Annotated in this window: 114 protein-coding genes and 3 tRNA genes (2 of these 117 only partly in view); 69 read left to right on the top strand and 48 right to left on the bottom strand. The window is 36.3% G+C overall.

Going from position 1 to position 115,343, the window contains the following annotated elements:
* The 3 genes in view from H6W53_RS13820 to H6W53_RS13810 are tightly spaced (at most 10 nt apart) and all read right to left on the bottom strand, a layout consistent with a single transcriptional unit that may run on beyond the window.
* Window positions 1-541: the 5' portion of a Maf family nucleotide pyrophosphatase gene (locus tag H6W53_RS13820; RefSeq protein ID WP_185207614.1), read on the bottom strand. It extends 14 nt beyond the left edge of the window; the window shows 541 of its 555 coding nt (coding positions 1-541); it begins with the start codon at window positions 539-541; its stop codon lies off the left edge, out of view.
* 10 nt (window positions 542-551) lie between these two features.
* Window positions 552-1,073: a KdsC family phosphatase gene (locus H6W53_RS13815; protein WP_185207611.1), complete on the bottom strand. Its 522-nt coding sequence runs from the start codon at window positions 1,071-1,073 to the stop codon at window positions 552-554.
* Window positions 1,063-1,812: a Rossmann-like and DUF2520 domain-containing protein gene (locus tag H6W53_RS13810; RefSeq protein ID WP_185207609.1), complete on the bottom strand. Its 750-nt coding sequence runs from the start codon at window positions 1,810-1,812 to the stop codon at window positions 1,063-1,065. The genes H6W53_RS13815 and H6W53_RS13810 overlap by 11 nt, the downstream gene beginning before the upstream one ends.
* Window positions 1,813-2,087: 275 nt before the next feature.
* Between H6W53_RS13810 and H6W53_RS13805 the strand changes: the two genes are divergently transcribed.
* From H6W53_RS13805 to lepA, 7 genes are all read left to right on the top strand, one after another.
* Window positions 2,088-2,639 (top strand): RNA polymerase sigma factor, encoded by a 552-nt coding sequence (locus tag H6W53_RS13805; RefSeq protein WP_076391069.1) that lies wholly within the window; start codon window positions 2,088-2,090, stop codon window positions 2,637-2,639.
* A gap of 18 nt (window positions 2,640-2,657) precedes the next feature.
* Window positions 2,658-3,284 (top strand): hypothetical protein, encoded by a 627-nt coding sequence (locus tag H6W53_RS13800; RefSeq protein WP_228457799.1) that lies wholly within the window; start codon window positions 2,658-2,660, stop codon window positions 3,282-3,284.
* Window positions 3,285-3,290: 6 nt separating this feature from the next.
* Window positions 3,291-3,803 (top strand): hypothetical protein, encoded by a 513-nt coding sequence (locus tag H6W53_RS13795; protein WP_076391070.1) that lies wholly within the window; start codon window positions 3,291-3,293, stop codon window positions 3,801-3,803.
* 96 nt (window positions 3,804-3,899) lie between these two features.
* Window positions 3,900-4,907 (top strand): hypothetical protein, encoded by a 1,008-nt coding sequence (locus H6W53_RS13790; RefSeq protein WP_185207607.1) that lies wholly within the window; start codon window positions 3,900-3,902, stop codon window positions 4,905-4,907.
* Window positions 4,908-4,928: 21 nt separating this feature from the next.
* Window positions 4,929-5,948, top strand: a complete 1,020-nt coding sequence (locus tag H6W53_RS13785; protein WP_185207605.1) for a hypothetical protein — start codon at window positions 4,929-4,931, stop codon at window positions 5,946-5,948.
* Window positions 5,949-6,080: 132 nt separating this feature from the next.
* Window positions 6,081-7,880 carry a hypothetical protein gene (locus H6W53_RS13780; RefSeq protein ID WP_185207603.1) on the top strand — a complete coding sequence of 600 codons (1,800 nt, stop codon included), beginning with the start codon at window positions 6,081-6,083 and terminating at the stop codon, window positions 7,878-7,880.
* 91 nt (window positions 7,881-7,971) lie between these two features.
* Window positions 7,972-9,768: a translation elongation factor 4 gene (gene lepA, locus H6W53_RS13775; RefSeq protein ID WP_087706645.1), complete on the top strand. Its 1,797-nt coding sequence runs from the start codon at window positions 7,972-7,974 to the stop codon at window positions 9,766-9,768.
* An 83-nt stretch (window positions 9,769-9,851) separates the two neighbouring features.
* Here the strand turns inward: lepA and H6W53_RS13770 are convergent, their stop codons facing one another.
* Entirely contained in the window at window positions 9,852-10,490 is a 639-nt protein-coding gene (locus H6W53_RS13770) for a DUF1579 domain-containing protein (RefSeq protein ID WP_185207601.1), read from the bottom strand.
* A gap of 124 nt (window positions 10,491-10,614) precedes the next feature.
* On the opposite strand from H6W53_RS13770, the gene H6W53_RS13765 reads away from it, so the two are divergent.
* The 23 genes from H6W53_RS13765 to H6W53_RS13655 all read left to right on the top strand — a co-directional run bounded on the left by H6W53_RS13765 (window position 10,615) and on the right by H6W53_RS13655 (window position 29,078).
* Window positions 10,615-11,310: an NUDIX hydrolase gene (locus H6W53_RS13765; protein ID WP_185207599.1), complete on the top strand. Its 696-nt coding sequence runs from the start codon at window positions 10,615-10,617 to the stop codon at window positions 11,308-11,310.
* A 380-nt stretch (window positions 11,311-11,690) separates the two neighbouring features.
* Window positions 11,691-12,233, top strand: coding sequence for an NADAR family protein (locus H6W53_RS13760; protein ID WP_185207597.1), 543 nt, complete (start codon window positions 11,691-11,693; stop codon window positions 12,231-12,233).
* A 31-nt stretch (window positions 12,234-12,264) separates the two neighbouring features.
* A complete protein-coding gene (locus H6W53_RS13755) occupies window positions 12,265-12,813 on the top strand; it encodes a prolyl hydroxylase family protein (protein WP_185207595.1) in 549 nt (182 codons plus the stop codon).
* 2 nt (window positions 12,814-12,815) lie between these two features.
* Window positions 12,816-13,220: a hypothetical protein gene (locus H6W53_RS13750; RefSeq protein WP_087706637.1), complete on the top strand. Its 405-nt coding sequence runs from the start codon at window positions 12,816-12,818 to the stop codon at window positions 13,218-13,220.
* 72 nt (window positions 13,221-13,292) lie between these two features.
* The gene (locus H6W53_RS13745) at window positions 13,293-14,297 is read left to right on the top strand and encodes an SPFH domain-containing protein (protein WP_076391080.1); all 1,005 of its coding nucleotides are present in this window, start codon (window positions 13,293-13,295) and stop codon (window positions 14,295-14,297) included.
* Window positions 14,298-14,472: 175 nt separating this feature from the next.
* The gene (locus H6W53_RS13740) at window positions 14,473-15,381 is read left to right on the top strand and encodes an NAD(+)/NADH kinase (protein ID WP_185207592.1); all 909 of its coding nucleotides are present in this window, start codon (window positions 14,473-14,475) and stop codon (window positions 15,379-15,381) included.
* 369 nt (window positions 15,382-15,750) lie between these two features.
* Complete coding sequence (locus H6W53_RS13735; protein ID WP_185207590.1) at window positions 15,751-16,224, top strand: macro domain-containing protein; 474 nt, start codon at window positions 15,751-15,753, stop codon at window positions 16,222-16,224.
* A gap of 550 nt (window positions 16,225-16,774) precedes the next feature.
* Window positions 16,775-17,203, top strand: a complete 429-nt coding sequence (locus H6W53_RS13730) for an ADP-ribosylation/crystallin J1 (protein ID WP_185207588.1) — start codon at window positions 16,775-16,777, stop codon at window positions 17,201-17,203.
* Window positions 17,193-18,011: a TIGR02452 family protein gene (locus tag H6W53_RS13725; protein ID WP_185207586.1), complete on the top strand. Its 819-nt coding sequence runs from the start codon at window positions 17,193-17,195 to the stop codon at window positions 18,009-18,011. The genes H6W53_RS13730 and H6W53_RS13725 overlap by 11 nt, the downstream gene beginning before the upstream one ends.
* An 18-nt stretch (window positions 18,012-18,029) precedes the next feature.
* The gene (locus H6W53_RS13720; protein WP_185207584.1) at window positions 18,030-18,776 is read left to right on the top strand and encodes a DUF2971 domain-containing protein; all 747 of its coding nucleotides are present in this window, start codon (window positions 18,030-18,032) and stop codon (window positions 18,774-18,776) included.
* Between the two features lie 30 nt (window positions 18,777-18,806).
* Window positions 18,807-19,715 (top strand): ADP-ribosylglycohydrolase family protein, encoded by a 909-nt coding sequence (locus H6W53_RS13715; protein WP_185207582.1) that lies wholly within the window; start codon window positions 18,807-18,809, stop codon window positions 19,713-19,715.
* Entirely contained in the window at window positions 19,705-20,214 is a 510-nt protein-coding gene (locus H6W53_RS13710) for an O-acetyl-ADP-ribose deacetylase (protein WP_185207580.1), read from the top strand. Before H6W53_RS13715 ends, H6W53_RS13710 begins: the two co-directional genes overlap by 11 nt.
* Window positions 20,215-20,320: 106 nt before the next feature.
* Window positions 20,321-21,007: an SIR2 family NAD-dependent protein deacylase gene (locus H6W53_RS13705; protein WP_185207578.1), complete on the top strand. Its 687-nt coding sequence runs from the start codon at window positions 20,321-20,323 to the stop codon at window positions 21,005-21,007.
* A complete protein-coding gene (locus tag H6W53_RS13700; protein ID WP_185207576.1) occupies window positions 21,007-21,969 on the top strand; it encodes an ADP-ribosylglycohydrolase family protein in 963 nt (320 codons plus the stop codon). Before H6W53_RS13705 ends, H6W53_RS13700 begins: the two co-directional genes overlap by 1 nt.
* Window positions 21,966-23,144, top strand: a complete 1,179-nt coding sequence (locus tag H6W53_RS13695) for a hypothetical protein (protein WP_185207574.1) — start codon at window positions 21,966-21,968, stop codon at window positions 23,142-23,144. Before H6W53_RS13700 ends, H6W53_RS13695 begins: the two co-directional genes overlap by 4 nt.
* Window positions 23,141-23,683, top strand: a complete 543-nt coding sequence (locus H6W53_RS13690; RefSeq protein ID WP_185207572.1) for an RNA 2'-phosphotransferase — start codon at window positions 23,141-23,143, stop codon at window positions 23,681-23,683. The genes H6W53_RS13695 and H6W53_RS13690 overlap by 4 nt, the downstream gene beginning before the upstream one ends.
* Window positions 23,680-23,883 carry a hypothetical protein gene (locus tag H6W53_RS13685; RefSeq protein WP_185207570.1) on the top strand — a complete coding sequence of 68 codons (204 nt, stop codon included), beginning with the start codon at window positions 23,680-23,682 and terminating at the stop codon, window positions 23,881-23,883. The genes H6W53_RS13690 and H6W53_RS13685 overlap by 4 nt, the downstream gene beginning before the upstream one ends.
* Complete coding sequence (locus H6W53_RS13680; protein ID WP_185207568.1) at window positions 23,884-24,210, top strand: hypothetical protein; 327 nt, start codon at window positions 23,884-23,886, stop codon at window positions 24,208-24,210.
* 3 nt (window positions 24,211-24,213) lie between these two features.
* Window positions 24,214-24,969, top strand: a complete 756-nt coding sequence (locus H6W53_RS13675; protein ID WP_185207566.1) for a metallophosphoesterase family protein — start codon at window positions 24,214-24,216, stop codon at window positions 24,967-24,969.
* A 352-nt stretch (window positions 24,970-25,321) separates the two neighbouring features.
* Window positions 25,322-27,046 (top strand): hypothetical protein, encoded by a 1,725-nt coding sequence (locus H6W53_RS13670; protein ID WP_185207564.1) that lies wholly within the window; start codon window positions 25,322-25,324, stop codon window positions 27,044-27,046.
* 233 nt (window positions 27,047-27,279) lie between these two features.
* Window positions 27,280-27,468 carry a hypothetical protein gene (locus tag H6W53_RS13665; RefSeq protein ID WP_185207562.1) on the top strand — a complete coding sequence of 63 codons (189 nt, stop codon included), beginning with the start codon at window positions 27,280-27,282 and terminating at the stop codon, window positions 27,466-27,468.
* On the top strand, window positions 27,458-27,862 hold the full coding sequence (locus H6W53_RS13660) for a hypothetical protein (protein ID WP_185207560.1): 405 nt from the start codon (window positions 27,458-27,460) through the stop codon (window positions 27,860-27,862). The genes H6W53_RS13665 and H6W53_RS13660 overlap by 11 nt, the downstream gene beginning before the upstream one ends.
* Window positions 27,863-27,947: 85 nt before the next feature.
* Window positions 27,948-29,078 (top strand): serine hydrolase domain-containing protein, encoded by a 1,131-nt coding sequence (locus tag H6W53_RS13655; RefSeq protein WP_185207558.1) that lies wholly within the window; start codon window positions 27,948-27,950, stop codon window positions 29,076-29,078.
* Window positions 29,079-29,125: 47 nt separating this feature from the next.
* Here H6W53_RS13655 and H6W53_RS13650 read toward each other — a convergent pair whose 3' ends face one another.
* Window positions 29,126-29,290, bottom strand: a complete 165-nt coding sequence (locus H6W53_RS13650) for a hypothetical protein (protein ID WP_157967254.1) — start codon at window positions 29,288-29,290, stop codon at window positions 29,126-29,128.
* Window positions 29,291-29,623: 333 nt separating this feature from the next.
* On the opposite strand from H6W53_RS13650, the gene H6W53_RS13645 reads away from it, so the two are divergent.
* A complete protein-coding gene (locus H6W53_RS13645; RefSeq protein ID WP_076391105.1) occupies window positions 29,624-29,902 on the top strand; it encodes a hypothetical protein in 279 nt (92 codons plus the stop codon).
* Window positions 29,903-29,949: 47 nt separating this feature from the next.
* Here the strand turns inward: H6W53_RS13645 and H6W53_RS13640 are convergent, their stop codons facing one another.
* Entirely contained in the window at window positions 29,950-30,831 is an 882-nt protein-coding gene (locus H6W53_RS13640; RefSeq protein WP_185207556.1) for a cupin-like domain-containing protein, read from the bottom strand.
* 623 nt (window positions 30,832-31,454) lie between these two features.
* On the opposite strand from H6W53_RS13640, the gene H6W53_RS13635 reads away from it, so the two are divergent.
* Together H6W53_RS13635 and H6W53_RS13630 are read left to right on the top strand one after the other, a co-directional pair.
* On the top strand, window positions 31,455-31,667 hold the full coding sequence (locus H6W53_RS13635) for a hypothetical protein (RefSeq protein ID WP_185207554.1): 213 nt from the start codon (window positions 31,455-31,457) through the stop codon (window positions 31,665-31,667).
* Between the two features lie 55 nt (window positions 31,668-31,722).
* Window positions 31,723-32,487 carry a GLPGLI family protein gene (locus tag H6W53_RS13630; protein ID WP_185207552.1) on the top strand — a complete coding sequence of 255 codons (765 nt, stop codon included), beginning with the start codon at window positions 31,723-31,725 and terminating at the stop codon, window positions 32,485-32,487.
* Between the two features lie 82 nt (window positions 32,488-32,569).
* Here the strand turns inward: H6W53_RS13630 and H6W53_RS13625 are convergent, their stop codons facing one another.
* Window positions 32,570-32,929, bottom strand: coding sequence for a helix-turn-helix domain-containing protein (locus H6W53_RS13625; protein WP_185207550.1), 360 nt, complete (start codon window positions 32,927-32,929; stop codon window positions 32,570-32,572).
* A gap of 283 nt (window positions 32,930-33,212) precedes the next feature.
* Here H6W53_RS13625 and H6W53_RS13620 point away from each other — a divergent pair, with 283 nt between their 5' ends.
* From H6W53_RS13620 to H6W53_RS13590, 7 genes are all read left to right on the top strand, one after another.
* Window positions 33,213-35,924, top strand: a complete 2,712-nt coding sequence (locus H6W53_RS13620; protein ID WP_185207548.1) for a Plug and carboxypeptidase regulatory-like domain-containing protein — start codon at window positions 33,213-33,215, stop codon at window positions 35,922-35,924.
* A 123-nt stretch (window positions 35,925-36,047) separates the two neighbouring features.
* On the top strand, window positions 36,048-36,959 hold the full coding sequence (locus H6W53_RS13615) for a GLPGLI family protein (protein ID WP_185207546.1): 912 nt from the start codon (window positions 36,048-36,050) through the stop codon (window positions 36,957-36,959).
* 131 nt (window positions 36,960-37,090) lie between these two features.
* The gene (locus tag H6W53_RS13610; protein WP_076391119.1) at window positions 37,091-37,345 is read left to right on the top strand and encodes a ferrous iron transport protein A; all 255 of its coding nucleotides are present in this window, start codon (window positions 37,091-37,093) and stop codon (window positions 37,343-37,345) included.
* Window positions 37,345-39,378, top strand: a complete 2,034-nt coding sequence (feoB, locus tag H6W53_RS13605; protein ID WP_185207544.1) for a ferrous iron transport protein B — start codon at window positions 37,345-37,347, stop codon at window positions 39,376-39,378. The genes H6W53_RS13610 and feoB overlap by 1 nt, the downstream gene beginning before the upstream one ends.
* A 223-nt stretch (window positions 39,379-39,601) precedes the next feature.
* A complete protein-coding gene (gene dinD / locus H6W53_RS13600; protein ID WP_185207542.1) occupies window positions 39,602-40,441 on the top strand; it encodes a DNA damage-inducible protein D in 840 nt (279 codons plus the stop codon).
* Window positions 40,442-40,444: 3 nt separating this feature from the next.
* Complete coding sequence (gene glmM, locus H6W53_RS13595; protein ID WP_185207540.1) at window positions 40,445-41,827, top strand: phosphoglucosamine mutase; 1,383 nt, start codon at window positions 40,445-40,447, stop codon at window positions 41,825-41,827.
* Between the two features lie 326 nt (window positions 41,828-42,153).
* Window positions 42,154-43,533, top strand: a complete 1,380-nt coding sequence (locus H6W53_RS13590; protein ID WP_185207538.1) for a tetratricopeptide repeat protein — start codon at window positions 42,154-42,156, stop codon at window positions 43,531-43,533.
* 49 nt (window positions 43,534-43,582) lie between these two features.
* Here the strand turns inward: H6W53_RS13590 and H6W53_RS13585 are convergent, their stop codons facing one another.
* Genes H6W53_RS13585 through H6W53_RS13575 form a run of 3 tightly spaced genes read right to left on the bottom strand, consistent with a single transcriptional unit; the run spans window position 43,583 to window position 45,549 of the window.
* A complete protein-coding gene (locus H6W53_RS13585) occupies window positions 43,583-44,473 on the bottom strand; it encodes a DMT family transporter (protein ID WP_185207536.1) in 891 nt (296 codons plus the stop codon).
* Window positions 44,460-45,113, bottom strand: a complete 654-nt coding sequence (aat, locus tag H6W53_RS13580; RefSeq protein ID WP_185207534.1) for a leucyl/phenylalanyl-tRNA--protein transferase — start codon at window positions 45,111-45,113, stop codon at window positions 44,460-44,462. The genes H6W53_RS13585 and aat overlap by 14 nt, the downstream gene beginning before the upstream one ends.
* A gap of 58 nt (window positions 45,114-45,171) precedes the next feature.
* Complete coding sequence (locus H6W53_RS13575) at window positions 45,172-45,549, bottom strand: DUF3127 domain-containing protein (RefSeq protein ID WP_108411147.1); 378 nt, start codon at window positions 45,547-45,549, stop codon at window positions 45,172-45,174.
* Between the two features lie 190 nt (window positions 45,550-45,739).
* Between H6W53_RS13575 and H6W53_RS13570 the strand changes: the two genes are divergently transcribed.
* The 16 genes from H6W53_RS13570 (at window position 45,740) to H6W53_RS13495 (ending at window position 62,531) form a co-directional block, all read left to right on the top strand.
* Window positions 45,740-45,821 (top strand) — tRNA-Leu (locus H6W53_RS13570).
* A 6-nt stretch (window positions 45,822-45,827) separates the two neighbouring features.
* Window positions 45,828-45,903 (top strand) — tRNA-Gly (locus tag H6W53_RS13565).
* Window positions 45,904-45,908: 5 nt separating this feature from the next.
* Window positions 45,909-45,992 (top strand) — tRNA-Leu (locus tag H6W53_RS13560).
* Between the two features lie 518 nt (window positions 45,993-46,510).
* Window positions 46,511-48,025, top strand: coding sequence for a retron St85 family RNA-directed DNA polymerase (locus tag H6W53_RS13555; protein ID WP_185207532.1), 1,515 nt, complete (start codon window positions 46,511-46,513; stop codon window positions 48,023-48,025).
* Between the two features lie 46 nt (window positions 48,026-48,071).
* Window positions 48,072-51,404: a WGR domain-containing protein gene (locus tag H6W53_RS13550; protein ID WP_185207529.1), complete on the top strand. Its 3,333-nt coding sequence runs from the start codon at window positions 48,072-48,074 to the stop codon at window positions 51,402-51,404.
* Window positions 51,405-51,407: 3 nt separating this feature from the next.
* Window positions 51,408-53,045, top strand: coding sequence for an SWIM zinc finger family protein (locus H6W53_RS13545; RefSeq protein ID WP_185207528.1), 1,638 nt, complete (start codon window positions 51,408-51,410; stop codon window positions 53,043-53,045).
* Between the two features lie 112 nt (window positions 53,046-53,157).
* The gene (locus H6W53_RS13540; protein WP_185207527.1) at window positions 53,158-53,865 is read left to right on the top strand and encodes a response regulator transcription factor; all 708 of its coding nucleotides are present in this window, start codon (window positions 53,158-53,160) and stop codon (window positions 53,863-53,865) included.
* A 2-nt stretch (window positions 53,866-53,867) separates the two neighbouring features.
* The gene (locus H6W53_RS13535) at window positions 53,868-55,277 is read left to right on the top strand and encodes a sensor histidine kinase (protein WP_108410057.1); all 1,410 of its coding nucleotides are present in this window, start codon (window positions 53,868-53,870) and stop codon (window positions 55,275-55,277) included.
* A 149-nt stretch (window positions 55,278-55,426) separates the two neighbouring features.
* Complete coding sequence (locus tag H6W53_RS13530; protein WP_185207526.1) at window positions 55,427-55,921, top strand: hypothetical protein; 495 nt, start codon at window positions 55,427-55,429, stop codon at window positions 55,919-55,921.
* Window positions 55,922-55,949: 28 nt separating this feature from the next.
* Window positions 55,950-56,792 (top strand): YoaK family protein, encoded by an 843-nt coding sequence (locus H6W53_RS13525; RefSeq protein WP_185207525.1) that lies wholly within the window; start codon window positions 55,950-55,952, stop codon window positions 56,790-56,792.
* A 330-nt stretch (window positions 56,793-57,122) separates the two neighbouring features.
* The gene (gene mutL / locus H6W53_RS13520; RefSeq protein ID WP_185207524.1) at window positions 57,123-58,910 is read left to right on the top strand and encodes a DNA mismatch repair endonuclease MutL; all 1,788 of its coding nucleotides are present in this window, start codon (window positions 57,123-57,125) and stop codon (window positions 58,908-58,910) included.
* 5 nt (window positions 58,911-58,915) lie between these two features.
* The gene (locus H6W53_RS13515) at window positions 58,916-59,680 is read left to right on the top strand and encodes a rhomboid family intramembrane serine protease (protein WP_108410054.1); all 765 of its coding nucleotides are present in this window, start codon (window positions 58,916-58,918) and stop codon (window positions 59,678-59,680) included.
* A gap of 5 nt (window positions 59,681-59,685) precedes the next feature.
* Window positions 59,686-60,672, top strand: coding sequence for an endonuclease/exonuclease/phosphatase family protein (locus tag H6W53_RS13510; RefSeq protein ID WP_185207523.1), 987 nt, complete (start codon window positions 59,686-59,688; stop codon window positions 60,670-60,672).
* 74 nt (window positions 60,673-60,746) lie between these two features.
* On the top strand, window positions 60,747-61,721 hold the full coding sequence (locus H6W53_RS13505; RefSeq protein WP_185207521.1) for an endonuclease/exonuclease/phosphatase family protein: 975 nt from the start codon (window positions 60,747-60,749) through the stop codon (window positions 61,719-61,721).
* Between the two features lie 4 nt (window positions 61,722-61,725).
* Complete coding sequence (locus H6W53_RS13500; protein WP_185207519.1) at window positions 61,726-62,079, top strand: hypothetical protein; 354 nt, start codon at window positions 61,726-61,728, stop codon at window positions 62,077-62,079.
* A gap of 41 nt (window positions 62,080-62,120) precedes the next feature.
* Window positions 62,121-62,531 carry a hypothetical protein gene (locus tag H6W53_RS13495; RefSeq protein WP_185207517.1) on the top strand — a complete coding sequence of 137 codons (411 nt, stop codon included), beginning with the start codon at window positions 62,121-62,123 and terminating at the stop codon, window positions 62,529-62,531.
* 48 nt (window positions 62,532-62,579) lie between these two features.
* On the opposite strand, the gene H6W53_RS13490 is transcribed toward H6W53_RS13495, so the two are convergent.
* From H6W53_RS13490 to mraZ, 19 genes are all read right to left on the bottom strand, one after another.
* Window positions 62,580-64,094: a GH3 auxin-responsive promoter family protein gene (locus tag H6W53_RS13490; protein ID WP_185207515.1), complete on the bottom strand. Its 1,515-nt coding sequence runs from the start codon at window positions 64,092-64,094 to the stop codon at window positions 62,580-62,582.
* Window positions 64,095-64,199: 105 nt separating this feature from the next.
* Window positions 64,200-64,610 (bottom strand): BrxA/BrxB family bacilliredoxin, encoded by a 411-nt coding sequence (locus H6W53_RS13485; protein ID WP_076391160.1) that lies wholly within the window; start codon window positions 64,608-64,610, stop codon window positions 64,200-64,202.
* Between the two features lie 430 nt (window positions 64,611-65,040).
* Window positions 65,041-65,487: a GatB/YqeY domain-containing protein gene (locus H6W53_RS13480; protein ID WP_185207513.1), complete on the bottom strand. Its 447-nt coding sequence runs from the start codon at window positions 65,485-65,487 to the stop codon at window positions 65,041-65,043.
* Between the two features lie 112 nt (window positions 65,488-65,599).
* A complete protein-coding gene (gene ftsZ, locus H6W53_RS13475; protein ID WP_185207511.1) occupies window positions 65,600-67,504 on the bottom strand; it encodes a cell division protein FtsZ in 1,905 nt (634 codons plus the stop codon).
* 107 nt (window positions 67,505-67,611) lie between these two features.
* Window positions 67,612-69,003, bottom strand: coding sequence for a cell division protein FtsA (gene ftsA, locus H6W53_RS13470; protein ID WP_185207510.1), 1,392 nt, complete (start codon window positions 69,001-69,003; stop codon window positions 67,612-67,614).
* A 90-nt stretch (window positions 69,004-69,093) separates the two neighbouring features.
* Entirely contained in the window at window positions 69,094-70,038 is a 945-nt protein-coding gene (locus H6W53_RS13465; RefSeq protein WP_185207509.1) for a cell division protein FtsQ/DivIB, read from the bottom strand.
* A gap of 116 nt (window positions 70,039-70,154) precedes the next feature.
* Complete coding sequence (locus H6W53_RS13460) at window positions 70,155-70,532, bottom strand: GxxExxY protein (RefSeq protein WP_116548116.1); 378 nt, start codon at window positions 70,530-70,532, stop codon at window positions 70,155-70,157.
* Between the two features lie 121 nt (window positions 70,533-70,653).
* Window positions 70,654-72,012 (bottom strand): UDP-N-acetylmuramate--L-alanine ligase, encoded by a 1,359-nt coding sequence (gene murC, locus H6W53_RS13455; protein ID WP_185207508.1) that lies wholly within the window; start codon window positions 72,010-72,012, stop codon window positions 70,654-70,656.
* A gap of 126 nt (window positions 72,013-72,138) precedes the next feature.
* A complete protein-coding gene (locus H6W53_RS13450; RefSeq protein ID WP_185207507.1) occupies window positions 72,139-72,432 on the bottom strand; it encodes a GIY-YIG nuclease family protein in 294 nt (97 codons plus the stop codon).
* 101 nt (window positions 72,433-72,533) lie between these two features.
* The gene (murG, locus tag H6W53_RS13445; protein WP_185207506.1) at window positions 72,534-73,655 is read right to left on the bottom strand and encodes an undecaprenyldiphospho-muramoylpentapeptide beta-N-acetylglucosaminyltransferase; all 1,122 of its coding nucleotides are present in this window, start codon (window positions 73,653-73,655) and stop codon (window positions 72,534-72,536) included.
* A gap of 34 nt (window positions 73,656-73,689) precedes the next feature.
* Complete coding sequence (locus H6W53_RS13440; protein WP_076391176.1) at window positions 73,690-74,928, bottom strand: FtsW/RodA/SpoVE family cell cycle protein; 1,239 nt, start codon at window positions 74,926-74,928, stop codon at window positions 73,690-73,692.
* 22 nt (window positions 74,929-74,950) lie between these two features.
* A complete protein-coding gene (gene murD / locus H6W53_RS13435; protein WP_185207505.1) occupies window positions 74,951-76,288 on the bottom strand; it encodes a UDP-N-acetylmuramoyl-L-alanine--D-glutamate ligase in 1,338 nt (445 codons plus the stop codon).
* Window positions 76,289-76,352: 64 nt separating this feature from the next.
* Window positions 76,353-77,594: a phospho-N-acetylmuramoyl-pentapeptide-transferase gene (mraY, locus tag H6W53_RS13430; RefSeq protein WP_076391180.1), complete on the bottom strand. Its 1,242-nt coding sequence runs from the start codon at window positions 77,592-77,594 to the stop codon at window positions 76,353-76,355.
* Between the two features lie 48 nt (window positions 77,595-77,642).
* Window positions 77,643-78,011, bottom strand: coding sequence for a four helix bundle protein (locus H6W53_RS13425; RefSeq protein WP_228457798.1), 369 nt, complete (start codon window positions 78,009-78,011; stop codon window positions 77,643-77,645).
* A 27-nt stretch (window positions 78,012-78,038) separates the two neighbouring features.
* Complete coding sequence (locus H6W53_RS13420) at window positions 78,039-79,499, bottom strand: UDP-N-acetylmuramoyl-L-alanyl-D-glutamate--2,6-diaminopimelate ligase (protein ID WP_185207503.1); 1,461 nt, start codon at window positions 79,497-79,499, stop codon at window positions 78,039-78,041.
* Window positions 79,500-79,568: 69 nt separating this feature from the next.
* On the bottom strand, window positions 79,569-81,560 hold the full coding sequence (locus tag H6W53_RS13415; RefSeq protein WP_087706981.1) for a penicillin-binding transpeptidase domain-containing protein: 1,992 nt from the start codon (window positions 81,558-81,560) through the stop codon (window positions 79,569-79,571).
* Window positions 81,544-81,912 (bottom strand): FtsL-like putative cell division protein, encoded by a 369-nt coding sequence (locus H6W53_RS13410; protein WP_076391186.1) that lies wholly within the window; start codon window positions 81,910-81,912, stop codon window positions 81,544-81,546. The genes H6W53_RS13415 and H6W53_RS13410 overlap by 17 nt, the downstream gene beginning before the upstream one ends.
* 87 nt (window positions 81,913-81,999) lie before the next feature.
* Window positions 82,000-82,893, bottom strand: a complete 894-nt coding sequence (gene rsmH / locus H6W53_RS13405) for a 16S rRNA (cytosine(1402)-N(4))-methyltransferase RsmH (protein ID WP_185207501.1) — start codon at window positions 82,891-82,893, stop codon at window positions 82,000-82,002.
* Window positions 82,894-82,929: 36 nt separating this feature from the next.
* Window positions 82,930-83,388, bottom strand: coding sequence for a division/cell wall cluster transcriptional repressor MraZ (mraZ, locus tag H6W53_RS13400; RefSeq protein WP_185207499.1), 459 nt, complete (start codon window positions 83,386-83,388; stop codon window positions 82,930-82,932).
* A 272-nt stretch (window positions 83,389-83,660) separates the two neighbouring features.
* On the opposite strand from mraZ, the gene H6W53_RS13395 reads away from it, so the two are divergent.
* The 3 genes from H6W53_RS13395 to H6W53_RS13385 all read left to right on the top strand — a co-directional run bounded on the left by H6W53_RS13395 (window position 83,661) and on the right by H6W53_RS13385 (window position 85,555).
* Window positions 83,661-84,422: an alpha/beta fold hydrolase gene (locus H6W53_RS13395; protein ID WP_087706973.1), complete on the top strand. Its 762-nt coding sequence runs from the start codon at window positions 83,661-83,663 to the stop codon at window positions 84,420-84,422.
* Between the two features lie 67 nt (window positions 84,423-84,489).
* Entirely contained in the window at window positions 84,490-85,113 is a 624-nt protein-coding gene (yihA, locus tag H6W53_RS13390) for a ribosome biogenesis GTP-binding protein YihA/YsxC (RefSeq protein WP_087706970.1), read from the top strand.
* Window positions 85,106-85,555, top strand: a complete 450-nt coding sequence (locus H6W53_RS13385) for a GNAT family N-acetyltransferase (protein ID WP_185207497.1) — start codon at window positions 85,106-85,108, stop codon at window positions 85,553-85,555. Before yihA ends, H6W53_RS13385 begins: the two co-directional genes overlap by 8 nt.
* Window positions 85,556-85,702: 147 nt before the next feature.
* Here H6W53_RS13385 and H6W53_RS13380 read toward each other — a convergent pair whose 3' ends face one another.
* From H6W53_RS13380 to H6W53_RS13350, 7 genes are all read right to left on the bottom strand, one after another.
* Complete coding sequence (locus H6W53_RS13380; protein ID WP_185207495.1) at window positions 85,703-86,221, bottom strand: SH3 domain-containing protein; 519 nt, start codon at window positions 86,219-86,221, stop codon at window positions 85,703-85,705.
* A gap of 2 nt (window positions 86,222-86,223) precedes the next feature.
* Window positions 86,224-87,294 (bottom strand): type I restriction endonuclease, encoded by a 1,071-nt coding sequence (locus H6W53_RS13375; protein WP_076391210.1) that lies wholly within the window; start codon window positions 87,292-87,294, stop codon window positions 86,224-86,226.
* 4 nt (window positions 87,295-87,298) lie between these two features.
* The gene (locus H6W53_RS13370) at window positions 87,299-87,637 is read right to left on the bottom strand and encodes a YegP family protein (protein WP_185207492.1); all 339 of its coding nucleotides are present in this window, start codon (window positions 87,635-87,637) and stop codon (window positions 87,299-87,301) included.
* Window positions 87,638-87,664: 27 nt separating this feature from the next.
* Entirely contained in the window at window positions 87,665-87,976 is a 312-nt protein-coding gene (locus tag H6W53_RS13365) for a hypothetical protein (RefSeq protein ID WP_185207490.1), read from the bottom strand.
* Between the two features lie 145 nt (window positions 87,977-88,121).
* Window positions 88,122-88,781: a response regulator gene (locus tag H6W53_RS13360; protein ID WP_185207488.1), complete on the bottom strand. Its 660-nt coding sequence runs from the start codon at window positions 88,779-88,781 to the stop codon at window positions 88,122-88,124.
* A complete protein-coding gene (locus tag H6W53_RS13355) occupies window positions 88,774-90,447 on the bottom strand; it encodes a tetratricopeptide repeat-containing sensor histidine kinase (RefSeq protein ID WP_185207486.1) in 1,674 nt (557 codons plus the stop codon). Before H6W53_RS13355 ends, H6W53_RS13360 begins: the two co-directional genes overlap by 8 nt.
* Before the next feature lie 66 nt (window positions 90,448-90,513).
* Window positions 90,514-90,720: a hypothetical protein gene (locus tag H6W53_RS13350; protein ID WP_185207484.1), complete on the bottom strand. Its 207-nt coding sequence runs from the start codon at window positions 90,718-90,720 to the stop codon at window positions 90,514-90,516.
* 407 nt (window positions 90,721-91,127) lie between these two features.
* Between H6W53_RS13350 and H6W53_RS13345 the strand changes: the two genes are divergently transcribed.
* Window positions 91,128-91,925: a hypothetical protein gene (locus H6W53_RS13345; protein WP_185207482.1), complete on the top strand. Its 798-nt coding sequence runs from the start codon at window positions 91,128-91,130 to the stop codon at window positions 91,923-91,925.
* Between the two features lie 151 nt (window positions 91,926-92,076).
* Here the strand turns inward: H6W53_RS13345 and msrA are convergent, their stop codons facing one another.
* From msrA to H6W53_RS13310, 7 genes are all read right to left on the bottom strand, one after another.
* Window positions 92,077-92,631, bottom strand: coding sequence for a peptide-methionine (S)-S-oxide reductase MsrA (msrA, locus tag H6W53_RS13340; RefSeq protein ID WP_087706943.1), 555 nt, complete (start codon window positions 92,629-92,631; stop codon window positions 92,077-92,079).
* 454 nt (window positions 92,632-93,085) lie between these two features.
* Window positions 93,086-94,054 (bottom strand): ROK family protein, encoded by a 969-nt coding sequence (locus H6W53_RS13335; RefSeq protein WP_087706940.1) that lies wholly within the window; start codon window positions 94,052-94,054, stop codon window positions 93,086-93,088.
* Window positions 94,055-94,138: 84 nt separating this feature from the next.
* On the bottom strand, window positions 94,139-95,350 hold the full coding sequence (locus H6W53_RS13330) for a PepSY-associated TM helix domain-containing protein (protein ID WP_185207473.1): 1,212 nt from the start codon (window positions 95,348-95,350) through the stop codon (window positions 94,139-94,141).
* A 64-nt stretch (window positions 95,351-95,414) separates the two neighbouring features.
* Window positions 95,415-97,550 carry a TonB-dependent siderophore receptor gene (locus H6W53_RS13325; protein WP_185207470.1) on the bottom strand — a complete coding sequence of 712 codons (2,136 nt, stop codon included), beginning with the start codon at window positions 97,548-97,550 and terminating at the stop codon, window positions 95,415-95,417.
* 149 nt (window positions 97,551-97,699) lie between these two features.
* Window positions 97,700-100,774: a preprotein translocase subunit SecA gene (secA, locus tag H6W53_RS13320; protein ID WP_185207468.1), complete on the bottom strand. Its 3,075-nt coding sequence runs from the start codon at window positions 100,772-100,774 to the stop codon at window positions 97,700-97,702.
* 125 nt (window positions 100,775-100,899) lie between these two features.
* Window positions 100,900-101,121 carry a DUF2795 domain-containing protein gene (locus H6W53_RS13315; RefSeq protein WP_027382805.1) on the bottom strand — a complete coding sequence of 74 codons (222 nt, stop codon included), beginning with the start codon at window positions 101,119-101,121 and terminating at the stop codon, window positions 100,900-100,902.
* Between the two features lie 141 nt (window positions 101,122-101,262).
* A complete protein-coding gene (locus H6W53_RS13310) occupies window positions 101,263-102,285 on the bottom strand; it encodes a GDP-mannose 4,6-dehydratase (RefSeq protein WP_185207466.1) in 1,023 nt (340 codons plus the stop codon).
* A gap of 75 nt (window positions 102,286-102,360) precedes the next feature.
* On the opposite strand from H6W53_RS13310, the gene H6W53_RS13305 reads away from it, so the two are divergent.
* Genes H6W53_RS13305 through H6W53_RS13295 form a run of 3 tightly spaced genes read left to right on the top strand, consistent with a single transcriptional unit; the run spans window position 102,361 to window position 106,970 of the window.
* The gene (locus H6W53_RS13305; protein WP_185207464.1) at window positions 102,361-103,419 is read left to right on the top strand and encodes a DUF389 domain-containing protein; all 1,059 of its coding nucleotides are present in this window, start codon (window positions 102,361-102,363) and stop codon (window positions 103,417-103,419) included.
* A gap of 36 nt (window positions 103,420-103,455) precedes the next feature.
* A complete protein-coding gene (locus H6W53_RS13300) occupies window positions 103,456-104,253 on the top strand; it encodes a DUF2797 domain-containing protein (protein ID WP_185207462.1) in 798 nt (265 codons plus the stop codon).
* A 32-nt stretch (window positions 104,254-104,285) separates the two neighbouring features.
* Window positions 104,286-106,970, top strand: a complete 2,685-nt coding sequence (locus H6W53_RS13295; protein ID WP_185207459.1) for a hypothetical protein — start codon at window positions 104,286-104,288, stop codon at window positions 106,968-106,970.
* A 26-nt stretch (window positions 106,971-106,996) separates the two neighbouring features.
* Here the strand turns inward: H6W53_RS13295 and H6W53_RS13290 are convergent, their stop codons facing one another.
* Window positions 106,997-107,347 carry a hypothetical protein gene (locus H6W53_RS13290; protein ID WP_087706923.1) on the bottom strand — a complete coding sequence of 117 codons (351 nt, stop codon included), beginning with the start codon at window positions 107,345-107,347 and terminating at the stop codon, window positions 106,997-106,999.
* 171 nt (window positions 107,348-107,518) lie between these two features.
* Between H6W53_RS13290 and H6W53_RS13285 the strand changes: the two genes are divergently transcribed.
* Together H6W53_RS13285 and H6W53_RS13280 are read left to right on the top strand one after the other, a co-directional pair.
* Window positions 107,519-107,713 (top strand): hypothetical protein, encoded by a 195-nt coding sequence (locus H6W53_RS13285; protein ID WP_087706921.1) that lies wholly within the window; start codon window positions 107,519-107,521, stop codon window positions 107,711-107,713.
* A 123-nt stretch (window positions 107,714-107,836) separates the two neighbouring features.
* A complete protein-coding gene (locus H6W53_RS13280; RefSeq protein WP_185207457.1) occupies window positions 107,837-108,883 on the top strand; it encodes a PA0069 family radical SAM protein in 1,047 nt (348 codons plus the stop codon).
* Window positions 108,884-108,942: 59 nt separating this feature from the next.
* Here H6W53_RS13280 and H6W53_RS13275 read toward each other — a convergent pair whose 3' ends face one another.
* Entirely contained in the window at window positions 108,943-109,110 is a 168-nt protein-coding gene (locus tag H6W53_RS13275) for a bacteriocin-like protein (protein WP_165762945.1), read from the bottom strand.
* A gap of 221 nt (window positions 109,111-109,331) precedes the next feature.
* Between H6W53_RS13275 and H6W53_RS13270 the strand changes: the two genes are divergently transcribed.
* Entirely contained in the window at window positions 109,332-109,601 is a 270-nt protein-coding gene (locus H6W53_RS13270; RefSeq protein ID WP_185207454.1) for a bacteriocin-like protein, read from the top strand.
* An 83-nt stretch (window positions 109,602-109,684) separates the two neighbouring features.
* Here the strand turns inward: H6W53_RS13270 and H6W53_RS13265 are convergent, their stop codons facing one another.
* A complete protein-coding gene (locus H6W53_RS13265) occupies window positions 109,685-110,635 on the bottom strand; it encodes an isopenicillin N synthase family dioxygenase (RefSeq protein ID WP_185207452.1) in 951 nt (316 codons plus the stop codon).
* An 85-nt stretch (window positions 110,636-110,720) separates the two neighbouring features.
* Here H6W53_RS13265 and menD point away from each other — a divergent pair, with 85 nt between their 5' ends.
* Window positions 110,721-112,397, top strand: coding sequence for a 2-succinyl-5-enolpyruvyl-6-hydroxy-3-cyclohexene-1-carboxylic-acid synthase (menD, locus tag H6W53_RS13260; protein WP_185207450.1), 1,677 nt, complete (start codon window positions 110,721-110,723; stop codon window positions 112,395-112,397).
* Here menD and H6W53_RS13255 read toward each other — a convergent pair.
* Window positions 112,394-113,020 carry an aminotransferase class IV gene (locus H6W53_RS13255; protein WP_076391262.1) on the bottom strand — a complete coding sequence of 209 codons (627 nt, stop codon included), beginning with the start codon at window positions 113,018-113,020 and terminating at the stop codon, window positions 112,394-112,396. The genes menD and H6W53_RS13255 overlap by 4 nt on opposite strands.
* Window positions 113,004-113,981, bottom strand: coding sequence for an aminodeoxychorismate synthase component I (locus H6W53_RS13250; RefSeq protein WP_185207448.1), 978 nt, complete (start codon window positions 113,979-113,981; stop codon window positions 113,004-113,006). Before H6W53_RS13250 ends, H6W53_RS13255 begins: the two co-directional genes overlap by 17 nt.
* 177 nt (window positions 113,982-114,158) lie before the next feature.
* Between H6W53_RS13250 and H6W53_RS13245 the strand changes: the two genes are divergently transcribed.
* On the top strand, window positions 114,159-114,752 hold the full coding sequence (locus H6W53_RS13245; protein WP_228457797.1) for a hypothetical protein: 594 nt from the start codon (window positions 114,159-114,161) through the stop codon (window positions 114,750-114,752).
* Window positions 114,753-114,826: 74 nt separating this feature from the next.
* Window positions 114,827-115,343 carry the 5' portion of a beta-carotene 15,15'-monooxygenase gene (locus H6W53_RS13240; RefSeq protein ID WP_185207447.1) on the top strand. 221 nt of this gene lie beyond the right edge of the window, so the window shows 517 of its 738 coding nt (coding positions 1-517); its start codon is at window positions 114,827-114,829; the stop codon falls past the right edge of the window.

The raw sequence follows: 115,343 nt of genomic DNA, 5'->3' as shown, positions 1-115,343 counted from the left end.
AAATTTTGTAAACCAAATGAGTAGGAAGTCCCATGATCGTATAATAGCTTCCTGTTATTTTTTTGATTTTTGCCATTCCGAGCCATTCCTGAATACCGTAGCTTCCGGCTTTGTCGAAAGGTCTGTAATTTTTAATATAATATTCTGTTTCATCCTCTGTAATTTCATCCAATTCCACATCGGCAACATCGGTCTGTGTGATGGTTTTATCTGAGGTTTTTATGGTAATTCCGGTGTAAACCTGATGAGTCTTTCCGGAAAGAAGCTGAAGCATCTGTTTAGCTTCCTTTTCATCCGATGGTTTTCCCAGAAACTGATGATCAATCGCTACAACCGTATCTGCGGTTAACAGAACTTCATCTTTTTCAAGACTTCGGAATGCATTTGCTTTCAATTCAGATAAATAAGCAGCCGACTCCTCTACTTTGATGTGTTCCGGTACAATTTCTTCACAATCAATCTTTACCACTTCAAATTCAAACCCTAAACTGGTTAAAAGTTCTTTTCTTCTTGGAGATTGTGAGGCTAATAATAATTTCATTTACAGTAAATTAAGTAGATTGTGTATCATCGTCGTCGAGCCATTTTCCCTGAATTTTCATCACCTGTTCAATGACGTCTCTTACGGCTCCGCTTCCTCCTTTAATGGACGAAATGTAATCCGAAATGGCTTTTATTTCGGGAACTGCATTTTCCGGACACGCAGAAATGGCAGAACTTTTCATGATCTGAAGATCCGGAAGGTCATCCCCCATTGTTAAAATTTCATCGTACTTCAAATGATTTTTTCTTCTGAAATCCTCAAAATCTGCCATCTTATTGTGGGATTTTGCATAATAATCTTCAATACCCAGGTAATTGATTCTGTGTTTTACCATTTCATCATTTCCTCCGGTGATAACTCCGATTAAATAATTGTTTTTTAATGCTTTAACTACGGCGTATCCGTCCAGAACATTCATTACCCTGCACATATTTCCACCGGGCATCAGATACACGCTTCCGTCTGTAAAGACGCCGTCCACATCGAAAACAAACGCTTTGATATTTTTTAATTTCTCTTTATAGCTCATACATTTTCTGAATTGAGTGATTCATTGTCTTATAAATTTCCAGGCTTTCACCATGCAGTAATTGTTCGTGCAGCTCCAGTATTCTTTTGTCATTTCTTACTGCGGGACCGGTCTGGGCAGATCGGGGCTCAATTTCGTAAATTTTTTGTACAGTTTCATCAATCAATGGTAAAAAATAACCAAAAGGAATTTCCTGCGAATCTGAAATTTCTTTAGCCCTTGCAAAAAGATGATTTACAAAATTGCAGGCAAAAACTGCGGTAAGATGGATGTATTTTCTTTTTTCATGGGTACTTTCCATCACGTTTTCTGAAATCTTCGAAGCAATTTCAAAAAGTGTTTTTTTATCCTGCTCGTTTTCTGTTTCGATAAAAAAGGGAATTTTAGAATAATCAAGCTCCTTCGATTTTGAAAAAGTCTGCAAAGGATAAAAACTTGCCTTCCGATAATCTCCTTTTAAGCTTTCTTTGGGTAACGATCCGGAAGTATGAACAACAAGACAGTCTTTTATGGGAATCATTTCTGAGACCTCTTCAACGGAGTTATCACTTACGGCAATGATGTATAAATCTGAATCGACTAAATTTTTAGTTGAATAAGTGATTTCTAATTCTTCGGAGATTTTTTTTAATTCCTCCTCATTCCTTCCAAAAATCTGAGCCAAAGGAATCTTATTCTGAACGAATGCTTTTGCCAGATGATAGGCTACATTTCCTGAACCGATAATTACAATTTGCATAAAACAAATATAAACTTTCTGGTTTGATTTAAAAGTGAATATTTAATTTTCAAATCTAAATCTGGATAACGATTATTGTATGGTGAATTTTTTATTCAGAGCCATAAATTTCTTTATTTTAAAGTAATTCTAAGGATATAAGATTATCAATAAATAAGAACACAATGAAAACGTTTAAAATAATTCATATATTTAATAAAGATATTTGGACTAAAAATTGAAGGAGTAATTTAACTTTCAGTTATTTTTGTAATCCAAAACAATGAAAGCATCCTATGAAGATTAAAGACACGGAAATTATTTCGTTGATGCAAGATCCGCGAACTCAGGAAAAAGGAGTTCGTGCACTGATGGATGCTTATCAGAGTAGATTGTATTGGCACATAAGAAGAATTATTGTGGACGGAGATCTTGCGCAGGACACTTTGCAGGAGACTTTTATTAAAGCTTATCAGAATTTTCATCAGTTTAAAAATGACAGCCAGTTGTACACATGGCTGTACAGAATCGCCACCAATGAGGCGCTGCAGCAGATCAACAAACTGAAGAAAATGCAGAAAACCGATGAAGATCCCGAATATCATATGCAGAATCTTATTGCAGATAATACAGACGGAGATGCAGAAGAGATACAGATTTTGCTGCAGAACGCCATACAAAGTCTGCCGGAAAAGCAGAAACTGGTATTTATGATGCGGTATTATGATGATTTGCCTTACGAAGAGATATCTAAAATTGTAGATATGTCCGTAGGAACATTAAAAACAAATTATCATTATGCCAAACAAAAGATAGAAGAATACATCAAAGAGAATTACGAAAGATAATTTTTGAGAAAAAACAGCATGAAAGATTTTGATCTGGAAAAATTAGAACGCAAAAATATATACAAAGTCCCCGAAAATTTGTTTGAAAATATTCAGGGGAAGGTATTGAGCGGAATGAATGATTTTGATCTGGAGCAATTGGAACGTAAGAATATTTACACCGTTCCGGAAAATGTATTTGAAACAGTTCAGAATAATGTGGTAAAAAATATTCTGCCTGTAAAAAAAGCACCGGTTTTCAGACTTAACTGGGCTTATGCAGCTGCGGCATCACTTGCCTTGATTTTTGGAGCGACTTTTGTTTTCAACAACGGAGATTCTGCAGATCAGGTACAGCAACAGGTTGCAGCAAACAATCAGGAGCCTAAAACGGAAAGCCAGATTGCTTACGAAACCTTAAAATCTGATTTAACTTCTGTTGAAAATAACAATCAAACAGGTAGCAGTCAGGACAACAATAAGTCTTTAGCGAAAGAAGAAAAACCGGCTAAGGCGGCAGATGAAGCAACACCAAAATCTTCACCATCTGTTTCGAAACAAAATGAGGCTCAGATGAACGAGTACCTGGATTCCTTCTCAAATTCCGAAATTTCGGAACTGGCAAGCAATTCTACACAGGACGTTTATTTGGACTTATATAATTAAAAGAAAATGAAAAAGATATTATTTACGCTTTTTATTATCTATAGTTTTGGTCTGAATGCCCAAAGGACAGATTATGACTGGAAAAAGATGGATCCTAAACAGAGAAAGGAGATCATCAATAATCTTTCTCCTGAGGAAAGAAAGAATCTTCTGATGAAGTTCAGGAATAATATGGTGATGGATAATCTGGATATTGATCCCAGTGATAAGGAAGAGTTTACCGATATTTATAATGAATATCTGGAAAGCCAGAAGCAGATAAAAAGTCAGTTTAATTCTGATTTTAACCCTGAAAACTTATCGGATGAAGAGGCAAAAGCCAAGCTTCAGCAGAGTTTTGAAGTAGGGCAGAAGCTGCTCGATAACAGGAAGAAATATGCAGACAAAATGCAGAAAGTAATACCATGCCAAAAAGTTTTGAAGCTTTTCCAGTCTGAGGGAATGATGAGAGATAAAATGAACGAAAGAAAACCTCACGGAAATAATGGCAGTAATAACGCTTCAAGACAAAACCCATAATAGTTTATTTTTTTAATGTTGGACGACCCTTGCAATTTATTTGTGAGGGTCGTTTAATTTTAAATTAAAACGATATTTTTGCGAAAATTTTTAACGATGAAGAAGATAATTCTGTTTTTAATGTTTTCGTGTATTTTAACAGCGCAGAAAACTGAATATATAAAGCTCAACCAAAGTATTAAAGATAAATTCTCACGGGTAAAGTCTTTAACCCTGATTGATAACAGAACTGAAAAAGATTTAGGAACTGTAACCTACAAAAAAGAAAATGTTCAGTTGAAGTTTGAAAATGAGGATCTCAAAAAATATGTAGAAGACTGGTTTGCAAACGATAATAAGACCAAAGGAAATAATAACGATATTGTTTTGTTGTTGGAAGAAATCAGGATTGATGATTTTAAAAACACAGGCTTGGCAAATGCAAAGGTTAAAATCAGCAGTTTTATCAACAGGAACGGCAAATATTATTTCATTAACCGGTACAACAGTACGGTAGGTTTCAATTCAAAATTAACGCCCAACATCCCAAGAGTAATATCTGTAGCCATAGAAACTATTTTTTCTACTTTAATTAAAGATTCTTACTCGCATATCGCTTTGAGTACTCCAATTGCTGAGTCTGATCTTCATAATTATGAGGAAATCGTAGGCAAAAATATCAAATATCTTACAGTTCCTGAACTTACAAACGGAGTGTATAAAGATTTCAGATCTTTTTCTCTTCAAAAGCCGGAAGAAGGATATTATGTAGATAAAAATAAAAAAGGAAAAGTTATCGGGATTAAAAACAGGGAAGATCTTCTTTTATCCGCCGAGTATGTTTTTGGATATGTGGAAGACGGAAAAGCATATCGACTTACACCTGTTGGCTTCTTAGAAATGCAGAAAGACGATAAAGGATATTATGTAGTTTCTTCAAGACTTGAGCTGTTTCCGCCTCAGAATGTTAATAACGGCGCCATGATTGGTGTAATGATGGGCGGAATTGTCGGCGGAATGATAGGTGCGGCACTCGATTCCGGAAAAGCCGCAAGAGATAAACCTGAAAATTTGTCTAATATTTACATCGATCCGCTTACGGGAGAATATATTTTTACGAAGTAATTTTAATTTAAAATTTTAATGATGAAGAAGTTTTTGCAAGTTACCATGACTTGTCTGTTGATTGTTTCTTTTGCACAGAATAAAGAAATCATAAAACTGAAAGGAAGTATTCCCAATAATGGAGAAGGAGATTACAACACATTAATTGTTATTGATAACAGAAAAGATAAAACCATCGGAGTTCTGCCTTTCGGAGATGGCAAAGAAATGAAAGAAGTTTCGTTTCAGAACAGTCCGGAAGACGATTTTTCCGAATGGTACCGTAAAAGCAATCTGAAAGGAGGGAAGCAGGATCTTGTGTTGGTTCTCAATGATCTTAAATTATCTGTAAAAGAAACGTACGAAAGGAAAAACATCGGAACCATGAAATTTTCCCTGCAAAGTTTTGTGAAAGAAGAGGGTAAATATCATTTTCTGTATAAAAAAGACACCACTTTCAAGTTCAGCCACAGAGATGTTGCCGATGTGATGGTGAGAAATATGCATCATCTTTTTTCTTTGTATCTTGAAAAAACATACAAATCCAAACCTTCAAAATATGATCTTACCTTGGATGATATTTCCAACTATCAAAGCTATGTAAATAATTATCCTGCCTTTAAAAATGAAAGCCTGAAAGAAGGAACCTATCTGGATTACAATTCGTTTTTCAGGCAGACTCCAGAAGAAGGCTACACTTTGGAGCGATGGGAAAATGGAACATTAGACAGGGCTGTAAAAACCGAAAATGGCAAGAAGATGAAAATTCCTTCCCGTAAAATGTTTATCTATGTAGAAAACGGAAAAGCGTATAAAAATACCTATTCAGGATTTCAGGAGCTGTTAAAAAACGAAAAAGGATTTTACATTGTCGCAAAACCTTCAAGTTTATTTCCGCCTCAATATGATATTAAATTAGGGATCATGTTTGGATTGGCCGGCGGAATTGCAGATGCATTACTTTTTAATCCGAATAAGCTAAGTCATAATCCTCAGGAAATTTACATCGATCCGATGACAGGCGAGTACGATTTTAATGATATTTTTGATGAATTACCATAAAAAGAGAGACAGCGCGTCTCTCTTTTAAACTTTCTGCCAATTAAAAAGATTCTTTATTCAGCAAAAAAAATATTCAGTACTTTAATGGCTTGTAAATTGATACTACAAAATTTACCGAATTTCAGATGGTAAATGAACAAGTCGATCGTAATTTTAGCTCTTATTTTTAATTGTTTCTTCTTTTTCCATGCACAGGAAAAAAAGGATTCGATCTATTATAAAATTGAAAAATTTTCAGATAAGAGAAAATTTACCAAATTCCTTCACCGTTTTATATTTCGTAGAGAAGCAGATTCCGTTTCTGTAAAAACAACCACCGAAAAAGTAGTGCAGGAAACGCACGACGGAAAATACATCAGAAATATTAAAATCGAAACCATAGATCCTTTCGGATACGGTTCTAAAGATAAGAAAGAAAAATCCAGATGGTACGACTGGTTTACCAATCATCTTCACTCCAATACAAGAATTTCAACCGTTAACAATTATTTACTTTTCCAAAAAGGAGAAGAATACAATGCCCAGAAAATCTATGAGTCTGAACGTTTGCTGAGAACAATGCCTTTTATCAACAGAGTGAACATCAGTATTTCCGACAGTACTTCCACCAAAGATTCTATTGATGTAATCGTAAAAGTGCTGGATTCATGGAGCCTGAAACCCAGAGCAAGCTATTCCGGAAGTAAAATCGGATTAGGCGTTACCGAAGAAAATTTTCTCGGTCTGGGGCATGATTTAAGTTTTCTGTACCGGAACGATTCCAAAGAAAAACAGAATTATTTACTCGGAAGTTACACCGCATACAATTTATGGGGTTCCTACATCAATGCGCAGATTTTGGGAGAAAGAGATTTTTCCAGAAATGAAAGAATCAGCCTTAGTGCAACGCGCGATTTTTTCTCTCCTTTAACGAAATGGGCGGGAGGATTTAATTTTGAATACTTTATGCGCCGGGTTTTGCTGCCGATTGAATCCGAAACCGTTTTTCCTGAAGCTCAGATTAAAGTGTACAGTCAGGATTTATGGGGAGGTTACCAGATTCCCATTGCCTCAAAAACTTCAGAAAAAGTTTCCAGCAATATTGCTTTGATCGGAAGATTTCAGAATTATCAGTACAAAGACAATCCTGCAATAGACAAGTACGATTACTTTACCTCTTACAGCAGTTTTCTGGCGTCTGTAGGATTTATACAGCGAAAATTTTCTGTTCAGAAAAATATCTTTCAGTACGATCTTCCGGAGGATATTGCGTACGGAACTTCGGCGAGCCTTACGGCGGGAGGTTTATCAAGAAGCAATAAAATAATTCCGTATGCAGGAATTTCCGCGGCATACGGAGATTTTACCAACATCGGATATTTTAGTGTGAAAGCACAATTCGGAAGATTCTTCAACGAAGACAGACAAAACAGGGAGTCTTTCCAGTTAGATGGGACGTATTTCACGAATCTTATGGACTGGAAGTTTGCCAGTGCAAGACACTTTTTTTCGCCCACATTAGCTTTGGGAAATCCGCAGCACAACTATTCTTACAGAGACCGCATCAATCTCTCCGCAGGCGATGAGTTTCCGGTGTACAGTGCAGATTATATCGGGACAAAAAAACTCGTTCTGCGATATCAGCTTCAGCTTTTCGTAAACAAAACATGGAAAAACTTTCATTTCAGTCCTTACTTAACAGCAGCAGCAGGCTGGTTGGCAATGCCCGATGAAAAATTATTAAAAACAAATGTCAATACAAAAATAGGAATCGGTGTTCTCATTAATAATCCTTTTCTGGTCTTCAACCGCATCCAGATTTCCTTCACCTATTATCCAAAAGTTCCTTTTGACAATAATTCATTGTTCGATTTCAACAGCAACCGGAACAATCTTTTGCCAATGAACGGCTTTACAACAGACATTCCGCATTTCGTGAATTTTGGAAATTAATAAAGGCTTGAAATTAAATTTTTGTTCTTCAAAATTAACACTAAGGAATTATCCTGCATTTTGTTATCTTTGCAAATTACAAGATTCTTAAATGAAAAACATACGAAATTTTTGCATAATCGCCCACATCGACCACGGTAAAAGTACTTTGGCGGATCGTCTTTTGGAATATACCAATACGGTGACTCAGAGAGAATTGCAGTCTCAGACACTGGATGATATGGATTTGGAGAAAGAACGTGGAATTACCATAAAATCCCACGCCATCCAGATGGATTATGAATACAAAGGAGAAAAATATATTTTAAACCTTATTGATACACCGGGACACGTAGATTTTTCTTACGAAGTTTCCCGTTCCATTGCTGCCTGCGAAGGAGCGCTTTTAATTGTAGATGCGGCACAGAGTATTCAGGCACAGACCATCAGTAATTTATATTTAGCACTGGAAAATGATTTAACCATCATTCCTATTCTGAATAAAATCGACCTTCCTTCCGCAAATCCTGAAGAAGTAACCGATGAAATCATGAACCTGATCGGTTGCGACTATGAAGATGTTTTAAGGGTTTCCGGAAAAACAGGGGAAGGAGTTCACCATTTGCTTGAGCAGATTGTAGAAAGAATTCCGGCTCCGGTAGGAGATCCGGATGCGCCGCTGCAGGCTTTGATCTTTGATTCGGTTTACAACCCGTTCAGGGGAATTGAGGCTTATTTTAAAGTGGTAAACGGAAGTATTTCTAAAAACGAAAAAATTAAATTCTTCGCAACCGGAAAAGAATACGGAGCCGATGAGGTGGGAACACTGAAATTGAAGCAGGTTCCTAAGAAATCGGTAGAATGTGGAGATGTAGGATATCTGGTTTCCGGAATTAAAGATGCTAGAGAAGTAAAAGTAGGGGATACAATTACTTCTTTTGAAAAACCTGCAGCAGGACCGATTGAAGGTTTCGAGGAAGTGAAACCAATGGTTTTTGCCGGAATTTATCCGATTGATTCTGAGGATTTTGAAGAATTAAGATTCTCTCTTGAAAAATTAAGATTGAATGATGCTTCTCTGGTTTTCGAACCTGAAAGCTCTGCAGCACTTGGTTTTGGTTTCCGTTGCGGATTCTTAGGAATGCTTCACATGGAAATCGTTCAGGAAAGACTGGACAGAGAGTTCAACATGAACGTGATTACTACGGTTCCCAACGTATCTTACTTCGGATATACCAAAAAAGAACCTGAAGTTCCGATTATGATTAATAACCCATCGGAAATGATGGATCCTACCACGATGGACAGAGTAGAAGAACCTTATATCAAAGCTTCTATCATTACAAAATCAGATTTTGTAGGGTCTGTAATGACGCTTTGTATCGAAAAAAGAGGAGAAATTGTTAACCAGAGTTATCTGACTTCGGACAGAGTAGAGTTGATTTTCAATATGCCTTTGGCTGAGGTAGTTTTCGACTTCTACGACAGGCTGAAATCTATTTCTAAAGGGTATGCTTCATTCGATTATCATCCAATCGGTTTCAGAGCTTCCAAGCTTGTAAAAATGGATATCCTGATCAACGGAGATATGGTAGATGCACTTTCATCCCTTATTCACGATTCGAACGCTTATCACATCGGTAAGAAAATGTGTGAAAAACTTCGTGAGCTGATTCCGAGACAGCAGTTTGATATTGCAGTTCAGGCAGCGTTAGGAACAAAAGTTATTGCAAGAGAAACCATTAAAGCGTTAAGAAAAGACGTTACCGCAAAATGTTACGGAGGAGATATTTCCAGAAAGCGTAAACTTTTGGAAAAGCAGAAAGAAGGTAAAAAGAAAATGAAGCAGATTGGTAGGGTAGAAGTACCGCAATCGGCGTTTATGGCTGTTTTGAAGCTGAATGATTAGTGAAAGAGCCAAGTAAAAAGGCAAAAGATAAAAGTAAATCCGCAGAAATTTTTCTGCGGATTTTTTTATTGAGATTAATGTTTTTATTTTTTCGTGAACTTGATTTCCATTGTTTTAAATTCTTTTCCTGTTTTAGAATCCGGTCCGTACATTTCCATTTTTTGGGTATTATCATCTACGAAAGTGAAAACTTCTCTTACCTCACAGTCTTTTCCGGGTCTTGATGGATCTGTCATTTTTCCTTTAAATTCAATAGATTTTGTTGACGGATTCCAATCGCCTTCCATATTCATAATTCCTGTTCCCATATTGTCGATCCACGTACTTACAAATTTCTTTTTAGAATTGTCATAAGCCAGAATGCTCATTCCTTCAAATGGCATTCCCATGAAGTTTCCTTTGTGATTGCTTACCTGATAACGACCATCGAAAACCATTTTGTTGGTAACTTCAGATTGGCTTATCATTGGTTTTCCGCCGTTTTCCATCCACATGGTATTTTCTCCAGACCAATTTCCGTCAGATTTTGCTAACATTTTGTGCATTTCTCCCGGAGTTGCATATTCTATCCAAGCTTTTGTTGCAGTTGCAGAATCTACGGGTTTCCATTCTTCATTGGTTAAAGAATCTGTTTTATCTGAGTCTGTTTTTGCCACAGTTTTGCCTTTATCACAAGAGAAAAGTAGAAAAAAGGTACAAGCTGTAAAAAATAAATTTCTCATAATTGTTTAGTTTTAAGTTGATTATAAATTTAAATAAAAATTGTCTACAAAGAATAATTATTTTTATGTTGATATTCATGATTCTAAATTGTAACTTTGTGTATTCATAACGCAAATTAAAACAATGGAATCTCCAAAAAAATTACAGGATATAAAAGTGGCTGTAGATGCAGTAATTTTCGGATATTTTGATAAAAAAGATCTGCAGATCCTTCTCATTAAAAGAAACATCGAGCCTTTCAAAGGAGGTTGGGCACTTCCCGGAGGTCTGGTTTTGGATGATGAAAACCTTGATGATGCCGTAAAACGCGAACTCCACGAAGAAGCAGGAATAAAGCCCGATTTTTTGGAGCAGCTTTACACTTTTGGAAACGTCGGTCGCGATCCCCGAAACCGCGTAGTTTCCATCGCTTATTTAGGACTTGTCAATCCATCCTATCATGAGTTGTTTGCCGATTCTGATGCCGAAGATGCACAATGGTTCAGCGTCAATCAGCTTCCAAAACTGGCTTTTGATCACCAATCAATTATTGATATTGCATTGAAAAGACTTCGCACGAAAATCCAGTATCAGCCGATCGGTTTTAATCTCTTAAATGAGGAATTTGCTTTTTCTGATCTTGAAAACCTATACAAAACCATCATCGGAAAAGAAATAGACCGCCGTAATTTCCGCAAAAAAATCATGAGCTACGGATTGCTTAACGAAACCAATAATCTTAAAAAAGAAGGCAGCGGAAGACCCGGAAAACTCTTTACTTTTAATCAGGAAAAATACAAGGAACTGGAAGAGCAGGGATTTTATTTCGAAATCAAATAGTTTTTTTAAACACCAATAGCACAAATATTTACACGAATTTTCACGAATAATTCTTTTCTGTGTTTACTGTCATTCAGAATGAAGCGAAGCGGAATGAAGAATCTTTACATTTAGACCAAACATAATAATAGATTCTTTGAACTTCGTTCGCATCCCTTAAGGCTGTGTCAGAATGATACAATGTGTGTATATTTTACCCTCTACATTAATTGATTAAAAATTTGCGCCATTTGTGAAAAACATTTGCGCCATCCGTGTTTAAAAAAATAAATTTTTAACACTGAAAATCAATCAATTAAAATATTTAGCGTAAAAATAACACAAATAAATTTGGAAGATAAAATCAGATTCCTTTAAATTTGTGTAAAAATAACGCAATCATGAAATATACATTAAGTAATACCATCGAAAAATTTCATCAAAAAGAAAATCCGGAATTTCTTTTCTTTTGGGGACATACCGTGAAAGATGAAATTACAAAAGCCTGCTTCAGTCAGTGGTTTCCTTTTGAGTTTGAAGAAAACGGAAACATTTACAAAACAGCAGAACATTATATGATGGCCGGAAAAGCGAAATTATTTAATGATCATGAAATTTTAGAGCAGATTTTAAAAGCAGAAACTCCGAATCAGGCGAAAAGTTTAGGCAGAAAAGTCAAAAATTTCGATCCTCAAATTTGGGACGAGCATAAATATGAAATTGTAAAACAAGGAAATCTATTAAAGTTTTCTCAAAATGAAGAGTTTAAAAAATTCCTGCTTTCAACAGACGATACAATTTTAGTAGAGGCAAGTCCGTACGATAAAATCTGGGGAATCGGAATGCTGGAAACCAATGCAAAAGCAAAAGATCCTTCAAAATGGAATGGTGAAAATTTATTAGGATTTGCTTTAATGGAAGTAAGAGACGAATTAAGAGGGTAAAAACACAATAACCGTAAACCAATTAGAAATCATGAAAAAAACAGAGCTCCATCCTCAGATATTTTTAATAGAAAATTTCCTTTCGGATCAAGAATGCGATCATTATATTGAAATGACGAAGGATAAAGTCTTTGAGGAAGCGAAAATTAATATGAGAGGTCGACAGGTTATGAGCAAAGGAATCCGAAACAACGATAGATTGATGATTTTTGATAATAATTTAGCCGAAAATCTTTTTCAAAGAGCAGTTGAATTTCTTCCTCAGATTCATGACAATTATGAAGTTTCGGGCTTTAATGAAATGTTCAGGATTTATAAATATTCTCCGGGACAGCAGTTTAAAATGCATCATGACGGAAGCTACATCAGAAATGAGAATGAAAAAAGCTTTTACACTTTTTTAATCTACCTGAATGATGATTTCGAAGGCGGAGAAACAGAGTTCGAACATCTGTTCACTGTAGCTCCAAAGAAAGGTTCTGCATTGGTTTTCTATCATCCGCTAAGACATGAAGGAAAAACGCTGATAAGCGGACAAAAGTATGTTTTAAGAACAGATGTAATGTATTTAGAGACTTAAAAATGAAAAAGATATATGTTTCAGGAAACGGAAATGTATCCTGGGAAAAGTTTCAGCAGTTTTATATCGAACCGTTAAAGAAATTCAGCCTTGATGATTGTGAATTTATCATTGGTGATTTTTCAGGAACCGATACATTAATGATGGAATTTTTAAAAGATAAAACAGAGAAGGTAACCATTCTTCATGTCGGAAAAAGACCCAGATATTTTGCCAATTCTTTTAAAACAAAAGCGGAAAAATGGAAAGTTATCGGAGGATTTACTTCAAATTATGAAAGAGATACGTTTGGAATTGATCTATGCACTCATTTTCTGGCGGTTGATTTCAATACCGATGAAAAAAGAAAAAGCGGAACATTAAAAAATATCGAAAAGTGTTTTGCTCTGAATAAAATAAAAGTGTAAAAAATTTTACCCATAATTTGCGTAAAAAACACACGAAAATTAACAAATTGTTTCACTAAAAATCATAAAGCTATGTTTGGATTTACACACATCAAATTTGATTCTATGACGTACGTTCTTCATTTTAAAAATGGAAAGATCGCCAGAGAAGGAAGAGGTTTATCGTTCTTTTATTTCGCTCCCAATTCGTCTATTGTGGCGATTCCTTTGGGAAGTAACGATCTGCCGTTTATCTTTAATGAGAACACAAACGATTATCAGACCGTGAAAATTCAGGGACAGATCAGCTATAAAGTGACCGATCCGAAAGCACTTTCCAACACACTGGATTTTACCGTGGACGGAGAAGGAGTTTACAAAAAGAATGATATTGAAAAGCTGAACCAGAGAATCATTAATCTCGCACAGACGGCAACTTCATCATTCATTCATCAGCTCAATTTAAAAGATGCTATTCGTTCTGCCAAACAGATTGAAGATCATATTCTGAAAGGATTAATCGATTCCGAATCTATAAAAAGCATGGGAATTGAAATTCTGGGAGCCAATATTTTAGCCGTTCAGACCACTCCTGAAATGGCAAGAGCCCTAGAAACGGAAACCAGAGAAAAACTCCAGCAGCAAGCCGATGAAGCGATTTATGAAAGAAGAAATTTTGCAGTGGAACAGGAAAGAAAGATCAAGGAATCTGAGCTGAATACGGAAATTGCTGTTGAAGAAAAGCAAAAGCAGATTGAAGAAAAAAGGATGGAAACCGAAGTTCAGCAGGAAGAAAACAACAGAATCCTTCGTGAAATGAAAATTGCCGCCGATATTTCTGTAGAAAACCAGAGAAAAAAACTGATCGAGCAAAAAACGGAAAACGACAGAAAAGAAGCAGAAACACAAGGTTATATTCTGGAAACTTCCTTAAAGCCATACAAAGAAATCGACTGGAAAGTACTCACTGCTTTGAGCGGAAGACAGGATGCGAGAAATAACATCGCTTTAGCGTTCAGAGAATTGGCAGAAAACGCTGGGAAAATCGGAAACTTAAACATCAGTCCCGATTTGTTGGATAGTATTTTGAAAAAGTAAGAGGCTGGAAGAGGGAAGAAAGAAGTTGGAAGCATTTAACTGTCTCAAAAAAAGGATAAAATAGGTTATCGTCTTTGCTGAGCAGAGCGCCTTTGCGAACTTAAAAACAGTTAGTAGTAAAATAAAAACTTTGCAGACTTTGTGTTAAAATAAAAACTTCTGAATAATTAAAAAAATGAAAGTAGAATACGCCATCATCATCAAAAATAAAACCCGTCTTGAGTCTTTGACCGAAAGATTCAACACGCAGGCTCAGGCGAAGTTTTATATTGAAAGTTCCGGAGGAAATTTTCAGGAATATGTGGATGAACACGAAAAATTCGGTCAGTCATTTCTGGAAGTTCAGACCCAGCTTTCCAAAATCATTAAAAATAAAGTGATTGAAAGAGAGTTTGTTCCTTCCTACATTTTCTCCGAAAATAACCTGATTGTGGTGGTAGGACAGGACGGTTTGGTAGCCAATGTTGCCAAATATTCCAAACACATTCCCATCATTGCGGTGAATCCCGATCCCGAAAGATATGACGGCGTTTTGCTTCCCTTCACCGCAAAAAACTTTTTAAAAGGAGTGCAAGCTGTGATGAACGGAAATTTTAGTTCAAAAAAAATGAAGTTTGCCGAAGCTGTACTGAATGACGGACAAAAATTACGGGCAGTGAATGATTTATTTGTAGGAATTTCCTCACATTCTTCCGCACGATATAAAATTATGCTGAACGGAAAACAAGAAACACACTCTTCCAGCGGAATCATCGTTTCCACAAAAACAGGAAGTACAGGCTGGCTGAGTTCCATTTTCAATATGGCGTTCGGAATTTTAGGCGAAACAGCTTTAAAATATCCGCAGCTGAATGAAGAAGATTTGTATTTTGCAGTAAGAGAACCTTTCAAAAGCATTCGAACGCAAACCGACATCTGCAGCGGAAAACTGAAAAAAGGAAACAAATTAATCATCGAATCACTAATGCCGAATAATGGTTTTATATTTAGCGACGGAATTGAGCAGGATTTTCTACAGTTCAACAGCGGAGCAACAGCAGAAATCAGGCTTTCTGACGATGAAGCAGTTTTAGTTTTAAATTAAAAACAACCATGACAATAAAATATTTGAAAGATAAAGATAACGCAACAAATCAGATATTATTAGAAATTTGAAATCTTATGTAGAAAAAATCTTTGAGAGCTTAGCTGAGTAGAACGCCTCTGCGAACTTAAGAACAAGTAGTAGTAAAAAAAAACTTAGCGGGCTTTGCGTTAAAAAAATAAAAACAATAAAATATTTAAAATGCAACGCAACAAACCCTCAAGTTTAATGAAATAGATCATTATTCAAAATTATAAATATAGCAGAACTCTGAGATCTTAGCTGAGTAGAACGCCTTTGCGAACTTAAAAACATTTAGTAGTAAAAAAAACTTAGCGGGCTTTGCGTTAAAAAAAATAAAAACCAACCATGAAAACAATACTATATTTAAAAGGCGACGCAACAAATCCTCAAGTTGAAGGAAACAAAATCATTGCACACATCTGCAACGACATCGGAGGTTGGGGAAAAGGTTTTGTCTTAGCCATTTCAAATCGTTGGAAAAAGCCGGAAAACGAATATAGAAAATGGTTTCAGGATGCTAAAAATTTTAATCTCGGAGAAATCCAGACCGTTCAGGTTGAAGAAAACATTTGGGTTTGCAACATGATTGCGCAGCATAAAATTAAAACCAATTCAAAAGGAATTTCGCCGATTCGTTATGAAGCCGTTGAAAAATGCCTTGAAAAACTTTCTGATGAAGCAAAGAAAATAAATGCAGGAATTCATATGCCGAGAATAGGTTGCGGTTTGGCAGGCGGAAAATGGGAAGAAATCGAGCCGATTATTGAAAGAACACTCTTGAAAAACAATGTCGAGGTATTCGTTTATGATTTCGAATAATTGGAAAATCTTTGTGATCTTAGCTGAGTAGAACGCCTTTGCGAACTTAAAAACGTTTAGTAGTAAAAAAACTTAGCGGGCTTTGCGTTTAAAAAACAGATTAAAAACAATAATTTATTTAAAAGTTAAATGCAAAACAACAAACATTGAAATTTGAAATACTTTGCGAACTTAAAAACGTTTAGTAGTAACAAAAAACTCTGTGGATTTTGCGTTAAAAAATAAAAAATAAACCATGAAAACAATAATATATTTAAAAGTCGACGCAACAAACCCTCAAGTTGAAGGAAATAGATCATTATTCAAAATTATAAATATAGCAGAACTCTGAGATCTTAGCTGAGTAGAACGCCTTTGCGAACTTAAAAACAGTTAGTATTAACAAAAAACTTAGCGGACTTTGCGTTAAAAAAACAGATTAAAAACAATAATTTATTTAAAAGTTAAATGCAAGACAACAAACATTGAAATTTGAAATACTTTGCGATTTTAAAAACATTTAGTAGTAACAAAAAACTCTGCGGACTTTGCGTTAAAAAATAAAAACAACATGAAAACAACAACTTTATACAGACCCGTCGGAGAAAAAGAAATGCTCTTAATCATCGAAAGCAATTATAAAAAATTTCCTCCAAGATTAAACTGGCAACCCATTTTCTACCCTGTTCTGAATGAAGAATACGCTTCCGAAATCGCAGAAAAATGGAACACACGAGACGAAGTCGGAAATTATCTCGGTTTTGTTACCAAATTTGAAGTTTCTGAGGAAATAGTCAGTAAATATCCCTCACAAAACGTGGGAGCCAGAAATCACAACGAACTCTGGATTCCTTCCGAAGAACTCGAAGAATTTAATCAGGCAATTATCGGCAGTATTGAAGTAACGAAAGTTTTCATGGGAAAAGACTTCAAAAAAGCAGCAAATGAAGAACTGGAAAATCTATTGATAAACATTAAAAAAACTAACAATGACAAATAAAGGAATGGCGAAAGATACACTGGAAATCTTAGCTAAAAAATATTATATCAACGAAAACAACGAAAAAATCACCATCCAAAATGAAATGGAAGCCTGTATTAAAGAAACCGTTTTGTATTCCTCGGAAGAACTGTCGGAAATGACAAAAAACGAACTTCCGGAAACCCAATTCGAGACTCAGTTTGAAGTCTGGAGATGCAGTTCCCTGAAAGCCATTTTACAGTTAGCTGCAGAAGAAAATCAGGAGAAATTGATGTGCCTGAATTTCGCATCAGCGAAAAATCCCGGTGGTGGTTTCATCAACGGAGCCGAAGCGCAGGAAGAAAGTCTGGCAAGAACTTCCGGACTTCACGACAGTCTGCTTCAGGGTTGGGAATATTACGAAACCCACCGTGCAATGGAATCATGCTTTTATACAGATATGATGATTTACAGCCCAAAAGTTCCCGTTTTCAGGAAAGACAAAGGAGAATTGCTGGATCATCCTGTTATCTGCAATTTCATTACCTCTCCCGCAGTGAATGCAGGCGTTGTAAAACGTCAGGAACCGGAAAGAGCGGATGAAATTTTCGGAGCAATGGATGTAAGAACCGATAAAATGCTCGCCTTAGCTTTAAATAAAGGAAATGAAACCTTAATTTTAGGAGCTTGGGGATGCGGAGTTTTCAAAAATGATCCGAAAGAAATTGCCGAATTATTCAAAAAGCATCTTCTTGGGAAGTATAAAAATAAATTTAAAAGAGTGGTCTTTGCCATTCTCTCGAAAAAAGAGGAAATGATAAAGCCGTTTGAAGAAATTAATCAGTAAAAGCAAAAAAATTTAAGTATGTTATTATATAAGTATAGAGGAAATGTAGGTTTGGATAATAATGACTTTATTAGAGATATTGACATGATTTCCAACAATGAAATTTGGTGTTCAAAAATTCTTAGTTTAAATGATCCGACAGAAGCTTCGTTTTCGTTGAAACAGTTTGAGAAAAATTTAACTTTAGGATTGAAAGCTGTTTCATTGCTGAAAATAAAAAAGGATGAACAAGAAAATGTTGATGCGTACAAAAATGCTTTAGAAAACTTAATGAAAGTACGCTATGAACATAGTGGAATTTACTCTCTTTCTAAAGTTTATGATAACGCATTGATGTGGGCACACTATGGTAATTCGCATAGAGGATTTTGCATAGAATATAACTTTAATAACTTACAAGAATTAGATTTAAAATATGTTGAAGAAAATAGTCCTTTATCACATCAATATAAATTTGACAATGTAAATTATTCAGATAAAATATTTAGTCTTTCGAATATAAATCCTAAGAATGATGATCTTATCAAATTTTTATTCAATAAATCAAAGGTATGGTCCTATGAAGAGGAATATAGGATTGTCACATATCTTAATGGAAAATTTACATATAACGAAAACTGTTTAAAATCAATAATATTTGGATTAAACATGAAACATGAAGAAAAAGAATATATTATTAATAAATTATGTGACAAAGAAATTAGGTTTTATCAGATGATGAGAAAAAAAGATGAGTTCAAGTTTTATAAAGAACAAATCTTATAAATTGAAAAGATATATATTAAGGTTAAAATAATGAAAGATAAACTCTTACTCGCTTCAAAATCACTTACGGGGATTTCCATTGGTGATGCTTTTGGCGAAAGCTTCTTTGGTGAAGAAAGTATAATCAGAACATTCATCCATCAAAGAATCATTCCTGAAAACACTCTGGATTTTACGGATGATACCATTATGGCAATTGCTGTTTTCAGATCATTGGAAGAATTCGGACAAATCAGTCAGGACTTTCTGGCGGAAGAGTTTACCCAAAATTATTATCTTGATATTAATCGAGGTTACGGACCTTCAATGCATCAATATTTCAGAGCAGTAAAGGATGGTCAAAAATGGAAAGAAGTTTCCTATTCAAAATTTGGAGGACAGGGTTCTATGGGAAACGGAGGAGCAATGAGAGCCTCAGTAATCGGAGCTTATCTTTATGATGATCTGGATCAGCTTAAAACAAATGCAGAACTGTCCTGTGAAGTTACCCATGCCAACAAAGAAGCGATAGAAGGTACAAAAGCCATTGCATTAGCCGCAGCTTTTGTCATTCAGGAAAAATTAGGATTGATACAGTTGAGTCAACAGGAATTTATTCAAAAAATTCAGTCTGAATTGAAGGATTCTGATATGAAAAGTAAACTGAACAAAGTCTTATATTTAGACGGAAATCCAAGCATCGAGTTATTGGTCAAAACATTAGGAAACGGAATAAAAATGACCGCTCAGGACACCGTTCCGATTGTACTCTGGATGCTTTCGAGATACCGGAACAATATTGAAGAATGTCTTTGGAATACAGTTTCAGCTTTAGGCGACAGAGACACAACTTGTGCAATGGTTGGAGGAATAAGTATTTTAAGCTGCAATGAAGAGTCAATTGCGGATTGGACAAAGAATGTTGAGGATTGGAAAAAAAGCAAATTTTATGAACATTGAATTAATAAAAGGAGACATCACCAAAATAGAAGCAGACGCTATCGTTAACGCAGCCAACTCTTCCTTATTGGGCGGTGGCGGAGTAGACGGAGCCATTCATCGGGCAGGAGGAAAACAGATTCTGGAAGAGTGCATGGCGATCAGAAACAGACAGGGCAAATGCAAAACAGGAGAAGCGGTCGTTACAACTGGCGGAAATCTTCCTGCGAAATACGTCATTCATACCGTTGGTCCGGTCTGGAATGGAGATGAAGAAAAAGGATCGAAATTATTGGCAAATTGTTACCATAATTCATTGAAATTGGCAGAAAGTCTGGATGTGAAAACCATTGCTTTTCCCAACATCAGCACAGGAATTTATCGGTTTCCAAAAGAATTGGCGGCAAAAATTGCCATAGATGAGGTGAAAAACTATCCATCGGAGATCATTAAAAAAGTTATTTTCGTATGTTTTGATGATGAAAATGAAAAGATTTACAGAAAATTATTAGAAGAATAAAATTAATGCTCATTTGCTGAGTCAAACGCCTTTGCGAACGAAAATATGCGAGATCATTTTGAAACAAAAACTTTGCGGACTTAGCGTTAAAAAAAATAACAACCAAATGAAAAAACTAACCATATTAACCGGCGCCGGAATCAGTGCCGAAAGCGGAATAAAAACCTTCAGAGACGGAGATGGTCTTTGGGAAAATCATAGCATCACAGATGTGGCAAGTCCGGAAGGATGGCGAAAAGACAGAGCTTTGGTTCTTGAATTTTACAACCAGAGACGAAGACAGCTTCACGAAGTAGAACCGAATGAGGCACATCGATTATTGGCAGAACTGGAAAAACATTTTGAAGTTCAGATCATTACCCAGAATATCGATGATCTGCATGAAAGAGCAGGTTCAACCAATATTTTACATTTACACGGCGAATTATTCAAATCCTGCTCGTGCAACAATAAAAACCTGATTTACGAGCAGAAAGATGACATCAACATCGGCGATAAAGCAGAAGACGGAGCGCAGTTAAGACCATTTATTGTCTGGTTCGGAGAAGACGTTCCGCTGATGAGAGAAGCTACGAAAATGGCAAAAGAAGCCGATATATTTTTGGTAATCGGAACGTCTTTACAGGTGTATCCTGCAGCGGGATTAATTCACGATATCAAGGATGACTGTCTTTTAATCGTGATCAATCCCAACGAAACCGGTTTTGGGTACGGACAGAGAGCCGTTGTGATGAAAGAAACTGCAACGCAGGGAATGAAACTGCTTTTTGACAAACTGGTAAATCTTGCATAATGGAAAATATCGTAAAATCAGCAATTTTCGGAGTTTGTGTGGGTGATGCTTTAGGAGTTCCGGTGGAATTCAGAAGCAGGGAACAACTGAAACGTTCTCCGGTGACAACCATGAGAGCTTTCGGAACGCATCGTCAACCTGCGGGAACGTGGAGCGACGACAGTTCTCTTGCTTTATGTCTTGCAGAAAGTCTTACTAATACGTATGATTTAGAAGATATTGCGCTGAAATTTTTACAATGGTATAATAAAGAAATCTGGACACCTCATGGAACTGTTTTCGATATCGGAATTGCCACTCCACAAGCCATCCATAGAATCAGTAAAGGAGTTTCCCCAACTTTATGTGGTGGAACAACGGAATTTGATAACGGAAACGGTTCCTTAATGAGAATTTTGCCGTTGCTGTTTTATATCAAAGACTTTTCCATTGAAAAACGTTTTGATACGGTGAAAGATGTTTCCAGCATTACCCATGGACACATACGATCTGTTTTGGCGTGTTTCATTTATCTTGAACTGGCGTTGGAAATCCTGAACAAAAAAGAAAAATGGGAAGCATACAGAAATATGCAGAGGAATGTCAGAGAATTTTTGGATAACAATCCGATTTGTTCTCAGGAGGAAATGAATAAGTTCCATCGAATTTTAGAATTAAAAGTTGATGATTATGATGTTGCTCCATTGCATACTTTACAGGAAGAGGAAATAAGTTCATCAGGTTACGTTCTTCACAGTCTCGAAGCCTCATTATGGTGTTTCCTGAACTCTGAAAATTATGCTGAAGCCGTTTTAAAAGCGGTCAATCTGGGAGAAGATACCGACACAACCGGAGCCATCACTGGCGGAATTGCCGGAATACATTATGGTTTTGAAAGTATTCCGAAAGAGTGGGTTGATGTTTTGGCGAGGAAAGAGGATATTGAGAAATTGTGTGAGAAATTAAATGAGAAATTGAAATGAAAAAGACCGTCACATTTTACGTTTTGCTTGAATTGAGAGATTTGGAGTTTCTTGCTCAAAATAATTTTAAAGTATTGCAATTCAATGAAATATCATATGCTTTTAAGCAGAAAGAAATTGAAATATTTGCTGAAAGATTAAAGCAATTTAAAGATAATATTTTGATCACTGCAAAAGTAGAATGTGATATGGATAAATTTAAAGAATACAGAGAATCTCATCCGGACGAAAACCCAACAGAGTCTGGTGGACTTTCAGAAACTCAGACGAAAACATTCAATTACTCTTTAATAGATAAAATTAAAATAGAGAATGTTTTTGGAAAAAATCTTCAAAATTATGAGAATGAGAAAATTTTATCAATTCTTGAATTTGAAAAGAGATTTTTTGAGTTTAGATTAAAAGTTTTTCTCATTACAAATTCTAGAGAGATCATTTCCCATGATGATTTTGTCAGTCCAATTGTAGAAAAACAAGATCCGGAGAATTTTACGGATGAGCAAATAAAGCAACAAATAGAAGAAGTAATTGAAGAGCAGGAAAAAGTTTTAAAAAAAGCAAAAGAAAGAACAGCCACAATAAATTCCGTAGAAGAAGCTGTTGAATTTTTAATTAATGAAGATTTAGATCAAACAAAATTGGATGAAATTAAAAATAAGTCATTGGTTACTCGGTTTGATGATTGTGGAGAACATTTTGGTTACAACATGTATCTTCGGAATGTATTTATTTATCCGAATAAAAATCAGATCTTTCTTGAAAATCTTAGAAAATATAATTCGCATTATGTAACTGAAATGGGAGAGTTTGGTGAAGGAATTATTGAAGATTTGCTTTGGAGAAAAGTGAACAATTGTGAAACAACAAAAGATAATAGCAACAAAATAGAAAAAATTCAGAAGCAAATTAAAGAAGGTCTTGAGTTTGATTCTTATTGGAATCTAACTATCAAAATGAAATTACTTTCTTATAATTTAAATGATAATGAAATTGAAAGTTATCTTAAATTAGAAAACATGGAGGAGAATGATAAAGATAATTTTGATGAATACTACTATCAAAAAAAAGCCCTTTTAGCAAGATTAAACGAAAAAGACAGACAAACTTTCGAAAGATTAAAACAAGATTATTTCAACGTACAGAAAGTAATTAATAAATTAAAACAAAAACCATGAACGAACAACATAAAAAAAGAATAAGCAAATACCTAAGCTTGGTGCTTAGACACAAACCCGAAGTTATCGGGCTGAATTTAGACGAAAACGGATGGGCAGATGTGGAAGAATTACAGGAAAAATGTGCAAAACAGAATCGCGCTTTCACACTGGAAGAATTGGATGAGGTGGTGGAAACCAACGATAAAAAACGCTTTATTTTAAACGAGGATAAAACCAAAATCCGCGCAAATCAGGGACATTCGATTGATATTGATCTGGCGCTGAAACCACAACAGCCACCGGAATTTCTTTACCACGGAACCGCAGAAACCAATCTTGCATCCATCTTTGAAAAAGGAATTGAAAAGAGAAACAGACAGCACGTTCATCTAAGTCAGGACAAAGAAACCGCAACCAAAGTCGGGATGCGCCATGGAAAACCTGTCATTTTAACCATTGAAACCGGAAAAATGCACGAAGACGGAATCTTATTCTACCTTTCCGAAAACAAAGTCTGGCTGACTGATTTTGTGGATGCAGAATATATTTCGAAATGACAACTCAGGAATTTGATGAAGCCGTAAAAGACTTTTCTCCGGATAAAGATGATCTAAAAGAAAAGGTTAATGAATTATTTGGAAAAGGAGCGGGAACCGTACGTATTTTATACTTTATTGTTGAACATAAGAATTGCAGATTAGTTGAAGCAATGGAAATTGTGGAATCCTGCCCGAATTATCACAACAGATTTAAATAAATGAAAGATTGCCAATTTGAATTATACAGCTTAAAAACAGAACATTTGAATATTATAATTACCTTTTCAATAGAAGATAAAATTGTAATTTACGGATGTGAAAGTGGAGATGTGGTAAGGGAAATTACGGGCAATTTTGATTATGAGTATTATTTAACAATAAATAGATTAAATCTGATTCAGTTGAAATTAATGAAAGGCTTAAAATCTTTTGAGGAATTGAAAGAATTCTTCATTAAAAATTTTTCTGGGGAAAACTGTATTGAAGAGGTTAAAAAATTTTGCTTTCAAAATTTTATAAGATATGAATTTAGTGTTTGGAGATAAAATATGAAAAGAACATTAGCAATAGGCGACATTCACGGAGGATTCAAAGCATTGACGCAGGTTTTGGAAAGAGCTGCTGTTACAGAAAACGACACCTTGATTTTTCTTGGAGATTATGTCGATGGCTGGAGTGAATCTTCGGAGATCATTCAGTTTTTAATTGACCTTGCCGAAAAGCAGGAATGTATTTTTATTAAAGGAAATCATGATGCATGGACGGAAGACTGGCTTGCTTTCGGCAAAAGTGAAGATGTATGGCTTTTCAATGGCGGAAAAAGTACGGTAGAAAGCTATTCAGATTTCTCTTTGGAAGAACTTGAAGTTCATCTTGAATTTTTCCAGCGGATGAAAAACTATTATGTCGACGATAAAAACCGACTGTTTATTCACGCAGGATATTCGTCCATGCATGGTCCCGAAAAAGAAGTATATTCCAGCAATTACCGTTGGGACAGAACATTGTGGGAAACAGCCGTTGCAATGGATAAAACTTTGGCGAAAGACTCAGAATTCTATCCGAAAAGACTGCTTTTATACCATGAAATTTTCATTGGTCATACACCGACACTGCATTTGGGAAGTAAAGAACCCATCAACAAAGCCAATGTCTGGAATATAGATACCGGAGCTGCATTCACCGGAGCATTAACGATTATGGATGTCGATTCCAAAGAATTCTGGCAAAGCGATCCCCTTCCGGAGCTTTATCCGGATGAAAAGGGCAGAAATAACTATACTGTTAAACCTAAAAACCGCTAAATATCTTCTCTAAATTGGGAAGATAATTTTTTTTGATGCTTAAAATCAGCGCCATCAGCAAAATCAGCGGGAGTAAAATACACATTGGTAATGTCATTAACAATATAAACCGCATTTTTACGAGTGTAGTTCAGAAGGAGAGTAAAAAAAGGCTTATTCAGAGATAGATCCTTTCTTCAAGAGATTTAGTAAAGTGAATGACAATTCTGGAAAGCAACATCTTTGCTGAGTAAAACGCCTTTGCGAGCGAAGAATATTTTCAAATTTTTTTAATAAAATCTTTGCGGTCTCCGCGTTAAAAATAATAGGTTTCACAAACTTTAAGTAATTTTAAAGCTTAAAATACCACCCAATGAAACTGAAATATCTTTTCCTGCTGCTTACCTCTTCATTTCTTTTTGCCCAGACTCAATTTCATACCCCTTTTGAAAAAGGAAATGGAAATCAGACCGTAACTTATGATGAAATGAACAGCTATTATCAGAATTTAGCTAAAAATTTCAACACCATTCAGTACCTTAAAAAAGGAGAAGACGACAGCGGAAAAGCAATTTATGTGGTCATTTACAATCCTTTTCCCGAAAAAGACCTTGATAAATTAAGAAAAAACAAAGCCGTTTTGTTCATCAATAACGGAATTCATCCCGGCGAACCGGACGGAATCGATGCGACTATGATCCTGATGAAAAATCTGGCAACTCAGAAAATCAAAACACCGCAGAATTTCATTGTCGCAGCCATTTCAGCGTATAACGTAAGCGGAATGCTCAATCGCGGATCGTTTTCCAGAGCCAACCAGAATGGTCCGGAACAGTATGGTTTCAGAGGAAATGCCAGAAATTATGATCTGAACAGAGATTTCATTAAAGCTGATACTAAAAATGCCAGAAGTTTTCAGGAAATTTATCAGTGGCTGAAACCGGATGTTTTCATTGACAATCACGTAAGTAACGGAGCAGATTATCAATATACATTTACTTATATTTCTACCTTTAAAGAACGTCTGGGAAATATTTTGGGCGAATATTTTTATAACAGCTATCAGGCGAAAAATTTAAACGACTTAAAAAAACTGGGTTACGAAAGTACGCCTTACGTTAATATTCATGGCGATATTCCGGAAGTTGGCTTTGCTTCGTTCGAAGATTCCCCGAGATATTCTACAGGATATACCTCGCTGTTCAATTCCTTGGGAACCGTTCCTGAAACGCATATGCTGAAACCTTACGACAAAAGAGTGGATGCGACGTACAAATATATGTTGGTGAATCTTCAGAATTTAGATCAGGATTATCAGAAAATAAAACAACTCAGAGTTGAAAATCTAAAACAGTACCAAGCCGGAAAACAGTACGGAATCCGCTGGAAAATCGATTCTGCAAAATATACCACCATGGATTTCAAAGGTTTTGAGGGAAAATACAAACCCAGTGAAATTTCCGGAAAACCGAGACTTTATTACGACAGAAGCAAACCCTTCACGAAAAACATCAGGCTGTTTACAACCGCAGTTCCTACAGGTTATATCACCATTCCGAAATATTATATCATTCCACAGTCGCAATACCGTGTTATTGAGGAATTTAAAAGAAATAAAATTCAGATGAAGCCGATTCAGAAGGACAGCACGATTGCGGTGGAATCTTACAGAATCAATGATTTTAAAACCGTTAAAAATCCATATGAAGGTCATTATCTCCATTTTGAAACAACCATAGATAAAGCGAATAAAAAAATAACTTTTTCAGCAGGTGATTACATAGTTCCGACCGATCAGGAAGGGGTAAAATACATCATTGAAACCCTTGAACCGGAAGCACTGGATTCCTTTTTCAACTGGAATTTCTTCGACGGTATTTTAGCCCAGAAAGAATATTATTCAGCCTATATTTTCGAAGATACCGCCGCAGAATTACTGAAAAAAGATAAAGATTTAAAACAGAAATTCGAAGCTAAAAAAGCAGCCGACAAAAAATTTGCCGACGACGGAACCGCTCAGCTCGACTGGATCTACAGAAATTCTCCCTACTTCGAAGAAAAGACATTCAGACAATATCCTGTTTACAGAATCTTATAAATTTTAGAATTTGATTTAATTTATTGATAATCAGTGTTTAATTTCCGTATTTTTCACATGCGGAACTGTTGTTTTTACTGATGGAATTTAATTTTTATCAGGCGAAATTTGCTTTATTAAAACCAATAAAACCAACACTTATGGCAACTAAAAAGCAATTTTTCGTTTCACTGGAAGGCGTAGACCTTACCGACGAATAGCTAAAAAACATCGACAAGGGAATTCAGAATGTAGTGCTTTCCGAACTGTCCAAAGTAGACAACACACAGGCTTTCGGCGCGCACAGAAATTTCAGAGAACTGACTAAACCCTTAAAAGTGAAAGACTGGTTTCCCTGGGGAATCATTATTTTCAAGCCGGGAATCGATCTTACCAAGCAGGTTACAGAAATCCATAATCAGATAAAAGCTTATGGAGGCTAGTTTTAATTCTACAAAAAAGATGTGTCCCAGCTACGTTGGAAAAGTTGGGGCGCAGCTTTTCGGAGTCGTCAATAAAGACGGAAAAGTACAGTTTATAACCCCTCTTACCGTCACAGAAGATTTTATTGAACAGAATGAAAACCTTGAGCAGCGATTCCGTTTCACCGGAAAATGTGTAGAAAAAGGATGCGGACAATGGAATCATGAGGAATCAAGATGTTCTCTGTCTAAAAAAGTTCAGGATCTGAATTTTCCAAAAAATACTGAACTTAGCTTTTGCCCGATCCGTTCGCAGTGCAGATGGTTTTCTCAGGATGGCAAAGAAGCCTGTTTTTCCTGCAATGAAGTCACCCGAAACATGGAAGAATTGCTTGTTAACAGTTCAGCACAATAAAAAATCCAACGATAAAATTGGCGGCATATACTTTGAATGGTTGATAATTAGGATTTTATCTGAACATCAATTTTTCAAACTTACTATGAGGAAACTTCTAACCGCAGGTATCGCAGGAATTTCAGCATTTGTTGCTGTGGTTTTTCTTTCGGGATACGGATATATTTTTAAAGCTTTAGCCATTAATTTAAAAAAAGGACCTTTTACTCCTTCAATAGATGATGAGGAAAAATTTCCTTCACGGGTTATTCGCAACAGACATCCGAAACGATGGAAGAACCATATCAGTTACAATAAAAAGGAACTTTCAGAAAGAGTTTTGGACGAGCTAAAAAAGACAAGGGCATCTTCTCTTCTGATAATTCACGACGGAAAACTTCTTCACGAAGAATACTGGAAAGATCATGATGCTTCTTCTTTAATGAATTCCTTTTCTATGGCAAAAGGCGTTCTTTCTGTTTTAACGGGATGTGCGATCGATGACGGATATATAGAATCCGAAGATAAATTGGTTTCCACATTTTTTCCTCACTACAAAGAAAGCCGTTTCGGAAAACATCTCACTTTTAAACATTTAATGACGATGCAGGCGGGATTGGATTGGGAAGAAGAATACCATCATCCTTTTGCAGAGAATTCCAGACAGTATTTTGTAGACGATCTTGCGGAACAGGCTTTCGGAATTGGGTTCAAGGAAATGCCGGGCGAAAAGTATGAATATCAAAGTGTTGCTGCGCAATTATTAGGACTTGCCTTAAGAGAAGCAACGGGAAAAGATCTTGCAGTTTATCTTTCAGAAAAAATATGGCAGCCTTTAGGAATGGAATTACCTGCAAAATGGAGCATCGACGAAAAAGGCGTTGAAAAAGCGTTCTGCTGTATCCATGCAATACCAAGAGATTTCGCAAAACTCGGACAGCTTATCATGCAGAAAGGAGAGTGGGAAGGAAAGCGGCTCATCAGTAAAGAATATTGTGAAAAACTTTTATCGCCCACAAAAGAGAACGATGCGTTCTGCTTTACCATTTGGGCAGATGATGAAAGTGAGCATCAGTACAGGTTTTTTTACGGCTTTTTAGGACAGTTCATTATCATGGTTCCCGAAAAAAAGATGGTGATCGTGAAAACCGGATTTTATAACAGGCTGGATGTCGATAAAAAGAAAAGACCGCTCCAGGTAAAGCTTTTGGTAGAAGAACTTACAAAACTGATATAAAAAATTAAGCTGCAGAATTTCTGCAGCTCATTTTTTTGATAGTAAATTTAGAATGAATCTCTGTAATTTAGATTCCCTGTTGCTCCCTGCGGAAGAAAAACAACTTTTCTTTTAATGCTTTTTGCTTTTTCCAGAGCTTTAAGAGCTTTTTGACGTTCAACTTCCCTGTTGAAGTGAGAGTTGATGTTCTCAGATTGTGCAGTTGCTTTCATATATGTATATTTTTGGTGTGTTACAGTGAGCTAATCTAAAAATATGCCGTTTTTAGGGTAAATCTTCTAATGAGGTATCAAAAACAAAAAAAATATTTTTTTTCAGTTCTTTCTTATTCTTGGCATAGTAGTTGAGTACCTAATTGCAACTATTAAAAAATAAACAAATAAGGGATCTTAAATATTTCCCGGAGCAATTCGGGAATATTTTTTATCACTAATTACAGGAAAAACACCAATCACTATAAATATTAATACTTTTGACTAAATCTCCGAATCTTTCGGGGATTTTTTCATGTGGTTTTATTTGATACCTTTACAGAAAAATAGTTCATGGCTTATATAATTAAAACAACATCAGACGGTTTGATTTATGTGAAAGCGTCGAACGTTATCCACGTAAAAAAGCCAAATGCACTGGAAGGAGCAAAGGTTATGGGACAGCCATTGGTTATTAATGTGAATCATATTGGCTTTCTGAGCTACAATATCGAAGGTCATGTTACATTCTTTATGGCAAGCGGGTTCGAGATCTCGATGAAGATATTTTACGAAGAAGCGGAGGAAGCTTTCAACTGTGCAAAAGGAAGTATCGAAAAGATCATCAGGTAAATTTTAATCAATAAAAAAGACGTTTCAGCCGAAACGTCTTTCTTTTTTTATCTTGGTAAGCCTCTTTTCAGAGCAATTTCCGCTCTTTTTACAGCCACTTTTTCTTTCCAGTCCATGTATTTCTTCTTGAAGTTCTTCTTCATGATATCATCAAATTTGCGCTGTACGGTAAGATTCCATAAAGAATGCGCTTTCACCGCCCAGGATTTGTCCCATGCTCTCAGGGAAATAGAAAAACTTCCGTCCAGATATTTCATCCAGTGCCACCATCCGGTTGGCATAAACAGCGTATCTCCATGCTCCAGATAGCATTCAATACCTTCTACACCGTCTAAGGCAGGGAATTTTGTAAAGTCAGGATTTTCAATATCATAATCTTCCAGCGCATACGTTGCGTAAGGAATCTGGTACAGTCTTTCTTTCCATTTGTAATCGAACAGTAGAATATGCTTTCTTCCGTTAAAGTGGGTATGGAAAATATGAGCCATATCAATATCAAAATGCAGGAACGTTACAGAACCTTTACCTCCAAAAAACATATTGGGATATTTGTCCAGAAATCCGCCCATGAGTTCTTTCGGAGAAATATAATCTTCCAGAAGTTTTGGGGCAAATTTTATCGGATCGAAAAGGAAAATTCTAAGATCGGTAGGTTCTCTCTGGATAAGATCGATATAATCTCCGAATTTCATTCTGGCTGCCGAAGCATTAATGGGAGCTGCAGGATCTGCCTTCGAGCTGTCGTACAACGGAACTTCCACATCACCTACTACTTCCTTCATGTACTCCATGGTCCATTTCTGGTACGCTGGCCATTTTCTTGCCATGTTCTTAATGACAACAGGTTTTCTCGGCTTCAGATACTTTTCAATGAATTCTTCCTGAGTAATATCATCTACAATATCTATAGGCTTTAAATTGATTCCCATCTTCTTAAAAATTTAATGTTACAAAATTATTAAATAAAAATATATGTTAACAGATTTAAGCTTTTTTTAATCTATGATTCAAATCATTTTTAACTATTTAGACTAAATAAAAAACTGAAAAATAATCTTAAAGGCAAAAAAAACACCCTGCAAAAAAGAATTGCAGGGTAAAAACACAATTTGATGAATAAAAATTCATTTCTTCCCGCTAAAATAAAAAAATATTTATAACTGATTTTTATCTGTAAGTGAATATTATAAGCTAAAAGGATAGAATTTTTTCTATACCATTCTATAAAATACTGTTGATGGTATTTAAATATAAAACACAAAATAAATTTTGATGAATTTTATTAATTTTCAAATAAAAAATATTTTTTTTCCTACCCAATAAATACGGCGTAATTTGCTGATTTTCTTATGCAATAACTTTACAGGATTATTCATAATTTTATGATATGACACAAATGAGAAATTCGCGAAACATTTTGCGGTGCCCTATCGTAAGATGTATTTCTTTAAAGTCATCATGATGCATCATCCGAACTGTACATTTATTCTAGGCAAAATTGTATAGTTAGGGAAAAATTAATTATTAACGATTCTAAAAGAAAACAAATTTTATGAAAAAGAAAATTTTATTCAGTGCCATGATGGGTATTTCTGTAATGGCATTGGCAAAAACAATACAAGCGACATGGACTTCAACTTGTGGAGTTAAGCACATTACAACATTTACCGGAGATTGGAGCCAATCTGAGATGGCTTTATGGATTGCAGAAAAAAATGCAGACGAATGTGGTAATTATCCTTCAAATGTAACTTTTAATCCTTAAATTAAGGTCTGTTTCAAATATCACTGTTTGAGACAGACTTTTCAAATTATTAGCGATGAAATCAAAAAAAATATTTCTTTTACTTGCCATCTTTTTTAGTTTTTTTTCTTTTTCACAAAAAATTTCTTTTGTTCCTTCTATCAGAGTTACATATGACTCCACTTTAAACTTAGGAGAAAATTTTAAAAAAGAACAAAGATTTGTTTTGATAGGAAATTCACAGGATTATTATTTTGGAGCAAATCAAAATTATTTAAATGATACAGGACAATACGAAAGTAAAGGTGTTGATCTGAGAGCAATCAGCGATTATTTTCAAGAAAGGGTTATTGGGAAAAGCGGAATAATCAATACCTTTTTAACAGTTACCGAAAATAAAATAAGATATCAGGAGGCTTTAAAATTACAATGGGTTCTTTATTCTGATACAAAAATGATAAATGGAGTCAAATGCCAAATGGCAGCAACAAATAAATTCGGAAGACGATGGATTGCTTACTTTTCTAAAGAATATTCTCAGTCTTTAGGTCCGTATAAATTTAATGGATTGCCAGGTTTAATTTTTGAATTGTATGATACCCGGGATGATTATCATTTTACAGCTTCCAAAGTAGAGAAGTTTAATGATGAATTTAGTTTTAATATAGGAGCATTTAAAAGATATAACAAACAAGATTACTTAAAAGCTTCTTTTAATCTCAGGTTTACATCAGCTTCTTTGCCTGTTTTACAGGGAGAAATGAGAAAAGAATTTGATGATATGATGAAAAGAAAACAAAAAAGATTTAACAATCCTCTGGAATTAAAACCTTTTGAATAATATTTTACTTCCCTGCGAAATAATAAAACAAAAGAGTCTTAAAACTAAGGCTCAAAACACAAACGTCAGATAAAAAATCGACTTATTTTTTCAGACTTTTGATCAGTTCTTCAAGCTGAGAACTGATTACTTTTGCTGCTTCAGAATCTGTAATATTGATGATAATTCCCTGCTGAATATCTTTTTGACCAATTGAATTATCGTGCATTTCAAAATTTTCTTGCGAATTTGAAACTGTTGATTTTTGACCATCTTCAAAAAGGTCTTGAATTTTCACCTGAAAAATTTCGGCAAGTTTCGGAATATATTGAGACTTAATATCGGTGATTTCATTTTCCCAGTTGGTATATGTATTTCTGTCTAATCCCAACATATCGGCAATTTCCTGTTGAGAAAATTTTGTCTTGCTTCTCAGCCTTTTAAGATTAGTTCCTACTCCCATAGATGAAATTGTTTTTTACAAATGTATACAATTAGCCAAAGAATTAATAATAAAAAACCTCAAAAAGTCAGTTCTTTCGTGAAATATGGCTTAATAACAAAATCCAAAGAAAATTTTTCATTCGGGAAAAATTTTTCCTTTAAAAAATAAAGTTCCTGACATTAAAAAATATCACTATGTTTGTAGTGATAAAAAAGAGGTTTAACTTTTGGGCTTAAATACAATCTTTATACTCGTGTAACAAAACGCTTTAACCATTAACTAATTAAGCAAATAATAAATTATGAAAAAGAGAATATCTTTATTCCTGATGATTTTTTTCTCTGTAATCGCTTTTGCACAGAAAACGGTTTCGGGGAAGATCACGGATGAAGACGGGGTTGGAATCCCAAGTGCAAGTGTAACGGTGGAAGAGCCGGGAAAAGATGCCATTCTTGCCTATGGAATTACCAACTCGAAAGGAGAATACAAAGTCACCTTCACTTCAGGAGAATCCAATGTAGACCTTAAAGTAAAGGCTTTTAACCAGAGACCTTTAACGAAGCAGATCAGCAACAGCGATCAGACGCTCAACTTCAAAATGGATTCTGAGGCTACAGAAATTAAAGAAGTGAAGCTTAAAACAAAGATGGTTACGGCAAGAGGAGATACCATTTCTTACGATCTTAAAGCTTTCGACAGCAAAAGCGACAGAACCTTGGCGGATGTTTTGAAAAAAATGCCCGGAATTGAAGTCAACACAGACGGAACTATTCTTTATCAGGGAAATGCGATCAATAAATTCTACGTTAACGGAAAAGACTTAATGGAAGGCGGTTACGGAACCATCAACAATTCGCTTCCGAAAGATGCGGTACAGAAAGTTGAGGTACTGGAAAATCACCAACCCGTAAAGATCTTACAAGATAAAGTACCTTCCGATCAGGCAGCCATCAATATCAAACTGAAAAATTCTGTGACGATGACGGGAAGAGGAGAAGTAGGAGTAGGAGGAAGTCCGCTTTTATGGAATGTAAAACTTACGCCGATGTTCTTCGGGCAGAAAAGTCAGTGGGTGGTTAATTACAAATCCAACAACACAGGAGAACAGGTAGAAAACGAAGGAAATATTCTGTCTTTCGGAAACAGATTTGAAGGAAGAAGAATCAACGCAACCCAAAACGACTGGCTGAATGTAGAAAATGCAAGTACCCCGAATCTTCCGGTAAAAAGATATCTCATGAACAGTGTTCACTACGTATCTGCAAATTACCTGACCAACATTGACAAGAAAAAAGAATGGGAACTGAAAGCCAACGCCAATTATACGAATAATGCAGTGGAAAGAGAGTCTTATAATGAGCAGGAATTATTTGCAACGCCTAACAGACAGGCATCTACTATATTGCAGAATATCCGCAATAATTTCTATACAGACAAAGCAAAAGGAGAATTAATCTTTACCAAAAATGCAAAAAAGGGATTCTTTAAAAATACCACAAGTTTTTCTCAGTACTGGAATGCAGACAGAGGGATTGTAGACAGAACCGTTAGAGGTTCTGCAAGTAGTTATACCGCACATGGAGATGAAGCGGTGGAATCGCCTACAACATCTTTCCAAAACTCATTGAGTACTATTGTTCCCTGGAAAGAAAAAATGGTAAATGTATTATCGTACATCAGTTATCAGACAGACAGACAGACTTTGGATGTTTCACCGGCTTCCTATCTCGCAATTCCTGGCTTTCTTACTACTTCTACAGATTTTGTGAGACAGAATTTAAGACTTAAAACTTTTGAAGCCAATCATTCTGCCAATATTGGTTTTTCTACAAAAGGATGGACATTTACTCCGGAAGTTGGTTTCAATTTTAAATCAACTAACTTAGTTTCAGGTTTGTCAAATATTATAACCAATCCTTTTACCAGTCCAAATCCTACACCAGCTTCACAGTATAGTAATGATTTGAAGTATACTACCGCAACACCTTACGGAAGTTTAGGGGTAAATTATAAAAGTGATTCATGGATGTTGTATGCTAATTTCCCGGTAAACTCGAATAATATTAAAGCAGATGATCCGATAAGACTGGTTTCCAAAGAAGTAAATAAAGTGACATTTGAGCCAAGTATTTTTGCGCAATATACCTTTGCCTCTTTCTGGAAAGCTTCCGTAAATGCTAATGTTAATAATAATTTTGGAGAAATCAACACTGCCTATTCAGGATTTTTAATGACTTCTCCGGCGGGAATCAGTGCGATGGATATTAATAATCCAATTCCTCAGAACAATAATAAATCTGCCGGAACGAGATTAGAATACAGAAATCCGTTAAATAATTTATTCTTTAACATCAACTACAGATTTTCTGATGCAAAGAGAAACTTAATTTCCAATCCTACAATCAACGAAGCAGGATATACTATCATGCAGTATAAAGAGCAGGACAACCATGTTTTAAATAATGGATATAACCTCGAAGTAGGAAAATATTTTCCGAAGTTTAAAACGAATGCTTCCGTCAGCTACAGCAATAATACAGCAAAATCTGATGCTTTTCTGGATAATGCTGCGTACACCAACAAGAACAACAGCCAGTCATTTGGCATGAAATTTAACAATACCTATTTCAGTTGGATGAGCATTGATTATAATGCAAGTTTCTCAAGAACAAAGCAGACAAGTACAGGAAGGGTGGTTTCTGATGCTGCAAGAAAAGGATTTACCCATAATTTAGGACTTTTCTTCTATCCGATAGAAAACCATACCATTGGCTTCAACTGGGATCAGGTGAATACCAATGCGGTAGATCAGAAATACCACAACGGATTCTACGATCTTTCTTATCAGTTCACATGGGCTAAAAAGAAAATTGATTTTGAATTAAAATGGATGAATATCGCGAATAAAAGAGTATTTGAAACCTATGAAATTAATGCAACAAATACCAATTACACAAGAATTCAGCTTCGTCCGAGTCAGGTCATGTTTACCGTAAAATTCAACTTTAAATAAAATCAAAACCAGTCTTCAAAGGCTGGTTTTTTATTTGAGAAAAGAATAATCAAAAACAAATTAAAAAAAATCTGTAACAAAAATCCTAAACTGATAACTAATTGTATAAACATTCTATTTAAAATGAAAAAGCTATTTTCAATATTTCTGGTTGCATTTTTTGCTTTCGTAAGTGCACAGGATAAAGATTCTAAAGAAACTGCTAACCGTTTTTTTTATGAACTTACTTTCAAGCCGAAAAGCGATTCTGCAAAACTGGAAAAAGTAATGACGGTTTTAGACATCGTGAAAGACAGATCCGTTTACAGAGATTACACCATGCTTGCGCAGGATTCTATCATGAAAGTTCAGATTGAAGCAATGCAGAAGTCGGGAGTATTCAAAGATATGTCGAAATCTATCAGAATGCCGAAATTCTCAGAAAAAGTGGTTAAAACATATCCTGATATGAAAATCCAATATATTGAAAGAATAGCAAGCGGATTTTCACCAATGGGAATTGCCTACACAGAAACTCCGAAATTCGACTGGAAAATTTCTAACGAAAAAGAAAAAATAGGAGCTTACAATGCTCAGAAAGCTACGGCCGAATTCGGAGGAAGAAAATGGACAGCTTGGTTCACTACAGAATTGCCATTTCAGGATGGTCCGTATAAGTTTTCAGGACTTCCCGGCCTGATTGTGAAAGTGGAAGATGATGCAAAAAACTATTCATGGGTGCTTCAAGGAAACAGAAAGGTACAGAACTGGGAAGAACTTTCTTATGCAGAAAAAATTTCCAACATGAGCTTAAAAGTAACAGAAATGCCGCGGGAAAAATTCGAGAAAACGTTTAACGAGTTCAAGAAAGATCCTTTCGCTACCGCAAGACCAATGATGACGCAGGAGATTATGTCTAAAACAATTCCGGGAATGGACGGAACAATAGGGGATATGATGAAAAAGCAGGAGAAAATGTATAAAGATTTCTTCAACGCAAACAACAACCCGATCGAACTTACCCAGTCTACTTCTACAGACAAAAAGAAAAAGTAACATTCATATTTACTAAATTATATTTGAATCAACCCAAATGCGTGAAAGCATTTGGGTTGATTTTTTTCATAGAATACGTTATTTAGATTAAATTTAAATAGCGTATATTTGCACTTACAAAAATATCGGCTTTGAAACATAAGGATTTACATAAGTTGAGCGGATTTCCCAAAAACAGACTGGGGAAAATAGTAGGATATGATAACGACAGCCTGAAAATGCCCAATAAGATCATTGAAATGGGGCTTCTTCCGGAAACATTCTTCAGGATTTTGTATCAGGCGCCGTTCAGTGGTCCGATGTATGTGGAATTTGGTGATGAAAAAAGCCGTATTGCTCTTCGTGAAGAAGAAGGAGATTATATCATCGTTGAAGAATTGAATTAATGCAGAGTGCTCACAAAAAACAGATCCTTTTAGTCGGGAATCCAAACGTCGGAAAATCTACGGTTTTCAATGCCTTAAGCAATAAAAAGCAAAAGACCGGAAATTACGCGGGAGTTACCGTAGCAAGCCATTCCGGAACATACAGTTATAAGAACGAAGAAGTTGAAATTATCGATTTACCAGGTTCTTACAGCATTTATCCAAGCTCGGAAGATGAGGCTATTTTTTCTAAATTTCTTATTGATGAACAGCAAAATTATGCAGGCGTTATCTATATTCTCGAAGCATTAAGCCTGAAAAGAGGACTTCTTTTGTTTCAGCAGATTCAGGATCTTGGAATTCCGATGATTTTGGTCATTAACCAGATTGATCAGGCAGAAAGAAGAGGAATCACGATCAATATCAATAAATTATCTGAGTCATTAGGGATAAAAGTTTTTCAGACCAATGCCAAAGAACAGATCGGGATTGAAGAAATAAAAGAAGCCGTTCATCTTAATCAATTTGTAACAACCGAGAAAATTTCTTTTGAAACCCCTTCCGAACACAAAGATTTCATCAGAAAATTATCCCTTCATAAAGGATTTGAAAACGAATATAAAGCATGGATGAGTCTTTCTCTGGGAACAGATCTGGAGAAGCTGGAATCTATTGTAGGACTCATCAACGAGCCGGATTCCAAAAGTCTGGTTCCGAAAAGACTGCAGGTGCAGGAAACGGTAAGAAGATATCAGTTCGCAGATAAAATTCTGTCTGATGTTATTTCTAAAAAACCTCAGTTCAAAGAACTTTTAACAGAAAAATTAGACAGAATACTGGTTCATAAATTCTGGGGATACATTGTTTTCCTTTTGATTTTATTAATCATTTTCCAGAGTGTATTTTTCTTAGCCGAATATCCGATGAACTGGATAGACAGTTTCTTCTCGTGGTTAACCGCCTTCACTTCAGAACATTTACCGGAAGGACCTGTTAATTCATTAATTTCTAACGGGATTATTCCCGGAATCGGCGGAATTGTTGTCTTTGCTCCACAAATCGGAATTTTACTCTATTTCCTTTATCTTTTGGAAGATTCAGGATATATGGCAAGAGTTGTTTTCCTGATGGACCGTATTTTAAGACCTTTCGGACTGAACGGTAAAAGTATTGTTCCCTTGGTTTCCGGAACAGCGTGTGCAATTCCGGCAGTTATCTCAACAAGAAATATCGAAAATTTAAAAGAAAGGCTGCTTACCATTTTGGTTACGCCTTTTATGACGTGTTCTGCGAGACTTCCGGTGTACAGCATCATTATCGGGCTTATTATTTCAGACGGAACATTTTTAGGAATAAAATACAAGGCTTTGGTTTTGATGGGAATGTATCTGTTAGGATTTTTAGTCGCATTATTTTCCGCATCCATTCTCAAAAGATTTATCAAAAATAAAGGGAAAACCTATCTTGTGATGGATTTACCGACCTATAAAAAACCACTTTTTGCATATGATTTCAAAATGGTTTTAGGTAAAGTATGGGAATTTATTACAGGAGCCGGAAAGATTATCTTCATTGTAAGCATCATCATCTGGTTTTTAAGCTATTTCGGTCCAAAACAGCAGCCGGATCAGTTTGTGGCAACCAATGTGGAACTGGATCATTCCTACCTTGCCAAAATGGGAAAAGGAATTGAGCCGGTAATTGCTCCTTTAGGCTACGACTGGAAAATGGGCGTCGGAATTCTGACAAGTTTCGTGGCAAGAGAAGTGTTTGTAGGAACTATGTCTACCTTGTACAGTCTTGAAGATGATGCTCCTGAAGTAAAAGTAATCGATAAAATGAGACGCGATGTAAAACCGAACGGTGAGAAAGTATTCAGCTTTGCAACCGGAGTTTCCGTCCTCTTATTTTACGCATTTGCAATGCAGTGTGTTTCTACACTTGCAGTAGTCTACAGAGAAACCAAAAGCTGGAAATGGACCGGCTTACAGGTGGCAATGATGACCGGTTTGGCATATTTTGTGTCGATGATAGCCTATCAGATTTTAAAATAATGGATACTTCCTTACTTTTACAATATATCATTGTCTTACTGATTGTTGCATTCGCTTGCTACTCTTTATTCAGAATATTGAAAAAGAATTTTGCACCGAAAAAGTTCAGTTCCAAAAGAAACGGATGCGATAAAGATTGCGGGTGTTCGTAAAAAATAATGTTCTAGTGAAAAACTGAAGAAAAATTGTCTTTATTTTCTCTATTTTTGTAAAAAGACTATAGATGAAATTAGAAACAGTAGAGTCGCTAACTAATTCTTTTGAAGATTTTTCACATAAAACAGAAGAAGGCATAGAGTTTTGGTTTGCAAGAGATTTACAGCAATTATTAGGATATTCTGAATGGAGAAACTTCTATAACGTTATTATTAAGGCTAAAACATCATGTGAAGTAAGTGATAATAGTGTTTCAGACCATTTTGTTGACGTCAACAAAATGGTTACACTAGGTTCGGGATCTCAAAGAGAAATTGAAGATATAATGCTAACGAGATATGCGTGTTATTTAATCGCTCAAAATGGAGATCCTCAAAAAGAACCTATTGCTTTTGCTCAAAGTTATTTTGCAATTCAAACAAGAAAATTTGAAGAAATTCAAAAAAGAATAAAAGAATGTGAAAGACTTCAGGCAAGACAAAAATTCAGTTTGTCTGAAAAAGAACTTTCAGGTCTTATCTATGAAAAAACAGGAAATGATAAAGATTTTGGAATAATTAGAAGTAAGGGAGATTTTGCTTTATTTGGTAAAACTACTCAGCAAATGAAAGATATCCTTAATATCCCTAAAAATCGTCCACTCGCAGATTTTCTACCAACAATTACAATTAAAGCAAAGGATTTTGCAACTGAAATTACAATCTTTAATACAAAAGAGAAGGACCTAAAAACAGAGAGTACAATTTCTTCCGAACATGTAACAAATAATAAATCAGTTCGTAAAATTCTATTGCAACGAGGTATTGTTCCAGAGAACTTACCTCCTGAAGAAGATATTAAGAAGTTGGAAAGAAGAGTAAATTCGGAAAGTAAGAAAATAGAAAAGAATCCTAAGAAATTAAAATAATATATGTCACTAATAAAAAGCATTTCAGGAATCCGAGGAACCATTGGCGGAAAAGTAAACGATAATTTAACGCCGCTTGATGTGGTAAAATTCGCTTCCGCATTCGGAACCTGGCTTCAGAACAATAAAAATAAAAAAGATTTAACCCTGGTTATCGGCAGAGATGCAAGAATCTCCGGACAAATGGTGTCTTCTCTGGTAACGGCAACTTTACAGGGACTCGGAATTAACGTAGTAGATTTAGGTCTTTCCACAACACCCACCGTTGAAATTATGGTTCCCGAACTGAAAGCAGACGGAGGAATTATTCTCACTGCTTCCCACAATCCGAAACAGTGGAACGCCTTGAAATTACTGAATGATAAAGGAGAATTCATCAGCGGAGAAAACGGAGCTGAGGTTTTGGCTTTGGCAGAAAGCGAAGATTTCAATTATGCAGAAGTAGACAATTTGGGAAAATATGAAACAAGAGAAGATGCTTTTGATATTCATATTCAGCAGATTTTAGACTTGCCGATGGTAGATGCAGAAGCCATTAAAGCTAAAAATTTCAAAGTGGTGTTGGATGCGGTCAATTCTACAGGAGGAATTGCAATTCCGATGCTTTTGGATAAATTAGGCTGTGAAACGGTAAAATTATACTGTGAACCAACCGGTCATTTTCCCCACAATCCGGAACCGTTAAAAGAACATTTGGGAGACATTTGTGAGTTGGTAAAAAAAGAAGGTGCAGATTTCGGAATCGTTGTTGATCCGGATGTAGACAGACTGGCTTTAATCGATGAAAAAGGCGAAATGTTTGGCGAAGAATACACATTGGTTGCCGTTGCAGATTATTTGCTGAAAAATAAAAACGGAGTGGCGATTTCCAACCTTTCTTCAAGCCGTGCTTTAAGAGATGTTGCAAAAACCCACAATTCAGAATATTTTGCCAGTGCAGTAGGAGAGGTGAATGTGGTCACTTTAATGAAAGAAAAAAATGCAGTGATTGGAGGAGAAGGAAACGGAGGAATTATCTATCCGGATCTTCACTACGGAAGAGACTCTTTGGTAGGAGTTGCTTTATTTTTAACCCATTTGGCAAAAGAAAATAAAACCGTTTCTGAACTGAGAGCTGGTTATCCAAGTTATTTCATGGGCAAAAAGAAAATCGAATTAACGCCGGAAATCAATGTGGATGATATTTTATTAAAAATGGAGAAAGAATATCAGAATGAAGAAGTTTCTACCGTTGATGGCGTGAAAATCGACTTTGAAAATAACTGGGTTCACCTCAGAAAATCAAATACAGAGCCGATCATCAGAATTTATACAGAGGCAAAATCACAGGATGAAGCCGATAAATTGGGAGAAGATATCATCGCAAAAATTAAAAGTTTAATTTAATCTGAAATAATAGCGGAGCTTTTCAGCTCCGTTTTTTTTGATGTAATGCTAAGAAAAGGTAAATATCAGAAGAGAAGTTCAATTCCTCTAAAATGCTTCCACTATTATGTTAAATTAACAATAACTCCTCCTTTTTTATCCACAATTCTTTGATGATAATGATCTTTTTACTATCTTTCAGATAGAAATTTACGAAAATAAATGTCAAAAAAATTTCGCAACTTTGCATACATTTTGAATCATAAATTTCAGAAGTAATATTAATTTAAAAAGTTTGTCGAGGTCTGTAAGCATATTCAGACATTGGCCGACGAAGGATGTGAGTATTGGAAGAGTATTTTGGAAATGAACTTGTGAAGAAGTTCGAAGAAATGATGGAAAATAATGATGAATTCTACTTTGATACAGAAGAATTGGAAGACATCATTGTTTACTACCTGGAGCTGGGAGACTTTAATTACGCCGATATGGCGGTGAATTATGGTTTGAAGCTTCATCCCAATTCTTTGGACATTAAGATTAAAAAACTTGAAGTTCTTTTAGAATGGGAAGATTATAATGCGGCGAAAGATCTTATCGATGAGCTGAAAGGTTCTTCAATGGAAAACACAGACTTTTTGGTATGCTACGCAAAGTATTATTCGAATTTAGGAAATCCTAAAAAATCCATAGAAATTTGTAAAAAAGCACTGGAGCTGAAGGAAGAAGAGAATTTCCTTCACAACTTTATTGCAGACGAATATGTTAATTTAGGAGACCCCTTTAACGCTCTTAAACATTACAGAAAAGCACTGAAAGAAGATCCTACGGATGAATATTCGTTGGAAAATTGTATGGTGTGCTTTGCAGATCTTAATAAGAGCGAGGAGGCAATTGCCTTTCTGAATGAATATCTGGACGAGTTTGCCTATTCTGAAGTAGCGTGGTTGGAATACGGACAGTTCTATTTCAATAGGAAAAATTACGAAGAAGCGATAAAAGGATACGATTATTTATTGGCGATCAATTCCAACTCTGTAGGAGTTTATGCCAATAAAGCGGCTTGTTATGAAGCTTTAGGACAGTATAAAAAAGCAATCGAAGTCTACGAAGAAATGCTGGAACTGGAATATACCAAAGCGTTTACCTTCTATAAAATTGGGCTGTGTTATAAAGCTCTGAAGCAGCCTATCGTTGCCTTAAACTTTTTCCAAAAATCCTTAAGAGAAGATCCGCAGTTCTATCTTGCCATGATGGAGCAGTCGTATCTTTACGAGGAAATGGGCGGAATGACGGAAGCATTGCATTTTGCAAGAGAAGCTACGTATCTTAACGAAAATAACCTTGATTACCAGAAAAGATTAGCATTTCTGTTCATTGATTCAGGTAAGTTCGAGGAAAGTCTTTCTTGTCTTAAAAAGCTGGTGGATGTGGAACCTTCAAGATTCTACAACTGGTACGCTTACTCGGAAGTTTTAATGCTTTTGGGAGAATATGAAGAAGCGATTATCGTTTTAAAAGAAGCTTTAAAATCGCATAACAGAGCCGAATTGTATTATCAGCTCAGCAACTGTTATTTCAACCTTAAAGATCAGGAAAAAGGCGTTGAATCCCTTCATAATGCACTTGAGCTTGATCCTTCTTTAGTAACGGATATGCAGAAAAAGTATCCTTTCATTAAAGATGAGGTTAAAAAAGCGAAGGCAAAAGTTAAAAAGAAAAATTAGTCATTTGATTTTCCAATGACACAATAAAAATCCTGCATTTCTGCAGGATTTATTTTTTAATTATATTAGATTTTGTCCTTAAAAAGATAAGTCCGGCAATAATAATACTTGCCCCCACAAACTGTAAAGCGGAAAGCTTTTCGCCATCCAGAATTCCCCAGATGATTGCAACAATAGGCATCAGTAAAGTTACGGTTGATGCAAATAATGGCGTTGAAACTTTCAACAGACGGTAATTCATCATCATAGCTAATCCGGTTCCGAAAATAGATAGAAGACTTACAAAAAACAGTCCGGTCAGATTGCTTTCATCAAAACTGAATGTCGAAAAAAATCCGGTAAAAGTTAAAGCAATTAACGAAGGAAAAAATAAAACAAATCCAAAAACAAAAGCCGATAAAACGGTTGACGAAACTTCCATAAGCTTGGATTTAACCGTTGTTGTGCTCAAAGCATAGCAAAAAGTCGCAAGCAGAAGCAGTAAAATAGGAATCAGTTTAAATTTTCCGCCTTCTCCGTCTCCGCCAAAAGCCAGTAGACAAACTCCGCTGAAACTTATTAAAGTCCCGATAAGCTGTTTCTTTGTTGTTTCAAACTTCCAGATCAGAGCGCCCACAATAATCACGAAAATCGGCATCATGGAGTTGATAATTCCCGCAATACTGCTGCTTACTTCTGTCTCTGCAATCGGAAACAGAAACATCGGGAAAAAGTTGCCCGTGAAAGCCGCCAAAAGCAGCCATTTTAAATGTTTTTTAGGAAACAGTTTATATTTTGAAATCGCGACAGGCATCAGAATAATTCCTGCGATTAAAACCCGTAAAGCTCCCACCTGATAAGGACTGAAATGCTCAAGAGATTTTTTGATCAGAATAAATGACGATCCCCAAATGATACTGAGTACAACCAGAAGAATCCATTTTTCTTTATCTGCGTTCATTGTTTTCGTATAAAATTTTTAAAAACTCTTTTTTAGGAATCATTCTGGCTCCCAAACTTTCAAGGTGGTCTGTATGAGACTGACAATCGATAAGTTCAAGGCTGTTTTGATATTTTTCGGCAAAATAAATAAATCCGGCTTTGGAAGCATTGCTCACTTTTGCAAACATACTTTCGCCGCAGAAAACATTTCCAATCTGTAAACCATAAAAACCACCGACTAATTCTTCATTCTGCCATACTTCAATGCTTTTTGCCAGTCCGTAATCATGAAGTCTCATGAAAACGTCCATTAATTCACCCGAAAGCCATGTTCCAGTCTGTCCTTTCCTGCTAATTTCCTGACAGTTTCTGATAACCTCTCTGAAGTTTTTGTTTTCCGAAAAAGTAAAAATATTCCTGTTGAGAATTTTTCTCATCGACTTTGAAACCTTAATCTCTTTCGGAAACAATACAAATCTCGGATCAGGACACCACCAGAGAATTTCCTCATCGGGATTATACCATGGAAAAATTCCCAGCTGATAAGCAAACCATACCCTGTCTATTGAAAGATCTCCTCCAAAAGCGATAACTCCCTCGTGTCCGTCATAAACCTGTGGATCGGGAAATGAAATTTCGTTTTCGTCTAATCGAACCATTTTCAAAAAAAATCCCACTTGATAAAGCAGGATTTGTATTTTCAGTATTATCTCTTAATTAGAAAGGCAGATCGTCGTCATCGTCATCTGCGAAAGGATTCTCGTTAGAAACCGGAGATGCAGACTGAGATGGTGCTGCCTGTGTAGGTTCTGAAGCGTTTTCAAAAACTTTTTCTACTCTCCATCCTGTAATGGAATTGAAGTATTTCGTTTCTCCCTGTGGAGAAACCCACTCTCTTCCTCTGATGTTGATTCCTACTTTCACATTCTCTCCTTCTCTTAAATTATCCAATAAACTGATCTTATCAGACAAAAATTCTATGTTTATTGGCTGTGGATACTGCTCCTGCGTCAGAATCACCATTTCTCTCTTTTGGAAACCGCTCGCAAAAGTCTGAGCATCAAATATTTTCTTTACCGTTCCTTGTAATTCCATATCATATTAATTAACGCTGTAAAAGTAAGAAAATCAATCGTAATAAAGGCTACGCGAAAAAAAAAATGTAAAAATTTTAATTTTTTTTCCTGAAAAGTTTGGAGGTAAAAGAATTTATCCTATCTTTGCACCACTGAAAACGACAAAACGAAACAAGTTCATTTAAAAATAAGTTTTCATCATAATCAACGCGGATGTGGTGTAATTGGTAGCCACGCCAGACTTAGGATCTGGTGCCGAGAGGCGTGGGGGTTCGAGTCCCTTCATCCGCACAGTATGCGAAAATAGCTCAGCTGGTAGAGCACAACCTTGCCAAGGTTGGGGTCGCGGGTTCGAATCCCGTTTTTCGCTCCACGCCTGCCCTGGTGGTGGAACTGGTAGACACGCAGGACTTAAAATCCTGTGCCTCTTTTGGCGTGCGGGTTCAAGTCCCGCCTGGGGTACTAAAACCCTCTGTAATTAATTTTACGGAGGGTTTTTATTTTTTATCAGTTTTATTCTTAAAACTTTAAATAATACATGAAATTGATTTTCCGTGATTCTGAAAATTATTTTTCATTTTCTAAAAAGTAACTTTCCATTCTTCAATTTTTATTAATTACGCTTAAATCTAATATTTAAGATGAAGTTGAGATTTTCAGGGAAATAAAATAATGCAGATAAAATTTGGTGAAACTGTAATTTTTAATATATTTGAAAAAGATAGATCCTTGCTTTCTTTTTTAAGAAAAGATGATGTTTCGTCATCACTGTAAAATTGCTTAGCTTACGGCACTACATACTATCTTTAATGGGGAAAATGGTACTAGTGGGTACCTTTTCAGTTCATTTTCCGGGAAAATAAAGGTACCCACTAGTACCATTTTCTGGGAGTTGATAGATATAGTCCTTGGAAAATACGAAGGTTTATCCAAACAAGCCCTACAAACGATAGGGCTTTTTATTTATAAAAAACACAACCATGTCACAAAACCTGAGCAGGCAACAAATTTATGACCGTATAAAAGCTTCTTCCAAAGACAGCTATATTTTAGAAGAAATGAAAAGGCTTGGTTTCTGGCAGGAAACTTCTACGCCTTCCTTGCCGGAGCAGCTTATCCAAAAAGAGGTCGTTTTACAAAAAGAACTGCAGGAATTACTTGCGAAAGACCGAAAATACGGCAATCAGGAAGCAATGCTTCGCGAAATGCGCAAAAAGCGGATGCAGGAAGCAAAAGCTAAAAGGGAAGTAACCAGGCAGAAAAACGAAAAAAAACGTCAGGAAAAAGCAGATCGCTGGAAAGAATTGCAGCAGGAGCAGATTATTTATCTGGGCGAAAATGTTTCCAAAGGGCTTCATCAAATGCAGTCTGATACGGAAAAACTGCATCAGTTTTCACTTCCCGTTTTCGAAAATATATTGGATTTTAGCCAGAAATCGGGATTTAGTCTTTCCCAGATCAGATATCTTGCTTTTAACAGAAACGTTTCGGAAAAATCACACTACCATACGTTTGAAATTTCAAAAAAATCGGGCGGGAAGAGAAAAATATCAGCTCCAAAATCAAAGCTCAAATTATTTCAGCAATGGATTTTAGAAAATATTTTAAACAGAATCTCAGTAGGAGAGGTTGTTCACGGGTTTACGCCTAACAAATCAATTGTTACCAATGCAGAACCCCATCTTGGGAAAGGTATTGTGATTAATATTGATCTGCAGGATTTTTTTCCTTCAATAAGTTATAAACGGGTAAAAGGACTGTTCTCAAAATTCGGATATTCTGAACAATTATCAACAATTTTTGCATTGATCTGCACACAGGCTCACACAGAAGAAGTTTTGCTGGACGGGGTTAAATATTTTGTTCACAAAGGAGAACGGTTTTTACCGCAAGGTTCCCCCGCAAGTCCGGCAATCAGCAATAGTGTTGCATATAAATTAGATAAAAGATTACAGGGGCTTGCTAAAAAATTCGGATTTGCATACACGCGTTATGCGGATGATCTTACTTTTTCTGCTGATCGTGATTCAGAACAGAATATTAACAGGCTTTTATACTTTGTAAAGCAGATTATTAAAGATGAAAATTTCACGATTCATCCGGATAAACTTCACATTATGAGAAATAAGCATCAGCAAAAAGTAACAGGAATTGTAGTTAATGAAAAGCTGAATGTAGAACGTACAAAGCTTAGAAAATTCAGGGCTCTTCTGCATAATATTGAAATCAATGGATGGCAAAACCAAACGTGGGGAAAAGCGTATCATCTTATCAATGCTATTGAAGGATATATTAATTTCGTTAATATGGTAAATCCTTCCAAAGCATCTGTTTTTAAAGAAAAATTAAAAACAATTGTAGCAAAACACGGAGTGCCTTTTGTTGAAGTTCAAAAAGTGATCCCAGACGTGATAGAATTGCCTGAAGTTTTAGAACCGGAACAAGATGCGGTTACACCAAAAGAGGAAAAAACAGATTGGTGGAATATCTTTTAATCTGAACCGAAACACATAAATATCAACATCTTAATTCATAAGATAGATGAAAATCATTAAACAGACCAAACTTTTTTTCCACGAAGGAAAATCTGATAAAGTTTACGAAATAGACCTTTGTGAAGTAAATCCCGATGCCTTCATCGTCAATTTCCGTTACGGAAGACGCGGTGCAGCATTGAAGGAAGGCAGCAAAACGCCCACTTTTGTTTCCAGAGAAAAAGCAGAAAATATTTTTGACCAGCTCGAAAAAGAAAAAAGAAATAAAGGCTATCAGTCTGAAATCGAAGTTTTTGTAGAGCTTCCTTCATTGGATGCACTGAATATGAATTCCGCAGAAGGTGTTATTTTAAAACGTCTGGAAGATGCGACACAAGGAATTAATTCTTTTAAAACCGAATGGAAAACCTCCCGGGTTATCTGGAAAGCCGCTCAGATGAAAATCAACGAAGCTGTTCCTTATATATTAAAACTGGCAACAAAGGGCAGTGAAATGCAATTATATGCTGCTGTTTTTGCCATCAGAACCTTAAAAATTACTCAGGCTTCAGAACTTCTTTACAGTATTACGCGCAGTTCCAGACACAAAAAGTACATCAGAAATGTTGCTTTTGATGCGCTTTTAGCAATAAGTGACACTTCCGGCTTGGAAAAAATTGTTTCAGAATTACTGGAGAGTCTGCCCTCTGAAATAAAAGATTTTATTGATCAGGGAAATTATGATGGTTTAAAACAGTATTATTTCGGGAAATTTAAGAAGAAAGAGAAAACGGACGAGTTGGTTTATCTTTATCTTTTATCAAAAGCATATCCTTCTTTGGTTCGGATGATGGAAGAAATAATATGGAAAATTCCTTTCGCGTCACCGTATTTCAGAAATATTCGTGCAATTTATAAATTAGCCCGTTTTCGGGATGATGCGCAGATTTTAGGAATGCTTTCCTATTTATTTGAAAAAAAATCTCCGATGTTCAAAAGAACAGCCAGTCTGGATAAAGAAGCATGGAATCAGAACCAGTATTTTTATCAGATTGGAACTTCTGTGAATGTAAGAAAAGAGCTTTCCAGGGAAGAAAGCAGAATTGCATTTTCAAATTTCACCAAGCTTTATTTTCAGAAAAACAGTTTTTATTATTTAAAAGAACTGGGAGAGCAGAACAAAGGAAGAGAATATCTGAGATTTGCTGTTAATGCGCTTATCCAATATACCGATGACAGTTATCTTCCGGCTCGCAAAAGCCCTTTAAGTCATTATGGAACTTATAATTGGAAGGAACGAAGATATTATTATACCGTTGTAGAATCTCCGGAATGTTACCGTTCTCCACTTCTTACAATCATACTTTTCGGAAGAGATAAGAATCGCAAAATGGATTCAAATCTTGAATTCTACATCAAAAAAGAAGAATTCTGGAGCACGGAATACTATTATCAGGCAAATAAGATCAACAAAGTGGAGCAGGAAAATTCAGCAACATCTGAAACCGCTTTAGATAACAAACAATCGGGATCTTTACATCAGATAATCAATACATTTAAAAATATTTTTGGCTCAAATAAAGAAAAGCCGACACCTTCTCCTCAAAAACAGGAAGAATCTGTTATAAAATCTGAGGAAAATCCTGAAAGACTGGAGCTTTATCCTGAATTTTGGGATGAAATGCCCGAAGCTTACCTGCAGCTTCTGATGCAGGCAAAAATGGATCTGGTAATGAAATTTGCATACGAGAATGTTTCTGTTCACTCTAAATACAGAGATTTGCTACAAAAAATAGATCCTGAAATGATGGTTTCGCTGCTTAATAAATCTTCTGAATATCCTCAGAAATTAGCACTAGAAGGGCTATCTGAAAAACAGGAAGAGCTGAAAAGAAACGAAAGTTTTGTCGCAAAACTGTTGGTGTGCGAGACCGATGAAGCAAGAAATTGGGCAAAAACAGCAATCGATAATAATACAGGATATTTTCTGGCTTCCACAGATTTTATGATGCATTTAATCATGAATTCACGAAAAGAATCTAATGAATTTATCAATAATCTGCTTCAGAGTGCATCTTTATCCGAAGAAAGACAGAAAACACTGCTTGGAAAAGTAATTATAGAGCTGCTTTCTATGGAAAATAGCGATAACAATAATGCTGTCGCGGAATCTGCAACGAAAAAGCTTAAAATAACCGCTTTTGATAATTTTTCCGAGATCAGTTGGGAAATTGTTGCCCAGTTATTGACTTCTCCTCTAAACAATAACAGATTTTTGGCAAGTGAAATCCTACTTTCGAAGTCTAAAAAATATTCTGTAACAGAAATCCCTGTTTCAATTATTGAGTTATTGCTGAATAACACTAAAGAATCCATCAGACAAAACGGAATCAGTCTTTTAGAACAGTACCCGAAAGAAGAAATCGCAAGAAACTGGCAGGAAATTCTCCCCCTGCTTTCTTCTGAATATAAAGAAGTTGTGGAATGTATTTTTTCACAAAACGACCGACTGGATTCTCAGTCTGAATCTCAGATGGAAACGTTTGAAAAGCTGTTTGATCTTCTGATGAAAGAACAGAGATTTGAAAATTCTCATCAGTTGTTTAGAGAGTATCTGGAAAAAACAGCATCAATATATATTAATAAAATTCCGGTAAAATGGATTCTCAGATTACTGTTTGCGGACAGCGTGAAAAATCAACTTTTTAGCTTCGAACTTCTTAAAAAGGTAGAAGACAATAGTAAATTCACCTTAAAACAGGTTATTGCTCTTGCCAATCATGAATTTTTAGCCGTAAGACAATGGGCATGGAATTTTTATAAAAACAATATTGAAAGAATAAAATCCGACCGTAATCATGCGCTTGGCATTTTAGATGCAAAGTGGGACGACAGCCGCGAATTTGCCTTTCATTTCTTCAGCACTGAATTTACAGACGAAGACTGGGATACAGATTGCTTGGTAGGAATTGCAGATTCTGTACGTTCTGATGTAGAAAATTTCGGTAAAAGCCTTATCATGAAATTTTTCAGAAAAGAACACGGATTGGAGTACCTTACAAAACTCAGTCAGCATCCAAGCCAGAATATGCAGTTTTTTGTAACCTCTTATCTTCAAGAATATGCAAGTGATAAACCGGAAAAGCTTAAAGAGTTGGAGTTTTACTTCCGGTCTGTGCTTTCAAGGGTTAATAAATCCCGTACAGCCAAAAACAGGATTTTGGATTTTCTGGAAAAAGAAGGGCGAAAGAATAAGGAATCTGCCGAAATCGTAAGCAAAATTCTGGACGATTTGTCGGCAACCAGTGCTGTTCAGGATAAAGCAAAATGTATTGACATTATTTCCGAACTGAAAATGATTTATCCTCAGCTTAATGTTCATCTACAATTAATCTCTTAAGCCATGTTATTCGATTATAAATTTCACAAAGATACTGCCGTTACCAATTCCGCAACGAGCACACAAATGAGTTTTTCGCCGGATCTGCAGAGAGATCCCACATTTTTTGTAGGAAAGCTGAATAAAAAGATCCCGTTTCGGGAAGCGATCTCTGCACTGCATGATGTGGTGGTTTCTGATCTTCGTTTTAAACCGAAAGACAGAGCAGAATACAAAGAATGGGTTACCGAGCAGGAAAAACTCTGGCTGAGCGATTATATGGCTGAATTTCAGGTGGAAGAGATCCGGAAGAGAATGGCAGAGGTAAGAGGAGAGCTGGATTTGGTATATAAAGAAAAGAACAGGGTTTTAGGTCCTTTCAATACAGCCAAAAAAGCTTATTTTGATTATCTGTACCAAAAAGACAAAGACGCGTGGTTTGTTCTGGATCCTGTTATCACGGTTCATCCCGATGAAGTTTTCTTTGAATGTTTCAGTCAGGACGAATCCACTTACGGAAAATTAAGCAGCAGCTATAATGTTTTCACAGAGATTAACGAGTTTAAATGCGGAACCACAAATATAGATTACTCGGCTGCGCTTTATAATGAATTCCAAAAAATAAGAGATTATAAAGATACTGAATTTAAAATTGATCCTTCAGGTTTTGAGGCAATTACCACCAACGAAGAAGTGTACAAAGAAGAAAAAATAGATTTGCCGGATTCCTGGGTCAGAGGATTTTTACAGGTAAGTTCAGCCATGACTTTACCTGCGACGGCTTTTGATCTTCATCCGATGGATATTTTCAGTATCTGTCAGTTTTTAAGAAGATTTAAAGAAAAAAAAGGACCGAGAGCATTGCGTTTTATCCTTGAACCCGGAAAACCTGTTCAGGCGGTTTTCGAACCGTGGTACGAAACTCTAACATTTCACCGTTCGGTTTATACGGGATCAGAAAGCAAAACCATCAGGATTTGGGGAAGAAGAAGATTGCTGATTCTGGAAAGACTAATCCCGATTGCTAAAAATTTCAGAGTGGTCTTATTAGGAAACGGATTGCCTTCGTTTTATATTGCAGATTTGGGAGATATGGCTTTCACTCTGGGACTTTCCGGATGGACTACGAATGACTGGAGCAGAGCAGGAAATTTTGATCTTATGGCTCCGAGAGGAAATGTGGATCTGCTTACTCAGGAAAAAGTTTTTAATTCATTAAAAGAAACCTGGTTTGGAACTCCTTCCGAACTTTCAAAAAAATTAAATCTTGATACGGCTACAATTTCTTCTTCGCTGACATCTTATACACAGGCAGGAAGAGTGATTTATGATCTTAATCTCGGCTTATACAGAGTTCGCGAGCTCACTCAGGAGCCTTTGGATATGAAACAGTTACGCTTCTCCAGTCCGCAGGAAGAAAGAGCTAACCAACTGATTGCAGAAGATAAAGTGAAAATAAGTTACAGCGCTGAAAATGATATTCTCAAAATTCAGGGAACCATTCAGGAAAGCTATGTAACCTATCAGACGGAAGCTTTTATTGATAAAGACCAACGATTGACCGACGGAAACTGCCAGTGCGGTTTTTACAGGGCAAACGGATTGAGACAGGGACCGTGTGAACATATTCTGGCTTCAAGAATGATGATTAACAGAAAATAATAGAGCATAATTTTTTTTTAAAAATTTGATAAAGGAGGATTTTTTATTTTTAAATTTCCTCCTTTATTCATGTCCCATCTTTTCCCTATTTTTGTCTAATTCCAAATTTCAAATGAAAAGAATAATCCTTATCGAAGATGAAACCAGTGTGGTGTCCTTTATCAAAAAAGGGCTGCAGGAAAGCGGATATGAAGTTTCTGTGGCTTTTGACGGTAAAACCGGCGTTCAATTGGTGCAGTCGAATGATTTTGATCTGGTGATCCTCGATATTATGCTGCCGGAAATGAATGGGCTGGATGTCTGCAAAGAAATCCGGAAAACCAATCAGAATGTTCCGATTCTCTTCTTAACCGCTTTGGGAACTTCCGAGAACATTGTTTTGGGCTTGGAAAACGGAGGAGACGATTATCTCGTAAAACCATTTAAATTCATAGAACTTGTCGCAAGGATCAAATCTTTACTGAGAAGGAGCAATAGCGGAAATCAGCATGAAAGTGTTGAAGATGAAGAAGATAATGAATATGTGTATCAGTTTTCAGATTTGGTTTTAAATGATTATACCAAAAAAGTTACGCGTGCGGGCGAAGAAATTTCACTTACTTCCACAGAATACAAGCTGCTTTTGTACTTTTTAAACAATCCTGAAAAAGTAATTTCACGAACAGAAGTTTTAGAAGCGGTTTGGGGCGTGAATTATGAGCTGGGAACCAATGTTGTAGATGTTTATGTGAATTATTTGCGAAAGAAGCTTGATAATCAGGAAGATAATAAGCTGATTCATACCGTAATAGGAATGGGTTATGTTCTGAAAAAATCTTAAAAATGTTTAACAAAGTTGTCACAAATCAGACCAAAACAATGGTACTTCTGATGTTGGTTTTTACCGCCATCATATTGCTGTTCAGTGGATTGGTGTATTTTTCGATTGTCAACTTTTCTCATCAGAGATTTTATGAACTGCTGAAAATCCGTACAACTACCATTATTCAGATCGAAAAAGGCAAAGACAATCTGGATCTTCCGGAAAATTACATTCTGAACGGATTAAACGATGAAGAGCTTCCGATGGAGCGGGATTATGTTTTTGCAATTCCGGCAGATTCAAACTTTAAGAAAATTTCGGATGAGGTTCATATTCCGGACTATTTTTTTAAAAGTATTGTAAAAAAAGGCGAGGCGAATTTTAATGACAAGGAGTTTTACTACATCGGGCAGACTTTTAAGCATGATGATAAAAATTATATTGCCATCGCATCCGCCAAAAACCATTATGTGGTTTACTATCTCGGGTTTTTAAAAAGAACTTTGATTACCTGCATCGTTCTTTCGCTGTTCTTCAGTATGATCTTTTCTTTTTATTTATCGAAAACGTTATTTAAGCCCATCCTTAAAATTACAGGAAAAGTAAAGGAAATCAGTTCCGAAAATCTGCATTTGCGTCTGGAACCGCAACCTGATAATAAGGAACTGAATGAACTCATCGACACTTTCAACGGAATGCTGAACCGCATCGAAACCTCTTTTGAAACCCAGAATCACCTGATTGGAAACGTTTCCCATGAACTGAGAACGCCGTTAACGTCGATTATGGGGGAAGCAGATGTTGCACTTTCGATTTCCAGAACCAACGAAGAGTATAAGGAAACTTTGGGAATCATTCTGAATGAAGCCGAAAAATTAGACAAAAAAATCAAGGCTCTGTTGATGATCGCACAGACCGGATTTGACGGCAAAATCCAGAAAATGGATAAAGTGCGGATCGATCAGTTGCTTTGGGATGTCATTGAAACCCTCCGAAGAATAGATTCCAGAAATAATATCTATCTCGATATCAGTATGTTGCCCGACAATCCTAAAAAACTGAAAGTTCAGGGCAATGAACAGTTGCTGCATCTTGCGGTTGCCAATATTATCCAGAATGGCTGTAAATATTCTAATTTTCAGCAGGTTAAAGTTTCTTTGGGAGCAACGGATTCGGATGTCTACATTATTGTAAAAGACAGCGGCATCGGAATTCCCGGACAGGAAATGAATAAAATTTACGATCCTTTTTTCAGGGCTTCCAACACCAAAAATTACGAAGGCTACGGAATCGGACTTCCATTGGCAAGAAATATCGTGAGAATACATCGTGGGGAATTAATCGTAAGCTCGCACGAAAATCAGGGAACGACCGTTCAGTTGCGTTTCCCGAATTTCTACAGTATGCAGACAGACGGAAAAGACATCTAATATAATCATCGTTAATTTTTTTTAACAGATTCTAATCGTATTTTAATCTCTTTAATCACATTTTAATTCCGTTCCAAAGACGTTCTAATTTGGTCGTTTTAGTTTTGTATCATCAAAAAAGAATAAATACAAATCTAAATCTCATTAATATGAACAAGACGATTTTAATAGCCACCGATTATTCTCTTGAATCTTTGAACATTCTGAAAAAAGTAATGAGAGAAAAAGACGCTTCGGAAGACCATAATCAATATAACATTGTTTTGGTTTCGGGGTATGATATGGGAGATTCCATAAGAGATCTTCTTTTTAATACGAAAAGTACCATTTTCAATAAAATCAGACCGCAGGAATTCTGCGATGCGTATGAAATTATCAGGAATAAATATCCTCACCTGATCAATAAGATTGTGTGCGATATTTTCACGGGAAGTTTCCAGAGAACATTCAATAATTATGTGAAAGCGGAAAATATTGAAGAAGCTTACTATTCTCCTTCTATTAAAAGCAAAGGAAATGGTAAGTTCGATCTTATTCCTTACATCAGAAAATGTAAAGACCTGAAATCTCAGGAAATTTCGGTTGAAGTTCGCAAAAGCCTTCCGGAAAAAGGAAGACTGGCGGAAATCTTTGTGGAAGCTTAACATCAAAGAACTTTAAAAATTTAGAAAAATGCTAAGGAATTATAGTAACAGCAGAACGTTGGGAGACAACATCAGATTAGGAACGCTGACTGCCTTTACGGCAGGTACTATAAACATTGCTTCCCTGTTGATATTTCTCTCTTTTACTTCCAATGTAACGGGACATTATGCTATTCTTGCGGCAGAAATCAGTAAAGCAAACTGGTCACAGGTTGCGGTGGTGGGAATGTGGATCTTCCTGTTCTTTTTCGGGGGATTTGTGTCGAATTTTATTGTGATTACATTCAATCAGAAAAGTAAATATTTCGCCCATGCAATGCCGTTGGTTCTTGAAATTGCCTGTTTATTGTTTGTGGGAATCTACGGACAGTTTTATTACCGGAAAACGCTGGAAGAAACAGAATATCTGGTGGCATTAATGCTATTCGCAACGGGTCTGCAGAATGGTTTAACGGCAAGTATTTCTAATTTCTCAGTAAAAACAACTCACCTTACAGGTACCACTACCGATCTTGGGATTTTATTCTCCATGTTTACGCAGAAAAAATTCAGAAAGAACGGCGAACTGGTCGGAAGAGCAAAACTGCTGATGAGTATCATGATTTCCTATGTTTTGGGTGCGGTTTTTTCAGGTTTAACCTATTATTATCTTGAATTCAGAGTGTTTTATGTAATCAGTCTGTGTTTGCTGGTCGTAATCGGGTACGATGCGTACAAAATTCATATCAGACATTTCAATACGAAATACCGGTACAGCAGAATTTATAAGAAACCGAATCTGATGGCATATTTTTATGATAAAATCCACGGAATTCCGGTGATTAAAGAACAGAAAAGAGACAAGAAAAGAAAGCTTGTATTTGATGAATAAAATGGGCAGAAGCTTAGCATAAAAGATCAAAATTCTTGATAACATTTTGAATACTTTTCGTAAAGTTTTGCCGGATTAAACAGACAATGTTAAATAAGAGATATAAATATCAGTATTAATTTTGTGTAAACTAGCTGTGAATCAATCCTCTAATTGTATAACGCAATTGGGGGATTGTGTTTTTAGGAAACCCCCGATAACGAGACATTTTGTCTGAATCTGAAGCATGGCTGGAATGTTGATATGTTGATAAATTAATTTTAATTCAGAAGTTTATAGTTTTAATTCTTAATTTGAATGACTATTTTTGTAAGTTGATTTACGTTTTTTATGTCAGATATTATTCAGCTTTTACCCGATCATGTAGCCAACCAAATTGCGGCAGGAGAAGTAGTGCAGAGACCGGCTTCCATTGTGAAAGAACTTTTGGAAAACGCCATCGATGCAGATGCCACAAAAATTGAGTTGATTATCCGGGATGCCGGAAAAAATCTGATTCAGGTTGTAGACGACGGAAAAGGAATGTCTGAGACGGATGCGAGAATGGCTTTCGAAAGACACGCCACTTCAAAAATCCGCGGAACGGAAGATATTTTTAAAATCTCTACCAAAGGTTTCCGTGGTGAAGCGCTGGCTTCGATTGCGGCCGTTTCCCAGGTGGAATTAAAAACCAAACAGAAAGACGCTACCATCGGAACAAATATTTATATCGAAGGAGGGGTTTTCCAGTTTCAGGATCCCGTTCAGACGGCGGAAGGTTCTAATTTTCTAGTTAAAAACTTATTTTATAACGTTCCGGCAAGAAGAAAATTCCTGAAAAACAACAATGTAGAATTCCGACATGTTATCGATGAATTTCAAAGAGTTGCTTTAGCGCACGAAACGCTTGAGTTTTCCCTGTTTCATGATGATGAGCCGATTTTCAGGTTAAGAAAAGGAAGCCAGATGCAGCGTATTGTGGATGTTTTCGGAAGAAAACTGCAGCCGCAGCTTATTCCCATCAAAGAAGATATTATCTGGTGTAAACTTCACGGGTATGTTGCCAAACCGGAAGGAGCGAAAAAAACAAGAGGAGAACAGTTTTTATTTGTCAACGGAAGGTATTTTAAAAGCCCGTACTTCAATAAAGCCGTTCAGGAAGCTTTTGAAGGATTGTTGTTGCCGGGTTATGTGCCTACGTTTTTCCTTTTCTTAGATATTGATCCTGAAAAAATAGACGTTAATATCCATCCGCAGAAAACAGAAGTAAAATTTGAAGACGAACATCTGATCTTTGCTTTATTGCGTTCCACCATCAAACGCTCTCTGGGAATTTATAACGTTTCTCCAAGTCTGGATTTTGAAAAAGATCCTCATTTTGATGAAATTATGCACAAAACGTTCCCGAGTAAAGGTAACAGTGGAGGAGGTACAACGCTGAAAATGCCGGAAATCATCGTAGATAAAGACTACAATCCTTTTATTGAAGAACGTGAAGTTGCGCAGGCGGAAATTCAGAATCTTACGGAAATGTACCATCAGAATATTACCGCAGAACCTTCCAAGATCAATCTGTTTGAAGATGAAGATTTTGATGAAGATCTGATGAGGTTACCGAACGGATACTGGCTGTTCAACAAAGGGGATGAAACTTTAATGCTCGATTTGGGAAGAATGCACAGACTCGTGGTTTCTGAAAATACAAAACCCGTAAAAAAAGGAACAACCAACGGTCATGCTCTGCTTTTTTCTCTAGAATATCATATGAATGAGATTGAAAAGACGAAATATAACTCCATTAAAAAATATCTTCCGGAGCTTGGTTTTGAAATGAGCATTGCCCACGAAAGTGTGTTAAGAATAGATGCGGTTCCGGAAGGACTGAAAGAAACGCAGGTCATGAAGTTTCTTGAAAACCTTTTTGAAATTCTGGAATATAAGTCTGAGGAAGAATTCATGCAGTATTATCAGAACCAGTGGAGTAAGCTTCAGTCGAAATCAAGATTCGATTTCATATACAAAAAAGATGCGGAGCAGCTTATCAAGGATTTTACCGCTTTGGGCTTTCCGGAATTTTTACCCAACGGAAAAAGATGTTTCTACGAAGTTCCGTTTAATGATTTTAAAAACAAATTTTAGAAACTATGTTTAATAATTTGCCGCCAATTACGAAAAACATTATAATCATAAATATTGTAGTTTATATAATTACTAATTTTTTCTTGTATGTTTTGAATAAGCCAGAGTTATACTACACTTTATCTGCATACTATCCTTTTTCTCCTTTTTTTAAATCCTGGCAAATTATCACATCTATGTTTATGCACTCGCCACTTTCTGGAGGTGAAGGGATAATGCATATCTTTTTTAATATGTTTGTGTTGTATAATTTTGCTTTTTTAGAAAATATTTTAGGTGGTAAAAGGTTTTTGATACTTTATTTTTTAAGTGGGATTGGCGCTTACGTTTTATTCAATTTATGGGAATTTGTACAGGTTGAAATGTTTGCAAGACAATTAGAAGATTTGGGTGTTAATATTTATGATTATTTTTCAGGAACAGATTTTCAACTGAAAGGATCTGCTGACTCAATTGAAAATCAAAAGCTTTTAATAAGTAATATTGTCAGAATAATATCAAGTCCTTTAATGGGAGCTTCTGGAGCTGTTTTTGGTGTGGTTGCAGCTTTTGCAACGATTTTTCCCAATGCCAGAATAGGAATTTTGTTTATTCCTTTTCCTATAAAAGCAAAATATTTCTTAATTTTTAGTGTAGCTCTTTCTCTTTATTTAGGATATAATGGTTTAGATAGTGGAACCGCTCATTTTGCTCATGTAGGAGGCGCTTTAGTTGGGTTTATTTTGGCAAAAATTTGGAGAAAACATTTAAATAGATTTAATCCTCACTAGGATTTATGAAAATCCTTCGCCTTATTTTTCTTATCCTTCATACCGGAATATTTCTTTTATTATCCGGAATGTTAATGAATGCCTATGTTTCACCAAAAATATTTCCTTGGCTGAATTTACTTTCTTTAGGTTTTCCTTTATTGATTATTGCTTATATTCTGCTTACTATTTTCTGGATCATCAGTTGGAAGAAAAGAGCTTTTGTCTTTTTTTTCGCGGGACTGCTGTTTTTCAATCCTGTTTTGCGATGGATCAATTTTTCTCAGCCAAAAGATGACAAAACAGATTTAAAAATCGTTACTTTCAATGTTAAAAATGGTGTTTTAGGAAAAGAAAATATCGAAAATTTCGTCAACAGTCAGGATGCGGATGTTGTTCTGTTTCAGGAGATGGTTAATAAAAAATATGATTTTAAAGATCTGAAGCAAAGCAGCAAAACCCTCCTTACAAGCGTTTTTACAAAACATAAAGTCATTGCTGAGAAAAATTTGCTTGATGGCGAATATGAAAACGGTAATGCAACCCAGACAGATATTGAGATCAATGGAAAAACTTACCGGATTATCAATGTGTATCTGCAGCCTTTCAGATTTGATAAAAGTATGGTAAAACTGAACGGCGACAGTAAAGAAGACGAGCAGAAACTGAAAGATATCGTAAGAAAACTGATTCCTACCTTTAAAATACATCAGGAGCAGATTGTTCCGATAAGAGAAAGCATCGAAAGTTCGCCTTATCCGGTTATTGTGGCGGGAGATTTTAATGCAGTTCCTAACTCGTATGAATATTATGAATTGTCAAAAGATCTTGAAGATGCTTTTATGAAAGCAGGAAGCGGAAGCGCAACCAGTTTCCATGATTATAAATTCCCGATCAGGATCGATTATATTTTTACTTCAAAATCCGTTAAAGCATTGAGCTATAAGGTAGACCGTTCTGCAAAATTATCAGACCATTATCCTGTTGTAGCGACATTTAAGCTCAATAATTAAATCATAAAAACCGTTAATTTTTCTCGTGTGGTAGGATTTTTGCTGAAAAGCTCTATATCCCTTAGACTGTTTTCATGAAGCCGCGTCAAGTATTGTTATTTTTCCATATTATTGTTGGTATTTTACTCCTGTGTACATTGGGGAACGCATGGATTCCGCCTAATCTGTTCGGAAATCTGAATCTCCTCTCTCTGGGTTTTCCCTATCTTATTTCATTACATATTATTTTTACACTGATCTGGATTTTCAGAAAAGAAAAAATTGCCATTGCATTTGTTTTGGGAACATTTTTATTTTATAATCCTATCCGAAGATGGATCAATTTTACGCCCAAAGCAGAAAGTCAGAAATCGATAAGAGATATAAAAGTCATTACTTTTAATGTAAAATACGGCGATTTTGGCTGGGATAAAGTGAAAAAATATATTCAGGATCAGAATGCAGATATCATTCTGGTTCAGGAAAAAGATACCAACCGTGCCTTGAGACAGGATCTGGTGAAATATCCTTCGGTTATTTTAAAAACCAAACATAAAATTGTAAGACAGGAAGAATTAATCACAGATAAATCGCGAGGAAATTCATTCTATGCAGATGTAGATATCAATGGCAAAATCGTTCGGATTGTGAATGTTTATCTTGAGCCTTTCAGGCTGCATAAATCGATGCTTCAGTTCGATGGGCTGAAAAAGGAAGGCGGAAAAATCAATACATTGTTATCGCACATGATTCCTACCTTTAAAGCACACGAAGATCAGATTAAAAAAATCCGAAAAGCGGTAGATCTTTCGCCGTATCCTGTAATTCTGGCGGGAGATTTCAACTCAGTTCCCAATTCTTATGAATATTATAATCTGGGAAAAGATCTTCAGGATGCTTTTTTAGCAGCAGGAAATGGAAGTTCTTCAAGTTTTCACGATTACAAAGTTCCATTGAGAATCGATTATATTTTCAGTTCAAAATCAATTATTCCTTTAAGCTATAAAGTGGATAATTCTGTAAGATTATCGGATCATTATCCTGTAATTGCAGAATTTCTGTTAAATTAGTTCCATGAAAAATTTATCTTTTGCCACTATTATTTTTTCAGCCTTTGTGATGTCTTGTTCAAAAAAAGAACCGGCAGATTTTTATCCCGCAGACAGCCCGAAAGCAAGTTATGATACCACCGCAATCGATTCTTTTTCGAATGGCGCAATTTCTGTAGATGTTGCAAGACAAATCAGAATGTCTTCAAAACAGTATCAGGATTCGGTAAAAGAGGCATTAAAACTTCAGGAGCAGGAAAAGAAACTGAAAGAAGAACTTGAAAAGGAAAATAAAAAGAAGGCAGAAGAAGAAAAGAAAAAAACAGACGAGGAGAAAAAGAAAACATCTGAGCCTTCTGCAGAGGTAAAATCTGCATAATATAAATCACAAAAAAACGTTTTAAAAAAAAATTATAAAGTATGAAAAAAAGCATTTTATCTGTACTGATGATCGCAGCCGTGGTTGTGTCATGTACAAAGTCAACATCAAAAACAGAAACTGTTGAAAATCCGGACGGATCTACGACCACTATCACTACTACTGTCTCAGAAAATGGAATCGGAGTAGATTCGGCAAAAATTAATGAAGTGAAAGAAAATACTCAGGCTAAAATTGATGCTGCCGGACAAAAGATTGATAACGCTGCCGAAGATGCAAAAAATAAAATAGATGCAACAGCAGACAAAACGAAACAGGATCTTCAGAAAGCAGGGCAGGACATTAAAGAAGGCGCCGATAAAGTAGGAAAAGATGTGAAAAATGCCGCAGCAAAAGGAGCTTCCAAAGTAGAGGAAGGCGCTAAAAAATTGAAAGAAGATTTAAGCAAGTAAATTAAATTCTTCTGATAAAAATGAAACCGCAGTTTTTCTGCGGTTTTTCTATTTATTCAGTTCCAGTAAAGGATCAATATATTCTCTGTCGTTGCTCAGCCTCGGAACTTTATTCTGTCCGCCCAGTTTGCCTTTGGATTCCAGCCAGCAATAGAAAAGATTGGGTTTTGCAATATGAACAATCGGTCTTTTCAGGGTCATATTGTTATAGCGTTTCGCTTCGTAATCGGAATTAATTGATTTAAGATGACTGTCAAAAATATCTATAAAACGCTCTAAATCATCCGGTTTTTCGCAGAATTCAAAAACCCACTCATGAGCTCCGCCTTCGTTCTCTTTCATGAAAACAGGGGCTCCTGTGAAGTCGGAAACAGATGCATTGGTTTCTTCGCAGGCTTTGGTGAGCGCAGACTCAACGTTGGTAATCATCAGTTCCTCTCCAAAAGCATTGATATAGTGTTTCGTTCTTCCGGTAATTTTTATTCTGAACGGATTGGTGGATGTAAAAACAACAGTATCGCCAATGAGATATCTCCACAATCCGCCGTTTGTCGTAATCACCATGGCGTAGTTTTTCCCGATTTCCACATCTTCCAGACTCACGACTTTCGGATTTGAAAAATGGAACTGATCCATCGGAATAAATTCATAAAAAATACCGTAATCGAGCATCAGAAGCATTTCATCACTGTTGGATCTGTCCTGAATTCCGAAAAAGCCTTCGGAAGCATTATAGATCTCGTAGTAATTGATATTTTTTCCGATAATCTGCTTATACTGTTCTCTGTAAGGCTTAAAGCTGATTCCTCCGTGAAAGAATACTTCAAGATTCGGCCACAATTCAGAAATATTTTTGAAGTCAGTTTCTTTCAGAACCCTCTGTAAAAGAACCATCATCCAGCTCGGAACCCCCAAAATACTTCCTACATCCTCTTTTTTAACTTCAGAGGTAATTGCCCTGAGTTTGCTTTCCCATTCTCCCATCAGAGAAACCTTTTTACTCGGAGTGGTTGTAACTTCTACCCAGAAAGGAAGATTGTCAATCAGAATAGCCGACAAATCGCCAAATTTGGTATTAAAATCCGCGTAGAGTTCAGAACTTCCGCCCAGACGAAGATTTTTGTAATTAAAAAGCTGATTTTCGGGGTGATTGTTGGCGTAAATGGAAACCATATCTTTTCCGGCTTTCATGTGGCAGTATTCAAGGCTTTCAGCAGAAATCGGGATGAATTTGCTTTTGGCATTCGTGGTTCCTGAAGATTTTGCAAAATGTTTGATGTAACCGGGCCAGCTTACATCTTTCTGTCCCTGTCTCGCTTTTTCAATGTAAGGCTCCATTTCTTCGTACGTAACGACCGGAACTTTGTTTTTAAAGTCCTGATAACTCGAAATGGAATTAAAACCATATTTTCTCCCGTACTCCGTGTCTTCTGCATGAAATAACTGGGAAAATAAGATACCTTTCTGTGTCTCAATAGGATGATTCATAAAATTCTGAATCTGATCTATCCTCTGCCGGATAAACCAATTGACTACCGTATTGAAAAGTGCTTTCGTTGCCATTTCAACAAATATAATAATAATTGGATTTTCAGAGAATTTTTTTGCGATGATAAAATAAAAAAACCGCTACAAATTGTAACGGTTTATATTTGAAATGCTCGTTTACTAGCAATACTCGTCGTAAGCAGCCTGAAGGTTTGCAGCAATTGCTCCTGCAGGATTTCCTTCAATGTGGTGTCTTTCCAGCATATGAACCAGCTCTCCGTCTTTAAACAGCGCTACGCAAGGTGAGCTTGGAGGGAACGGTGCTAAATGTTTTCTCGCTTCAACAACGGCTTCTGTATCGAAACCTGCGAAAACAGTAGTTAAATGATCAGGCTTTTTGTCTCCTGTTAAAGAATATACAACTCCCGGTCTTGCAGCTCCTGCAGCACATCCGCATACAGAGTTGATGACCAAAAGGGTAGTTCCTGATTGTTTTAATGCTTCTTCTACCTGAGCCGGAGTTGTCAAGTCTTCGAAACCTTTATCTGTAAGTTCAGCCTTCATCGGCATTACTAAATCTTGTGGATACATATTTTTGTTTTTTGTAAAGTACAAATTTAAACAATTCTTTACGTTTCATCAATATATAAAAACTATCGGTTGTTTTAGAAAACAAAATGAATTGAATGTTAATAGTTTAATAATAATTGTAAAATTTTAAATTAAATATGTTAATTATTAAAAATAATTACTAAATTTGAAATGATTCTGAAAACAGTTGACCATGAAAAAATATTTACACTGATCCCTCTCAATTTATTTTCTTTCAGTTTTTGCTTTTTACCGAAGCATGAACTGATGTCATTCAGAAAAAATAAATGAAGCCCGGAACTGAAAAGTTCCGGGCTTCTTTAATCAAATCGATATGCAAAGGTTGAATATCCTTATAAAATAGCTGATGGTTTGGTTGTTAGTTGATGGATAGAAGTACAAATCAACTAAAATTACTCACGATCAGCAATTATGAAAGCAGCTTTTTCGCCATCTCGGAAATGCTTTTTCCGTCCGATTTTCCGGCTAAAGATTTTGAAGCAATTCCCATTACCTTACCTAAATCTTTCATAGATTCAGCGCCTGTTTCAGCGATAATGTTTTTCATTTCGGCTTCCAGTTCTTGTGCTGAAAGCTGTTTCGGCAAAAACTGCTCGATTACCTGCATTTGCGCTTCTTCCACTTCGGCAAGATCATTTCTTCCCTGCGCAGTAAACTGTTCGGCAGAATCCTTACGCTGTTTTACCATTCTCTGAAGAATAGCAATTTCCTGTTCTGCACTAACTTCTGCTCCTCTTGCTTCCGTTTTAAGCAGTAATATCTGAGATTTTACAGCACGAAGAGAATCCAAAGCCACTTTGTCTTTGGCTCTCATTGCTGTTTTTATAGCTTCGTTTATTGTATTTTCTAAACTCATGGTTTTTAATTTGATAATTTGAAAAAATGAGACAATTTGAAAATGTAATTATTTTAGAATTGAGAATGTATAATTTTCAAATTCTCAAATTGCCACATTTTCAAATTAAATTTTAGTCTACATCTTTATTTAAAAATCTGTTTTCTCTGATCTGCATATTTCCGTTGTTATCAGACAAATATGTGTTGATATTCTGATCTGATGCATTGGTTCCTTCAATGGAAATATTCTTTCTCTTGAATGCAGGAACAGATTCAAACTCGCTGGAGCTGTCGAAACTCTGGTAACGGGAATTAAACTCCTTCAGTTTGTTTCTTCTTTCCATTACTCTTTCCTGATCCACGGTTTTATTCACGAAGGTGAATTCTTCTTCTGCCGGTTTCGGGGCTTCGGTTTCTGTCTTATTTTCAACAACAGGTTCTTCTTTCAGATGCTGAAAGAAATGTTCTACTTTCTGAAACGGCTCTTCCGTAAGCTGATTCACTTCGTTGATTGCTGCAAGTTCTGCTTTTGGCTGTCCGAAATCAGATTTAGGCTCATTCTTTACGGGCTCATTCACGAAGAAGCTGAATTCAACAGGTTTTTCCTCAGAAAAAGTGTTATTGAAAGCAGTATTAGACTGTGGTTCTTCTTTTTTATGATCAAAATCAAACTTAAAAGATTCTATTTCCAGATCATTCGGATCTTCTGCTTCTTCATCTAAAGTAAATAAGCTGAAAGATTCTTCCTGTTCATCATCATTTCTCCAATCCTGAGTGCTGTTAACCGTATCTTCCTCTTTATCAAAGAATTTTATTTCAGTTTTAGTCTCTTCGTTGCCAATAGTCATTTTTTTTTCAGTAGACGTAACACCGAACTGTGGATGATCGTGGTCTTCATCGTCTAATCTGAAAAGGTTTTTACCCCCGAAATCATAATCCTGTTCCGCATGAGAATGTCTTTCCTCTCTTGTTTTAAAAGGAGACTCTTTTGGGGTATCAAAGCTGTCGTTCAGGCTAATTTTAATTTTCTCTGTGGGTCCTGCAAATTTTTTGTTATCGTTAGAAAAGCCTGTAGCAATCACAAGAACGCTTACAGAATCTCCCAGTTCTTCGTCTGCTCCCACCCCGAAAATAATATCCGCAGTGTTTCCTGCTTCTTTTTGGATATGATCCATGATTACTCCGATCTCGTCCATGGTCACTTCTTCCACACCACTTCTGATCAGTAACAGAACATTTTTCGCTCCTGTAATCTTATTATCATTCAATAGTGGGGAATCAAGCGCTTTTTTAACTGCTTCTTCGGCTTTATTTTCACCGGAAGCAATTCCTGTAGACATCAAAGCCGTTCCTGAATTCTGAAGCACAGATTTAGCATCTCTAAAGTCAATGTTTACATCAAAGTAACCCGTAATAACTTCCGCCATTCCTTTGGCAGCATTCGTTAAAACTTCATCGGCTTTTGAGAATCCCTGCTTGAATCCAAGGTTTCCGAATTGCTGTCTTAATTTATCGTTGTTGATGACAATTAATGAGTCAACATTATTTCTTAATTTATCCAGACCGTTTTCAGCCTGTTCCAGTCTTCTTTTCCCTTCAAAACTGAAAGGGACGGTAACGATTCCTACCGTTAAGATTCCCATATCTTTGGCTACTTTAGCAATAACGGGAGCAGCTCCGGTTCCTGTACCACCACCCATTCCGGCAGTGATGAAAACCATTTTGGTATTTTGTCCCATTGCAGCTTTAATATCTTCGATGCTTTCGATGGCAGATTTTTCTCCCACTTCAGGATCAGCTCCTGCGCCAAGACCTTCCGTAATGGTAGTTCCCAACTGTACTTTGTTGGCAACCGGGTTATTATCTAAAGTCTGGGCATCTGTATTGCAAATCACGAAATCCACTCCGTGAATACCTTTTTCGTACATGTGTTTCAGGGCATTATTTCCACCGCCTCCAACACCGATTACTTTTATGATTGATGAATTTCCTTTTGGCAAATCAAATGAAAATCCTTGTGTACCTATGTTTTCCATAATTAGTTTCTTTTAATAATTATAATTGATAAGCGATAAATGAATAATGATTTTGTTTTAATTAAAAATAAATCATCAATTATCACTGATCTTTTATCATTTATATTTTATTCTACTTCTTCAAAGAATTTTTTTACTTTTTCCATCAGCGACTGCCCGAAAGTGAGTTTTGCCGCCTTTTTATTCTCATGCTGTTCTTCTTTAGGCTGCTGTTCCTGTATCGGGGCAACTTCCTGCGGAGCGGGTTGTGAAGTTTCAATCGCAGCTTGTGCAGCAGCATTTTCCGGCTGCTCTTTTTCCAAAACAGGAGTGTCTTCCACCGTGTTCAGCTTTTTATCCCTGATTTTTAAACTTTCCATTAATAAACCAATGGAAGTCGCAAATTCGGGACCTTTAAGATACTGATTTTTATCATTCGCCACATACTCATTTGCAAATCCGATTCTGCTGTCGAATCCTGTTGTATAATTGGCAAGCTGACGAAGGTGTTTCAGGTTGGATCCACCACCCGTTAATACGATCCCTGCAATCAGTTTTTTCTTTTGTTCAAAAGCTCCGTAAGCCTTTAGTTCTGTATTTACCATCTCCAGAATTTCCTCCACTCGAGCATTGATGATCTGTGCTAAAGTTTTCAGGGAAATTTCTTTATCCGGTCTTCCGTGAAGCCCGGGAATGGTAACGTACGTGCTGTCTTTTTCAAGCTCAGGAACCGCAGAACCGAATTTTACTTTCAGTTGTTCCGCGTGTTTCTCGATGATGGAACAGCCTTCCTTGATGTCTTCTGTAATAATTCCTCCTCCGTAAGGGATAACACAGGTATGACGGATGATATTATCTTTAAAGATGGCAATGTCTGTAGTACCGCCTCCGATATCTACAATGGCAACTCCTGCCTCTTTTTCTTCTTTTGTAAGAACCGCTTCAGAGGATGCCAAAGGTTCAAGGGTAAGAGCTTCCATTTCAAGCCCTGCTTCTCTCACGCATCTCGCGATATTGCGAATGCTTCCCATCTGTCCTACAACCACATGAAAGTTGGCCTCTAAACGCTTACCGTGCATCCCGACCGGTTCCTGAATTTCACCTTCGGAATCTACTTTGTATTCCTGCGGCAAAACGTGAATGATTTCTTCTCCAGGAAGCATCACCAGTTTTTTTACCTGATCTTTTAATGCTTCAATGTCGTCGTCTGTGATGAATTTATCCGGATGTTCACGCATAATATAATCGGAGTGCTGCAGAGAACGGATGTGTTTCCCTGCGATTCCTACCGTAACTTTACGGATAGGAACTCCTGCGCTGGACTGTGCTTCAGACACAGCAGCTTTGATTGAATTAATGGTCTGCGAAATATTATTCACAATACCTTTGTGAACACCAAGACTTTTCGCCTTTCCTACACCGAGAACTTCTATTTTCCCGTGTGCATTCCTCCTTCCGACAATCGCAACAATCTTTGTTGTCCCGATGTCCAGACCTACTGAATACTCTTGATTTTCCATTTTTATACCGATTTGATTTTTTCGTTTTTCAGTTCCTGTTTTAATAAGGATCATAGGTTTTCGCCTATGGATATTGATGTTTTTTTATTTTTATTCTATCTTAACTTTTGCTTTAGTTTTCGGTTTTGACGCCGTAGGTTTCTCAGTTTTTTTTGCTTGGGTTACCTTCGGTTTTGAAGGATTTCCCGTTTTCTTAATTTCTTTTTTAACTTCGGCTTTAGGCTTTGGTTCCACACTTTTGGCGACGACAACCGGAGCTTTTGCCAGTTCTATATTGGCTGCTTTTAAAATACTGTCGTTTTCTTTGTAATTAGGATTTAAGGTGGTTACAATCTGGTTCTGATATTTAATAGAAACCATGCTGTACTTTTCCGGATCCTGATACACAAGATATTTTTCTACAAAGGCTTTAAATCCTTTTACTTTAAAATCGATATTATCTAAATCCCCGATCTCGACTTTGTAATTTCCTTCACTGGTAAGAAGATTATAGTCGCCGTTTCGGTCTTTGGATATTCCGATAAAATATTTTTTGCTGAAATCGTCTTTGTCTATTTTTTCAACCAGTTCGGCAAGCTTTTCATACTCTTCTTTCTTTACATTTCCTGTCACCAACATGCATGGATGAGAATAGGTTTTGGAGATCGGAAATTCTATACCTTTTTCATCTACATAAAAATCTCTGCCTTCTTTATTTAATCTGAAAACGGGAACCCTCTGTTTGATGTCTAAATTCAGTTTTCCGTTCAGGTTTAAATAAACATTTGCGCTGTCTACCGCCGGAAGATTGTTGATCTTTTTTTCCAGCGCGGGAATATTAAGATCCCCGACTTTTCCAGAAGGGTTTTCTTTTTTTACAATTTCCCGGATATCTTTTTCATCAATGAAGTAAACCGGTGTTTTTTCATTCATTTTCACAGAAATTTTATTGTCCGTAATCTTCTGTCCGCTGAATTTCTTCAAAGAGAAACTCAACAGAAATCCAAGGATGATTACTGTGATGACAATTTTTAATATTCTGTATTTATTTTTCATTTTTGTTTTTTAGCTTTTTTAACGCTACGGGCGCAAGGTTTTTCTTTAAATTCTTGCTTTTTATTTTTATGTTCGCAAAGGCGTTTCACTCAGCAAATGATAGCTGAAAATATTTTTTATAATTTGTTTACTGCTCTTTTTACTCCGTCTTTAAATAAGGTAGAATGAAAATTTAAAATCATCCCTAATTTCATTTCTGTGATTCTTAAATAATTAAGAATTTGGAAAAAATGATATTTATTAATTTCCGGAACTGCTTTTATTTCTATAATTACTTTATTTTCAATTAATAAATCAACTCTGAATGCTTTCTCAATAATTAAACCTTCATAATTGACACTAATATCTTTTTGACTTTCAATGTTCAATCCGCTATTTTTTAACTCGTGAATTAAACATTGCTCATAAACATTTTCATAAAGTCCGATTCCCAGTTTTCGGTGCACTTTCATCCCTGCATCAAAAACTATGTTTGAAATTTCATTTTCTGTCATTGTGTTTTTATATTTACTCTTAAATGATATTTTCAGCTATCATTTGCTGAGTGAAACGCCCTTGCGAACATGTTTTCGTGTTTCCAAAAAACTCTTTGTGTCCTTTGCGTTACATTTAAAATTAAATTTTCTCTATCCATTCACAAACAGGATCATACAGTGTGTCTATATTTCCTGCCCCTACTGTAAGAAGGATATCAAAATCTTTTTCTTTTATTTTACTGAAAGCTTCGCCTAATGTTGAAACTTCTTTTTTATCTAAATTAACTTTTTCCAGCAACCAATCGGAAGTGATTCCTTCAAAATTTTCCTGAAGTTCTCTTGCCGGATAAATATCAAGTAAAATCAGTTCATTAGCTTTACTTAAACTTTCTGCGAATCCGTCTGCAAAATCTCTTGTTCTGCTGAAAAGATGAGGCTGGAAAACTACCAGTAATTTCTTTTCAGGGTAAAACGTGCGGACTGAACCCATCACGGCATTAATTTCTGTCGGATGATGTGCATAATCGTCGATGTAAATTTTACCGTTTTCGTAGATGTGTTTTGTATATCTTCTTTTAATTCCTTTGAAATTGGCAATTGCTTTTTTCAGTGTTTCGAAATCTACTCCTAAACTGTTTAAAATAGCCAACGTAACCGTAGCATTTTCTACGTTGTGAATTCCCGGAATTTCCCAGACAAAATCTTTTACCGTTTCGTTTGGCGTATGAAAATCAAAATAAATTTTATCATGATCCATTCTCAGGTTATCGGAATAATAATCAGCCACTTCGTTTACAGCGTAGGTTTGATGAGGTCTTCCGATTTCAATTCCTTTTCTTACAAAAAGCTGTCTATCTTCGGGAACCAGAGCCGCAAATTGTCTGAACCCCTCTTCAATGGTATTTTTATCTCCGTAGATATCCAAATGATCCGCATCGGTGGAAGTAATAACTGCCCAATCCGGAGAAAGGTTTAAGAAGCTTCTGTCGTATTCATCTGCTTCCACAACGGAATATTGCGAGCCGTTGTAGAGGAAATTTGACTTAAAATTCTCAGAAATTCCTCCCAGAAAACATGAAAAAGGCAAATTTGCTTCTTTGCATAAGTGTGAAACCAGAGTGGAAGTGGTTGTCTTTCCGTGAGTTCCGGCAACAGCAATGCAATCTGTGTTTTCCGTAATCAATCCTAAAACTTTTGCACGTTTTAATACTTCAAACTGATTGGTATTGAAATAATCTAATATGTCCAGTTTTTTAATCGCCGGAGTGTAGATAACTAACGTATTTTCTTTCTGAAGCGAAGAGATTTTTTCATCTATAACATCTTCAAAAACAATATCAATTCCCTCGCTCATTAAAGTCTGAGTAAGTTTGGTGTTGGTTTTATCGTAGCCTGAAACTTTCTTGCCCGAAGCATGGAAATAGCGCGCCAAAGCACTCATCCCGATTCCTCCGATTCCAACGAAGTAAAAATTTTGATATGTTTCTAAATTGTTCATTTATTTATTTTAATCTTTAATGGCTCGATATACTCAAAGCTACATCGCTAATCCTATTTTATACTATTAGACTTCAACTATTCGTTAATTTTTTAACGGTGTCAGGCTGAGCCTGTCGAAGCCTATTTAATCTTTCATTCTATTTTTTGATAATTCAGGCAACAATTCCCAATTATCATTTATTATTGCTTCCTTTTTCTTTTTACTCCAACCTTTAATTTGTTTTTCAAATCCTATCGCTTGATTAACATCATTAAATTCATAATAGAAAACAAGTTCTACAGGTTTTCTTGTATATGTATAGCTTTCAGGATTTAATCCGTCATTATGTTCATTAATTCTTTTTTCCAAATCATTGGTAAAACCTGTATAATAAGAATTATCCGAACATTTTACAATGTATACATAATATATTTTCATTCATTTGTGTTGGTTTTGTTAACCCTTCGACAAGTTCAGGGTGACATCTCTAATACTAACTGTCTATGTTTTGTCAGGTTGAGCTTGTCGAAACTTTCTATTTATTTTATCACTTTAAAAATCTCGTCTACAATCTCTTTTGCCGCATTTGGTTTGGCAAAATATTTCAGATTTTCAGACATTTCTTTTCTTACTTTTTCATTTTCGCATATTTCTGAAAGGGTATTCCAGAATTTTTCCTTCATCTCAGAGTCTTTTACCATTCGGGCTGCATTTTTTTCAACCAGATTCATCGCGTTTTTGGTTTGATGGTCTTCCGCCGCAAAAGGGAAGGGAACCAATAACACAGGCTTCTGCGCAACCGCCAACTCTGAAATGGCAATTGCTCCTGCTCTGGAAACAATGACATCTGCTGCAGAATAGGCTGTTTCCATATCTTTGATGAATTCTTTGATCTGGATGGAAGCTGGAAGCTGGAGGTCGGAAGACAACTCGCTGTAGTCCAACTTTCCGGTTTGCCAGATCAACTGGTATCCTTTTTCTTTAAGGTTTTCCAGATTGTCTTTCCATCCGTTATTCAATGTTCTTGAACCTAAAGATCCTCCGACAGATAAAATCGTCAGTTTATCTTTATCCAAGCCCATTTTTTCTTTTGACTGAGAGGTTTCCTGCATTCCTGAGATGATATTCTCACGAATCGGATTCCCCAGAAATTTTATTTTTTCAGCCGGAAATCCTTCCACTTTCGGATAGGCGGTGAACACGGCTTTTGCTTTTTTACTTAAAATTTTATTCGTAACTCCTGCATGAGCATTCTGCTCCTGAATAAAAATAGGAATTCCGAGCTTACTGGCTTCATACAAAGCAGGTCCGCTTGCAAAACCTCCTGTTCCCACGGCAAAATCAGGAGCAAAACGTTTAATAATCTTCTTCGATTTGGATAAACTTTTTAAAATTTTAAAAGGCAATCCTAGATTCGACAGAAGATTTCCTCTGTTGATTCCGGCAATATCAATTCCTTCGATTTTATAACCCGCCTGCGGAACTTTTTCCATTTCCATTTTTCCGTTGGCTCCAATGAACAAAAATTCAGCATCGGGAAATCTTTTTCTGATTTCGTCCGCAATAGCAATGGCAGGAAAGATGTGTCCTCCTGTTCCTCCTCCGGATAATAAAACACGGATGGAATTTGATTTTTGGCTATCTGCTGATTGATTATTCATTTCTGTTTAAATCTTTTTATATTCTTTTTTTATCTTAAGCAATGTCGTTAATCTCCGCTATGCTTTGTTTTTTGCCCATTCCTTCTTCATCATAAATCTGAATTCTGGAGCTTATGTTTAAAATAATTCCCAACTGCAAATATGTTACCAACATTGAGGTTCCTCCGTAACTTATTAAAGGCAGCGGTTGCCCTGTAACAGGGATTAAATTAACAGCAACTGCAATATTTACAGATAGTTGTATAAAAATCATAACTCCGAGACTGAGAACGAGCAAAGAGCCGAAAAAAGCAGGCATCTTACTGGCTATCATGACGATACGGATAATCATAATTAAATATAAACTTACCAGAAAAACAGCTCCGATCACTCCGTATTCTTCTACAATCACAGCGAAAATGAAGTCGGAGGCAGACTGAGGAAGCATTTGTTTTAAAGCACTTTTGCCGGGTCCCATTCCAGTAACTCCGCCGTGTACGATGGCTGCTTTTGCCATCATCACCTGATAATTCTTTGCTTTTACACTTTCGTCATCTACGTCTGCAGTTTTTGCTTTGCTGGATGTAAAGGTTTCAATACGGCTCATCCATGTGTGAACACGGTTTCCTCCGATTAAGTTGGTGTTTAAAGCCACCAGTAAAAACAGAACAATTGCAATGAATGATGCAGAGATAAATCCTGCAATATATTTCCAGTGTAACTGTCCGATGACGAGCACAATCACCGAAACCATTAAAATCATCAACGCCGTTGAACCATTGTCTTTTGCTACCAGAACAAAAACCAGCAGAATCGGACCGAAGATGTACATGATGTTCTCAATCGGAAGCCGTTCCCGCGTTATTTTCTTGGTTAAATATCTGCACAGATAAATAATCAGCATTAAAAAAGCAAAGGAAGACGGCTGGAATGAAATTGGTGTTCCGGGAATTTTCAGCCATCGTGAAGCACTGGCTCCGTCAATGGTTTGTCCCGTGAACATGGTGACAATCAGTAAAATAACCATTAAACCAAGCATGATGCTGCTGAGTTTTCCGATGTATTCGTATTTTACCATTCCGACTACTCTCATGATTCCCAAACCTAAGACTACGAAGAACATATGTTTGATAACGTGACCGGTTGTGGTCCCGTTATTAACGATATATTCCAGATTCGAACTTGCAGAATAAACCGGGAAAATAGAGAAAATGGAGATCACAAGAATGACCATCCAAAGTACTTTATCGCCCTTCAGGAATTCAAATCTGTTTTCTGTGTCTTGTTCGTTCATATATAATGCTGTTGGCTTTTGGCTAATTGCCATTGGCTTTTAATACCTGCTCTTTAAACTGATGACCTCTGTCTTCATAGTTTTTGAATAAATCAAAACTTGCACAGCACGGAGACAGTAAAACCGTATCTCCTTTTTCAGCGAGAGATTTTGAGATCTCCACTGCTTTTTCCATGCTCGACGTGTCGTAAATAAATTCTTTTTTGTCTTTAAAGAAGTTGATAATCTTTTCATTATCAATTCCTAAGCAGACAATTGCTTTTACTTTTCTTTTGACTAATTCTTCAATTTCAGTATAGTCATTACCTTTATCTAAACCTCCGACAATCCAAACAGTCGGAGTTTTCATACTTTCTAAAGCGTAATACGTTGCATTAACATTGGTTGCCTTGCTGTCGTTGATGTATTTTACACCCTCTATTTCAGTTACAAGCTCCAGTCTGTGTTCAACCGCCTGAAAAGTCATTAATGAATTTCTTATACTTTCATTGTTGATTTCCAATATTTTACCGGCAATTGACGCGGCTAAGCTGTTGGCAACATTGTGCGTTCCCAGAAGAGATAATTCATCAAGTTTCATTGAAAAAGTATCCTTCAGTTTTACTTCAATGGTATCGCCGTTAATGAAACCTCCTTCTTCCAGTTTTTCTTTGGTGGAGAAAGGAATCATTTTCGCTTTAATTTCTAATTTTTCAAGAATATTTTTGCTCATTTCATCATCTTTATTGTAGATGAAGAAGTTATCATTTTCCTGATTCTCCGTTATTCTGAATTTAGCCAGAGCATATTCTTCATAATTGTAATTGTACTGATCAAGATGGTCCTGTGACAAATTCAACAATAAAGAAATATATGGTCTGAAATTCTGAATATCGTCCAACTGGAAAGAGCTTACTTCCAGAACATAATATTCATGATTCTCATCGGCAACCTGCTTTGCGAAGCTGTACCCGATATTTCCGCCTAAACCTACGTTTAATCCGTCGTTTTTCAGGATGTAGTAGATGAGAGACGTTGTTGTTGTTTTTCCATTGCTTCCTGTGATGGCGATGATTTTCGCATCTGTAAATTCCGAAGCAAATTCAATTTCAGAAGAAAGCCTTATTCCTTTCTCATTAATTTTCTGAATCATTTCTGCCTTTTTCGGAATTCCCGGACTTTTTACAATCCAGTCAGCGTTTAAAATTCTTTCTTCATCGTGGCTTCCTTCTTCGAATTCAATTTCATTCTCGTTCAGAAACTGTCTGTAGTTATCCTTGATGGCACCTTTATCGGAAAGAAAAACCTCCATTCCTTTCTTTTTTGCCAGATAGGCAGCTCCGCAACCACTTTCTCCTCCTCCTAAAACAACTATTTTCATATAATTTTTGATTTAATGACTGAATTTTTCACTTAGGTAAATCATTCAGTTTTAAATTAATTTTCTATCTCATCTTCAGGGTTATCAGGCATACAATTGCCAACATTACTCCGATGATGATCATTCTGTTCACTATTTTACTCTCATGAAAGCCTCCCTTCTGATAATGGTGATGTAAAGGGGACATTCTGAATAGTCTATTGTTTTGGGCATATTCGAGCCCGAATTTTCTTTTTCTGTATTTAAAAACGACAACCTGAAGCATCACGGAAATATTTTCAATCAGGAAAATTCCGCAAAGGACAGGAATCATGAGTTCTTTTCTTAAAATAATCGCTAAAACGGCAATAACTCCGCCTAACATCAAACTTCCGGTGTCGCCCATGAAAACCTGAGCGGGATAGGTGTTATACCAAAAGAATCCAATTACGGCTCCTACCATTGCGACCACGAATATGGTGGTTTCACCCATGTTGGGAAGGAACATAATATTCAGATAATCGGCAAAAATTATGTTTCCTGAAAGATAGGCAAACAAGCCGAGCGTTAATAAAATAACGGTGCTGGTTCCTGCCGCAAGACCATCAATTCCGTCGGTAATATTGGCTCCGTTTGAAACAGCCGTTACGATGAAAATCACAATAGGAATGAAAACAATCCAAGCCCATTCGTGGGCATCTTTATCGTTCATCCAAAACAGAATTCCGCTGTAATCAAACTCGTTATTTTTAGCAAACGGAACGGTAGAAACAGTTATTTTCTCGGTAGGCATAAAGTTTTGCTCTACATTATTTCTGTTTACGACTTTTGCATCTGCATATTTTCTTTTTACGGTAATATCGGGATGAAAATACATGGTAACTCCTACGATCAAACCCAATCCGACCTGTCCAACAATTTTGAATTTACCGCTTAAACCATCTTTGTTTTTTTTGATCTTTTTTAAATAATCATCCAGAAAACCTATCGCACCCATCCATATCACGGAAACAATCAGAAGAACAATGTAAACGTTTGTAATTCTGGTGAATAGCAAAACAGGAATTAACGTTGCCAAAATAATGATAAGACCTCCCATCGTAGGAGTTCCTTCTTTTTGTTTCTGCCCGTCCAGACCAAGATCACGCACCAGTTCTCCCATCTGTTTTGCTCTCAGATAGTTGATGATTCTTTTTCCATACACCAAAGCGATGGTTAAAGAAAACAGAACCGCCATTCCTGCACGGAAGGAGATGTATTTCAACAGTCCCAATCCGGGAACGTGGATTCCCATGCTGGTTAAATATTCGTATAGATAGTATAACATTTCTTAATTATTGATGTTTGATAATTGATGATTGATATCTAACCGATATTAAATAATCTTACTCTTTAATTTGTTCTTATAAGTTGATGTTACTTTCAGAATCTCCAAAGATTCGTTCATAAGTTCATCTGTCATTATTTTTGAAGCTATATTAACTTCCTGAATTACTTCCAGCCAAAATACCGTTTCGTCTGCCTCTTCTACGACAATACAAATTTTAGCATATTTCTCTTTATCTGATCTGGCTCTGCACATTGCTCTGTAATTGGCTGCTACAGAACTTGCTGAACGAAAAATATGTTTCCTGATTACGGATACTTTATCAGAATACGGCAAGTCTGATAAACTATTGATTATATTTATTGCTAAAGTTTTTGTTCTTTGAGCAAAAATCTGATTGTAATTATTTTCCATCATTAATCAATTATCAATAATCATTTATATTTACTTGCTCATAAGCTGCCACAGTTCATTAATCGTTTCTTTGTCGTCAAAATGATGTTTCACTCCGTTTATTTCCTGATAGGTTTCGTGTCCTTTTCCGGCTACGAGAACGATATCTTTCGGTTCTGCAAACTTTATTGCCATTTTGATGGCTTCTTTTCTGTCCGGAATGGAAGTGTATTTGCTGAAATTCTGAGGTTCAACGCCGGCTTCGATTTCTTTGATGATTGCTGCCGGATCTTCCGTTCTTGGATTGTCTGAAGTGATGATTGCCAATGTTGATTTTTTCGTGGCAATATTTCCCATTTCAGGTCTTTTTGAATGATCTCTGTCGCCTCCACAGCCGAAAACGGTGATCAGTCTTTCATTTTTTGTTCTGATATCATTAATGCTGTCCAGAATGTTTTCCAATGCATCCGGAGTGTGTGCATAATCTACGATAAAGAAAATTCCGCCGTCTGATTTAAAGGTCTCAAATCTTCCGGACACTCTTTTTAGTTTGCTGATTGCCTGTAGAATTTCGTCTGATTCAAAACCCAGCTCGGAAGCAATTCCGAAAACCAATAAGAGGTTGTAGACATTGAATTTTCCGGTGAGTGTTGTCCAGAATTCTTTTCCGTTGAAATTCAGCAGCATTCCGTTGAAATCTACTTCCAGTAATCTTCCGTGAAAATCTGCCATTGTCTTCAAAGCATAAGATCTTTTTGTGGCTTTTGTGTTCTGAAGCATGACATTTCCGTTTTTATCATCCACATTGGTGATGGCAACCGCAGAATCTTCCAACTGATCGAAAAATCTTTTTTTCGTTTTCAGATATTCGTCAAACGTTTTATGATAATCTAAATGATCGTGTGTAAGATTGGTAAATCCGGCAATTTTAAAGTGAAGTCCCTCGATTCTGTTTTGGGCAATTCCGTGGGAGCTTACTTCCATAAAAGCGAATTCACACCCTTCTTCAACCGCCTGAGCTAAAATTTTATTGATGGTAATAACATCAGGAGTGGTGTGTGTTGCCGGAATGATCTTTTCTCCGATTCTGATTTCAACTGTCGAAAGCAAAGCGGAATCATATCCTAAATTTTTAAATACATCAAAAAGCAGGGTAGAAACAGAAGTCTTTCCGTTGGTTCCTGTTACTCCGATTAATTTTAGTTTTTCCGAAGGATTACCGTAGAAATTGGACGCTAAATGACCTAAAATTTTAGATGAATCTTTTACTTTAATATAAGTGGCATTTTCATCAAGATGTTCTGGAAATTCTTCGCAAACAACTGCTGTTGCTCCTTTTTCCACCGAAGATGCAATAAATGAATGTCCGTCCACAACTGTTCCTCTCATTGCGATGTACAAGGAGTTTTCCGTAACCTTTCTGCTGTCGAATACCAATTCTGAAATTTCACGGCTTTCGTCACCATGAATTTCTAATACCGGAATTCTTTTTAATAAATCATTTAACTGCATTTCTCTTTATTTGTTCCATAAGTTTCACTTACGGTTATTATAATTGAACCCTTCGGGTTCTTTTCTTTTCTAATTCTGCAGAGACAGATAAATTCTCTGGTTTCTGCTTATGGTTGTGCCTTCTGTCGGGAACTGTTCTTTAATTCTTCCAACACCCTTAAAATCTACACGGTAGCCTAAGTTTTCAAGCTGTGGAATTACATTTTTACCGATCAGTCCTACCACATTGGGCATCTGTTTATTATTTACTGCGACTTTTACGTTAGGTTCTACCATTTTGTTCAGGTTTACCTTTTTGTCGACAAGCATTTCTCTTTCAATATTCTGCGGAGTTTTCAGGAAAGTTTTTCCTGCAATTTCTTTAAACACCGGTGCTGCAACGGTAGCTCCATAAAAACCTTTTGATGTATTCGGCTCGCTGATCATCACATAACAGGTATATTTCGGATTATCAGCAGGATAGAAGCCTGCGAATGACGAGCGGTATTTCATGGGGCCTGGAAGCCAGTATTCAAACCTTGCGGTTCCTGTTTTTCCTGCCATTTTTAAATTTGGTGTGAAAATACTTTTTGCGGTTCCTTTTTCAACAGCTTTTGTTAAAGCATTGGTCATCATTTTAATGGCTTTTTCAGATGCCATTTTGTTGACCATTACTTCCGGTTTTGCCGTGTACATTACTTTTCCGTCCTTCATAATTTTATCAATAAATAAAGGCTTCAGCATTTTACCGTTGTTTGCGACTCCGTTATAGAAAGTGGCTAACTGCAACAGGTTTATGTTTGTAGAATATCCGTAGGCAATGGATGCGAGCGTTGCGGCATTCCATCTTTTGCTTTCGGGAGTTAAAATTTTTGGTTTTGTAATTCCCGGAAGTTCAATATCCATTTTATCGAATAGCTTCCATCTTCTTAAATGATCTAAGAAAATCTGAGGTTTTTCGGCGTAATATTTTGTAATCAGTTTTGCAGAACCTACGTTGCTGGATTTAGCCAACACATCACTGATGTCATACGTTCCGCCGCCGTGACCGTCTGAAATTCTCTGTTTTGCGTACACCCAGATTCCGTTTCCTACATTTACAGTTGTATTTTCATCGATGAAACCGTCATCCATTGCTGCTAAAAGTGAAATGGTTTTAAAGGTAGAACCCGGTTCTATGTTGTCCTTCAAAGCATAATTGTAGGAATCTACATAATCTCCATCTTCAGTTCTTCTTAAATTAACCATGGCGCGGACTTTTCCGGTCTCCACTTCCATTACAATCACGGTTCCGTGTTTTGCTTCGAAGTTCACGAGCTGCTTCTGTAAAGCCGAGTGTGCAATATCCTGAATTCTAAGGTCTAATGTGGTATAAACATCTTCTCCGTCAACAGGTTCCTGAACCTTCCAGTAATCAATCGGTTTCCATTGGGATGAATTGATTCTCTGCTCCAGTCTTTTTCCGTCTGTTCCTCTTAAATATTTAGAGAAAGCGCCTTCGAGACCTGCTGTGTGAACGCCGTCGTCCATTCCGATGGTTCCTGCTCCGATTTCTGAGGTAGCCAGTTCTCTTTTATAGTTTCGGTCTACGATAAAGCCTCCTTTGTTTTTGCCTCTTTTGAATATCGGAAATTTGCGGATTCTGTCGTATTGATCAAAATCAAGCCCTTTAACTAAAGTGTAGTATTGGTTTTTCTTTTTTCTCTGCTCGTCAAATTTCTTTCTGAATTCTGCTCTTGGCTTTCCGAACATTTTGCTGAGAGAATCTGTTAAAGCACCAATGTTGTTGGTATAAATGGTGTCTTTCATCGTTTTGAAATCCAGATAGATATCGTAACGCATAACGGTTGTTGCCAAAATAGAACCGTCTGACGCAAAAAGATTTCCTCTTGCTGCTTTCAGTGTGGCTTCGCGATAGTTTTTATTAATGTAATCGTCTTTAATTTCCTGAACGTTCGTATTCTGAAGAATAACGATGCGCGCCAGGAACATTACAAACACGCACAAAGCCACCACTGCAAAGAGGTAGCCCCATCGTAACGTTTTTTTACGTTTGTTGTCGTATTCATTTTGCTTTTGCATCTGTACTGTCCAGTTTTATTAGCAATTTATGAGGATGATTTTCGAGGGTCATTAAAGAATCCCTTGCAACCTCTTTCCCCAACTCCGATTCCATTTTTACTTTTATCAGCTTACTTTGTGCGTAAGCGTTTCGCGATTTATATTCTTCTGTTTCTTCTTTAAGTGTGTTGACAATTTTAATTTTCTTATTGACGAGGTGATTGCTGTAGATCATTGCCATCATCAATACAAACAACAGCAGAAAATACTTGTAATGTATTTTAATCTCATCACGGTTCAGGAAGTTACCTTTTATAATGTCTATAAAAGTTAATCTCTTCTGAGGACGATTTGTTGTTGTTCTTTTTGCCATTTGTTTTTTGTTGTCGGTTGTTGGTTGCTGGTTGTTGGTTTTTAAAATTAAAATTAAAACTAACAACTATTAACTATCAACTAAAAACTATACTTTTATTCCTGTTCTCATTTTAGCACTTCTGGCTCTTGAGTTTTCTTCTATTTCCTTATCATCGGGAATGATGGCTTTGCTCTTTACCAGCTCGAATGCTTTTTTATAATTTCCGTAAATGTCTCTTTCGGGTTCTCCCTCGAACATTCCGTTTTTCAAAAATCTTTTTACCAGTCTGTCTTCCAGAGAATGGTAAGAGATGACCACCAGTCTTCCTTCGGGTTTTAAAACATTGTATGCCTGTACGAGCATTTCTTTTAAAACTTCCAGTTCCTGGTTTACTTCAATACGTATTGCCTGAAACAACTGGGCATAAAATTTATTTACTTTATGCGGCGGAAGATAACTGAAGAGTTTTTTCAGATCTTCTGTTGTATCGATGCTTTTTGTTTTTCTGTGATGAACGATGTCTCTTGCTAATTTTCTTGCTTCTCTCAGTTCACCGTAATAATAAAAAATGTCGGCAAGCTGCTCTTCATCGTAATCATTAATCACTCTTTTGGCATCAAGACCCTGCATGACGTTCATTCTCATATCCAGCGGAGCATTGCTTCGTGTAGAAAAACCTCTTTCGGCTTCATCAAACTGATGCGAAGAAACACCCAGATCTGCCAGAATTCCGTCCACCTGAGAAACTCCGTAAATTAATAAAGAGTTTTCCAGAAACCTGAAGTTCTGATTGATGAGTGTAAATCTCGGGTCATCAATTGTATTTTCAAGAGCATCTAAGTCCTGATCGAAACTGAACAGTTTTCCTTTATCCGAAAGTCTGCCCAATATCTCTCTTGAATGGCCACCGCCTCCAAAAGTACAGTCCACATATATTCCGTCTGGATTCGTCACCAAATCATCAACACTCTGCTTCAGCAAAACGGGGTTATGATACATGTTTTAGTTGTGTTTTTTTACGTTTTTACAACGCAGTTATTCTTCTTCGAACGTGCCCATTACATCTTCGGCAAGATTCGCAAAATCGTCTTCACTGATGGAGATTACTTTTTCGTAATCGTCCTTATCCCAGATTTCAAATAATTCTCCCGCACTGGTAATGACAATCTCTTTCTGAAGATTAGCAAAAACAGTGAGGTCTTTAGAAATCTGTAACCTTCCGGCGTTATCCAGCTCCACAATTTTTACACCTGCCGTAAACATTCTAATGAAATCAGCATTCTTTTTAATGAATCTGTTCAGTTTATTAATTTTGCCCATCACTTTATTCCATGCGTTCATGGGATAAACTTCCAGACAGGGTTGGAACACAGATCTTTTGACTACAAACGCCTTGTCGTCGAAGTTTTCCATCTGTTTAATTAAAGATGAAGGAACTTTTAACCGGCCTTTGTCGTCAATTTTACACTCATATGTTCCAATGAAACTGTTCATTTGGGACAAATTTATATAATAATTTCTAAAATCTCCCACTTTTTCCCACTTTTTCCCTTAATGTTAATAAGTTTTATTAAAGATTTAATTTCGATGGTGTAAAGGGTTGATATGTTGGACGTTGATAAACCTCTTATTTACGCCATAATAAATAGATTTTTAAAAAAAACTTTAAAAAAGAGTTTGATATATTATTTTTATTTTAAATTAGGGTAATCAAAATATTTTTGAGGTTTAATTTGTATTTTTGCAAGGCTTTATTAAGGCATTTTATGATATTTAGTACAAAAAAAGAAAAGAAATATACTTTCGTAGAAGCGGGGGAAGGACATCCATTGGTGCTGTTGCACGGTTTAATGGGTGGTTTGAGTAATTTCGATAAGATGGTAGATTTTTTTTCAGACAGAGGATTCAAAGTATACGTTCCTCAGTTGCCGATCTACGATTTGCCGGTACTCAATACTAATCTTACGACATTAGCAAAGTATATTGCTAAATTTATAGAAACCCATATTGAAGGTCCTGTAACGATTGTGGGAAATTCTATGGGAGGTCATGTAGGGCTTATTCTTACACTGGCAAGACCGGATCTTATTAAAAATCTTGTCCTTACAGGAAGTTCAGGATTATATGAGAGAACTTTCGGAGACAGTTTTCCGAGAAAAAATGACCGTTCCTATATAAGAAAGAAGACCGAGGAGGTTTTTTATGATCCTTCCGTAGCAACCGAAGATCTGGTAGACGAGGTTTTTGCCGTGGTAAATGACCGAATGAAGGGTATAAAAACCGTAATGTTGGCAAGAAGTGCCATTAAACACAATATGCTGAACGATCTGCCTAAGATTAAAACACCTACGTGTCTGATCTGGGGAAAACAGGATAATGTAACGCCTCCTGAAGTTGCGGAAGATATGCATAAGTTTATTCCGAATTCAGATCTGTTCTGGATCGATCACTGCGGTCATGCAGCGATGATGGAAAAACCCGATGAATTCAATGAAATTCTTTATAACTGGGTAAAAGATAAAGTTTAAAATACAATATAAAATAACCATTAAGAGCTTTTCTTAATGGTTTGTTTTTCTAAAAATATTCAATAAAATGGTTATTAAAACAGCAACATTTGTAAAGAGCAGCGGAAAATGGCAGGATTGCCCGGAACCGAATCTTCCTGAATATGCTTTCATCGGAAGATCGAATGTAGGAAAGTCTTCGCTCATCAATGCAATGATGAATCATAAAGATCTGGCGAAAACGTCCCAGACTCCGGGTAAAACCCAGCTTATCAACCATTTCTTAGTGAACGAAAACTGGTATCTCACAGATTTACCGGGTTACGGATATGCAAAAGTTTCGAAATCCATCAGAAAGGATTTTGAAAAACTGATCACCAATTATATTCTGAACCGAAGAAATCTGGTTAATCTTTTCGTTTTGGTAGATTCCAGACACAAACCTCAGAATATTGATCTGGAATTCATCCAGTGGTGCGGTGAAAGCGGAGTTCCGTTTTCTATCGTGTTTACAAAAGCAGATAAGCTGAAGCCGAATGTTGTGATTAAAAATGTGGAGGATTATAAAGCAGAGCTTCATAAAACATGGGAAGATCTGCCGGAATTATATGTAACCTCAGCAGAAAAGAAGGAGGGTGGTGATGAAATCTTAAGTTTCATCCAGAAAACCAATGAATTTTTGATCAATAACAATGTAAGCTTTGATGAGTAATATTGTCTGGAAAATAAAAACCTTCAACGAATTTACGGTTCCTGAACTGTATGCGGTTTTAAAAGCCCGAATTGATGTTTTTGTAGTGGAGCAGAACTGTCCTTATCCGGATTTAGATGGCTATGATCAGAAAGCAGTTCACATCTGGGCAGAAGAAGACGGCGAAGTTTTGGCGAACTGCAGGATTTTCGACAAAGGTATAAAATATGATGAAGCTTCAATAGGAAGGGTTTTAACCACAGAAAAGACAAGAGGAAAAAGCTTAGGGAAGCAATTGATCCAATATGCGGTTGAAACGATCGAAAACCGTTTCCACACTTCTGAAATCAGGATTTCTGCGCAGGATTACCTGCTGAAATTTTATGGAGATTTCGGGTTTGAAGATACGGGAAAAAAATATCTGGAAGACGACATTCCACATACGGAAATGCTCAGAAAATAAAGAAAAGCGAGGAATTGATTCTTCGCTTTTTTGTTGTTGGATTTTTCGTCAAGACGCAAAGTTTACTAAAATTCAGCTTTTTTAAGGCGCAAGAAAATCAAAGATTTTTATTTTTAATAATTCGATTCATTTAAGATTGATATTACTTCACATCCTTATAAAAAACATACCCTTTCTTGCCGGAAGATTTACCTTTATTTTGTACCATGAACCTTCTTTGGAAAGAGGAATGAGCTTTTCGTTTTTATAAACTCTTGTTACTACTTTAGAGCTGAGAGATGGCTTTTCGTAAATATTGGTGGTTGCAATTCCGGTAATGTATCGGTTGGAACTAAGATCTACGTTTACCTCATCAATAATAATTTTTTGAGGCTTATTGGATTTTGTTTTTGAAGAAGTATAATAATCGGAAGCAGTGTGTTTCTTGATTTTTCTTTTCTTGGTTGAACTTCTGCCGGAAGAATAACTTTCTGAAGATCCACCGCCGCAAACTCCGCAGGTTCCGCCGCTGCTGCAATGTCCGCACCGCGAACAGTTGGAACAGGCGGTACAATAGGCAGAACCTGTACATCTTCCGTCGTGCCCGATATTGTCGTTTGCTTTAAAGCAAGAGTTTAAAAGAAAAAAACCGAAGGCGATTATGATGAAGGGTATTAGTTTTTTCATGGTTAATTATAATTTTCTAATGTCTGGTGAAGCTGATTTCTATAGTTGTAGATTTCGTCCAGACTGTTTAATAAAACTTTTTCTCCGGCATCTTTTCCGTTGTGGAAAATCTCCAGATATTTATTAGCGGTATTAAAATGCAGTCTGCAAAGCGGTTTTCGGTTGTTGTCGTCGAGTAAAATTCCGAAGTAAGACAGCGTGTCTCTGTAAGCAATTCTTGAAGAAGGTATTTTCTCCCGCAGAATGGCTTTTACGATCTGGAAGCCTTCCAGCTCTTCTTCTGTGGTTACAATCTTAGAATCGTTGGTTTCATGGATGGGCTGTGAAGTTTTTACATCATCTTCGCGCTGTTCGATCTGTTCATTAATGCTTAAAGCAGATTTTAGCCTGAAACTGATGGATTCATTAATAGAAGTTGTTAATGCTTTTTTTGCGTATTCTTTAAACGAGACCATTCGGTTTGCTGTTAACGGCTTTTCGAAGAAACGGTTCACAAGAAGTTTTACCAGTTCATCGGACGGATTTTCAATTTCCTTTTCGAATTCTTTTCTGATGGCTTTGATGTATTTTAAAGCTTCCGCAGAATCCAGAATGCTTTCCAGATTGTAGTCTTTTTTGGTAAAGCTTTCCAGAATTTTGATAGAGCTGTCTTTCAGATCTTCAATATTGATGGTGAAAAAAGGCTTTTCATCCATAATATTGGGCTTTTCAAGATCCGTGTAAAAATTGTAAACAATACCGTTCGTTAAAACGCCGAATCGTGTTTTGGAAACGTGATAATATCGGTGAAGCTGAGAATTGTGTGCATCTGCACTTTCTTTCCAGTGTTTGCATTCGATGATGAAAATAGGCTCATCATTGTTTTTGATGACATAATCTACTTTTTCGCCTTTCTTGGTTCCGATGTCGCAAACGTGTTCGGGAACCACTTCTGTAGGGTTAAAAATATCATATCCTAAAATCTGAATAAAAGGCATCACAAAAGCGTTTTTTGTGGCTTCTTCTGTTCCGATCTGGTCTTTTAGCCCGATTACTTTCTGGTGAAGCTGTTCCAGTTTAATTTTAAGATCCATGATTTTATTTTTTTAAAGTTTCATCTGTAATTTCTGCTTCCGGAGCATTTTTTTTTACGGAAACGATTCCGTTTTCCATTCCGGATTTTGTGCTGTAAAGCTGACTTTTCCCAATGATTTCGCCGTTTCTTGCTTTCAGAACGAAATAATCTTTCTTGTTCACTGCCTCTCTTCTGTCGTATCTGGAATCGTCCTGAGAATTAATTTTTACAGATTCAATTCCTTTTATACAGGATGCTTTCTGAACGTAGCCTTCGCTTGTTAAAATAATTTCACCGTTTCCGGCTTTCAGATTAAACTGATACTCTTTGTTTACTCTTTGTGTGATGACGAATTTTCCCATGGTTGTTGGTTTTTAGGATTTCTACATTTAGTTACAGCCGGAACAATAAGATCTGTCTACGTATTCTTTGCTGTTTCCGGAGTAATAATAACATCCTCCTCTCGATCCAACGAATAACTGATTTCCGTTATACGTACATCCTTTGCTTTGAGAGTAAGTTCTGGAGCTTCTGGTTTTGCTTCTCCTTGTTTTTCTGCTTTTCTTCGCTTTAGATTTCTTTATTTTTTTAGAGAAAAACTCGGTAGTTGCTTTTGAGTTGCTATGGTGTGCTGATGCGGATATGGTTGTCGGTAACAATAATCCTAAGCCTAATACTCCTGTTAATAGTAGTTTTTTCATGCTGATAATTTTTAGTTGTTTTTACATTTCAAAAATATGAGCATTAATTTTCGATCGGTTACGGAAAACCGTAAACGCAGAATATTTAATAAAAAAACCTTCCAGGTTTCCTGAAAGGCTATTAGTTTTTCGATGAAGTGTGGCATTAGATGATGCCGATGTCTTTGCACATCACAACAAGTTCGATGTTGTTTTTGGCTCCCAGTTCGTAGCGGAGATCATTCAGTCTTTTTTCGATAGCGCTTTTGCTGTCGGGCGTAATTTTATTTTCTTTAAAATGTTTTTCAATGTCGCCCTGTTTCCATCCTTTGGCGAGGAGCTCAATAAGCGTAACATCGTATTCTGTAAATTCGAAAGACGTATTTCTTATGGAATTTAAAATCTCCTGTGGAATAACGGTTTCTCCGGAAAAAACTTTTTTAATAGTGCTTCTGAGATCTTTTCCGTCATTTCTTCCCTTGCTTACAAAACCATTGATGTTGTGTATTTTGAAAAGATCATCAATAATCTTCGGTTTCTTCTCAATGGAAAACGCTATTACTTTCAGGTTGGGCTGAATTTTTCTGACTTCTTCAATGAGCTGTTGACCGGAATTGACTTTCTGTTCAATGTGATCTTCATCAAAGGACAGATCTGTAATCAGCAGATCATAGGAATCAGCAGTTGCAGCGGCTTTTATTTTTTGCAGGGCATCATCACAATAATTTACAAAATCAAAATGCGGAATCTGTAATTCGGTAAGGGCATTTACCACTCCTAAATTTCTGACTTCATGGTCTTCGGCTATCAGTACTTTTTTAAACATATTTCGATTGTATTGGTATGGTTATCTCAATAATTAATCCACCTGTTGGATTTTTTTCAAAAGTAATATCTCCTCCAATGCTTTCAATACGGTTTTCCGTATTATGGATTCCTGTGCCTTTTTGCTGCTCCAGATCATCGATTCCTACGCCGTTATCGGTATATCTGATGGTTAAATTTTTATCATTTTTTTCAAATTTAACAGATGCACGCTGAGCTTTGCTGTGTTTTTTCATGTTCACAAGAATTTCCCTTATGATGTAGTACAGCTCGAGCTGTGTGTTGTAAGGAATGTTTTCCCAAATGCTTTCTTTATAACTTACCGGCAGAACTTTTACTTCTTCAGAAGAGTAGGAGGTAATCATGTTAATAAAGCGTTGTGCAAAATCCTTTTCAGCGATATTTTCGTGCGAAATATCTCTGGATTCTTCGTACATCTTTTCGATATTATTAAGAATCTTGGTCTTATCCATTTCAGGATTGTTCTGAACATCAATCATCATATGGTACAATCCATTCGCAACCACATCATGCACTTTTTTCGACATTTTGAGCTGGGTGTTTTTGACTTCGAGTTCTTTTTCCTGTTTTAATTTTAATTGCCTTCTTCTATACCAGATTATGATAAAAATTATAGCAATAATTAAAATAACTAAAAGAAAATATTGACGTAGAATATGATTATCTTTTTCTGCTGAATCGGCTTTTAAACTTAAATTTTCGGCTTTTTCAGTTTCAATTCCATATCTAAAATATGCAAACTGATTTTTAGCTCTATTTCTAGAAATCATTAAACTATCATTGAGGTGTTGATAGTCATTGAAATATTTAATAATATTGTTATTGTCAAGATTAATAAGTTTATTCAATGCCTGAAGTTTATCTTCAGGATTTTTTACTCTTATTGCTGTTTGTAGCATTTGTTGAGCATAAAAAAGAGCTTTATTTTTATCTCTATCTTTAAAATAATCAGACAAAGTAGAATAACTTGAATTTAATCCTTCAATATTATTTATTTTCTGTCTAATTTCTAAAGCTTTATAAAATTCAGGAAGAGGGTTATAATTTTTATTTTCCCAAAATTTAGCTTTAGCAAAATTATTTAATGCACGGGAATAATCAATACTATCTTTGGCTAAAATTGAATGGCTTAAATATTTTAAAGCTTGTTTTGTATCTTTCTTGTATAATAAGGAAACGGCTAGATTATTATAATATGTAAGCCTTTTGTCATTAGTGATAACGTATTGAATGGCTTCTTTATAAAATTTGATAGCATCGTCATAATTATACATAAAAGCTGAAGCTATTCCCATGTTGTTAAAACTTGAAGCCAAATCTCTCCTAACAGTACTGTCTTTTGTATTTTTAAAGTAAGAATTTGCCTTAACAGATGTTTCAATAGAGCCATAAAAATCCCCCTTTTTGTTTTCAATGATTGCCATATTCACTAAGCATTGCCCAATTCTTAAAGAGTCATTATTTTTAAGATATTGATCTTTGGCTAAAGTATAATAGTAAAACGCAGAATCTATATTTGGAAATTTAGCATCTCTAAAAGCTCTTGCTTTTTTGTGTAAAGCGTTTTCTTCTTTTTCTCCAATATTTTCTTTTTTTGAACAAGAAAATAGCATAAATGATAATATTAGTAAAAATATTCTTTTCATGGTCTCATGGTTTTATACTGCAAAGTAACAAAAAGGACAGATTTATGCAATCTGTCCATTATTAAATTATGGATTTGTAAAAGGAGGAGGGGTTTGTCCCGTATCTCCTGTTGTTCCACCTCCACTTCCGGGTCCATCTGGATCTACTCCGTTACCCGGATTGGTTCCCGTTCCCGGATCTGCCAATTGCGTTGTTGGCTGTCCGTTATCATTGCTGTTATTGTTACCTGAAGTATTGGCATTATTATTCCCGAATGCTAATGAGATTAGCATTAATATTAAGTTTAACATTTTTTAAAAATTTTATAAGAGTTTGGATAATTTTCTTCCTCTCAGGAGATAAATCCCGAGCTGTACACTGTTAAAATTTTCGAAGCGCTTCTTAAATTTTTTTTGGGAAGTGAACCTTCAAAAACGGAAGAGAAACATCTGCTTCCCAACCCGGAGTTTTCTTCCGTTTTATCTGGTAATTTTTGAAATCCGTTTTGTAACTTTGTTCTATTCTGTTGTTTTAATTGTTTGTTTCTCACTGATTTCTATGGCAAAGTAACGGCGAAAGGAAAAGCAAGGGTTAGAAAGTTTTTGGAAAGTTTTTGGAAAGTTTTTTCAGTGAGAAGTACGGAAAACCGTAATGATGTTGATGTAAAACTTCATAATTTTCGCACCAATAACCGTTGAATATGTCAAAATTTTTACCTCAGAAAAGAAAACTGCTTGAACAGGTTTTCGAAAAAGCGTCTAATGATACTCCGGAAAAATCATTTTACGGAATTGTAAGTCATCTCGAAAGATCATTAAATGATGACTATAATATTTTTTTGAGTTATAAATCTTTTGAAACCTATTATAAAACAATAGTAGAAAAAGATAAAGATTACAATATAAAGACAACAATTTTAGACGATCTCAGCAGATATTTAGAATATGATAATTTTAGAGATTTTTGTCTTGACTGGAAAACGATTGAATATGCTGTAAGCCAAACTTTATCGAAGATTGTTATCAATATTACCAATAAGCCAATTTTTAATTTGCCGGATGTTTTTAAGAAAAACGGATTGGGGATTATGGAAATGGTTTTCGTTTTATTAATGGTAACAGGAGGCGTCTTTTTTTCAAACAGCAAAACTTCTAAATCTTTAGGATTTATGTCGGGATGGGGTTCTCCTGCGACAGACAAACCGTATATGTATTGGGACAAAGACCGTTATATGGCAACGGACAGCAGTTCGCTGCATTCTCATGCTGAGGTTGTACCAATGCATAGCTACTCATTTATTAATATGAAAAAGATTATGCGACCGGATACACTTACTGTTGATAATGCAATGGGAAAAGTCTGGTATGACAAAACCAATAATCATGTAGAATTTTTTACAAGTCTCGGGAAGCATCCTGAAAATGGAAAAGCCTTAAAAGATGTTACCGAACACATCCTTGAAACATATGCCGGAGAAAATGCGATAATGGAAGAATAGAATATCATTTGCAAATGTTAAAAAAAATCGGGCGGTTTCCAGAGGAAACCGCCCGATTTTTTTCGTTATTGGAGCTATCCGTAATCAGTCATATTAAAAAATCCTTTGAGCTAAAATAAAGCACGATGATTGATAACGGATAAACAATAAATTATTGTTCATTCAGCATTCCCAGTTCGCCGAAATGCTTTTTAAACTTCTGAATTTTCGGTCCTACCACAGCGCTGCAATATGGTTGAGTCGGATTTTCGTTATAATATCCTTGGTGATACTGTTCCGCTGCCCAGAATTTATCGAATTTCGTTACTTCCGTTACATAGGTTCCCTGCCATCTTCCGGATTCTTTGGATTTTTCAATTGCCGCTTCAGCTTTTGCCTTTTCCGCATCGTCTTTGTAATAAATAACAGAACGGTATTGTGTTCCGATATCATTTCCCTGTCTGTTAAGCTGCGTAGGGTCGTGAAGGAAAAAGAAAACATCCATTAACTGTTCGTAAGAAATAACAGCAGGATCGTACGTGATCTGTACCACTTCTGCATGTCCGGTTTCTCCTGTGCACACTTCTTCATACGTAGGATGGTCTTTGTGACCTCCCGAATATCCGGAAACCGCAGACTGTACTCCTTTCAGCATATTGAAACAGCTTTCCACACACCAAAAACATCCGCCCCCGAAAGTAATCTGTTCTAAATTGTTGTTATCCATAAATTAATTATTGTAATTTCTTGTTTTCTCCTGTGAACAATGGAGAAAAAACCTATCAAAAATAAGGAAAAGTTTTTCAATCATGCGTTCAAAATTCAAATTGTCATGATAGATGAGATAAATTTTTTCAAACACAATTCTCAAAAATGGTTTCATCAAATAAAAATCCAAAATCTGCGTTATCCGCAACATCTGCGAGAGAATTTTAATAATGGTATTAAGGTAGAGTAGAGATCCTTCGACTGCTACGCGCTCAGGATGACAGTGCGCAAATTTGTTACTCATAGAGATTAGTATTAGCGGTGTCATGCTGAGCCTGTCGAAGCATCTACAAAGATGATATAAAAACAAAAAAGCACCCTTACAAAAGGATGCCTGTATTATTGAAGAATCTGTGCTGACTTTGCGTTAAAAATTTAACAGAAATCAGACTGAGATAATCAAAATGTTCCGGTTATTTTTCCCAAACCAAAGCACTTGCGCCTAAAATAGCCGCATCCGCTTCGTCCAGTTCACTGAAAACCAATTTTACCTTGTTTCTGAAAATAGGAAGCAGATTTCTTTCCATGTGAAGTTTCGTAGGCTTTAAAATAAAATCGCCTGCTTTTATCACGCCGCCAAACAAAAGAATCGCTTCCGGAGAAGAGAACATTACAAAATTTGCCAAAGCTTCCCCCAGTTTCTGTCCGGTATATCGGAACACTTCAATAGAAATAGGATCGCCCTGTATAGCACATTCGTGAACGGTTTTAGAATTGATGGATTCTTCAGGATACTGATTCAGTAAAGATTCAGGGAATTCGGCTCTCATTTTTTTTGCGGTAATCGCAATTCCGGTTGCGGATGCATAGGCTTCAAGACAGCCTTCAGAACCCGTGCTCCAGTGTTTTCTTCCGCCCGGTTTTACGATGGTATGTCCCAGTTCTCCGGCAAATCCGTCGTGTCCGTAGATGAGTTTTCCACCTGCAACAATTCCGCTTCCAACGCCTGTTCCCAGAGTAATCATGATAAAATCTTTCATTCCTCTTGCGGCTCCGAAAAGCATTTCTCCGATGGCTGCAGCATTCGCGTCATTAGTAATGGTACACGGAAGCCCGAATTTTGCCGACATCAGTTCAGCAAAAGGGATGGTTCCTTTCCACGGAAGATTGGGAGCCTGTTCTATCGTTCCTGTATAGTAATTGGCATTGGGAGCACCAACCCCGATTCCATCAAAATTTTTCTCTTTTCCGTGGCTTTCGATCAGGGGATGAACCGCCTCGTATAAAGCGTCAATATATTCTTCTACAGTAGGATAGGCATCTGTGCGGATGTTTCCTTTTTCCAAAACTTCGCCTCTGTGGTTTACCACTCCAAATTTTGTGTTCGTTCCGCCAATATCAATTCCCAGCGCAACGTTTTTTGACAAATCTACTAATGACATTCTGTTCTAAAATTCTAAAAGGCTAAAATTATAAAAAAGATCTTATTATTAGACGATTAACCAAAGATTTATTTTAAAAAAATATTATGTTGCTTTTGGGGTTTTCTTTTTTCTTCTTCCCCACCAGATCATGAAGCCGGTGACTGGTAATGAGGCACATATCAAACTTACAATGAAAGCAATGATCTTTGTGGGAAGTCCTAAAATAGATCCAACGTGGATGTCATAATTGGCTCCCACCGTTTTTTCGCCGAAATTTTTGTCTTTCATATCATGCGTATGAAGCAGTTCTCCAGAGTTTTCATCAAAGATTAAACTGCTGCTTTTGTGATAGGAATAGGAGAGGTGTTTTACATAGACTTCAAAATTCGGATGTTCGTGGTCATCCATATGTTCGTGTCCGAGATCAATAGAGAAATTATAGGAATCGGGATATTTTGCTTTAACGGTATTGCTTATTTTGTCTAAAGTTCCTTCGGTTCTCCATTCAATCGGCGCTTTTGTTGTGATGGATGAAAAGTCGGGATAAACCGTTTTTCCTCCGGAAAAAATGAAATATATTGATGACTGAATGAATAAAAAGGCGTAAAACAATCCGGTAATGGAGAAAATCAGCGCGAAAACGGAAGCATAAAAACCTAAAACATTGTGAAGGTCGTAGTTTTTTCTTTTCCAGTTTTTTACATTTTTCCATTTGAAAGAGAAACGCTGTTTTCTTGCCGCTTTATTTTTAGGCCACCACAGAATGATTCCGGAAATCAGCATGAAGACGAAGATCAGCACAGGAATTCCCACAACGTAGGTTCCCCAAGACTGTTTTAAAAGAAAACTCCAGTGGATCATTTTAACGATCTGGAAAAATCCGTTTTTCTCGTCGTAGGTTCCTAAAACTTTTCCGTTATAGGGATTTACATAAGCTACTTTATAGATGGGAAATTCATCAAAATAATTCCAGCCTTTCGGATCGTGTTCGTACCAGTAGAAAAGATAGGACATCTTTTTATCAATCGGAATATTCACCCAATGCACCGGATATTTTTCTTTTACCTGCGCCACCACTGCTTTTTCCAGCGTTCTTATCGGAAGAATCTGTTTCTGCTCGATGTTCTGCTCGTTATGATAGATCACGTCTTTTCTCGTCGCATTTTCAATTTCATCCTTGAAAACGTACAATGCTCCCGTTATCGAAATAATGAAGATCAGAAATCCAATCCCAAGACCCAGCCACAAATGCAGTTTTCCCGTCCATTTTTTAAAAGCACTTGGTTTTTTTTTATGATGATGCTTTTTCCTCATTTTTATTAAACTTTTAATGAAAGAAAAGTCAGCCTCCGGAAAGGCTAACTTTTATGATTGATAATTAAAATTTATATCCGACAGAAAGTCTGAAGTTTCTCGGGGCTTCAGCCTGATAATAATAGTAGGCTCCGTATGGCGATCCCGAATAAAGATATCTGTTGAAAACATTGAAGACATTAAGTCCGACTCTGAATTTTGTGTTTTCCCACGAAAGTCCTGCATCGAATTTTACATAATCATCCATATCTTTCTGCGTACCGCTATTTGCCCAGTTCCAACTGCTTCGGTCTGCAAGATAGGTTCCTCCAAAAGATAACCCGAAACCTTCCAAAGTTCCCTGTGTAAAGGTATAGTTTAGCCATCCGTTCATCGTGTGTTTCGCATAACCCGGAATTCTCATTCCTACAGGATTGCTTACAGGATCGTTGGATTCTGTGATTTTGTTTTCCGTGAAAGCATAGTTAAAGATGGCATTAAATCCTCTTGTGATTTCACCTTTCAGATCAAATTCAATTCCCTGAACTCTTGTTTTGCCCAAATCAATAATAAAGTTTTCAAGAGCACTGTTTGCAGGATCTGCAACCGTAGAATTTCTTTTGATGATGTTGTACAAAGACAACGTAGTATTCCATTTTCCGCCGAACCAGTCTCTTTTCACCCCAACTTCCATATTATTTCCAGTAATAGGTTTTGGAATTCCACCGGTTCTGAAAAACCCTGCCTGAGGAACGAAAGACTGATCGTATAAACCATACACAGAAGTATTATCGTCAATCGAATAGCTTATTCCTATTCGCGGCGTAATTTTGTCTGCTTCTGCTTTGGTTCCGTAAGAATTTTCTTTCACATTCGTATAACGCGCAGCAAGTGTTAATCTCAAAGCATCATTAAAAAATCCTAATTCATCCTGAATATATAAACCGGTATAATTTTGTTCAATAGTTCCGTAAGGAGTTGCTCTGCTTTCCAGCGAAGTACTTGTGTCAAAACTAGCGTATCCGTTGGAAGGCGGGCTGTATGTAGTGGAATTGATATTAAAAGGTTTTGCGGCTGTGTCTAAATCATGTTTTTGATTCCAGTCTGCCATATATTTTTTAGAGCCGAGATCCAGCCCTGTCAAGATTTTATGAGAAACAGCTCCTGTTTTGAAATAACCGTTCAGAAATACCTGTCCGAATTTCATCACATTGCTTGCTTCCCAAAAATAAAGCGTTCTGATCATGTCTCCATTCGGTAAAAATTGAGAAGGCCAGATGTCGCTTCCTAAAGTATATTCATTCACATAAGTTAGCTGTGACGTTAGTTTCCAATTGCTGTTAAATTTATGCTGAATATTTACATTTACGGTATTATTATCCACATTAGTGGGTGCAATTCCGGGATCGGTCATGGTATATTCTACCGGTTTGGTAGCGTATCCTTCATAGCTGAAAACATAAGCAGATCCTACTTCAGACATTTTTGCTTTCTGATAAATATATTCTGCTGTTAAAGTCGTTTTATCGGTAAGATTTACCTTTAAGGAAGGATTAATGATGTATCTGTCATTAAATTCATAGTCTCTGAAACTGTTTTTATTCTGAGCCATTAAATTTAATCTGAAAGCCACTTTATCTGTAATTTTAGTATCTACATCAGCTTCTCCTCTGTACATATTGAAGCTTCCGAGAGTTACTCTTGCAGAACCGTTCAGAGACTGTCCTGTCGGTTTTTTGGTAACGATGTTGTAAATTCCGCTTGGCTCACCGTTAGACATCAAAAATCCGGATGGTCCTTTTACAAATTCAATGTGGTCTACATACGACATATCTTCGCTAAGCGGTCCCCAGTTTGAAGTTACATTCACTCCGTTCATGAAAGCTGCGGCTCTGGAACCTCTCATATTTACTCTGGTGTACATATCTCCCCAGTGTTCTAATCGTTGAGCTCCTGCAACATTTCTAAGAACACCATCTCCCAAAGTGGTAACCTGCTGATCTTCTAATGCTCTGTTTGTAATGATAGAAACATTCTGAGGAATCTTGATTAATTCTTCGTCCAGACGAATAGAAGAAGAACCTTCTTTTTCTACATATTTCTTGTAATACTTTCCGTTTACAATTACCTCTTCAATATCATTTCCTTTAATTGAATCTTTTTCCTGAGCAAACGTTAGCATAGAACCTAACAGCGAAGCACAGATCAGTACATTTTTCATGAAACCTTAAATTTTTCTGCAAATATATTGTTTTTAATTATTCTAAATAAATAATAAAATTGATTTTTGTCATAAAAGGAACGAATAACAGCAACAAAAAACCGCTACAAACTGAATTGTAACGGTTTTTAAATTATTGTTAATAATTCTTATGCAGGAATTTCACCTTTGTATAAGAATGAGATAATCTCTTTGTTTAGCTTCTCGATCATTTCGCTGAATAAGTGGAAAGACTCCTGCTTATAAATTACCAACGGATCTTTCTGTTCGTAAACAGCTCCCTGTGAAGATCTTCTTAAATCGTCCATTTCACGAAGGTGAAGCTTCCAGTTTTCATCGATGATGGATAACGTAATGTTCTTTTCAAAATCATTGATTAAGCTGTCGCACTGCGTTTCATAAGCCTCTTTAAGATCGGTTACGATCGTCATTGTTTTATGACCGTCTGTGAAAGGAACCTGAATCATTCTGAACATTGAACCCTGATTCTGATAAACGTTCTCGATAATCGGGAAAGATTTTTCTTTCAGTAAGTTCAGTTTCATCTGATAATCTTCCTGAGCCGCTTTGAATAAAATATTCGTTAAATCCTGAACTGTTTTATTCTTGAAATCGTTTTCGGAAACCGGAGATTCCATCGTAAATGTTTTGATGATCTCGTATTCGAAATCTTTATAGCTTCCTGTCGCTTTTCCTTTTGCTGCGATAGAATTTGCCACATCAAAGATCATATTGGTGATGTCATACTTTAGGTGATCTCCGAACAGAGCGTTCTTTCTTCTTTTGTAGATTACGTCACGCTGTTTGTTCATTACATCATCGTACTCAAGAAGTCTCTTTCTTGTTCCAAAGTTGTTTTCCTCTACTTTTTTCTGTGCTCTTTCGATAGATTTTGAGATCATGGAATGCTGAATCACTTCACCTTCCTTATGTCCCATTCTGTCCATCATTTTAGCAATTCTTTCAGAACCGAATAAACGCATTAAGTTATCTTCCAGAGAAACATAGAACTGAGAACTTCCCGGATCTCCCTGTCTTCCTGCTCTACCTCTCAACTGTCTGTCAACACGTCTTGAATCGTGTCTTTCTGTTCCGATAATTGCCAGACCTCCTGCTTCTTTTACCTCTTTAGATAATTTAATATCCGTACCACGACCTGCCATGTTGGTTGCAATGGTTACAACACCCGGCTGTCCTGCTCCGGCAACAATTTCTGCTTCCTTCTTGTGAAGTTTTGCATTCAGAACCTGATGATTAATTTTTCTTAACTGAAGAGCTTTTGAAAGCAACTGTGAAATTTCAACAGATGTTGTACCTACCAGAACAGGTCTTCCTGCAGCCGTTAATTTTTCAATTTCTTCAATTACGGCATTGTATTTTTCACGGTTAGTTTTGAAAACTAAATCCTGTCTGTCGTGTCTTAAAATCGGACGGTTGGTAGGAATTACCACCACGTCTAATTTATAAATTTCCCAAAGCTCTCCTGCTTCTGTTTCCGCAGTACCGGTCATCCCCGCAAGTTTGTTGTACATACGGAAATAATTCTGAAGGGTAATGGTTGCAAACGTCTGCGTTGCAGCTTCGATTTTTACATTTTCTTTCGCTTCAATCGCCTGGTGAAGACCGTCTGAATAACGTCTTCCTTCCATGATACGACCTGTCTGTTCATCAACGATTTTTACCTCACCGTCAATAACCACATATTCATCATCTTTTTCAAATAATGTATATGCTTTCAACAGTTGGCTCATCGTGTGAACTCTTTCAGATTTTTCTGCAAAATCAGAGAAAAGTCTTTCTTTCGCTTCAAATTCTTCTTCTTTAGATAAATTCTTAGCTTCCAGTTCTGCGATTTCTGTTCCGATGTCCGGAAGAACGAAGAAGTTAGGATCAGAATTTCCCTGAGACATGTATTCAACACCTTTGTCTGTAAGATCAACCTGATTGTTTTTTTCTTCAATAACGAAGTATAGATCTTTATCTACGATCGGCATATCGCGGTTGTTGTCCTGCATATATTGCGCTTCAACTTTCTGAAGCAATGCACGGTTTCCGCTTTCCGATAAGAATTTAATTAATTGTCTGCTTTTAGGAAGACCTCTGTAAGCCTGAAGCAATTTGAAACCTCCTTCTTTTGTGTTTCCTGCAGCGATTAATTTTTTTGCTTCATTAAAAATCGTAGAAACTGTTTTTTTCTGAACTTCAACGATTCTGTCGATAGAAGGTTTAAGAACATCAAATTCCTGTCTGTCTCCCTGTGGAACCGGACCTGAAATAATCAACGGTGTTCTTGCATCATCTACCAATACGGAATCCACCTCATCCACGATGGCAAAGTTCAATTCTCTTTGTACCAGTTCTGAAGGTGAAGTTACCATGTTATCTCTCAGATAATCGAAACCAAATTCATTATTGGTTCCGTAGGTAATATCTGAATTGTATGCTTTTCTTCTTCCGTCTGAGTTCGGTTGGTGATTATCAATACAGTCGATTGACATTCCGTGGAATTGGTACAATGGTCCCATCCACGCCGAGTCTCTTTTCGCAAGATAGTCGTTCACCGTTACTACGTGAACTCCTCTTCCCGGAAGTGCATTTAAGAAAATTGGAAGCGTCCCTACCAAAGTTTTACCTTCTCCGGTCGCCATTTCGGCAATTTTACCGCTGTGTAGGATGATCCCTCCGATAAACTGAACATCGTAATGTACCATGTCCCAGTTTACAGGCGTTCCTGCAGCGTCCCATGAGTTTTTCCATACAGCCTGATCGCCCTGAATTTCCACGAAATCTTTTCCTGCGGCAGCCAATTGTCTGTCCCAGTCTGAAGCCGTTACACGGATTTCTCCGTTTTGCGCCCATCTTCTTGCTGTTTCCTTCACCAAAGCGAAAACTTCAGGAAGAATCTGGCTCAGAACTTTTTCTTCAATTTCGTATGATTCTTTTTTCAGAGACTCAATCTTCGTAAAAAGCGCTTCTTTTTCGTCTACGTTTTTCGAATTTTTGATCTGCTCCTGGATCTGTTCTATCTGTGCTGTGATTTTGCTGGTTGCAGATTTAATATTTTCTTTAAACTCAGCAGTTTTCTCTCTTAAACCATCATCAGACAATTGCTGAATAGCGGGTTCAACAGCTTTGATTTTTGTTACAACTTTTTTTACTTCTTTTAGGTCCTGCGCTTTTTTGTCTCCCAAAAACCCTTTTAGAACTTTGTTTAAAAAACTCATAAATTTTTTGCTTTATGCTTAAAAGGATATCCTTTAAGCGTTTTAAATAACACTTATTGTGTAAAAATAATATATAAAAAAGGGCAAAAAAGCTCTAAGCAGTGCCTAAAGCTTAATGCTTTTCATTAATATTCGTCTTCGTTCCAAAGATAATCTTCGTCCGTAGGATAATCGCTCCAGATCTCGTCGATCGCGTCATAAATTTCCCCTTCATCTTCGATAGCCTGAAGATTTTCCACTACTTCCATTGGTGCACCAGTTCTGATTGCGTAGTCGATAAGCTCTGCTTTAGTCATTGGCCAAGGTGCGTCACTTAAGTATGAAGCTAATTCTAATGTCCAGTACATAATTTTTTAATTTTTTGCAAAAGTATAAAATTAGCTTATATTATATGCTTTTTTATACTTGATTTTCAATTCTTTTTGTTAAATTTTGTTCATCGTGCGCCTTCAGAAAGTGTTTAAAGTACTTTTTCCGGCTTACTGAGGTCATTTTCTCAAAAACCATTCCACAAATTTTTTTATGCCATTTTGGAAGTTTGTGTCAGGTTTGTAGCCAATTAATGTCCTTGCTTTGGTAATATCGGCATTGGTTTTCAGGACATCTCCCGGTTGCATTGGCAGATTTTTGCGGATGGCAGATTTTTCCAAAGTCTTTTCTATCGTGGAAAGCATTTCATTTAAATTAATCACTTCGCTTTCGCCGAGATTAATGATTTCGTAAACGCCTGAATGATTTTCAAGATAGCGGATTGATTTTAAAATACCGTCAACAACATCATCAATATAAGTATAATCTCTCGCGGTGGTTCCGTCTCCGTAGAAAGGGATTTCCTGATCTTCGGAAATTAATTTTGTGAATTTGTGAATGGCAAGATCAGGTCTTTGTCTGGGTCCGTAAACCGTGAAAAACCTGAGCTGGATCATATCTATTTTGTATAAATCGTGATAAACGTGTCCTAAAATTTCGCCGCATTTTTTGGTTGCCGCATAAGGAGAAATGGGATTGTCTACATTGTCAGTTTCAGAAAAAGGGATCTTTTCATTATTCCCGTAAACGCTTGATGAGGAAGCGCAGACAAATTTATTGATATTAAAATCTTTACAGAGTTCCCAAAGATTCATGGTTCCGCGGATGTTGACTTCTTCGTATTCTAAAGGTCTTTCTATAGAAGGACGGACTCCCGCAAGTGCGGCAAGGTGAATGACGGTGTCTATTTTATGGTTCTTAAATATTTCCTCCAACCCTTTTTTATCGCGGATGTCCTGATAATAGAGTCTGTAATTTTTTGATTGTGAAAGAGAAATTAATTTTTTAATATCATTATCTTTTCCGGAGTATTCAAAATCCGAAAAATATTGAATAGCGTCTAAAGTATTTTGAATTTTTATCTGATAGCTGTAGAAATCATCAAAATTGTCAATGTTTATGACAGAATGTCCTTTTTTCAATAATTGCTCAGCAAGATGGGAACCTATGAAACCGCTTCCTCCGGTTATGAGATAATTCATTTGTTGGTTTTTAATTCCACAAATTTATTAAAATACTTGTATGCTCTTTTTATACTTTTGCTATAAATATCATAAATGATTAATTTTCAAAAATTATTCACCCTGCCAAAAGAAGAAGAGGAAGAATTTACCTTTCAGGAAATTGAAGAGGGAATTTACTTTCGCGGACACAATCTCTGGCTTTTGGTGATCTCTATGGGAATTGCCTGCATCGGTTTAAATATTAACAGTTCGGCGGCAGTTATCGGAGCGATGCTGATTTCTCCTTTAATGGGACCTGTTGTAGGCATTGCATTCGGGTTTTCAATCGGGAACAGGCATCTGATCAAGCTGGGAGTTTTCAACTGGCTTCTGATGATTATCGTTGCCCTTTGTTCTTCCACCCTGTATTTCCTTGTTTCTCCTTTTCACTCGGAAACTTCACAACTGGAAAGTTTTAAAACGGCGACTATTTTCGACTGTTCTCTGGCTTTGTTGGGCGGTTTTGCCTGGTTTCTGGGAATTGTAAGAAAAGAAGCCATAAAAGTAATTGCCGGAGTTGCGGTTTCTACCGCCTGTATTCCGCCGCTTTGTACAGCAGGATTCGGGATTGCCAACGGAAACTGGGAATATTTCTGGGGCGGATTTTATTTTTACCTAATCAATTGTTTCTTTATTGCGGTAGGAACATGGATTCTGAGTCTTGTACTCGGTTATCAGAAGTACTACATGGAAAAAGGAAAGGCGGCGAACAGAAAGAACTCATTAATTATAAGTCTGGCTTCTGTTATTATTCTGCTTCCGAGTGTTTTACTCACCAAAAAGAAATGGGATAAAGAAACACTGAAAGAGCGGTCTGAAAATTACATTAAAAAGATCAGAGAAAATCATCCGGAACTCGCCATCATCAATTATGAACCTTTTAAAGAAGGTGAAAGCAATTTTCTGAGAATTACGGTGCTGAATGACAGCGTTTCCCTCAGCAAAAAAAGGCTGGATGAACATAATGATCTGGTAAAAGACATTCATTTAATCTGGCAATATTCGCCACATTCTGAAAATATGAATAATCCGGACGTAAGAAAACTTCAGAATCAGATTAATGCTTTGAAAGAAGAAATCAACCTGCTGAAATCTGAGAACAAAATCAAATAAATTTTAATTTTTTTATATTTACTTAAACTTAATACAATGCAGTTTCAAGGGCAAATTTTAAAGATGACGAGCTTCCACGACGAGCCGATCCAATATTACCTTAATCTTTCCGGTGATCTTATCCACATGAACGAACTTTTCGGAAAAGAACTTACCATAAAACATACGGGGTACCAATGCGTAAACTGTGGCGAAAATAAACCGATTTACAGAATGGGCTTCTGCAAAAACTGCTTCTTTGAAAGTCCTTATGCAAGCGATACAATCATTCGTCCCGAACTTTCCACAGCACATCTTGGAATTGCGGAACGGGATTTGGATATAGAAAAGGAAATTCAGTTACAGCCACATACCGTTTATCTTGCGTACACGGGAGAAGTAAAAGTAGGGGTTACGAGAAATACACAGATTCCTACAAGATGGATCGATCAGGGCGCTACATTTGCGCTGCCTATTGCGAGAACGGAAAACCGATATGAAGCGGGAATGATAGAGGTCGCTTTGAAACAGCATGTTGCCGATAAAACAAGCTGGAAGAAAATGCTTCAGGACGATTTTGAAGATGATATAGATCTTGCCGATTTTCAGCAGAAGATAAAAGAATATTTTCCTGAAGATTTCCAGAAGTTCTACAGTGAAGGCGAAAATCTGTGGAGATTCGATTATCCGTTTGAAAAACCTGAAAAAGTAACATCTTTTACTCTTGATAAAAGACCTGAATATACAGGAAAATTAACAGGAATTAAAGGACAGTACTTAGGTTTCGAAGGAGGCGAGTTTATTAATGTAAGAGGACATGAAGGGTATGTAATTGAATTGACTGTTAAAAATTAATAGAATATTGAATTAAAACCAAATCACAAAAAATGAAAGGATGGGTAAAAAAATTATTTCTTGCTCTGGGAATTTTGCTGGTAATTGTTTTACTGGCAAATCTTGGGCTAAATATCTGGCTGAAAACAAGGCTTCCGAAATACATTAAAAACAATACGGATTATAAAGTTTCCTACAAAAGTCTGGATGTTGATCTTCTGTCGGGGAATATTCTTTCGACAGGAATTACCGTCAACAGCAAAAACCCTCAGAATTTCAATGTTATCGGACTTCAGGGTACGATTGATACTTTGAAAATAAGCCGTTTCGGCATTTATGATGCCATTTTCAATAAGCAGATCAGCTCATCAGATTTACTGCTGTCCAAACCTAATCTGAATATTATTCTTGCGAAACCAGTTGATACAAAAACCGGAAAGAAAAGAAATCCGGTACGTTTTGACAACATCAGAATCAATGAAGGAAATATCAGCATTTTCAGATTTACGAAACAGAAATTCTTTTCGGTGCAGGATCTGAATCTGTATGTGGAAAATCTTCAGATGACGGAAGAATCTGTAGAAGATAAATTGCCTGTGGTTTTCGATCAGTACTCCATTAAAGGAAGTAATTTCTTCTTCCGTCCGGATAATATCTATGCATTGGAAATCAATAAAATAGAAACGAGAAACGGGCAGATGTCGATTGATCAGTTTCAACTGACTCCACTCGTTACTTTTGAACAGTTTAAAAAATATTATCCTAAAAAGACGCAGCTTTTTCAGTTTAATATCGAAAAAATGGAGTTCAAAGATATTGTTCTGAAAAAGAATAAAGTTTCTTTGGCAAATGCTGTTTTTTATAATCCTGATTTTAAGATTTACACCACCGATGCAGCTCCGGTAAAGCCTAAAAAACCGCTTAATTTTGATATTGATCTCGAAGATATTAAGCTAAACAATGCTACTGTTCAGGTGATGAAACCTAACGGAGAAAAACTTCTCTACGCACAAAAGGCAAACCTGAACATCAATAAACTGAGATTTGATAAGGAAACAAGAGAAGAGCTGATTCCGGTAGGATATAAAGATTTTCAGTTTTCAGCGCAGGATATTTTGTACTCCGATCATCAGGATTTTAATGTAAAAAGTTTCACATTAAATCCGAAAAAAGGAGAAATCCGAAATATTTCCGTTGTTCCTAATGGTTCAGCAGCTGGAAAAACTTCCATGAATCTTGTCGCAAATTATATTGGTTTCAACATCAATAAATGGGAATCCGTAGATAAAAAACTGAACCTTGATGTAAAAGATGTTCTGGTAGATCAGGTGAAAGGAAGCGTCAAAGCGGGAGAAATAAAAACAGCGAAAAAAACAGCCAATCTCAGTGGGATTCAGTTTCCGATAATCATCAGAAAAGTAGTGCTGAAGAATTCTGATATTACGTATGAGAAAAACAACCAGCCGTTGAGTTTTGCCCGTCTCAATGCGACCATTAATGATATTCAGCTTACCTCAAAACCCGACAACTCAGGAATCGCTGTTGATGTAAAAAACTATGCGCTTACTTCGGGCAATTTTGCTTACAAAACCGAGTTTTATCATATGACTTCCGGCGCTTTGAAGGTCGATAAAAATAACATCCGGCTTTCTCAGTTTGCGATGAAGCCTCTCGTTTCGAGAGCGCAGTTTATCAAAATGATTCCTGTGGAAAGAGATTTATACGATATTAAAGTGAATCAGATTACAGCAAACGGAACATGGGATCTGTTTTCGGAGAATAAGTCGATTAATGCTTCTAATGTTACTATTGAGTCTGCCGATGCCAATATTTTCAGAAGTAAAATCCCGAAAGACGATCCTAAAGAAAAACCTTTGTATTCCAGATTGTTACGGTCTATAAAAATTCCGATGGTCGTTAATAATCTGAATCTTAGAAATTCTGTTCTTGTGTATGAAGAAGATACGCCTGAAAGTGCAGGACCGGGAAAACTGACATTCAGCAACTTTAATATGAATGTTAAAAACCTCAACTCTGCCAAAATGAAAGGAAAACCGACAAGAATGGACATTAAAATAGACTGTTCTTTTATGAAGCTTGCTCCGCTTTCGGTCAACTGGAATTTTGATGTAGCAGATCAGCGTGATGTGTTTGCTATTTCGGGAAGAACCACCAATCTTCCGGCGCAGGGAATCAACCCGTTCATCCGTCCTTATCTTCATGTTACGGCAACGGGAACTATTCAGGAAATGCTGTTCAATTTCAAAGGGAATCCGAAAGGGCTGAACGGAAGTTTTAATCTGAAACATAAAGACCTTAAAATTGCGGTGTTAGATAAAAACAACCGCGAAAAGAAAGGTTTTTTAACTGCCGTTGCCAATCTTCTGGTAAAAACAGACTCGGGAAAACTTCCTGAAGATGTACAGGTGGAAGATGTGGAAAGAGATCCTACCAAATCCTTCTTCAACCTTTTCTGGAAAGGAATTGAACAGGGTCTGAAGAAAACTTTGATCGGAATTAATATAGACGGTGCCAAAAAGACGGTTGACAATGCCAAAAAGACTGTAAAAAATGTAAAAGAAGATGTGAAAGGCATGAAGCAGTCTGTAAAAGAAATAGGTCATGAAATAAAGAATAAGCCCGATCAGAATAAAGAAGAGCAGCCCAAAAAAGAAACTGAAAAGAAAGGTTTTCTGAAAGGCATATTTAAGAAAAAAGAAAAATCCGGAACTGAATAAGTTCCGGATTTTTATCATATTTAAATTTAGAAATTGTAATCGTCGCTTTCATCAATGGTGATGGCTCTTAAAAACTGATCGAATTCTTCACCGGGATAATTGCTGTCTGCTCCGTAAGAATCGATGATCATTCCCATGTTTCCTGCCGTATCTTTTACCAGATAAAGCACTGCATTATCATCAGGATTGCTGTCTCCCTCAAAACGGTACGTTTTCAGAACCGTTAATTCTGAAGGCTGATACACCTTGTCTGAATTTTCGAACTTCATTTCGCACTTTTCATTCATTCTGAACTCACGATGTACTCCTCTTTGTGCCAATTTTGCCATTACCTGACTTAAGGTTGTCATTTTATCAATATTGTCTGTATTTTCCATAATAATATTTTTGTTTTAAACTACAATAATTAAACCATTGATCGCTTTGTTGTGGTATTGGCAAAGATTATATTTTTAAATTTTTTCAATATCTGTTAACAAAATTTATCGTGACAGAAAATGTTTGGGTATACTTTTTGCAATAACGAGAATATATAAATCAGACAGAATATGAAAAAAGAAGTCGGAGTTTTACTGGCAGGAGGAGTTGGTCTTTTGGCAGTATTAAGTATCATAGGAATAAAAAAAATATTACACAGAAAAGATAAAAAATACAGTGATGCCTATTCGGATTATCACAGACATTTCGAAGACAAAAACTATGACGATGAATATCATGGCGTAGAATTTTATGCACTGAAGTAGTTAAAAAATATATCCAATCATGTTAAAATCCGGGGCTTTTAAAGTTTCGGATTTTTCTTGTGGAAAACTTTAATGTTAAAATTCATTTTTTTATAATCATTCCACTCTAATTTTACATCATCAATGCAGAACGAAAATATCATAAAAGGTCAGGGAGCACAGCGAAATGTAAACAATCGTTTCGACCGATATACCTTTGAGCCTGAAGATGATGAGTTTGAAACCGTAAAAACTTCCTTTACCGAAGTTTTTCCTAAAAGCATCGTTAATCGGGTAAAAAGCGATGATCTTCCGATGGAATATTCCATGAATCCTTATCAGGGCTGTGAACATGGATGTTCCTACTGCTTTGCAAGACCTACTCATGAATATTGGGGATACAGCGCTGGAATTGATTTTGAAAGGAAGATCATGGTGAAGAAAAATGCATCCGAACTTTTAGAAAAATTTTTCCAGAAAAAAGGATATCGACCAGCTCCAATTTTACTTTCCGGAAATACAGACTGTTATCAACCCGCAGAAAGGCAGTTTGAGATTACCAGAAAAATACTGCAGGTCTGTCTGGATTACAGACATCCGGTTCATGTTCTTACAAAAAACGCTTTGGTTCTTCGCGATATCGATATTCTGCAGCCTTTAGCCGAACAAAATCTTGTGTCCGTTTCATTAAGCATTCCCACCATCAATGAGGAACTTCGAAGAAAGATGGAGCCCAGAACCAGCACAGCCAAAAACAAATTGAAAGCGATAGAAATTCTGTCTGAACTTAAAATTCCTGTCAATGTTATGGTCGCGCCGATTATTCCCGGATTAAACAGCGATGAACCTTTAACCATTTTAAAAGCAATCTCTGAAGCAGGAGCGCAAAGTTTCGGTTACACTCTGGTAAGATTAAATGATTCTGTAGAGCCGGTTTTTGTGAACTGGATTGAAAATGCATTTCCGGACCGTGCTCAGAAAGTCTTAAATCTCATCCGTTCCATGCGGGGCGGAAAATTAGGTGAGAAAAAGTTCTTTGACAGACAGAAAGGGGAGGGAAATATTGCAGAAATGATTCATAATATCTTTAAAATAGGGCGAAAAAAGTTTTTCGATGGAAAAGAATTTCCGAAACTTTCCACAAAAGGGTTTACGGGAACAAAAGATCAGCAGTTGAGGTTGTTTGATTAAAGTTTCCCAAAAATAAAAACCGCTCCAAAAGGAACGGTTTTTTATAACTTTTTTGCAGTCTACATATCCGTTACAGGACATTCGAAATCTTTGCTGCATGCAGCGCATACAATGACGTCTCCGCAAACGTACATACAGAAATCCGGTTCATCCGGAAAAGACTTAATTCCTCCTGCTCCTTTAATTCCTTTTAATTGGCTTTTGCTTAATTTTTTTAAATTTTTCATATTGTTTTAGTTAAAAATTTGATACTAATGTAAAGATAATCAAAATTTTAATAAATCAAACTATTGTGTAATATTTTGGTTGATTTTTTAATAGAAATAAAATATGAATGAATTTTCCTATATTAGTGAATAATATTTTTAGAATTTTATAGTTAAACACTTATCATAATAAAGCGGTTTCCGAAAAGCTGAAAGAGTAGGAGTACATCAAATCAAAAACTATGAAAAATTTTAAAAAGCTTTCAAGAGAAGACAAAAAAAGAATTTCTGCGGGCTATGGTCCTGCGTATTGTATTGAAGGAGGCGGTCCCGGTTCGGGCGGCTGTGGCGCAAATGAAATCTGTTCTGGCGGAAAATGTGTACCGTATCAGGATCCGGGAGGGGATCCGGGAAATCCCGGCGGCGGAGGAGATGCTTATACCTGTATCTGTCCGTGGGGAACTTTTACACAATCCACACCTTGTCCTGAGTTCTATTGTATTACAGGATAATAAAAAAGGAAGGTGTTTGTTGCCTTCCTTTCTTATATATTTTCCCTAAAAACAGAAAACCGGGCAAATTACCCGGTCTGTATTTATTTTTTAATTAATCCTAATTCAATTAATCTTTCGTGTAAAAATTCTCCTGCTGTTGTATCTTCATACAGTTTAGGATTGTTTTCGTCTACACAGTTTTCCAAAGCATTCAGTGACATTGAACTCACGGGATGCATAAAGAAAGGAATTGAATATCTTGAAGTTCCCCACAATTCTCTTGGCGGATTTACCACTCTGTGAATCGTAGACTTCAGTTTGTTGTTGGTATGTCTCGAAAGCATATCTCCAACGTTAATCATCAGTTCGTCCGGTTCTGCAATCGCATCGATCCATTCTCCGTTATGATTCTGAACCTGAAGACCTTTTCCCTGAGAACCCATCAAAAGGGTAATAAGATTAATATCTCCGTGAGCTGCAGCTCTTACTGCGTCGTTCGGCTCTTCCGTGATCGGAGGATAATGAATGGGTCTTAAAATAGAGTTCCCTTCTGCAATTTTATCATCAAAATAAAATTCATCAAGACCAAGATACAGCGCTAAAGCTCTCAGAACATACTGTCCTGTTTTTTCCAACATTTGGAAAGCTTCTTTCCCTACTTCGTTGAATTTTGGAAGTTCTTCAACGATTACATTGTCCGGATACTCGCTTTTGTATTGGGAATCATCAGACACATATTGTCCGAAATGCCAAAACTCTTTCAAGTCTCCTTTTTTGAAGCCTTTTGCAGTCTCCTTACCGAATCCTACATAGCCTCTTTGTCCGCCAATTCCCGGAATCTCATACTTCTGTTTCGTTTCCGTTGGCAATTCAAAAAAGTTTCTTACCTCTCCATACAGTTCATCCACCAATTTGTCATCAAGAAAATGGCCTTTTAAGGCTACAAAACCAATTTCTTCATAAGCTTTTCCGATTTCATTTACAAATTTCTGTTTGCGTTCCGGGTCACCCGAAAGGAAATCACGCAGGTCTACACTAGGTATTTTATCCATTTTTAGAAATTTACGAACTGCTAAATTACAGATTTTTAAATTAAAAATTATTTCGTGTTACGCATTTATAAATTAAATTTGTATTATGAAAAAATATTCTTCCAAAAGAAGTATTCAGATACTTGCACACCTTCTTCAGCAATACGGAATTTCAGATATCATTGTTTCCCCGGGATCCAGAAATGCACCTTTGGCGATTCATTTTTCAGAGATCGACAGTTTCAACTGTTACAGTATTGTGGACGAAAGAAGTGCGGCTTTTGTAGGAATGGGAATGGCGATGAGCGAGAAAAAACCTGTTGCAGTTACCTGTACAAGTGGTTCGGCTTCTGTAAATTATTATCCGGCGATCACGGAAGCTTTTTATTCCAATATCCCGCTTTTGGTGTTAACAGCTGACAGACCAACGGATTATGTGGATATTTTCGACGGACAGACGATCCGTCAGAATAATCTTTTTCATCAGCATTCTTACGGAGATTTTCAGCTTTTGGAAGACGGAAAGGAAAATGCGGAAGATATTAATTTTGATATCATTAAAAAAGCCATTGAACTTTGTATTGAAAAACAGGGTCCGGTTCACATCAATATTCCTCTCGAAGAACCTTTGTATGAATTAATTTCAGAATTGCCGACTTTCCCGACGGTTGAAAAAACAATCAAACAGAAAGAATATGAAATTCCTTCTAACCTTGTTGCAGACTGGAATACTTCGCAAAGAATCATGATTCTTGTGGGAACCAAAGATCACAGTCCGGAATTGGAAAATCAGCTAACGCAGTTGGTTAAAAATCATACGGTTGTGGTTTTGAGCGAAGCGAATTCAAATTTATACCACGAAAAATTTTTCAGGCATATAGACCGGTACGTTTTCAATTTCACGGAAGAAGATTTTAAAATGTATGCACCGGATTTGCTGATTACAGTGGGACAGAATGTTGTTTCCAAAAAGGTGAAACAGTTTTTAAGAAAAGCTAAACCCAAACAGCATTGGCATCTTGATCCTGTCTGGCAACCCGATACCTATTTTGCTCTAACTGAAAAAATTGAGGTAAAACCGGAAACCTTCTTTTCTAAATTATTGAAATTCGTTAATCTTGAGCCTAAGCCTTATTTTAACCTTTGGGATGTTTTAAGAGATAAAAAAGATGCAAAGCATGAAAAGTTCTTAAATTCCGTAGATTTTTCAGATTTTTATTTTTTCAATAAAACAGCACAGATTGTTCCTGAAAATTACAATATTCATTTCAGCAACAGTTCGGCAATACGCTATGCACAGCTTTTCGATTACGGCAAAAGAAGAATTTACTGCAACAGAGGAACGAGCGGAATCGATGGTTCCACTTCTACAGCAATGGGCTTTGCAATCAAAAATTCTAATCCTACTTTGTTGATTACCGGAGATTTAAGTTTTTTCTATGACATTAACGGACTTTGGAATCAGTACATTCCTCCGTTTGTAAGAATCATGATTTTTAATAACGGCGAAGGTAATATCTTCAAAATTATTCCGGGACCGGGAAATGCCAATCCGAATACGTTAGACGAATTTATCGCTACAAAACATCATAAAAATGCCGAGTATTTAGCCAAACATTTCGGATTCTCCTACACAAGAGTAGATGAAGAGGTAACTTTAGACCGTGTTCTTGAAAATTTCTTTAAACCGGATGTTCAGCCTAAAATATTGGAAATCAATACGCAGGCTTTGCATAATGCAGATATACAAAAATCGTATTTTAACTTTCTGAAAGAGAATTAAAGATCCAGATATTCTTCATTTCCCGGCAGATTGATAATCCTGTCCAAAGGATAAATGAAATTTTCGTCAAAATCATTCATCGCGTTAATGATTTGGAAATGAGAAAATTGCTTGATGTTCTGTAAAGTGATCTCGGCTTCTTTTACTTTTTTGTGTTTTAAAAGATTTTGTCTCTGTACACCATTCAGAAGATACGTTGAAGGAGTAAACCAGTCTTTTCCTTTTAAAAATAAAAGGTTAGAGTAGGAAGTGTCTGTAATGTGATTGTTTTTAACGATGATGATTTCTTCGGCTTTGGATTTCATCTTCATCTTTTCGAGCTCTTTCCGGTCTTCAAATTTAAAAGAATAATCGTAGCTGTTGTTTTCAACCAACTGAAAATCGTCAATTTCAGGAATCGCATAAGGAATCATCTGTGTGCGGATTTTCTTATCAAGATCATACACGATTCTCAGCTTGAAAAGTCCGTCCTCATCATGCTCAAGATGCTTATAAATCTTGGCAATATCTATGGTGCCTTCCTTTCCAAAATGGGCGAAAGTCTGGTCTACACGCTTTTGATGAAATTCCAATAAAAAAATTTCCTGATCTTCTACTTTAATGCTTTCAATGAATTGGGACATAGATTTTGTTTTTCATTTCCTGATATTCGTCTTCTAACCTGCTCATGTGTGTAATTCCGCCTCCGCTTTTAAAGAAAAGTTCTTCTCCTTCTTTTTCAATAAAACGGATCATTACACAACTGTCGACATTTTTTCCGTCAAACCAACCGCAAACGCCTGTATAATATCCTCTTTCATAACCTTCTGCATCCAGAATAATTTCCAGTGTTTTAGGTTTAGGAGCTCCCAAAATAGAACCTGCAGGAAGCAGTTTTTTCATGATGCTTCCCAGTTTTCCATTAAATTCAGGTTTGATGTTTCCTGAAATTTCGGAACTCATGGCATATAAATCTTTTTGCTTTGTTTTGATGAAATCGATGTACTGAAACTTGTCGACTTTCACATCGTCTGCTACCATGCTCAGATCATTTCGGAGCAAATCTACCACCGTGTAATGCTCTGCTTTTTCCTTTTTATCGTTCTTAAGAATTTCAGCGGCATTATCTAAAGACGCATCAATTGTGCCTTTCATGGGATAGGTGGAAATTTTTCCGTCGATGATCTTTACAAAAGTTTCAGGAGAAAAAAATACGAAAAAATCTTTATAAAAAACTTTATATTTCGCAGAAGAATGATAAAATATTTCTTCCAGCGTCAAATTCGTCTCAATTTTGGTTTTTCGGGTATAATTTACCAGATAAGAATTTCCGAAGCGAATATTTTTCTGAACTTTATCAAATCCTTTTTTAAAGCTTTCCAACGTTTCAGGATAAGAAATCCATTCTACTTTTTTGTTTAAATGAGGCTCTGTTTGTATGGTTGAAAAGTTTTGAAAATCAATTAATAAGCCCGAATTTTCAATTTCATCTTCTTTAAAGATTTCAACATTCTCCGTAAGAAAATCAATGATAAAAAAGTAGGGAACTTTCTGTAGTGAAAGTTCATCCATTTCTGTAAATTTTTGATGATTCGCCGAAAACATTCCGCAAAAGTAATTATTGATGTTTACTTTTGCACAAAATTTTTTTAATGGAAAACAAATATCCACAGAAACCGGGGATTAGATTTTATACTGAAGCAGGCATTTTTCTACTGGAATAAGACGCTGATTTTTCAGCTGATGTTTTCGGTGCTATACTTTGCCATATTTTTCACCTCAATGTTTTTCTTTGCAGAAAAATTCGGGGTATTGGAGCAGCAGCAGCAACTTATGGAAGCCTACCAAAACGGAATGGATGCTTATCTGGCAAAAGCAGCAGAACTTGGACAAACGGATAGTTCTCGATACTTCAGCTATGCTTTACTGGGAACACTGGTTTTCCTTTACCCTTTAAATCTTGGATTTTTTCAGATTTTCAGAAAGATTGATTTAAAAGAAAAAATTGAGATCAGTGATTTACTGGCGGGTTACAGCGGGACGAATTTTTTCAGATATATTTCCTACGGTCTTTTTTGGTTTTTGATCTATGCTATGATCTTCAATACCTTAATTTTGCCTGTTATCTGGGTTTGTATCACAATATTTGTCGCTCCAATGATGTTTTTCATGAACCGAACTATCTTCGAATCTATTTCTTTAAATTTTAAAGCATTGAAGATGTATTTTCTGGAAATATTTGTGTGTGTGATGGTTGCGGTAATTTTTAAATACATAGGATTTACCCTGTTTTTTGTAGGAGGTTTATTTACATTTCCTTTCTGGAATGCGATGATTTATTCGCTTTACAAAACCATTTTCTCCGAAAAGGAATAAATTTGAAGTGATATTAATATTATTTCTGCCAAAAAAAGATTAATTTGGTAGTAACAACATTAAAAAATCACACCATGTCAGAATTTGATGAATTTGATCAGCAGGGTTCTGTTCCGGAAAGGAATACAGGGTCTATAATTTCTCATGCTTTCGAAATCTATAAAGGAATTTTTCTTTATGCGATCGCTGCGATGATCGTTTATATAATTGGCGATTTTGTATTACAGTCTGTTACAGGTTATAATTCCTGGGAAGGCTTTAGCGGTTTCAGCAATATTGAGGATGGCGATTTTTCTCAATATAATTATTTAACCCGACCGGGAGCTTCTTTATATTATTCTGTTTCAAGTTTTTTTGGCATTCTGTTTTCTCCTATTTACGTAGGATTAATCTATATAGCCAATAAGTTTAATACTAAAAATGCAATAGAATTTTCTGATCTTTTTATCGGGTATCGTCAAAATTTAGGAAATATCCTTCTGTACTGCTTATGCACTACAATTATTTTTGGTATTTCCGCAGCACTGTGCGGGATCCCGTTCTTGTTTGTTTATCCACTTTTTCTTTTAGGTTATCCTATTCTTTTGTTTG

This window comes from Chryseobacterium sp. C3, from assembly GCF_014218905.1.
GTDB lineage: Bacteria > Bacteroidota > Bacteroidia > Flavobacteriales > Weeksellaceae > Chryseobacterium > Chryseobacterium mucoviscidosis.
The sequence above is the reverse complement of the archived record's forward strand: the minus strand, read 5'-3'. Positions and strand labels throughout refer to the sequence as shown.

Coding starts and splice junctions, on each gene's coding strand:
- H6W53_RS13815 (WP_185207611.1), bottom strand. CDS start 1,073: ATGAGCTATAAAGAGAAATTAAAAAATATCAAAGCGTTTGTTTTCGAT.
- H6W53_RS13810 (WP_185207609.1), bottom strand. CDS start 1,812: ATGCAAATTGTAATTATCGGTTCAGGAAATGTAGCCTATCATCTGGCA.
- H6W53_RS13805 (WP_076391069.1), top strand. CDS start 2,088: ATGAAGATTAAAGACACGGAAATTATTTCGTTGATGCAAGATCCGCGA.
- H6W53_RS13800 (WP_228457799.1), top strand. CDS start 2,658: ATGAAAGATTTTGATCTGGAAAAATTAGAACGCAAAAATATATACAAA.
- H6W53_RS13795 (WP_076391070.1), top strand. CDS start 3,291: ATGAAAAAGATATTATTTACGCTTTTTATTATCTATAGTTTTGGTCTG.
- H6W53_RS13790 (WP_185207607.1), top strand. CDS start 3,900: ATGAAGAAGATAATTCTGTTTTTAATGTTTTCGTGTATTTTAACAGCG.
- H6W53_RS13785 (WP_185207605.1), top strand. CDS start 4,929: ATGAAGAAGTTTTTGCAAGTTACCATGACTTGTCTGTTGATTGTTTCT.
- H6W53_RS13780 (WP_185207603.1), top strand. CDS start 6,081: ATGAACAAGTCGATCGTAATTTTAGCTCTTATTTTTAATTGTTTCTTC.
- lepA (WP_087706645.1), top strand. CDS start 7,972: ATGAAAAACATACGAAATTTTTGCATAATCGCCCACATCGACCACGGT.
- H6W53_RS13770 (WP_185207601.1), bottom strand. CDS start 10,490: ATGAGAAATTTATTTTTTACAGCTTGTACCTTTTTTCTACTTTTCTCT.
- H6W53_RS13765 (WP_185207599.1), top strand. CDS start 10,615: ATGGAATCTCCAAAAAAATTACAGGATATAAAAGTGGCTGTAGATGCA.
- H6W53_RS13760 (WP_185207597.1), top strand. CDS start 11,691: ATGAAATATACATTAAGTAATACCATCGAAAAATTTCATCAAAAAGAA.
- H6W53_RS13755 (WP_185207595.1), top strand. CDS start 12,265: ATGAAAAAAACAGAGCTCCATCCTCAGATATTTTTAATAGAAAATTTC.
- H6W53_RS13750 (WP_087706637.1), top strand. CDS start 12,816: ATGAAAAAGATATATGTTTCAGGAAACGGAAATGTATCCTGGGAAAAG.
- H6W53_RS13745 (WP_076391080.1), top strand. CDS start 13,293: ATGTTTGGATTTACACACATCAAATTTGATTCTATGACGTACGTTCTT.
- H6W53_RS13740 (WP_185207592.1), top strand. CDS start 14,473: ATGAAAGTAGAATACGCCATCATCATCAAAAATAAAACCCGTCTTGAG.
- H6W53_RS13735 (WP_185207590.1), top strand. CDS start 15,751: ATGAAAACAATACTATATTTAAAAGGCGACGCAACAAATCCTCAAGTT.
- H6W53_RS13730 (WP_185207588.1), top strand. CDS start 16,775: ATGAAAACAACAACTTTATACAGACCCGTCGGAGAAAAAGAAATGCTC.
- H6W53_RS13725 (WP_185207586.1), top strand. CDS start 17,193: ATGACAAATAAAGGAATGGCGAAAGATACACTGGAAATCTTAGCTAAA.
- H6W53_RS13720 (WP_185207584.1), top strand. CDS start 18,030: ATGTTATTATATAAGTATAGAGGAAATGTAGGTTTGGATAATAATGAC.
- H6W53_RS13715 (WP_185207582.1), top strand. CDS start 18,807: ATGAAAGATAAACTCTTACTCGCTTCAAAATCACTTACGGGGATTTCC.
- H6W53_RS13710 (WP_185207580.1), top strand. CDS start 19,705: ATGAACATTGAATTAATAAAAGGAGACATCACCAAAATAGAAGCAGAC.
- H6W53_RS13705 (WP_185207578.1), top strand. CDS start 20,321: ATGAAAAAACTAACCATATTAACCGGCGCCGGAATCAGTGCCGAAAGC.
- H6W53_RS13700 (WP_185207576.1), top strand. CDS start 21,007: ATGGAAAATATCGTAAAATCAGCAATTTTCGGAGTTTGTGTGGGTGAT.
- H6W53_RS13695 (WP_185207574.1), top strand. CDS start 21,966: ATGAAAAAGACCGTCACATTTTACGTTTTGCTTGAATTGAGAGATTTG.
- H6W53_RS13690 (WP_185207572.1), top strand. CDS start 23,141: ATGAACGAACAACATAAAAAAAGAATAAGCAAATACCTAAGCTTGGTG.
- H6W53_RS13685 (WP_185207570.1), top strand. CDS start 23,680: ATGACAACTCAGGAATTTGATGAAGCCGTAAAAGACTTTTCTCCGGAT.
- H6W53_RS13680 (WP_185207568.1), top strand. CDS start 23,884: ATGAAAGATTGCCAATTTGAATTATACAGCTTAAAAACAGAACATTTG.
- H6W53_RS13675 (WP_185207566.1), top strand. CDS start 24,214: ATGAAAAGAACATTAGCAATAGGCGACATTCACGGAGGATTCAAAGCA.
- H6W53_RS13670 (WP_185207564.1), top strand. CDS start 25,322: ATGAAACTGAAATATCTTTTCCTGCTGCTTACCTCTTCATTTCTTTTT.
- H6W53_RS13660 (WP_185207560.1), top strand. CDS start 27,458: ATGGAGGCTAGTTTTAATTCTACAAAAAAGATGTGTCCCAGCTACGTT.
- H6W53_RS13655 (WP_185207558.1), top strand. CDS start 27,948: ATGAGGAAACTTCTAACCGCAGGTATCGCAGGAATTTCAGCATTTGTT.
- H6W53_RS13650 (WP_157967254.1), bottom strand. CDS start 29,290: ATGAAAGCAACTGCACAATCTGAGAACATCAACTCTCACTTCAACAGG.
- H6W53_RS13645 (WP_076391105.1), top strand. CDS start 29,624: ATGGCTTATATAATTAAAACAACATCAGACGGTTTGATTTATGTGAAA.
- H6W53_RS13640 (WP_185207556.1), bottom strand. CDS start 30,831: ATGGGAATCAATTTAAAGCCTATAGATATTGTAGATGATATTACTCAG.
- H6W53_RS13635 (WP_185207554.1), top strand. CDS start 31,455: ATGAAAAAGAAAATTTTATTCAGTGCCATGATGGGTATTTCTGTAATG.
- H6W53_RS13630 (WP_185207552.1), top strand. CDS start 31,723: ATGAAATCAAAAAAAATATTTCTTTTACTTGCCATCTTTTTTAGTTTT.
- H6W53_RS13625 (WP_185207550.1), bottom strand. CDS start 32,929: ATGGGAGTAGGAACTAATCTTAAAAGGCTGAGAAGCAAGACAAAATTT.
- H6W53_RS13620 (WP_185207548.1), top strand. CDS start 33,213: ATGAAAAAGAGAATATCTTTATTCCTGATGATTTTTTTCTCTGTAATC.
- H6W53_RS13615 (WP_185207546.1), top strand. CDS start 36,048: ATGAAAAAGCTATTTTCAATATTTCTGGTTGCATTTTTTGCTTTCGTA.
- feoB (WP_185207544.1), top strand. CDS start 37,345: ATGCAGAGTGCTCACAAAAAACAGATCCTTTTAGTCGGGAATCCAAAC.
- dinD (WP_185207542.1), top strand. CDS start 39,602: ATGAAATTAGAAACAGTAGAGTCGCTAACTAATTCTTTTGAAGATTTT.
- glmM (WP_185207540.1), top strand. CDS start 40,445: ATGTCACTAATAAAAAGCATTTCAGGAATCCGAGGAACCATTGGCGGA.
- H6W53_RS13585 (WP_185207536.1), bottom strand. CDS start 44,473: ATGAACGCAGATAAAGAAAAATGGATTCTTCTGGTTGTACTCAGTATC.
- aat (WP_185207534.1), bottom strand. CDS start 45,113: ATGGTTCGATTAGACGAAAACGAAATTTCATTTCCCGATCCACAGGTT.
- H6W53_RS13575 (WP_108411147.1), bottom strand. CDS start 45,549: ATGGAATTACAAGGAACGGTAAAGAAAATATTTGATGCTCAGACTTTT.
- H6W53_RS13555 (WP_185207532.1), top strand. CDS start 46,511: ATGTCACAAAACCTGAGCAGGCAACAAATTTATGACCGTATAAAAGCT.
- H6W53_RS13550 (WP_185207529.1), top strand. CDS start 48,072: ATGAAAATCATTAAACAGACCAAACTTTTTTTCCACGAAGGAAAATCT.
- H6W53_RS13545 (WP_185207528.1), top strand. CDS start 51,408: ATGTTATTCGATTATAAATTTCACAAAGATACTGCCGTTACCAATTCC.
- H6W53_RS13540 (WP_185207527.1), top strand. CDS start 53,158: ATGAAAAGAATAATCCTTATCGAAGATGAAACCAGTGTGGTGTCCTTT.
- H6W53_RS13535 (WP_108410057.1), top strand. CDS start 53,868: ATGTTTAACAAAGTTGTCACAAATCAGACCAAAACAATGGTACTTCTG.
- H6W53_RS13530 (WP_185207526.1), top strand. CDS start 55,427: ATGAACAAGACGATTTTAATAGCCACCGATTATTCTCTTGAATCTTTG.
- H6W53_RS13525 (WP_185207525.1), top strand. CDS start 55,950: ATGCTAAGGAATTATAGTAACAGCAGAACGTTGGGAGACAACATCAGA.
- mutL (WP_185207524.1), top strand. CDS start 57,123: ATGTCAGATATTATTCAGCTTTTACCCGATCATGTAGCCAACCAAATT.
- H6W53_RS13515 (WP_108410054.1), top strand. CDS start 58,916: ATGTTTAATAATTTGCCGCCAATTACGAAAAACATTATAATCATAAAT.
- H6W53_RS13510 (WP_185207523.1), top strand. CDS start 59,686: ATGAAAATCCTTCGCCTTATTTTTCTTATCCTTCATACCGGAATATTT.
- H6W53_RS13505 (WP_185207521.1), top strand. CDS start 60,747: ATGAAGCCGCGTCAAGTATTGTTATTTTTCCATATTATTGTTGGTATT.
- H6W53_RS13500 (WP_185207519.1), top strand. CDS start 61,726: ATGAAAAATTTATCTTTTGCCACTATTATTTTTTCAGCCTTTGTGATG.
- H6W53_RS13495 (WP_185207517.1), top strand. CDS start 62,121: ATGAAAAAAAGCATTTTATCTGTACTGATGATCGCAGCCGTGGTTGTG.
- H6W53_RS13490 (WP_185207515.1), bottom strand. CDS start 64,094: ATGGCAACGAAAGCACTTTTCAATACGGTAGTCAATTGGTTTATCCGG.
- H6W53_RS13485 (WP_076391160.1), bottom strand. CDS start 64,610: ATGTATCCACAAGATTTAGTAATGCCGATGAAGGCTGAACTTACAGAT.
- H6W53_RS13480 (WP_185207513.1), bottom strand. CDS start 65,487: ATGAGTTTAGAAAATACAATAAACGAAGCTATAAAAACAGCAATGAGA.
- ftsZ (WP_185207511.1), bottom strand. CDS start 67,504: ATGGAAAACATAGGTACACAAGGATTTTCATTTGATTTGCCAAAAGGA.
- ftsA (WP_185207510.1), bottom strand. CDS start 69,003: ATGGAAAATCAAGAGTATTCAGTAGGTCTGGACATCGGGACAACAAAG.
- H6W53_RS13465 (WP_185207509.1), bottom strand. CDS start 70,038: ATGAAAAATAAATACAGAATATTAAAAATTGTCATCACAGTAATCATC.
- H6W53_RS13460 (WP_116548116.1), bottom strand. CDS start 70,532: ATGACAGAAAATGAAATTTCAAACATAGTTTTTGATGCAGGGATGAAA.
- murC (WP_185207508.1), bottom strand. CDS start 72,012: ATGAACAATTTAGAAACATATCAAAATTTTTACTTCGTTGGAATCGGA.
- H6W53_RS13450 (WP_185207507.1), bottom strand. CDS start 72,432: ATGAAAATATATTATGTATACATTGTAAAATGTTCGGATAATTCTTAT.
- murG (WP_185207506.1), bottom strand. CDS start 73,655: ATGAATAATCAATCAGCAGATAGCCAAAAATCAAATTCCATCCGTGTT.
- H6W53_RS13440 (WP_076391176.1), bottom strand. CDS start 74,928: ATGAACGAACAAGACACAGAAAACAGATTTGAATTCCTGAAGGGCGAT.
- murD (WP_185207505.1), bottom strand. CDS start 76,288: ATGAAAATAGTTGTTTTAGGAGGAGGAGAAAGTGGTTGCGGAGCTGCC.
- mraY (WP_076391180.1), bottom strand. CDS start 77,594: ATGTTATACTATCTATACGAATATTTAACCAGCATGGGAATCCACGTT.
- H6W53_RS13425 (WP_228457798.1), bottom strand. CDS start 78,011: ATGATGGAAAATAATTACAATCAGATTTTTGCTCAAAGAACAAAAACT.
- H6W53_RS13420 (WP_185207503.1), bottom strand. CDS start 79,499: ATGCAGTTAAATGATTTATTAAAAAGAATTCCGGTATTAGAAATTCAT.
- H6W53_RS13415 (WP_087706981.1), bottom strand. CDS start 81,560: ATGCAAAAGCAAAATGAATACGACAACAAACGTAAAAAAACGTTACGA.
- H6W53_RS13410 (WP_076391186.1), bottom strand. CDS start 81,912: ATGGCAAAAAGAACAACAACAAATCGTCCTCAGAAGAGATTAACTTTT.
- rsmH (WP_185207501.1), bottom strand. CDS start 82,893: ATGTATCATAACCCCGTTTTGCTGAAGCAGAGTGTTGATGATTTGGTG.
- mraZ (WP_185207499.1), bottom strand. CDS start 83,388: ATGAACAGTTTCATTGGAACATATGAGTGTAAAATTGACGACAAAGGC.
- H6W53_RS13395 (WP_087706973.1), top strand. CDS start 83,661: ATGATATTTAGTACAAAAAAAGAAAAGAAATATACTTTCGTAGAAGCG.
- yihA (WP_087706970.1), top strand. CDS start 84,490: ATGGTTATTAAAACAGCAACATTTGTAAAGAGCAGCGGAAAATGGCAG.
- H6W53_RS13385 (WP_185207497.1), top strand. CDS start 85,106: ATGAGTAATATTGTCTGGAAAATAAAAACCTTCAACGAATTTACGGTT.
- H6W53_RS13380 (WP_185207495.1), bottom strand. CDS start 86,221: ATGAAAAAACTAATACCCTTCATCATAATCGCCTTCGGTTTTTTTCTT.
- H6W53_RS13375 (WP_076391210.1), bottom strand. CDS start 87,294: ATGGATCTTAAAATTAAACTGGAACAGCTTCACCAGAAAGTAATCGGG.
- H6W53_RS13370 (WP_185207492.1), bottom strand. CDS start 87,637: ATGGGAAAATTCGTCATCACACAAAGAGTAAACAAAGAGTATCAGTTT.
- H6W53_RS13365 (WP_185207490.1), bottom strand. CDS start 87,976: ATGAAAAAACTACTATTAACAGGAGTATTAGGCTTAGGATTATTGTTA.
- H6W53_RS13360 (WP_185207488.1), bottom strand. CDS start 88,781: ATGTTTAAAAAAGTACTGATAGCCGAAGACCATGAAGTCAGAAATTTA.
- H6W53_RS13355 (WP_185207486.1), bottom strand. CDS start 90,447: ATGAAAAGAATATTTTTACTAATATTATCATTTATGCTATTTTCTTGT.
- H6W53_RS13350 (WP_185207484.1), bottom strand. CDS start 90,720: ATGCTAATCTCATTAGCATTCGGGAATAATAATGCCAATACTTCAGGT.
- H6W53_RS13345 (WP_185207482.1), top strand. CDS start 91,128: ATGTCAAAATTTTTACCTCAGAAAAGAAAACTGCTTGAACAGGTTTTC.
- msrA (WP_087706943.1), bottom strand. CDS start 92,631: ATGGATAACAACAATTTAGAACAGATTACTTTCGGGGGCGGATGTTTT.
- H6W53_RS13335 (WP_087706940.1), bottom strand. CDS start 94,054: ATGTCATTAGTAGATTTGTCAAAAAACGTTGCGCTGGGAATTGATATT.
- H6W53_RS13330 (WP_185207473.1), bottom strand. CDS start 95,350: ATGAGGAAAAAGCATCATCATAAAAAAAAACCAAGTGCTTTTAAAAAA.
- H6W53_RS13325 (WP_185207470.1), bottom strand. CDS start 97,550: ATGAAAAATGTACTGATCTGTGCTTCGCTGTTAGGTTCTATGCTAACG.
- secA (WP_185207468.1), bottom strand. CDS start 100,774: ATGAGTTTTTTAAACAAAGTTCTAAAAGGGTTTTTGGGAGACAAAAAA.
- H6W53_RS13315 (WP_027382805.1), bottom strand. CDS start 101,121: ATGTACTGGACATTAGAATTAGCTTCATACTTAAGTGACGCACCTTGG.
- H6W53_RS13310 (WP_185207466.1), bottom strand. CDS start 102,285: ATGAATTATCTCATAACCGGAGGAAGCGGTTTCATAGGTTCCCATCTT.
- H6W53_RS13305 (WP_185207464.1), top strand. CDS start 102,361: ATGATTAATTTTCAAAAATTATTCACCCTGCCAAAAGAAGAAGAGGAA.
- H6W53_RS13300 (WP_185207462.1), top strand. CDS start 103,456: ATGCAGTTTCAAGGGCAAATTTTAAAGATGACGAGCTTCCACGACGAG.
- H6W53_RS13295 (WP_185207459.1), top strand. CDS start 104,286: ATGAAAGGATGGGTAAAAAAATTATTTCTTGCTCTGGGAATTTTGCTG.
- H6W53_RS13290 (WP_087706923.1), bottom strand. CDS start 107,347: ATGGAAAATACAGACAATATTGATAAAATGACAACCTTAAGTCAGGTA.
- H6W53_RS13285 (WP_087706921.1), top strand. CDS start 107,519: ATGAAAAAAGAAGTCGGAGTTTTACTGGCAGGAGGAGTTGGTCTTTTG.
- H6W53_RS13280 (WP_185207457.1), top strand. CDS start 107,837: ATGCAGAACGAAAATATCATAAAAGGTCAGGGAGCACAGCGAAATGTA.
- H6W53_RS13275 (WP_165762945.1), bottom strand. CDS start 109,110: ATGAAAAATTTAAAAAAATTAAGCAAAAGCCAATTAAAAGGAATTAAA.
- H6W53_RS13270 (WP_185207454.1), top strand. CDS start 109,332: ATGAAAAATTTTAAAAAGCTTTCAAGAGAAGACAAAAAAAGAATTTCT.
- H6W53_RS13265 (WP_185207452.1), bottom strand. CDS start 110,635: ATGGATAAAATACCTAGTGTAGACCTGCGTGATTTCCTTTCGGGTGAC.
- menD (WP_185207450.1), top strand. CDS start 110,721: ATGAAAAAATATTCTTCCAAAAGAAGTATTCAGATACTTGCACACCTT.
- H6W53_RS13255 (WP_076391262.1), bottom strand. CDS start 113,020: ATGTCCCAATTCATTGAAAGCATTAAAGTAGAAGATCAGGAAATTTTT.
- H6W53_RS13250 (WP_185207448.1), bottom strand. CDS start 113,981: ATGTTTTCGGCGAATCATCAAAAATTTACAGAAATGGATGAACTTTCA.
- H6W53_RS13245 (WP_228457797.1), top strand. CDS start 114,159: ATGTTTTTCTTTGCAGAAAAATTCGGGGTATTGGAGCAGCAGCAGCAA.